The sequence below is a fragment of the Acinetobacter sp. YH12021 genome (assembly GCF_013420145.1).
Taxonomy (GTDB): domain Bacteria; phylum Pseudomonadota; class Gammaproteobacteria; order Pseudomonadales; family Moraxellaceae; genus Acinetobacter; species Acinetobacter towneri.
Genome location: NZ_VOYT01000002.1, coordinates 173015 through 288357, shown reverse-complemented (window position 1 = coordinate 288357; position 115343 = coordinate 173015). Strand labels below are relative to the sequence as shown.

Below are 115343 nucleotides of genomic sequence, written 5' to 3'. Positions count from 1 at the left end.
AGTTGGTCTGACGCCTGCTACTGTAATGAGCATGGTTTATGCTGAAATTGCACGAACTGGCAAAATACCTGTCACGACTCAGGTGAGTGACGAGGATTTGAATACAGCAAGATTAATCGCGATGAGCCATAATGTTCCTAGTGTAAAAGTGTCTAGCGCTGCGGATACTGCTGCTTTTTTAGAAGATGATGGCGGCTACTAATGACCCAACAACTCTATTGGGCTTATGTTGGCTTTACAGATATTGCCGATGGTAAGACCAGACCTGTGTTGTATATTCGCCAAACGGACACCGACTATGTTGTATTCCGTTTAAGTAGTCAGTACGAAAATAAGTCTGCTTTTATTAAAAGCAAATATGTGGAAATTAAAAACTGGCAACAGGCTGGTTTAAAAAAGCCATCGTGGATTGATACAGTACAAACATATCAGCTGCCTATCCAAAAAACACAACTCACTTATATTGGACAACTGTCTGCCGATGATCTGGAATGCTTAATCAAACACCTTGAAATTCAATAATTTGAATTTCATCGTTTCAACTTGAATGAATCGGTTTAGATAACAAAAAATCCTCCTACATTTGGGAGGATTTTTTGTCTGGATTATAATTTTAGTTACGGAGCATAAAACAGATTGGGCTTTATTTTCAGCATCCTTTGCTGAGTCCAAAGTTGAGTCTAAGCTCGCGGTGGAACCAACTCCTCAAAAATATCATTTAAATTATCATGTACTTTTAAATGAATTAAATTCCAATAATGCCCTGAAACAGTTCGATTCACCATTAAGGTATCGGGAGAAGGCTTAAACACATCCCAATATTTCAATGAACTTTTGACCAACTCAACGCCATCATGATGGGCAGAATTTTCAGCAAAATCATAATGTGTGGTTAGCGGACGCATCAGCACTTCTAACCATTGCAAATATAAATCTTCAGGGAATTTACCCAATGCAGAAATTGCCTGCAGTGCATCTAAATGCTGTTCAATTTCGGCAATGTCTTGTGCACGTGCGGCATGAATCAGTTGTTTAAAATGATGTACTACATCGCTCGACAGAGTTTTCACACCGCCGTAGTCGTAAATAATGACTGAACCATCTTCACGGAAGGCAAAATTGCCTGGATGCGGGTCGCAATGGAAGCGTTTTAAATAAAAGATTTCTTGGCCCATGGCACGCAGTAAGCGTCGCCCCAAAGTGTTACGGGTGCGCTGTGACCATGTACTGGCGGTTTCAATACTTTCGCCCTGTTCCAAACTTAAGGTTAAAATGTGCCGTGAAGAATAGTCTTTGAAAACCTGTGGAATAATAATTTTATCATCCAAAGCCGCGTGAAATGTACGTGCTACTTCTAGGTTTTGTGCTTCGATTTGATAATTCAGTTCATTGTCTAAACTTTCCTGAATTTCCTGAAACAGACGGTCTTGCAATTTACGGTCTATTTTTAACACGCCCATTAAGCGTAAGGCTAAACGGACTTGTTTTAGGTCACTTTCACAGGCTTCATCCACCCCTGGATATTGCACTTTAACCACCACTTGTTCGCCATTGGGCAAAATGGCTTTATGCACTTGTCCGATCGAAGCGGCTGCAAATGGTGTTTCATCAAAGTGTTTAAAAATTTTATCGAGTGGTTTACCGAGTTCTTTTTCAACTTGTGCTTTAATTTCGGCAAAAGGCATAGCAGGTGCTTGGCGCTGTAATTTACTGATGGCTTTGGCAACTTCAGGCGGAAAAATATCTTTATATTGCGAGGCAATTTGCCCGACTTTCATCACCGCACCTTTCATTTCGCCTAAGGTATCAGCAATTTGGATACCAATATCCTGAAACAATTGGCTGCGTGCCGCATTTTTTTGTTCTTCATCTGCGGTGAGGTTTTTAATCGAGTTCGATACCGTTTTGGTTGCAATACTTGCTGTCATGCTCGCAAGTTTCATAAAGCGACGACCAGGTGTACGCGCCGTTTTTGCCATGCGATGTTCCTCAAGATCATCTTTACTATCTTTTGATCATAAGTGTTCGTGAGCAAAATGCCTACTTTTAATTGTTAAAGTATTTTTTGATCACAAGACCCACGTGCCAAAACGTATTTTGGCATGTAGGTGAGTAGGCTGAGGTTTATGCTGTAAATTGGCGTTCCAGTCGTCGATTATTGAAATATAAACGGGTCAGAAGTAACACACAGGCAATGCTTAAACCGACAATCAGCCCGACCCAAACCCCTGCAGCGCCCATACTGCTGTAACGAGTTAAATACACGCCAATGGGGAAAGCCACAACCCAATAAGCAAGCATGGTAATCCACATTGGGCCCTGAGTGTCTTGCATGCCACGCAAACAACCTGCCGCACTGATTTGCCAAGCATCCATGAGCTGATAAGCAATGGCAAACAACAATAAATATAAAGTGACTTGCGCTACTTGCGGGTCATTGCTGTAAATAGAAATAATTTCAGGGCGGAAAAACCACATCAGTGCCATGGTGGAAAACGCAAACAGGGTGGCCGTGGCAAAACCCAATACCTGTACTTTACGCATGGCATGAATGTTCTGTTCGCCATAATAGGTACCAATGCGAATGGTCAGAGCAATTGCCAACGACATGGGAATCATAAACAGTTGTGAGGTCACGGACATGGCAATTTGATGAGCAGCCAATGTCGTTTCACCCAAAGGACTAATGACGATGGCAGCAGTACTGAAAATACTGACTTCAAAGAAAATTGCCAGACCAATTGGCATGCCAAGCAGCAAAATGCGCTTGATCCAGACTGCATCAAGCGCTTCCCATTGACTAAAAACCTGAGTGCTTTGATAGGCGCTGCTTTTAAAAATATACAGGCTTAAGCTAAATAACATGAGCCATTGTAAAATTGCGGTGGCAAAACCACAGCCTGCACTGCCTAATTCAGGTAATGGCCCCCAGCCATACATAAACATAAAGTTGAGAGGCACCAACAAGATCAAAGCCAGCAGGCTAATGACCGTGACGGGACGTGGATAGCCCAATGCTTCAGAATAACCGCGCAAGGCGGCATACATGGTTACGGCAGGCATCCCAAAACCAATGGCATGTAAGAATAAACCTGCTTTGGGTTGTAAACTTTCAGGCACACCAAACACAGGCAGCAGAGCAGGCATGAACTGTAAAATCAGGCCTGCAATCACGCCTAAAATAAAGGCAATCCATAAGGACTGGCGGGCAATAGTGGCAATTTTTTCAGGGGTTCGTGCCCCTTTGGCTTCTGCCACCAAAGGTGTGGTGGCAATCATAATGCCACTAAACAGCAGCATAATGGGCATCCATAACCCGACCCCCACCGCAATAGCAGCCAAGTCGGTGGCAGACATGTGACCTGCCATAATGGTATCAATCAGACCTAAACCTGCTTGCGCAAATTGTGTGACCAAAATTGGAATCATCAGTTGAAAAAGCTGTTTTAATTCAAAACGGGTCGTGGTCACAGAATGTATATTTGACACAAAAAATCTCAATGCATGAGGTGCTTAGCGTTTGGGTATTAGCGTTGTAAAGTGAGAAGCACACCAATAAAAATCACCACGCTACCTAAAAGACGTTGCCAATTGATACTGACTTTATCAGTGCCCAAGAACCCAAAATAATCAATCAGCATTGATGTGACCATTTGTCCAAAAATAATCACCCCAGATAAAGTGAGTAAACTTAGTTTTGGAGCACTATAAATACTCATGCTGATGGCATAAACCCCTAGACATCCGCCAATCCATAAATACCATGGGATGTTGAGCAAGGTGCTGAGGTTGGGTTTTTCGACTTGCTGAAAAAATACCAGTATGGCTAAAACTATTGTACCAACCAAAAAAGAGAAAAGGGCAGCTTGTAACGGAGAATATAAATATTCACGCAATTGGCTGTTGATTGCAGTTTGAAAGGCCATTGCAATCCCGATGCCCATCGCCAGTGGCAAAATTAAGAGTAATTGGCTGGATATCTTCATCATTTTCACATTTTTTCTTATTAAACAGATTCTAGTCTAAAGCAAATTCTAGGGAATACATCAGTGTCCTGCTGTAGTCATGTTAAAATCTGTATCACTGTTTTGATTTTGCATTGAGTCTGTCTTTGAATCCACTTCAACCCATTGATATTCCTTTATCTTTATATATTCACATGCCGTGGTGCGTGCGTAAGTGTCCGTATTGTGATTTTAATTCACATGCTGTGCCTGACGGTAAGTTGAGTTTAGATTTAGAACAGGAATATCTACAGGCTTTGCTGGAAGATTTTAAAACCCAGACTCAGTTTGCGCAGGGGCGGAAAATTCACAGTGTTTTTATTGGCGGTGGCACACCTTCGCTAATTTCAGCACAGGGGTATCAATGGTTATTTACACAGCTGAAAGCCGTGCTAGCTTTTGAAGATGACTGCGAAATTACGTTGGAAGCTAATCCGGGAACAGTGGAGCATGATCCCTTTGCAGATTATTTGGCTGCAGGCATTAACCGTTTGTCGATTGGCGTGCAGAGTTTTAATACTGAGCATTTAAAAAAATTAGGGCGTATTCATTCTAATGATGATGCGATTGCCGCAATTGGCTTGGCGCGTGAAGCGGGCTTTCAGCGAATTAATGTCGATTTAATGCATGGCTTGCCTGAACAGACTTTGCAGCAAGCACTGCAGGATTTAAAACTGGCAGTGGAACATGGTGCAACGCATATTTCATGGTATCAATTGACTATTGAGCCTAATACTGTTTTTTTCCGCACTCAGCCAATTTTACCTGTAGATGATGTCTTGGAAGAAATTCAAGCGCAGGGTGAAGCCTATTTAACTGCGCAAGGTTTTGTGAATTATGAAGTGTCTGCATGGCGTAAAGAGTTGCCGTCTGCACATAATTTAAATTATTGGCAGTTTGGCGATTATTTGGCGATAGGTGCGGGGGCGCATGGCAAAGTGACTTTGCATGATGGTGTGTATCGCTTCCAAAAAACCCGTTTGCCGAAAGATTACTTAGCCAAAGTACCTGCGGAAAACTTGCAGTTTAAAGCAATTGCAGCCGATGAGTTGCCATTTGAATTTATGATGAATGCACTGCGCCTGAATGATGGGGTTGAGGCAAACTTGTATACTGCCCGCACAGGTTTAAACTTGGATGATTTGCAGGATATTTTAAATACATTGCGTCAGCGGCAATTGTTGCAGGATGATCCGAAGCGATTGGCATGTACTGCGCAAGGGCATGTGTTTTTAAACTCGGTATTGGAAGCGTTTTTGTAGGAGAATATAAAATTCAATATTTTTCAGATTGTGGTAAGAACTCAAATAGGACAAATTTGAATGGACTTAAAAACCTTTGAGTTACTTGCGAACTATAATTTATGGGCGACTCAAAAACTAAAACATGCTTTGGTATCTGTTTCAGATGGTGATTTTTTCTCGGATCAGGGCTTATATTTTAAAAGTATTTTTGGCACGCTCAATCATTTGCTAGTCGGTGAACATTATTTATGGTTTCCACGTTTTGCTTTGCAGAATTCTGCTATGTTGCCATTAGATCATATCGTTGAAACCAATAGAACACAGCTTATTGAACAGCTTGAAAAGAAAGCTGAAAACTGGATTCACTTTTTAAAACAAGTAGATACTAATTTTTTTGATCAAGACTTACATTATAAAACATCAACTGGTGTTGCCATGAGTTTGCCGTATGCAGCAACCTTAATGCACGTGTTTAATCATGCAACACATCATCGTGGGCAAATTACCGCGGCTTTAACCGCAATGGGATATGTCTGTCCTGAGCTGGATTTAATTTATATGTTGCTAGAAGACCAGACTAAGAAGTAAATTGAATGAAACGATTAGAAATTTTATGTCTAGTGATTTTAATTTTTCTGATTTTATATCTGATTCAGTGGGTATTTCATGGTTTTCCAACAGCGCATTAAAAGTAATTTTAATTGATGTGTAAATTCGAGTACTGACTTTTTGAAGTACACACCAAAAGAGCGCATTACGCGCTCTTTTGATTTACATCTGCTTAGAATATTTTAGTAGTCAAAACTAAAATATTCTGGTGCTAATGCAGTCATGGTTTTAGATGGATTAACCATTGCTTCTGCATGACCTTGAGTACGTGGCAATAAACGCTCAAAGTAGAAATCGGCAACTTTGATTTTGGCTTTATAGAACTCAGGTGTTTCCTGACCATTGCCTTCAGCCAATTTGGTCGAAGCCACAGCCGCTTGTTGCGCCCAGAAATAAGCCATCATGACATAACCAGAGAACATCAAGAAGTCCACTGAAGCACTGGATACGATGTCACGGTCTTTACGAGCTGCCAACATAATGCGCACGGTTAATGCGTTCCATTGAGCACATAGCTTGGTTAAGTCCCATGCAAAACGACGCATGTATTTGTTACGTGCATGTTGACCACAGAATTTCAAAATTTCAGCGGTGTAGTCACGAATCACTTTGCCCTTAGAGCTTAACAACACTTTGCGACCAATCAAATCGAGTGCCTGAACACCAGTGGTACCTTCGTAAAGTGTTGAAATACGTGAGTCACGTACAATTTGCTCCATGCCCCATTCTTTAATATAGCCATGACCGCCGTACACTTGCATGCCGTGGTTGGCAGCTTCATAACCCATTTCAGTTAAGAAGCCTTTTAAGATTGGGGTATAGAAACCTAAATGGTCATCATGCGCTTCAAAAGCTGCAGTATCACCACGCATTAAAGCGTCGTTCATTTTATCTGCCAATTGTGCAGCATGATAAATCATGGCACGACCACCTTCTGCCACGGCTTTTTGCGTTAAGAGCATACGACGTACATCGGCGTGGTGAATGATTGCATCAGCTACTTTTTCAGGGTCTTTTTTACCTGAAAGGGCACGCATTGACATACGTTCTTTGGCATACGGTAATGCACCTTGGAATGCCAATTCTGCATGGCAAATCCCCTGAATTGCTGTACCAATACGTGCAGTATTCATAAAGGTAAACATGGCATGTAAGCCTTTGTTTGGTTCACCAATCAAATAACCCACGGCATTGTCAAAGTTCAGGACTGCAGTTGCAGACGCGCGAATCCCCATTTTGTGTTCAATAGAGCCACAAGTGACAGGATTACGCTCACCCACCGTACCTTCTGCGGTTGGCAAGAATTTCGGTACGATAAATAATGAAATACCTTTTGTGCCTGCAGGCGCATCTGGGAGGCGTGCTAACACAATATGAATGATGTTTTCAGTCAGGTCATGTTCGCCTGCAGAAATAAAGATTTTGGTACCTGAAATCGCATACGTACCATCGGCTTGTGGTTCTGCTTTGGTTTTTACCTGACCTAAGTCGGTACCACATTGTGGTTCAGTCAAACACATGGTGCCTGACCAAGTACCTGCAACCAAGTGCGGTAAATAGGTATCTTTTTGCGCGTCTGTACCAAATTGCATAATGGTGTTGATACAACCCACGCTTAAACCTGGATACATTTGGAATGACCAGTTTGCTGTACCCATCATTTCAGATTTGATGAGGTTTAGCGACATTGGCAGGTTTTGACCGCCGTATTGTTCAGGGTAAGACAGACCTTGCCAGCCACCTTGCACAAATTGGTCATAGGCTTCTTTAAAGCCTTTCGGTGTGGTCACATTGCCATTTTCAAAATGACAGCCTTCTTCATCGCCTGATTGATTGAGTGGAGAAAGTACATTTTCACAGAAATCTGCTGCACCTTCCAAAATCATATCGACTGTATCTGCGTCCGCAAGTTCACCGTTAGAAAGATTTTTGTAATGGGTCGGGTAATCAAGCACTTCGTTCATTAAGAAACGAATATCGTGTAATGGGGCTTTATATGCTGGCATAGTCTTAATCCTAATTTAGAAATAGTTTTGGATTATCTGTATCGATATGTTGATTATTCACACTCATGATCAAAAAACATTGATAAGAATAGCGAATAAAAATGTCAGAAATGCGAATACTGAAAATTATTCACCTTACAAAAACGAATGAAGTGTTATGTTACAATGTATCATAATCTGTACGTTTGAACAGACCAATCTATAATGAATATAAGGTGTTTAGCAATGAAGATACAATTAAAATATTTATCTTTATGTCTTTTTAGTTTAGCTGCTACAGGTTGTTCGCAGCATGTCATTAAGACCAATTCCAATCAGACGGTAAGTATAGAACAAAAGGCAATTACGGGGTTAAATGCCATCTTTGAAACACCTAGTTATGATTTTCAGGGCAAATTACGGGTACAGAGCAATTTAGTTGAAGCAACACCAAAAGTAACGGATATTGCTCCTACCACACTTGATCCTGTACTTAAAAAGCAATTAGATCAGTATTTAAAACAGCAAAAAGTCCGTTTAAGTACACAAGAAAAACAAAACTTATATACGGCAATGGCTAAGGAACAAAACTCTGCTTCCTATGCTGCAGGGGCAATCGAAAAATCGAGTCCTTTTAATTTTCTGTTGAATGTATTGAATGATACTGAGTTTAGCTACGATGGCTCGGTGCATTATCGGCAAAAAATTGCTGCTTTGAATGTGGCAGCACGCTATGAAAAACCGACACTTTTGGTGCAAATGAAAGTACCGATGGTGGTCGATTTTAATGAATATAAGTTCTATACCAACTATTTTTCTTTGTTGCCTTATTTGGTGAATAAAGACAGTCAAAATGACTTTGCCTATATCGACTTTTCTAAATACAAAGCCGATTTTGAGCGGATTAAAGTGGCACAATTTGCCGAATACTTAAAAGCCATGAATGCGGTGCCGTATGTATTGGCAGATTCTAAACATATTCAAAAGTTATCTTTAACTGCACAAGACCGTCAGCAAAAAATTAGTGAAAAAATTCGTTTGAACAGTAGTTTGGAAGATATGTTGCTGCAGCTTGCCATGTTTGATCAGGTCAATGCACCGTATTTGCAACAGACTGTATTGGGGCAGGCGACCACAACCGAAGATGCTGCTGAACAAGCTGAAATTACGCAAGATACATCGGCCAAAGAAAGTGTTGAAGACTACTTGAAACACAATGAAACTGCTGAAGATTATGGCATGAGCCAAGAGGCTTTTGTGGCGTATCAAGCCACCCTTGCTTTACGTGATTTGGTCAGTCAGAAATTTTATGCAACTGAAACGACAGTGAGTAATGTGGCAGATTATTCAGCAGATGCCAGTGAAGATGCCATGATCGCAGCTGAACAAGCCGTTCAGGCAGCGGCTGAGCAGGCTGAAGATTCAGCAAGCACCGCAAGTATGCTAAGCGAACAAGACTGTCAGCGTTTGATCGAAACAGCAAAAACAGCCAAAGTTGGAGATTTAACCTACTGTGCTTATGCCTATGAATTAGAAGCATTTAGCCCAAGTCGTGCTGAGCAGGCACAATCGGTTTTAGATGAGCACTTTGCTTCACCGCAAGAAAAGCTAGCTAAAGTTTTTGAACCATATCGTTCGGAACAATTGGTCGATGCCGCTGCTTTCGCAGCTTTGTGGCAAAAACATCAGGCTGAAATTCAACAGATTATGAATGCTACACCTAAAGATAAAAAAACACCGATGCAAATTGATGTGGCTTTAGATGATCAGGGGCGTGCTGCAAAAATTGATTATGCACTGCAATTTAAACGCGAAAATTACGGCACAATTCATGTGTATAACGATGTCAGCATTGCGAATTATGGGCAAGCCAGCAAAATTGACCGTAGTGCGCTGCGTCAAGCCAAATCCATTCAAGAAGTCAGTAAAGACTCAATTTTAGAAAAATGGGTGACAAATTTAGGGCGTACCTTGGAGCAGGAAACTGCAGAAAATAAAGATAAGACCACTGCAAAACCCGCCTTAAGTTATGATGAAGAATTAGCGCAGTTGGCACAAAAAACCTATCAACAAACAGAATCTTTTAGTCAGACTTATCAGACTTTATTTTTAGTGCACATGGCAGCAGAGCAAAGTACGTGGGTAAAAAATCTTAGTCCACAAACCTTGCAGGAAATGGCAGAAGTGTATGCCTATTGGTTCAGTGATGAGCGCTACTATGACCCGAAAGGTGCCGCGCTAAAACGGATTGAAGCTTTACAAGCCAAGCATCATTTAGAAGAAGATGAGCAATTTAATAATGCAATTGGTCGTCGTATCAATAATTTGACTGAAGATGCAGTCGATGAAAATAAAGTCGCACTTGAATGGCGTAAGCTGAAACAGCAATACAAGCAACCACAACAGATATTTGCTCAGCAATATTTAAAAGCCTATGAAGCAGCTTATGATTGGGATGTGCCTGACTTGGAGAATTTAAAGAAAACGGCACACATTTTGGGGCAGACGTATGTTGATCGTCAGCAGGGCAAATTGAGCCAAAATTCAATTCGCACTTTAACTGAAGATCAGGCTGAACAGATTGATTATGAGTTATATATGGATGTGTATGAAGATATGCAGAAATTTGTAAAATAAACCGTGGGTGAAAAATGGGCAATCAGCGTTCAACAAGATTGCCCAGTTTAAATAAAAAAATAGCCCTTTGCTGCTCAAGGGCTATTTTTATTTGGTGATGATTTAGAGGAAATCTTTTAATTCAGGTTTCACGCCATTCCAAATATAAAAAGATTCAATCGCCTGTCCGACCAGCATGCCAAAACCTTCCGATGTCGGTACGCCACGCGCTTTGGCTTGTTCTAAAAAGCTCGAAGGTTTGCCATAAGCCATTTCATAAGCAAAATTAAACTGCAAACACTCAGGCAAGGTGAGGGCATCTCCCGTTAAGCTGGCAGACGTCGCATTAATGGCTAAATCAAATTGACCTGTTAAATCGGTAAGTGCCATGGCTTGTAATTCTGCTTGCGGTACGGCAGCTTGTAGGTCAGCAACCAGTTGTTCAGCACGGGCAAGGGTGCGGTTGGCAATCACAATTTTTTTTGCGCCTGCTTGTACCAACGGATAAATTACCCCGCGGGTTGCACCACCAGCGCCAATAATCAAAATATCACTGTGCTCTAAATTCCAGCCCAAAGCACGAATGGCATCAACCAAACCCTGACCATCGGTATTGTCGCCATGCAAAACACCATCTTGCATCCACAAGGTATTGACTGCTTTGGCAATTTTGGCACGTTCAGTTAATACGCCACATTGGGCAAATGCTTGCTCTTTAAAAGGCACGGTTACATTCATGCCTACACCGCCCTGATTAAAAAAGTCTGCAACACTGTCTCTAAAACCATCAAGAGGGGCAAGGCGTTTGCTGTATTGCAGGTCAATGCCTGTTTTTTCTGCAAAGGCATGATGCAGTTCAGGAGAACGTGATTGTTCAATTGGGTTGCCAATCACGGCAAATTGTTTGCGCATTTGCCAAAATCCATGTGCTGAAATGTGCATCAATATACGTCAAATTCAGCGCGGACTAAAGCCTATGGCGGTATAAAACGGTGGGAGTCTTTGGACTTAAGGATTACAAATCTCTAAAACGGTTTCTAATACCAAAATAGTGGCAATCACGAACATGGCAATGCCCGCTAAAATGCTGCTACTAATGGCTAAGCCATCTGAAAGATGACTTTCAAAAATAAAGGTCATGCAAATTGAGCCAAGTAACATGGCAAAGGTTGCCCAAAATAAAAAGATTTTGTGTTTGAACAGCGGGCTAAACATGCGGATCTCCTGACAGATGTGGCGCAGTGTGACATAAGGCTTTGACAGTTTGATGAATTCGCCTTTGACTCATGGTTTGATGTATGGATAGTTAAATCCTATTTGTGCATGGTCGAATAGGGTGCGCGGTCACATCATCTATTAAAATCCATCCGCACTATCATGACAGTTAATTCATGCTGTGCATATTTATTGATTTGAAAATAAGCAATAAAGTTTGTAAGTAAAAAAGCGATTCGTGGAAGAATCGCTTTTTTGAACCTTGAATGTGATCTTTTTTACACTGCGATGTACGCAAGGTTTCACCAGTCGCGAGCTTTAACTCGTCTTGAGATTTAACCAATCGCGTGGTTTTAAGTAATAGTCGGTGAGTTTTTTCTCTGCGGATTCTTCTGCCCATTCAGGACGGTACGACCATCCCGCCAAGTTTGGTAAGCTGACTAAAATGGACTCAATCCGTCCACCTGTCTGCAAGCCAAATAAAGTGCCACGGTCATAGACCAGATTGTATTCCACATAACGTCCACGACGGTAAAGCTGGAACTCACGTTGTGCTTCGGTATAGGCTTTGTCACGATTACGCTCAAAAATAGGCAGAATTGCAGCCAAATAACCGTTACCCACCGCCTGAATATAGTTGAAACAGGTGTCAAAGTCCCATTGATTCAGATCATCAAAAAATAAACCACCCACGCCACGCTGTTCATCACGGTGCTTTAAATAAAAATAGTCATCACACCATTGTTTATGTTCTGCATAGACTTGATCGCCAAAAGGCGCACATAAGTCATGTGCTGTTTGGTGCCATGCCAACACATCTTCATCATTTGGATAAAATGGTGTCAGGTCAAAACCACCACCAAACCACCAAATTGGCGGTTGTCCTTCAGGTTCAGCGACAAATAAACGCACATTGGCGTGCGAGGTGGGTACATGCGGGTTTTTCGGGTGAATTACCAATGATACACCCATCGCTTGCGCAGGTGCGCCTGCAATATTTGGATGACGTTCAGTTGCAGAAGCAGGCAGTTTGGAAATATTGATGTGCGAAAACATCACTCCGCCTTTTTCAATGACCGTACCGTTTTGTAAGACGCGGGAACGACCACCGCCACCTTCAGGACGTTGCCAGTCATCAATTTCAAACTGTGCGCTTCCACCACCTGCCTGTTCTTGTTGTTCTAAAGCCGCACAAATTCGCGCCTGCAAATCGAGAAGAAATTCACGTACACGTTGAATATCCGCGTGAGTAGGATGCGACATGGCCACCTCAGCATAAAAATAAAATGGCTTACATCAAAACATAAAACTGTCTAAAAATTAAGGGGTTTATCCAGTTTGCTGCAAATCGCTCATGCAATTGCGCAAGGTGCTTTGTATTTCAGCATGTATTCCGAGCAAAAGACTAGGTTGATTTCCATGCACAAGCTCAGCACAATAGTTTTTACAATCTAAATTTTAGTCAGCAGCAATTAACTGAATGGGGCAGAGTGGATGACACAGCAGGCAAATTCTTTAATTCAAAAATACAATGTGCCTGGACCACGTTATACCAGTTATCCAACCGTACCTTATTGGGATGATGCTACCTTTTCTGCCGAGGCGTGGCAGCAAACGCTGAAGCGTTCGTTTGATGAATCTAATGCCAGCGAAGGCATCAGTCTGTATATTCATTTGCCATTTTGCGAAAGCCTATGCACTTTTTGTGGCTGTCATAAACGCGTCACCAAACGCCATGAAGTCGAGCAACCGTACATTCAGGCGTTATTAAAAGAATGGGACTTATATTGTCAGTTGCTCGAAAGCACTCCCATCATTAAAGAAATTCATTTGGGCGGTGGCACACCAACTTTCTTTTCTGTCGAACATTTGACGCAGCTTATTCAAGGCATTTTGGCAAAAGCCAAAGTGGCAGAACAGCACGAATTTAGTTTTGAAGGTCATCCCAATAACACCACCCGTGAACATTTACAGGCTTTATATGACTTGGGTTTTCGTCGGGTTAGTTATGGCGTGCAGGATTATAATGAAAAAGTACAGCGCGCCATTCATCGGATGCAGCCTTTTGAGCATGTGCAACGTGTGACCGAGTGGGCGCGTGAAATTGGCTATGATTCTATTTCACATGATTTGGTTTTTGGTTTGCCCTTTCAAAATCTAGACGATGTACTGAATACCATTGAGCAGACCCAACGTTTAATGCCAGACCGTTTGGCATTTTACAGTTATGCGCATGTGCCATGGATTAAAGGCAATGGGCAGCGTGGTTTTAAAGATGAAGATGTACCTAAAGATGAATTAAAACGTCAGTGCTATGAAGAAGGCAAACAGCGTCTTTTGGCCTATGGTTATCATGAAATTGGGATGGATCACTTTGCCTTAGAACGTGATGGTATGTATCAGTCGTTTAAAAATGGTACCTTGCACCGTAATTTTATGGGCTATACCGCATCTAAAACGCAGCTTATGATTGGCTTGGGTGTTTCATCTATTAGCGACAGTTGGTATAGCTTTGCGCAAAATGAAAAAAGCATTGAAGATTATTATGCCCGTTTAGCCTGCAATGAAATTCCTGTGTTTAAAGGGCATGTGCTGGATCGGGAAGATTTGGTAATACGTCAGCATATTTTAAATTTAATGTGCAGCTTTGAAACGTCGTGGGCCAGTCCAGAATTGGCATTTCCTGAAATTGAGCAAGTGCTGCAACAGTTACAGGAAATGCAGGAAGATGAATTACTGCTCATTCAAGATCAGCACATTCAGATTTTGGAAAAAGGTAAACCTTTTGTGCGCAATATTTGTATGGCCTTTGATTTGCGTTTAAAACGCCGTATGCCGAATAATCGTATTTTTTCGATGACGATTTAAACAAATTGCGTAGAAATTATTTAATTCAAAAATTAAAAGGTGACTCAAAAGTCACCTTTATCATACATGTGCGCCATGCGTTCATGTTTGGTTTGCAAATATTCTTCATTGAATGGATTTAGCCCCACAGTTAAAGGCACACGGTCTACCACCGTAATCCCTTGTTCCTGTAATGCTTGAATTTTCAAAGGGTTGTTGGTGATTAAGCGCACAGCTTTAACCTGCAAATGATCTAGCATAATGCTGCACATATCATAGCGACGTGCATCGGCAGGTAAATTCAGCATTAAATTAGCATCCACCGTGTCATGTCCTTGATCTTGCAGGGCATAAGCACGAATTTTATTGGTCAAGCCAATCCCGCGACCTTCTTGGCGTAAATATAAAATCACACCTTGTCCTGCGTCATTAATCAGACGTTGAGTGGCTTGAAGCTGTGGGCCACAGTCGCATTTTAAAGACGCGAAAGCATCGCCAGTTAAACATTCTGAGTGAATCCGTACCAGAACGGGCTGGGTTGGCGCAGTGTCCAAACCTTTGGATAATGCCACGTGTTCTTCGCCAGTTTCAGGATCTTGAAATACCGTAATGTTGAATTCACCAAATGCGGTCGGTAATCGTGAGGTTGCGACAAACTTAATCGGCACTGTTTAACTCGTGAAATAGTCGATAAATTGTTTAAAGTATAGCGTAATGCTCAGACATTAGTAGAATAGCGAACACGAATTTATACAGAAGATTTTCTTTTTTGTATAAAGCGCACGATAATGGTTGATAAATAGTTAGATTATTCAGGATAATCTACCCACCCAACGTGTGCCCAACTGAAATCACTGCTCAAAACTACATCGCTAGAAATGTGGCTGATTGAAGGTAATACCATTCGGTTATATGATCGAGTAATTCCCATTGACCTCGCTTAGGATTTGCCAGGCTTTAGAAGGCTTTGCCACATATGCTGTATACAGAAATTCCAACTCAACGCCCTGTAACACCATTGCTCGATGAGATTGACCATCCGCAGCAATTACGTTTACTCGCGCAAAGCCAGCTTCCACAGGTGGCAGATGAGTTACGTCAATTCATTTTGTATGCCGCAGGTCAAAGTGGAGGACACTTTGGCGCAAACTTAGGCGTGATCGAACTGACCGTTGCGCTGCATTATTGCTTTAATACCCCACACGATCGCTTAATTTGGGATGTCGGTCATCAGGCTTATCCGCATAAAGCCCTGACAGGACGCCGCGAGCAACTCACCACCATTCGTGCCAAAGATGGTTTGGCTGCATTTCCTGCACGTGAAGAATCTATTTTTGATACCTTTGGCGTTGGTCACTCCTCAACAGCTATTTCTGCTGGTTTGGGGATGGCGTTGGCACGACGTTATCAGCAAAACCCATGTGAAGTTGTTGCCATTATTGGCGATGGTGCCATGACGGCAGGTATGGCTTTTGAAGCCATGAATGATGCCGTGGCTCACCAAGCCGATATGATGGTGGTGCTGAATGACAACGATATGTCAATTTCATGCAGCACAGGCGGCTTTGCCAAACATCTTGCTGCTATTTGGGAGCGTGGTGAATCGGTTTATGTCAGTGAAACAGGTGAAGCTTACGTGCAGCCACATCCAAAGTGGACGTATAACTCGCGTTTGCACTGTGCTGCTACTGAAGCTGCTGACAACTTATTTAAAGCGATTGGGTTTGATTATTTCGGCCCTTTCGATGGACATGATGTTGAACAACTCACACACGTGTTTAATGCGCTGAAAAAACGTAAAGGCCCACGTTTAATTCACGTTTACACTAAAAAAGGCAAAGGCTTTGCGCCTGCAGAAGCTGATCAAATTAAATATCATGCCATTGGTAAAATTCATGCCAAAGCTGCACCAGTTAGCGCACCTAAATATTCTGATGTATTTGGGCAGTGGTTATGTGATCAGGCAGAACAAGATTCACGATTATTGGCAATTACGCCAGCCATGTGCGAAGGTTCGGGCATGGTGCAATTTGCCAAACAATTCCCAGAACGCTATTTTGATGTCGCGATTGCCGAACAGCATGCGGTGACTTTGGCTGCGGGTATGGCCTGTGAAGGTTTGAAGCCTGTGGTGGCGATTTACTCTACCTTCTTGCAGCGTGGTTATGACCAACTGATTCATGATGTCGCTTTGCAAAATCTGGATGTTACTTTTGGTATCGACCGTGCAGGTTTGGTGGGTGAAGATGGCCCGACCCATGCAGGTGCTTACGACTATGCCTATATGCGTACCGTACCGAATATCGTGATTATGGCACCAAAAGACGAAAATGAATGTCGTCAAATGCTGCACACGGCTTATTTATATAACGGCCCTGCAGCAGTGCGTTATCCACGCGGGCATGGTTTGGGTGTCGAAATTCAGCAGCAGATGACTGCAATTCCATTAGGACAAGCTGAAATTGTGGCGCAGTTCAATCCACAATATGATGACTATATTTCAGTGCTGGCTTTTGGTAGCCGTGTGCAAGCGGCAGTTGAAGCGGCTGAAGCGTTTGCTCAGCAGCACGATGTCGCAGTACGTGTGGTGAATATGCGTTTTGTGAAGCCATTGGATGAAAAACTGTTAGCTGAGATTGCAGACAGCACTGCATTATTCGTCACTGTAGAAGAGCATGCGATTATGGGTGGTGCAGGCAGTGCCGTGAGTGAATACTTGGCGAAGGCCCAGATTGTCAAACCGATTATTCATTTAGGTTTAGAAGATAGCTTTATGCAACAAGCGACACATGGTCAAATGCTGCAACAGGCAGGTTTAGATGCACAAGGCATTGAAAAATCAATGCAAAATGCTTGGCAAAAACTGCATCAATCTATATTGAATTAATTTTTAGCAACACTTCTTCCCCAAAAGCCTCAATATTTGCTAAAATATTGGGGCTTTCATGCATTATTCTTTATCAATCTCTTCAAATTTGTAGTGGGTGTTCAATGGAACCTATGGTGGTGATGGCTGCGCGTGCGGCTCAAACAGTTGGTCAAGAGCTTTTAAAAGCGCATCAGAATCGTCATAAACTCGATCTACAAGTCGAAGAAAAAGGCATTGATGGTCCTGTAACGCGCGTAGATCGTTACCTCGAGCAATTGACCATTGATACATTACGCAAAAGTTATAAAAATCACAGCTTCCTGGGCGAAGAATTTGGCATGCAGGAAGGCAAAGGTCACGATGCCGACTGGTGTTGGGTGATTGATCCTTTAGATGGCACGCTAAACTTTGTTCACGGTTTCCCTCATTTCTGTATTTCGATTGCAGTGCAACACAAAGGTGTGACACAGCACGGTGTTATTTACGACCCTGTAAAAGATGAATTATTCTCTGCGAGCCGTGGCCGTGGTGCGATGATGAATCAACGTCGTATTCGTGTAAATGTAAAAGACAGTTTAGACAATACCTTCTTGGCAGTAGGTCATGCTTATCGTGCTAAACGTGATGGCGAAATTGTTTCTTATGCCAAAAACCATTTTGAAAGTTTATTCAATGTGACAGAAGCTGGCGCACAATACCGCCGCGCAGGTTCTGCTGCATTGGACTTGGCTTATGTGGCTGCAGGTCGTTTAGATGGCTATTTTGAACTTGGCTTAAAACCGTGGGATATTGCTGCGGGTGAGTTAATTGTGAAAGAAGCGGGCGGTACTGTGGTCGATGCACGTGGTGGCAGCGACTCTATGGAAAATGGGCAAGTTTTGGCATGTTCAATGAAAATGTTAAAACCACTTATGAAAGCGGTTGTGCCTGCTTGGGGCGAAGCAGCGAAATAATCAGCTGATCATATTTATACTTAAATAAGACACTTAGCAAAGCTCTCATCCTGAGGGCTTTTCTTTTACCTAACGGTCTAAAACTGCTGGTTTTAAATCTGTTGTTATCGTCCATATACTAGCCATAAAAGCAGAATCTATCACTGTTTACACAAAAAACAGCAAAAGTCGATTAAATAAGGTGACTTTTAAAATAATCCTGCTATAATCCGCGCACGCACTTAATTTCTGTTCATTACCTGAACATTTCTCTTCTAATCATTGTGTATGCGCGTGCGGTCCAAAGAGAGGACGATATCTCGCGCCCCAATCGCTAAAGCGATTCCTTCAGGTTAAGCCGTAATCATGCGTGCGTTATATCACATCGTCGTTACTCGGATCGCCGCTGAATCTTAAATTGTCAGCGATAATTGCTGTACCGCTTTTTGCCGATGTCCATCTGACTTTATTTAATGGAGCACCCATTTTCAGGGTGAAAATCTCTATGAGCAAAACTTTTGCTGATTTTTCTTTACATGAATCTTTACAACAAGCTTTAGAAGGCTTGAACTTTACTACGCCGACTCCTGTTCAAGAACAATCGATCCCAGCGGCACTTGAAGGTAAAGACTTATTGGTATCTAGCCAAACAGGTTCTGGTAAAACTGCTGCATTTTTACTCCCAACTTTAAACGCGCTTGCTAATCAAGATACTTTCGTACCATTTAAAGAGCGTATGAAAGCTATTACTCAGCCGTCAATTTTAGTGCTTTGCCCAACACGTGAATTGGCTCAACAAGTTAGCCAAGACGCGATTGCATTTGTACGTCACATGAAAGGTGTACGTATTGCAGCAATCATGGGTGGTATGCCTTTTGGTAAGCAAATCCAACAATTAAAAGGTGCGCAAGTGGTTGTAGCGACTCCAGGTCGTTTACTTGACTTGGTGAACCGTCGTCAAATCAAACTTGATAAAGTTGATGCCTTAATTGTAGACGAAGCTGACCGTATGCTCGATTTAGGCTTCTCTGAAGACCTAGAAGCGATTAGCGATTTAGCTGCTAACCGTAAGCAAACCTTGATGTTCTCTGCAACTTTTGCCAGCCGTATTATCACACTTGCAGAACGCATGATGAATGAGCCTGTACGTATTGCGATTGAAACAGGTCACTCAACGAACATGGACATCACCCAGACTTTACACTGGACTGATGGTTTCGAGCACAAGAAAAAATTATTGTCACACTGGTTATCTGATGAAGGTGTAGATCAAGCGGTTGTATTCGCATCTACTCAAGAAGATACCGATATGCTGGCTGAAGAATTGGCTGAAGCAGGTCACTCTGTCGTTGCTCTACACGGTGCAATGCCACAGACTGTACGTAACCGTCGTTTACGTAGCATTCGTGAAGGTCGTGCAAAAATTTTGGTTGCAACTGACGTAGCAGCACGTGGTTTAGACGTACCAACGATTTCTCACGTGATCAACTTTGGTTTACCAATGAAAAATGAAGACTATGTACACCGTATTGGTCGTACAGGTCGTGCGGGTCGTACCGGTAATGCCATTACTTTGGCAACTTACCGTGAGCGTGGCAAAATCCGTGCTTTGGAAGATTTCTTAGATGCACGTTTAAGTGTTTCTGAAATTGAAGGCTTAGAGCCATCTCCACCACCAGCACGTTCTGGTCGTGACGGTGGTCGTGGTCGTCGTGATGGCGGTCGCGGTGGTCGTGGCGGTTTTGGTGGTGGTCGTCGTTTTGAAGGCGAAAGCAACTTTAAACGTCGTGAAGGTGGTGATGATCGTCCACGTCGCAGCTTTGATGACAAACCACGTGGTGAACGTCCTGCATTTGGTGAAGATCGTCCGCGTCGCGAGTTCAACTCAGACCGTCCACGTCGTGAAGGTGGTTTCGGTGATCGTCCACAGCGTTCATTTGAAGACCGTCCACGTCGTGAATTTAATTCAGATCGTCCACGCCGCGAAGGTGGTTTTGGTGATCGTCCACAGCGTTCATTTGATGATCGTCCACGTCGTGAATTTAATTCAGATCGTCCGCGTCGCGAAGGTGGCTTCAACGATAAGCCGCGTTTTGATGCGAATGATGACAACCGTGGCAACCGCGTAGATTACAAACCACGTCGTGAAGGTAGCTTCGGTGATCGTCCAAAACGTGATTTTGGTGATCGTCCTGCACGTCGTGAAGGTGGTTTTGGTGACCGTCAACCACGTTCTTTTGATGATCGTCCTAAGCGTTCATTTGGTGGTGAAGATCGTCCACGTCGTGAGTTCAATTCAGATCGTCCACGCCGTGAAGGTGGTTTTGATCGCCCACGTCGTAAATTTAACGACTAAGCGCTATCTGAAGCGTCAGCTTAAAGAAAACCGGTGTTGAGCACCGGTTTTTTTATGTTAAAAAATGATTTTCCGTCTGAATAAAATGTATACTGTGTCATGTTTTTATTGTGTTGTGCGAATTATGAACATCGATGGCTTGCGAATGCTGATGCAGACGAGAGAGGGAATGATGCCGTATATTGGTTTAGCGCTGATTTTATGTAATTTAATTTATTATATTATTTCCTCTTATTTTTAAGTGTTTGCTGTAATGAAAGTGATTTAGATAACAATAATATTTATAGTTGCACAAGACGTGCACAGTTTTAAAAAATTTGCTAGATAACATTTTATGCTTCAATCCTTTATAGTATGCGTGCTGAAAAAATGCAGGAAGACCCTCAGCTATGAATAATTCAACACCTCAACATGAGCCGTCATTGATTGAAGTCAATGAACTGAGCTTTAAGCGAGGGAAACGTGTCATTTTTGAAAATGTCAGTTTAAAGATTCGCCGTGGGCAAATTACGGCCATTATGGGACCTTCTGGTACAGGTAAAACCACATTATTACGCTTGATTGGTGGTCAGTTGACTCCCGATCATGGTGATATTTTACTGGATGGAAAAAATCTTGCGCAAATGTCGCGTCAGGAGTTGTTTGCTGCGCGCGCACGTATGGGCATGTTATTCCAAAGCGGTGCGTTATTTACCGATATGAGCGTATATGAAAACGTCGCGTTTCCATTGCGTGCACATACCCAGTTGCCTGAACATTTAATTGCAGAACTGGTGGCTTTAAAACTTGAAGCAGTCGGTTTGCGTGGCACAGAACAGCTCATGCCTGCAGAACTCTCAGGCGGGATGAACCGTCGCGTGGCATTGGCACGTGCGATTGCGTTAGACCCTGAATTGATCATGTATGATGAACCATTTGCAGGGCAAGACCCGATTGTAAAAGGTGTGTTGACCCGTTTAATCCGTTCCTTGCGAGAAGCGTTGGATTTAACCACCATTATCGTCTCGCATGATGTTGGCGAAACTTTATCAATTGCCGACTACATTTATATTATCGCGGAAGGCGTGATTCAGGGCGAAGGTACACCTGCAGAATTAAAACAGCATGAATCGGCATTTGTACGTCAGTTCTTAACAGGCGCTGCCGAAGGGCCAGTCGATTATCAATTTAGCCATCGGGCTTATTTAAGTGATGAGGTGCGTTCATGAATGCTATTGCCGCATTAGGTCAACGCGTCATTGAGCGTGTTCGTGGCATTGGTGTCGCCACCCAAATGTTGTTGCAAATTCTATTTTCCATGCCAACCCTGCTTGGGGTGAAGCTGTTCCTGTACCAAATGTACCGTGTTGGCGTGATGTCGTTATTGATTATTGCGGTGTCGGGTTTATTTATTGGTTTGGTCTTGGGCTTACAAGGCTACTCCATTTTGGTCAATATCGGTTCAGAAGCCATGTTAGGCACCATGGTGTCTTTGACTTTATTGCGTGAGTTGGCGCCTGTCGTGGCTGCACTGTTATTTGCAGGACGTGCAGGCTCTGCCTTAACAGCAGAAATTGGTCTGATGAAAGCCACAGAACAATTGGCCAGTATGGAAATGATTGGGGTAGACCCACTCAAGCGTATTGTGTCACCACGTTTATGGGCAGGAATTGTCAGCCTGCCAATGCTCTCCATTATTTTTGCTGCGGTTGGCATTATGGGCGGCAAAATGGTTGGGGTCGATTTTCTAGGTGTCGATGAAGGTTCTTTCTGGAGCGGTATGCAAAGCAGCGTGCAGTTCTATAAAGATATTTTTAACGGCACAATTATTAAAAGTTTTGTTTTTGCATTAATTTGTACTTGGATTGCAGTATATCAAGGCTATGCCTGTGTTCCAACATCGGAAGGCATTGCGACGTCGACCACACGAACCGTGGTGTATTCTTCATTATGTGTTTTAGGTTTTGATTTTGTGTTGACTGCGGTCATGTTCGGAGGTGTTTAATGAAATCACGTACAAGTGAGCTGGCCGTAGGTGTATTTGTCATTTTGACAGGCATTGCATTGTTTTTCTTGGCCATGAAAGTCAGTGGATTGGTGGGTACCAATTTGCGCGACAGTTACAATATGACAGCAACATTTGACAACGTGAATGGTTTAAAACCACGCGCCAAAGTTACTATGAGCGGTGTCACCATTGGTCGTGTCAATGATATTACCCTAGACCCTGTATCGCGTTTGGCTACAGTTGAATTTGAACTAGATGGCAAGTTGACCAGTTTTAATCCTGAACAACTAAAAACAGTGCAAAATTATGCGCTTGAAGAATTGCGCTACAGTGCAGAATACCAAGAAGCAAATCCTCAGCAACAAAAAGAAATGGAACAACAACTGTTGGGTAACATGAAATCCATCACCAGTATTGATGAAGATGCTTACATAATGGTAGCAACCAATGGTTTATTGGGTGAGAAATATCTCAAAGTGGTTCCAGGTGGTGGTTTGAACTTTGTGAAGCGTGGCGAAAGTATTGCCAACACGCAAGGCACCATGGATTTAGAAGATTTAATCAGTAAGTTTATTACTGGCGGTGCAGCGAAAACATCCAACGCAGCGTCAGACGCAGATAAAGACACAGCGACAGCTGAAACAACAGATGCAGAAGTGTCATTTGTTGAGTAATGAAGGAGATTGTCCGTGAAAACACTTTTAAAGCAAACTCTGGCGGTAAGTGTACTTTCAACCATGTTGGCAGGAACTGCATTTGCTGCACCTGCAGAAGCGCCACCAGCTTTTGTGAAAAAAGTTGCCGATAGCTTGATTGCACGTTTAAAAGCAGATCATGCTAAATTGCAGAACAATCCAGCATTGGTCAAAACGATTGTGCGTCAAAACCTTGATCCGTATGTAGATGCGCAAGCATTTACCCGTATTGTGATGGGTACTTATGCGACGAACCAATACAGTTCAGCAGCACAGCGCGCGCAGTTTGAGAAAAACTTCCGTGAAACCTTAATTGAGAATTATGGCACAGCGTTTGCGAAATTTAGCAACCAAAGCTACACCATGCGTCCTTATAAGGCGACCAACAGCAAGAACCCAGTGGTGACCATTGACTTCTTGCATAATGGTGAAAAAATTCCTGTGTCATTCCAGTTGGCAGACAAAGGCAGCCAATGGAAAATCCGTAACATTAACGTGTCGGGTATTGATTTAGGTTTGCAATTCCGTAACCAGTTTGCAGCGAACGTGAAGCGTAATGGCGGCAATATTGATAAAGCCATTGCAACCTTTAAGCCAGATGCAGAAGCTGCGGTTGAAAAGAAAAAATAGGTTAGGTGTGGCGTGATTGAATTATCAAATCAGGAATTATGTGTTTCTGGAAAAATAGATTTCAGTAATGCAGAGCAATATTACCAAAAAGGTCTGCAGTTGATTCGTCAGCAGCAGTTGCCTTTGGTGGTTAATTTGGCGCAGCTGGAACACGGAAGCACTTTGGCTTTGGCCGTTTTGGTGCAATGGTTGCGTCAGACGCCTGAAGCCAAGGGCTTACAGTTTAAAGCGGTTCCTGAAAAAATGATGAAGATCATTCAAGCCTGTCATTTGCAAGATGATTTGCAGCTAATCGTCTAAAACTGAAAAAACCATCAAAAAAGCACCTTCTTGTAAGGTGCTTTTTTATTGCGTTTAGTTTCCCGCTTTATTCGTAAGCATCCGGTGAAGCTTATTTGAATCAGGCAGGCTTCCACTTATGCGGTAGTAATTCTTCAACCTGGATTATTTTCTGTGTCGGCAGTCTTTTCAACACATCACTTAAATAGGCATAAGGGTCCAGTCCATTCAGTTTTGCTGACTGGATTAAGGTGCTGCAATTGAGGCTAGACTGATTATTGCGGTGGTTAAAGATATTAATGAAAAGACAGTTGCAAGATGGTCATTGATCAGCAATGTACCAACCGAGATTACCGCAGTGGAATTGACGACTTGGTATTACTGGCGTTGGTCAATCGAATGTTATTTCAAACTTCTCAAGCAAGCAGGCCATGATATTGAGTCATGGCTTCAGACTACGCCAGAAGCGATTTTAAGGCGTTTGCTGATCAGTTGCATGGCTTGTGTGTTGACGTGGAGAGTGCAGCGTTGTACAGATGAACAAAATCAGAAAGTCCGTGCATTTCTGACTAGGCTCTCAGGTAGACAACAGAAAAGAGGCAAGATAGAGAGTGCGCCTGCCATATTGGCAGGACTCTCGATTTTACTAAATACTCTTCAACTGCTCTCAGAATATTCAATAGATGAACTGAATGAAATCGCAACCATTGCACTAGGTACCTAAAGATGTGTAGATACCTATGCCTAAAAAGAGAGGGAATAAAAGGTATCAAATCCATTTTTTCCATCTAAAGTAAATTAATGGGCCAATAAAGAAGCCAATTAAAATAATACTGACCACTATAAAACTGGTGGTGCCTTTGGCAAAAGGTAACACGTCGGTGTTCATACCATAAACACTGGCAACTAACATCGGTGGCGCTAACATACTCGGCAAAATAGAGAATCGACGAATCGTGTCGTTCTGTTCGGTGTTAATGAAGCCTGAAGTGGTATCGAGCAAGAAGCGCACTTTTTGGAATAAGAAGGCATCGTGTTCGACCAGTGAGCGTACATCTTCACTGAGTTCTCGAATGTCGGCATCGTAAATATGACTACCCAACGCACGCGGACGTGCCAAAAAGGTCAGGACACGACGTAAATCAATCAAACACAATTGCGCTTTTCCAAGCATGTCTTCTAATTGTGCCAGTCGGGTAATCATGTCATCGAGGTCTAAAATTTGCTCACGATGACGGTTATTCAGAACTTCTGTGGAATACTTTTCCAAGTCCTTGTGGATATCTTCTAAGATATCCGCAAGTTCGTCCAGTTTGGCTTCAAGCAAGCCTAAAAGCACCCAAGTCGGGTCTTTATAGTCAATTTCGTAGTCGTTACGTCGTGCACGCGCCCGAAATGCCCGAAACGCCACTAATTTTTCACCACGTAGGGTAAACAAGTGTTCTTTATGTAAAATAAAGGCGACGGTTTGCACAGTGGCTAAAATACTGGAATTGTCTTCAGTTTCGCCATCGACTTGATAGTTTTTATTTTTAGTTAAAAAATAGGTACTAATGTGTAAAATACCGTCATCATCACGGTAGAATCGCGCTGAAGATGAAATATCTTCCAAAGATTTTAAGGTTGGTAAATTTTGTGAGTATGCGTCTAGTACCCATTGCTGTTCTTCTTGTGAAGGGGCAATCAGGTCAATCCAGACCAGATCTGGATGCAAATCAAAACCACCGTTAATGGTGGCATCTTCCAGACTACCGCGCTCTGTGGCATAAAAGGCTTCAAGCATTCGTCTTTTCTCCTTGCGCAGTATGGGTTTTGTGGATGGGTGTATTTTAGACAAGGATCTTACTAAATACACTGCTCAGAATGCTATTTTATTTAAAAATCTCCCTGAAGTTTAATTTTATGGCATGACAGCCAGATAACATGGTGAAAAAATGATGTCGTCAATTGCTATTTTCTGTGGTTCTGCCCCAGGAAAAGATTCAGTTTTTGTTGAAAATGCACGAAAAGTGGGTGAAACATTGGCTGCACAAGGCAAAACTTTAATTTATGGCGGTGGACGCTCAGGCTTAATGGGTGTGGTGGCAGATAGTACTTTGGCCGCAGGTGGGCGTGCAATTGGTGTCATGCCTGAAAGTTTGGCAGAGCATGAATTGGCGCATCCGCATTTGACCGAATTACACATCGTAGAAAACATGCATGCCCGCAAAATAAAAATGTCAGAATTGGCCGAGGGCTTTATTGCTTTGCCGGGTGGTTCTGGAACTTTAGAAGAAATTTTTGAGCAATGGACGTGGGCACAATTAGGAATTCACTCAAAACCCTGTGCCTTTTTTAATGTAGCTGGCTTTTATGATGATTTGCTGAAGTTTTTAAGACAGACCTCTGAAAAAGGTTTTACTCAGCCACGTTTTTGTGAGGCATTGATTGTATCGAATTGTATTGACAATATTTTGCAGCAATTTGAACAATACCGTGTTCCTGAAATGAAATGGGAAGTGCCTGAGCTAGAGTGGGTGCAGCAGGAACTGGCGAAATAAAATGGCTGAGATCAACAACATCATTACCGTTGCAGCTGCAATTATTTTAAATGTCAAACAGCAGTTATTGGTGGTGCGTAAACAGCATACCGCGTGTTTTATGCAGGTCGGTGGCAAATTAGAACCCAATGAAGCGCCTGAAACGACCATGTTGCGAGAAATTGCCGAAGAAATTGGCTGTCAGGCGCAAATTCAACAATTTATTGGACGCTATGAAACAGCAACGGCCAATGAGCCCGACTGCCGTTTGGTCAGTTATGTGTATTGGGTTCAGCTTGATCAGGCACCAAAAATTGCTGCTGAAATTGCCGAAATGAAGTGGGTAGATTTGGATGATCAAGATACTTTGTTGGCACCGCTGACCCGTGAAGTGGTGATGCCGTGGTTAAAACAATATTTACAACAAAATTAAGAGCAGTTGATCATTCTTCTATATTTTAAGTTCAACTTTTTAATGCGTTGAGCATATTCAACCGAATAGTTTTTTTATTCAGCACTGGCCAGACAAACCGCCTCGACTTTTTGACAGCCGAGCTTGAGCAACTGCTGTTTGAGTGCATGAATTGAACTGCCCGTCGTGACCACATCATCCACAATTAAAACCCGACGAAAACGGATTTTAGGCGCATTCTGAATTTGAAATTGCTGTTGGATGTCTTCCAATCGTTCTAAGCGACTTAAGCCTTTTTGCGCGTGCTGTTGTAAGCGGGTCACAGGTTGCCAAATCGGGACATTTAAATGCCGCGCTAGTCCTTTTGCTAACAATAAAGATTGATTGTAGCCGCGTTCAGTCAAGCGGGCAGTGGAAATTGGCATCGGTACAATGGCTTGAATTTTAGGATAAGACAGTTGTTTTAGCGCGCCTACTAAAAGCAGTTGGTAATGTAACTGCTGTTCATATTTAAATTGTTGAATGATGCGATTAATTGGATAGTGATAATCAAAAGTGACTTGAATCTGCATTTCTTGTCGTTGTACCGCTTGGCTACGCCACGGCAATTGTTGCCAACAGGTTTGACAGACCGAATGTTGCCATTGCGTGTCGCTATGGCAGAGCTGACACGGTTGCAGTTGGCGCAGCCATTGTATGCCGCATTGTAGTAGATTGATCGGCTGAGTCATCTTAGGACTGCAATCCGTTTAAACATAGGCATAACGTGGTGCCTCAGGCAGCCAGCGTTTTAGCAAAGCTTCGGCATGTGTAGGATAATCGTTTAAAATTTGCTGTGCCACATGATGCGCCTGTGCCAACAAATGATCATCCCGTTCTAATTTAGCCACCCGAAAGCCCATATCTCCCGTTTGTTTGGTTCCCAAGAGTTCACCTGGGCCGCGCAGTTCTAAATCTTTTTCTGCAATCACAAAACCATCGTTGGTTTCCCGCATAATCCGCAAGCGTTCTTGTCCATTTTGCGAAAGTGGATTTTTATACAACAAGGCACAAAAACTGGCTTTGGCACCCCGTCCGACTCGTCCACGTAGCTGATGTAGCTGTGAAAGTCCTAAACGCTCGGCATTTTCGATCACCATAATTGAAGCATTCGGTACATCGACCCCGACCTCAATTACTGTGGTGGCAATCAGCAACTGTAATTGATTGTCTTTAAATTGCTGCATGACGGCTTGTTTTTCATCGGCTTTCATTTTGCCGTGTACCAGCCCAATATTCAGTTCAGGAAAGCGTTCTTTAATTTCAGCAAAAGTCGCCTCGGCAGCTTGCGCATCTAAGGTTTCCGACTGTTCCACCAAGGTACAGACCCAATAGGCTTGTTTGCCTTCGGCACAATTGCTGGCAATGCGTTGTAAGACTTCTTCACGCCGATCTAGCGGAATAGTCACCGTTTGAATAGGTGTACGTCCTGGCGGTAGTTCATCAATCACCGAAGTGTCCAAATCGCCATAGGCGGACATGGCTAAAGTTCGCGGAATAGGCGTTGCAGTCATCACCAATTGATGCGGTGTAGTGTGATTGGCACCTTTATTGCGCAAAGCCAGACGTTGATCGACCCCAAAACGGTGTTGTTCATCAATAATCACCAAACCTAATTTGGCAAATTGCACATTGTCCTGAAATAACGCATGTGTCCCAACCACCAAATTGGCGCTACCATCTTGAATGCTCAGTTCAGCCGCTGCGCGTGCTTTGCCTTTTTGTTTGCCAGACAACCATGCCACTGTTAAGCCCAATGGTTCAAACCATTTTTGAAAGTTCAGATAATGTTGTTCTGCCAAAATTTCAGTGGGTGCCATCAGCGCGACTTGCCAACCTTCTTCTAGCGCATGACACGCTGCGACTGCAGCGACCAGCGTTTTACCTGCACCTACATCACCTTGTACCAAGCGCAGCATGGGTTTATTACGCTGCAAATCCTGCATGATTTCTTGCGAAACCCGTTGCTGTGCGCCTGTCATTTGAAATGGCATGTTGCCGAGTAACGCAGGCGCTAGTTTTTGACTTGGGGAAAAGGCAGGTGAGGCAATTTGCTGAATATAAGCCCGTCGGGTCAGTAAACTGACTTGATGCGCCACCAATTCTTCAAAAATCAGGCGTTGCTGTGCAGGGTGAGAGCCTTGTGCCAATTGCAGCATATTGGCATTTAAAGGTGGATGATGAATATAATCCAGCGCCTGTTTGAGTGCGTAGCCATTGGTCATTTTTTCAGGCAAGAGTTCAGGCAAATCATCGCTATGCTGTGCCAAAGCTTGTTTGACGTATTCACGTAATTTGGCTTGGGTCAGCCCATCGGTGCTTGGGTAAATGGCAGTCAGTTGGGTTTTAGGCAGTGGGGTATGTTCAGTAATCAGTTGTAATTCGGGGTGATACATTTCCAGACCACGCGCCCCAACCCGTACTTCGCCAAATACTCTTAAACGATTGCCGAGTTTGGCACGATCTGTAATACCTTTATAAATATGATAAAAACGTAAGGTGATTTTTCCAAATTCATCTTCTAAATTGACAGCCATCGACTTGCGTTTACCCGGTGGAAAATCGACCCCTTTAACCACACCTTCGAGTAAATAGCTGCGCCCCACGTTTAATTGGTTCATGGGAATGATCGTGCTACGATCTTCATAGTCACGCGGTAGATGAAACAGCAAGTCATCTGTGGTGAAAATATTTAGTTTTTCGAGTAATGCAGCAGAGGCAGAGCCTACCCCTTGCAACTGATGGACTGCAGCCATGTCCCCTCAACTTCAAATGCTATGATTAGGTGCTGAATGCATATTCTATTTATTGGTTATGGTAAAACATCGCAGCGTGTTGCAAAACAACTATTTACGCTCGGTCATCAAATTACCACAATTAGCCGCAGTCCGAAAACAGATCCTGATATGACGCATCTGCTTCAAGATATTCAACAGCTCGATTTATCACAGACTCAACCTGTTGATGCCGTTTATGTATTACTTGCACCATCTCGGAATACGGTTTTGAGTTCTGTAGAAGCGTATCAACAGACTTATGTAGATTCTGTTCAGCCGATTGTTACTGCATTAAAAGATCATCCTGTAAAGCGAATTATTGTGGTGTCATCTACACGGGTTTATGGTGAAAACGCAGGTGAATGTATTGATGATGATACTGTGCCTAAGCCGAGTGATGTGCAAGGTCAGTTGTTGTTGCAGATGGAACACTTGTGGCAACAGGCTTATCCTGAACAATGTGTGATTGTACGTCCTTCGGGTATTTATGGCACTTCGACTGCACGCATGCTCAAACTTGCGGAAAGCACACAAAGTTACCCGAATATACATTGGTCAAATCGGATTCATATTGATGATTTGGCAGGTTTTTTGGCACATTTACTTCACGTGGAACATCCAGAACCATCATATATTTGCAGCAATAACCAAGCTCAGCCTTTGCATGAAATGATTTTAAAGATTCAGCGTGAATTGAATTTACCTGAGTTGGTGTTGGAAGGTGAGCGTGAAACAGGGAAAAGGATTTTTGCTCAGAGGATGGTGGCGAGTGGGGTTGAATTATTCAATGTGTAATCATTTATCAAATGGAGCGTAAAACTCAGTCCTTCAGGTCAGAGATATAAGCGACACGACATGAAGTGTCGTTTGATTTAACTAAGGACTATTTTCCTTGAGTTTTGATTGTTAATATAAGTACATGAAAACCCTTAAATTACGTATAAAAGACAAACATTGCAAGGTGTTAGACCAACTAGCATCAGAAGTGAACTTCGTCTGGAATTATGTCAATGATTTAGGGTTTAGGCATTTGAAGCGGAAAGGTGAATTTCTCTCTGCTTTTGATATTGCCAAATATACGAAAGGTACATCCAAAGAATGTAATTTACATAGTCAAACCATTCAGGCTGTAACTGAAGAATTAGTCACCCGAAGAAAGCAATTTAAAAAGGCAAAGCTGAAATGGCGTGTCAGCAATAAAAAATCAGCAAGGCGCTCTTTGGGATGGGTTCCCTTTAAAAAGTTGGCTATCAAATATGCCACTGGATATGTCCAGTATGGAAAACACCAATTTAAGCTTTGGGATAGCTACGGTTTAAGCAAATACACGTTAAAAACAGGTTCATTTGTAGAGGATAGCCGTGGGCGTTGGTATGTATGTCTTGTTGTTGAATCGCCTAAGCAAGATAAATCGACAGCAACCAAAGCGATTGGTATTGATCTAGGCTTAAAAGATATTGCCACCTGTTCTGATGGCACTGTAATTTCAAATCCAAAATTCTATCGAAAATATGAGCAGACATTAGGTATTGCTCAGAGAGCCAGGAATAAGAAGCGTGTTCGTGCATTACACGCCAAGATTGCAAATAGTCGAAAAGATCATTTGCATAAAGCAAGCACCAAGCTTGTGAATGAAAATGCATTGATTATTGTAGGTGACTTGAGTGCTAAAAAATTAGTAAAAACCAAAATGGCAAAAACTGTTTTGGATACAGGATTTTCGGCACTAAAAACAATGCTCAAGTATAAATGCGAGAACGCAGGCGTATTGTTTGAAGAAGTCCAAGAAGCCTATACCACCCAAATCTGTTCGTGCTGCGGTGAGATCACCTCAAGTAGTCCCAAAGGTAGTACAGATCTTGGAATAAGAGAATGGGAGTGCATGAGCTGTGGTACAGTTCATGATCGAGATATAAACTCAGCTTTAAACATTCTTGCGCTTGGGCATAAGCGTCTAGCTGTAGGAATCACCCTCTTTTAAGGGGGGGAGGATGTCAAAACCTCAAAACCGAGCACATGATTTTACTGCATCGACCTCACCCTGAAAATGAAATCAAAGGTGGGGCATTGAAAGCTGTAAAGCAGGCACTCAAGCAGGAGGGTTTTTTATGAGCTATTTTAAATACAAGGGCTATCTAGGGACGATTGAACCAGACCTTGAAACAGGTGAGTTGTTTGGAAAATTGGCGTTCATTCGAGATCTTATTACTTATGAGGCTGAAACCTTAAAAACACTTGAGCAAGCTTTTCAGGAATCGGTAGATGGATATTTAGATTCTTGTGCAGAATTAGGGAAGAAACCCGATCAGCCATTCAAGGGAACATTTAATGTTCGTATCAGTCCTGAGTTACATCGCAAAGCTGTTTTAGCTTCGGAAGATAGTTCTTTGAATGCATTTGTGAGTGATGCAATTCAAGAGAAATTAATGCGCTTAGGTGGATGATTTTATCAATGCTATAAATTTTGTTCTATATTCAATTTAAAGCATAGCGACCCATTGTTATACAGATCGCTATGCTTTTTTGTGTGAAAACTACTTCTTCTTACGTTTCAAGCGTTTCTTCGCTTGTTGTGCAGCAAGTGCCTCCAAAGCCTCACGCAATTCTTCATCACTAAAGGTGGTGATGTGTTGCAGCATCTGCAAAGTCACATCATCCAACACCAAATTGGCGTATTGCGCGACGTTTTTAAAGTTGTCATCAAACACAATCGCATTGTCACTGTTGGTGCTGATATAACCTTGCTGAGTCAAAACTTTAATAAAGCTTTGGAATAAGGCTTTGTCAAAGAATTCAGGTGAATTGAATTCATACAGCACCGACAAACGCTGACCGACCAAATGGCTCAGTTCTTCGACTTGACGTGCCGAAATATTGCCTGAGCCGCGTTGTGTAATCAGCGCCAGCGTCATGTAATAACGCTCTAAACTCTGCATTACAGGCGCAGCCAATACTACCAATTGGTTGTGATCTTCACTATTTGGTGCAGGTGAAATTAAATTGCCTTCTGCATCTTCAGAAATCAATTTGGCCTGAATCAAGGCTTCCACGTAGGCACAAATCCGTTCTTTGAGTTCCTGATCTTGCCATTTCAAGAACAACTCAGCTTTCAGGAACGGATATAAAGTACGAATGACGTTGATTAAATCACCACGACGAATCGAACCATTATGTTTCACCAATGCTGCAATTAAAGATGGTAAGACAAAGGCATGCAAAATATTGTTGCGGAAGTAGGTGAGTAACACCGCCTGATGGTCTTCAATCGCGATAATATCGCCCAAAACGTGCTGCACTCGTTTAATCAGTTTGAGTTTTAAGCCGTAGGCAATAATTTCTTTACCTGATAATGGTGTGACTTGAGTGCGCTCATCATAAGGCAGGGCAGTGAGCAGATTACGGTAAGTGTCTAACTGCTTCACACAAATTTCTTCATCCAAGGTATGTTTTGGTGTTGCCAGTAAAATCAGCGATAACAAAGATACCGGGTTAATTACCGCAGCACGGTTAATGTTTTCCAAAATCGCATGTGCTGAAGTATTCACTGCATCTGACACTTGTGGTGGAATAGGATCATCATTTTTTTCAATGCTGATGTGTTCTGCATCGTGTTGTTTTAGAACATCATCTAAAAACACAGGTTCGCCAAAATTGACATGCACCTTGCCAAAAATCCGTTCAATCTTGCGCATGGTTTTTAAAATGCCCATTAGCGATTCAGATTCTTTTGGCTTGCCTTGCATTTCACCCACATAGGTTGAACCTTCCATCAGGCGTTCATAACCAATATAAGTTGGCACAAAAGCAATCGGTTTAGCACGACCACGCAAATGACTGTGAATGGTCATGGCGAGCATGCCTGTTTTTGGTGGCAACAAGCGGCCTGTACGTGAACGTCCACCTTCAATAAAGTATTCAAGCGGCGTGTTACGCGACAAAATACTGAATAAATATTCTTTAAAGACGGTTGTGTATAAGCCGTTGCCACGGAAAGTACGACGGATAAAAAACGCACCGCCACCACGAAGCAATTGACCTACAAATGGCATATTCAGGTTATCGCCCGCAGCAATGTACGGCACCATCATGCCGCGTTTGTAAATCACATAAGACAGCAATAAATAGTCGATATGACTGCGGTGACATGGGGTATAGATAATTTCATAGTCTTTGGCCAGTTCGCGCACGGTACTAAAATTATGCACTTCCACGCCATCGTACAATTGTGTCCATAAGCGGGTCAGTGCCATATCGGCAAAGCGTACCGCTGCATGAGAGTAGTCCGACACGATTTCATTTAAATAACCAATCGCACGACGCTCGGCTTCAATCACGCTAATTTTACTGCGTAAACTTTCACGACGAATAGCATCTTGCACATCGGGAGATTTAATCAGACTGAGCATGACATTGCGGCGGTCAGACAAGTCTGGGCCAAGTACGACTTCACGTTGTCCATCTAAGTAATTATTTAGAGTGTTAACAATAAAGGTCGCAGGCGACAGGTTCGGATGCTCAGTTTTGGCATGTTCAATTAAAGCGCGTAATGATTGTGGCTCGTGAAATTCCAAATAAGACTGACGACCATGCACCCCAATATTCATTAACTGCTTGACTGTGCCAGGCGTTGCCCACGTATCGGTAAACAGTAGTTTAAACCACGAATCCTCTTTGTCTGGAGAACGTCCCCACAACACGGTCACAGGTACCAATTCAATATCAAGTTCTGGGTGTTGTTCTAATTGTTCAATTAAACGTAACAAGCGTGGCGGAAAAGCATAAGGTGGTGGATTGAGTAGGTTGTTCTCATCGTGATGCTGTAAAAACAGAATCGAGGCTTTTTCTTTATGTGAACCCATCACCAATGGATCAAGCGCAGGCGTGAGTTTTAAGCGACGTGTTTCGCCATCGACCACCAAGGCATTGCTGCGTGAGTGATTTTGCAATACGTAGCAAGTTATCTTGGTGCGAGTGGCATTTGAGTCTACACTTTGCGCATCCTTGACAGGGACTTCACCCAAAACATGCGGTGTCACCACAAGGTCAAGCAGCTTACCAGAAAGCTGACGATACATTTGACCAAAACCACGCTTGGACATATTCACTCCTACTTCATCACCTAAGTCCCTAGCCAGTAGGGAATTTATTTTGCGTCATTGTATCTAATAATCGCGCTGCATTTTTAGATAATTTGCATGAATATTGTTAGATTTTATCGTTAAAAATCGTATTTTTAGCAAAATTGATCGGCTAAGTTGTGACACAGCGGTCAGTCTTTGATGGGTAAAAGATGCAGAATCTATGGCAAAATAGCAGGCTTAAAATAGTCAGTTTATTTTGACGATTTATTTTTTCATCGACTTCGATCCCGCATCCCCAATTTCCGCCATACATAGGTTAGTTATGAACGCACTCACACAAGAGCTGGTTGAACTTCTTTGTTTAGAAAAGTTAGAAGAAAATATCTACCGAGGTATCAGTCGTAACTTGGTGGGTAAACGTGTTTTTGGTGGACAGGTTTTGGGACAGGCTTTACGTGCTGCATCTTATACCACTGATCGTCCTGCGCACTCATTGCATGCCTATTTCTTGTTTGGTGGCGATGTCAACGCACCTATTATTTATGAAGTTGACCGTTTGCGTGATGGTAAAAGTTTTTCTAGCCGTCAAGTACGTGCCATTCAGCATGGGCGTACCATTTTTACTGCGATGGTGTCCTTTGCGCCGTTGGAAGACGGTCTGAATTATCAAATTTCAGAGCCAAACTATCCTGCAGCAGAAGCTTTAAAAAACGAAGCGGAACTCAAACAGCATATTGTCGAGTTTGTACCTGAAAATGTGCGTGCCAGTTTTATGCGTGATCGCTTGGTGGAGATTCGCCCGATTAATCCGAGCAATCCATTTTTACCGCAGCCTGAAGCACCTGCTTATGCACACTACATTCGTACCCATGACAGCATTTCACCAGAGGTGGATGAAGTGTCTTTGCATCAGGCAATTGCGGCATTTTATTCAGACTTCACGTTAATGACCACAGCACTGCGTCCGCATGGTTTGAGCTATTTATCACCAAGTTTGCAGTGTGCCAGTATTGACCATGCCATGTATTTCCATAAACCGTTCCGTGTGGATGACTGGATGCTGTACGACATGGAAGCCACCATTAGCACTAGTTCGCGTGGTTTGAACTTTGGGCGCATGTGGCAAAATGGTGAATTGGTGTGTAGCACCAGTCAGGAAGGCTTGATTCGTTTACGTGAAATCGAAACGCAATAAAATATAGCCTTTAAAATCTACATTCATCAGCCGACATTCATGTCGGCTTTTTTACATCCTGAAGCACGATCTGAACCTAATCAAAGTGCGCTAGAAAAATAATACTCGATTCAATTTCAGCCACATGGCATAGTCCACACATCACATTAAAAAACTCAATTGCGTATGAGCCTCAATACACAAATTCTAATTGCCGCAATTTTGGGTGTGGTGTTTGGTTTTATTCTGAATCTATTTCCAGACAGCACATTTTTTAGCGCCAGTTTGTATGGCATTGGTTTAATGAGCAGTATTTTTATTGGTTTACTGAAAATGCTGCTGATCCCACTAATTTTTAGCTCAATTGTGGTCGGTGTGTCGAACTTACAGGCTGTAGGGCAATTGAGTCGAGTCTGGAAAATTACGTTGGCGTGTTGTGTCACCACCACGACTTTGGCTTTAATTTTAGGTTTGGCCTGTGCGCATTTATTCGCTGTCGGCAAAGGTGTAGATATTGTAATGTTTCAGGATGCGATGGCGCAGCATCAAACTCCAGATACGCTTACACCTTCTTCTTTTTTTACCAACTTCATTCAAAACACCTTAATCAATCCATTTAAAGCTTTTGCTGAAGGCAATGTTTTGGCGGTGGTGATTTTTGCCTTGTTGGTGGGTGTGGCGTTGGTTAAAGGCGGTGAGCACTTTAAAACGGTACGTAAACTCAGCCAGCAATTTTTTGAAATTATGATGTTGATGATTGGCTGGGTAATGAAACTGGCACCATTTGGTATTTTTGCCTTATTGGCCAAGTTGGTTGCCACTGAAGATATTTCGGTGCTTAGCCGTTTGGCAGAGTTTGCCGCCGTTGTGACAGGTACCACCATTTTTCATGGTGTGGTGGTCTTGCCTTTGCTGTTATGGGTTTTTGGCAAGATGGATCCGATCACCTTTTTTAAAGGTACACGTGCGGCGCTGATCACTGCTTTTGCCACTAGTTCCAGTTCGGCCACCATGCCGCTGTCTATGAAATGTGCACAGGAAAATTTAGGTGTACGGCCGCAAACAGCAGGCTTTGTGATTCCGCTAGGTACACAATTAAATATGGATGGAACGGCCTTGTATGAGGCAGCCGCAGCACTGTTTATTGCCAACTTAATGGGGCTGGATTTAAGTTTGGGGCAACAACTGATTGTCTGTGCGACGGCCATGATTGCCTCACTCGGTGCGCCCGGTATTCCTAGTGCAGGAATGGTGACCATGATTATGGTATTGCAGTCGGTTGGTTTGCCCGCAGAAGCGATTGCAATTTTATTGCCCATAGATCGTTTACTAGATACCGTACGTACTGTGGTGAATGTGCAGGGCGATATGATGATCAGTGTGGTGGTCGATCGGCATACCCGTGAAGACCCTGCATTAAATTCTTAAATACTGTGCTTCAAGCAATATTTCACTTCAGGGGCGTATTTTTAGTGAAAGGTTTATTCCCAGCAAGGGCTATAAACGACTTCCCAAATATGACCATCTAAGTCCTGAAAATAGCCTGCATAGCCACCGTAAAAGGTGCTCTGTGCAGGTTTTAAAATTTTTGCACCTGCATTTTGCGCTTGCTTTAATACCTGATCTACTTCAAGTGGGCTATGTACATTATGGCCCAAAGTGATTTGGGCTGAGCCTTGTTCGGCAGGGGCGAAGCCAATGTCCTGTTGTAAGCTGTGTTTAGACCATAACGCTAGTTTTAGACCCGCTTGCAGTTCAAAAAATACCACAGCACATTGTTCAAATTCCTGACCGATAATGCCTTCAGTTACAAGTCCTAAGCCGTCGCGGTAAAAGTCGAGTGCACGTTGTAAATCTTCTACCGCTAAGGTAATCACTGAAATGTGTGCTTGCATGTTTGATCTCCTTATCGCATGTAATTGTTTAATGTCTAATTGTTATGATCTTGACAGTAGGGCATTTCTGGCTGCGTTGTAAAGTGCAACTTTGGTGGTGAGAGAGATTGTGATTACGGCGTAAAACTGAAAGTGGACATACAAATAAAAAGTCCTATTCGAGATTGAACGAATAGGACTTTATGTTATCGACCAATAGTCAGTAATTTAACGGACTATTTGGTTTTGGTATCAGATGTGGCTGGATCGTCTATATCTAAAGATTCAGGCTGATCAACATCAACATCAACATCAACATCAACATCAACATCAACATCATCGCCAGTCGCTTCTGGAATGCTGTCTAAATCAAATTGATGCGCTTGTTCTAAGGTGAAGTTCAAACGACCGCCCATCACACTCGCAAGTTCTTCCAAACCTTGCTTATTGAGTGATGAAAACAATTGAATCGAGAAATCTAGTTTCATCTTTTTCAACTGCTGTTTGACTTCAAGCAATACTTTATTGGCAGGGCCGCGGTTGAGTTTGTCCGATTTGGTGAGCAATACATGCACGAACAATTTACGCGAATACGCCCATTCCAGCATCATCACATCAAAGTGCTGTAAGGGATGGCGAATATCCATCAGTAACACCAAGCCTTGTAAACTTTTACGATGAATCAAATAATTTTCGAGTTCTTTTTGCCACACAATTTTCATGGCTTCAGGTACGGCTGCATAACCATAACCGGGTAAATCGACCAAACGCTGTTCGGGGTTGCCCAAACTAAAGAAGTTGATCATTTGAGTACGACCCGGTTTTTTAGAAGCACGTGCCAATTGTTTTTGATTGGTTAAAGCATTAATTGCACTGGACTTACCTGCGTTGGAGCGTCCTGCAAAAGCCACTTCGTAGCCAGTATCTTCTACACATAAATTCAGTTTAGGCGCACTCATTAAAAACTCGGCTTTACGCAGCCAGTTTAAGGCGCGAACAGAGTATTCAGTAATGGCAGGGTCTACTTTTTTCTCGTAGCTAATTTTCTGCCGTGGCTGTGCTGCTGCCTTACTGTTTTTCGATTTTCCTCTGCTATGGTGCATAACTTAACTTCAATTCATGGTCTACAAACAGGCATTATAAAGCAAGTCATACAGGCAAGCGACCTTTGCGCCCTGAATGCCCGAAAAAAGCAACATCTAGGATGATATTGCTTTGACCGTTTAAGTTACTTTAAAGATGAATCAGCGGGATTGGAGATTGTGTACTGAACTGTAAATTGGGTACAGGCTGTAGCACTTCACCCAAGCTGTATTGATCTAAGCTTTGATAAAACTGTTCCATTGCCTGATTGAGAATGCCTTTTAGTCCACATTGCGCACGCAGCACGCAGGGCGGGGTATTACACTCTACAATTTGATTTTCACCTTGCAGGATTCTCACCACATGACCTAAACGCAAAGGCAATGCTTCAGGATGCAAGCGAATCCCGCCACCTTTACCACGAGTGGTAATTAGCCATCCTTGCTTACCCATAAAGTGAACGATTTTTACCAGATGGTTCTGGGAAACATGCAAATCCTGTGCAATTTCCGCAATGGTATAGGGTACATCTCGAGGACGCGAGATATACATTAAAATACGCAGCGCATAGTCGGTGAATTTATTTAATTGCATGATCGCACAGATGTTTTTTTTAAATACAAATAAATTAAGGCTAGTCTAGCATAACTAGACTAGCCTTACCTATTAGCTTTTAACGCTTTAGATTAGTGGCGAACACCACCTGTACCAAACGCTTCGCTATGGATTTGCTCATCTTTGATGCCACGCGCAAGTAAAGCTTTACGCTGTTCTGCCATGAATGGCATTGGACCACATAAGTAGTAATCTGCATCGGCTGGTAACAGCGCTGCATCTACAGTGCTGAGGTCTAAACGACCTGCAACATCGTAATCTTGACCCAGTACATCACCTTCGTTCGGGAACTCATACGCAGTCAACGTATGAATACGTGGACATTTTGCAGTTAAGTCTTGGAGATGCTGTTTCATGGCATGTACTTGTTTGCTACGACATGCGTGAATAAATGTCACAGGTTGTGGCACATCTAAAGTCACCAATTGATTCAACATTGCAATCATTGGTGTTAAGCCAACGCCGCCACTAATGAAGACATTGCGTTTGTTGCTGTCGATGAGGAAGAAGTTACCTGTTGGTGCAGATACTTCAACTTCAGAACCTTCTGGTAATTGGTGCAATACGTTCGATACCCAACCTGCAACTTTATCTGCACCATTGCCTGGCTCACGTTTTACAGAAATACGTAAGTAATCTTGTTGTGGGCTAGTCGATAGCGTGTATTGACGTGGTTGCTTCAAGCCAAGTTCAGGTACAAATACGCGTACTGAAATATATTGACCTGCTTCGTATTTTGGTAAATCGCCACCATCTACTGGCTCGAAGTAGATTGAAGTGATTTCGTCACTTTCTACAACTTTCTTGGCAATTTTGAAATTACGCCAGCCTAACCAGCTGCCTTTAGTTTGTTCGTGTTGTTCGTAGATTGCACGTTCAGCATTAATAAACACTTCTGCTAACTGACCATAAGCAGCTGCCCATGCATCAATTAGAGGATCTTCCATTGAAATATTTAATACTTCGCTAATAGAGTGAAGTAGGTTTTCGCCCACAATATTATAGTCAGGTGCTTGAATGTTTAAGCTCACGTGTTTGTGGGCAATCAATTCAATCACAGGCGCAAGCACAGAAGGATCTTCAATGTTTTCAGCATAAGCCAATACAGCACCTGCAAGCGCTTGAGCCTGCGCACCACTACGTTGGTGACCCATGTTAAAGGTTTCTTTTAGATCAGGATTATTCCCCAACATGCGGTTATAGAAATAACCAGTCAGTGCGACACCATTTTCACGGAGTACAGGAACAGTTGCTTTTACAAGGTCAATTTGCTGTGGAGTCATGTTCGATCTCTCATGGCTGTTATTTATAAGATGTATTCAAAATACATCTTATAAATAAGGATTGCAAACATTTTTTTGTGAAACCTTAAAAAAAATATGGATTATAAAAATATCCCATTATTTTTAAAGTTTTTATGGGGTTTGTAGATGTGACAGCGAGAGGTTTGTAAGTGTTCATTTAGGTTTTGGATGGTGCATCCATGAATGAAATCTATACAAACCTCATCGTTTATAACATGCTATTTCTTACCAAATAATGACCCTAACAAACCTCGTACAATTTTCTGCCCAGTAGAACCGCCTAAGCTGCGTGCTGCGCTTTTGGCAAAGGTACCCACAATATCCTGAGTCAGTTTTTCACGCTGTTTGGCAGCGCGTTCTGCTTCTTTTTGCTGTTCGCGGGCTAGACGTTCTTGCTCGCGCGCTTGTTGTTTGGCGAGTGCTTCGGCTTCTTTAGCCTCTTGCTTGGCGCGTGCTTCAGCTTCTTTGGCTTCAATTTTAGCTTGTTCTGCTGCTGCGGCTAGTTGCTGACGTTGTTCAACTTTTTGTTGCAGCATTTCATAAGCACTTTCACGATCTAATTGCTGCTCATACACACCTGCAATAACACTCTGGCTGATACAGGCTTGACGTTCTTCTGTGCTAATTGGGCTAAACGATGAGTAGGGCGGCATTACCCAAGCACGTTCTACAATTTGCGGTGTGCCTTGTTCATCTAAGCAACTAATTAAGGCTTCACCTACCGCAAGTTCGGTAATGGCTTGTTCAACTTTAAAGTCTGGGTTGGCACGGAATGTATCTGCGGCAGTTTTTACTGCTTTTTGGTCTTTGGGTGTAAAAGCACGTAAGGCATGCTGAACACGGTTACCCAATTGTCCCAATACGCTTTCAGGCAAGTCCAGCGGGTTTTGGGTCACAAAATAAATCCCCACGCCTTTAGAGCGAATTAAGCGTACCACTTGTTCAATTTTTTCTTGTAGCGCGCTGCTGGCATTGTCAAATAACAAGTGTGCTTCATCAAAAAAGAACACCAGTTTTGGCTTGTCCATATCGCCCACTTCAGGCAATTGTTCAAACAGTTCTGATAACATCCATAATAAAAAGGTGGCGTACAGTTTTGGCGTGTTCATGAGTTTGTCTGCAGCCAAAACATTAATATTGCCGCGTCCCTGACTGTCAGTTTGAATAAAATTCAAAATATCCAAACTCGGCTCACCAAAGAATTTATCACCGCCCTGATCAGCTAAAGCCAGTAAATTGCGCTGAATCGCACCCAAACTGGCTGGAGAAAGATTGCCATACTCAGCTTTAAATTCACTGGCGTGTTCGCTGACATAGGTCAGCATGGCTTTTAAATCTTTAAAATCAATCAGTAATAAACCCTGATCATCGGCAATACGGAATACCGCAGACAACACGCCCTCTTGGGTGTCATTCAGGTTCAGCATTTGCGCCAATAATAACGGGCCAATTTCAGAAATGGTGGTACGAATCGGATGACCTTGTTCGGCAAATAAATCCCAAAACACCACAGGAGATGCTGCAAACGGAATGCTTTCGATACCTAAGCTCTTAATACGTGCATCAAACTTTGGGCTGCTGCTGCCTGCTTTGGCTAGACTGGAAACATCGCCTTTGGCATCGGCTAAAAATACGGGTACACCAATTCGTGAAAAGCTTTCTGCCAAGACTTTTAAGGTAACGGTTTTACCTGTACCTGTTGCACCTGCAATTAAACCGTGGCGGTTGGCAAACTGTGAATGTAAAACCACGTCTTGTTGAACGTCGGCAGTTTTTTTACCAATAACGATTGCTGTACTCATATTTTTATCCTGATTTATATAGCTATTGTTAAAATGATGATCTGTGCTGCATTAGTCGCTGAAGCGTTGTAAGGCATTTTGAATATCGTGAATTAAATCTGCAGGATGTTCTAGTCCAATACAAAAACGCACCAATAATCCTTCAGCCAAGTGAGAATGATCTAAGGTACGCATGGTCTTGAGATCGTAAAGCATCACTAAACTTACAGGGCCGCCCCAGCTAAAGCCGAGTTTAAATAAAGATAAAGCATCGCAGAATTGACGTACAGCGGCTAAATCATATTCAGGCTTAAAAATCACACTGACCAAACCTGCGCTGTGTCCATCGCGGCAAATTTCTTTCCAATACGCATGCCCCGCAGATGTGGCATCGGCAGGGTGCAACACCTGAGCAAATTGTGGTTGTAGTTTCAGCCAGTTGAGTAATTCAATTGTGCTTTTTGCTTGGTGCTCATAACGTAGTTGCATCGAAGCCAAACTGCGTTGTACTTGCGCGACATCATCCCCCGATACGCAAATACCTTGAATGGCATGCATACGAAACAGTTGATGATGTAAGTGTTGATCACGGGTCACGACAGACCCCATTAAAATGTCACCACCACCACTTGGGTATTTGGTCAGGGCATGGACACTTATATCGACACTTAAATGTTCATCACCAAAATCGAAAGCATTAAACGCAAGTCCTGCACCCCAAGTATTATCTAAGGCTGTGAGCATGTGATGTGATTTGGCTTTTTTGACTAATGCAGTTAGGTTTGGAAACTCTAGTGTGACCGAACCTGCCGCTTCTAGCCAAATCAGTTTGGCTTGGGCAGAAGGTTGAAAGCTATCGACATCAATTGGATTGTAGACTTGAACGGTGATGCCGTAACGCTGCTCTAAATTGCGTAAATGCTCCATGTTTGGGCCGTAAATATTGTCAGCCACCCAAACTTCATCGCCTTGACTTAAAAAGCAGGAATTCACCAAATTAATTGCTGATAGTCCGCTTGGTGCGAGTAAGCAGTATTCACCACCTTCTAATTGCGCAATCTGATCAGCGAGTGTGAATGTAGTCGGTGTGCCATGTGTGCCATAGCTATAATCATAAGCATCAGTCCAGTGTCGATTAAACAGTGCATCTGTGTTTTCAAAGATAATGGTCGATGCACGAAATAGGGGAGGCTGTACCGTTTGAATATATTGTGGGGCACGTCTTGGTGCATGAATTAAAGCAGTTTGAGCATTTTTCTTCACAGGTTCACTCAGAAAATAAGCAAATATTGAGTTTAGCTTAAGAGAAATACTGGCTTTAGGCTATAAAAAGCTGCACTACAAGACATGCCTTGAACTTGGCGCTATTTTTGCAGAAGCTGAAGTATAGAAAATACAAAGGATGATCCAGATGAAAGCACCACTAAGCGTGCATTATTTTCAGCATAGTGCAGGTGAAGGTTTTGGAAGTTGCTATGACTATTTAAAGCAGATGGGGGCGCATATCACTGCAACCGAATTTTTTGCTTTACCGCCTGAGCAAAATATTGAAATTGAAGCCTTACCCAAAGTTGAAGATATTGACCTGTTAATTGTGATGGGCGGTGCCATGAGTGTAAATGATGAAGTACATTATCCATGGTTAAAAACAGAAAAACGCTGGATTAGGCGTTATTTGGCGATGGGTAAATCTGCAATCGGTTTGTGTTTAGGTGGGCAGATGATTGCCAATGCGTTGGGTGCAGCAGTGAGTCCTAATCCTGAACAAGAACGTGGTTGGCATCCTGTCTATAAAGTCGAAAATATACCAGAAAGCTGTTTCCAAATGCCTGATCAAATCTCAGTGATGCAGTGGCATGGCGAAACTTTTGAATTACCTAAGGGCGCGGTAAGACTTGCCAGTAATGCCGCTTGCACCAATCAACTGTATCAAATTGGGAAAAACGTACTAGGATTTCAGTTCCATCCAGAAATTACCCCACGGGCTTTGCAGTTGTTTTTGGACAATGCTGAAATGAAACCTGCATTTTCAGGCATGTATGTACAACCCGCGCATGAATTAAAACAGATGTCTGCAGCACAATTTCAGGCAGGCAACCAATTAATGAATCGTGCAATAGATTATGTTTTAGTACAAAGCAAACTTAGGGAATAAAGTCATGGATTGTGCTGCTAACACAGAAATGAAAGTTAGTCATGGTGAGGATGATTTGCGCTGTCAAGGTAGAGGAAATGGTCAAAAAGCAGATTGTCTAAATTTACACTCAATAATTGGATAGGAATGCTGCTTAACTCATATATAAAGTGCTAATCGTATATTTTAAAAAGAGAAATCGGCAGAGCGTGAAAAATAAAGCAATAAAGCCAAAAAGAGATTTGCTTATGCATTAAACAATCGTTATAATGGGCGACCCTTTATGCAAGGGGGTTAACTGCGAAGAAAGTAGTTAACATCGTGACAGTCGTGGCATCGATCATGACCTTAGTGATAATTCACTGCCTTTGACACTTGCCTTAAATTAGTGGGGTGAGATGCGTCAAGGGTGATTCTTTATATATTTGGCTTGGAGTTAACTGGTATGTCTAACCAGAGAATTCGTATCCGTTTGAAGTCTTTTGATCATCGTCTGATCGATCAATCTGCTCAAGAAATCGTAGAAACCGCTAAGCGTACTGGCGCACAAGTTTGTGGTCCAATCCCGATGCCAACTCGCATCGAACGCTTCAACGTTTTAACATCACCACACGTAAACAAAGATGCGCGCGACCAGTATGAAATCCGTACTTACAAGCGTTTGATCGACATCGTTCAACCTACAGATAAAACTGTTGATGCGTTGATGAAATTAGATCTAGCAGCTGGTGTTGATGTTCAGATTGCATTGGGTTAAGGCTTTCGGTTAATTAACACTCTAAGTTAATTAGGCCGCTTTTTTAGAGGTTTATGCACATGGCTATTGGTTTAGTCGGTCGCAAGTGCGGTATGACCCGTATCTTTACAGATGCTGGTGTTTCTGTACCTGTTACAGTGATTGAGGTTGATCCTAACCGCATCACTCAAATCAAAACGCTTGAAACAGATGGTTATCAAGCAATTCAGGTTACTACTGGTGAACGTCGCGAATCTCGCGTAACTAACGCTCAGAAAGGTCACTTCGCTAAAGCGGGTGTTGCTGCTGGTCGTTTAGTTCAAGAATTCCGTGCTACAGAAGCTGACCTTGAAGGTCGTGAAGTTGGCGGAACTATCGGTGTGGATTTGTTCACAGTAGGTCAGATCGTTGACGTAACTGGTCAGTCTAAAGGTAAGGGTTTCCAGGGTGGTGTTAAGCGTTGGAACTTCCGTACTCAAGACGCTACTCACGGTAACTCTGTTTCTCACCGTGTTCTAGGTTCTACAGGTCAAAACCAGACTCCTGGTCGCGTATTCAAAGGCAAAAAAATGGCTGGCCATTTAGGTGCTGAACGCGTAACTGTACAGGGTCTTGAAATTGTATCTATCGACACAGAGCGTTCAGTTCTTGTTGTTAAAGGTGCGATTCCTGGTGCGACTGGTGGTGACGTAACTGTACGTCCTACGATCAAGGCTTGAGGGGAAATAACGTGAATTTAAATACTGTTTCCGGCTCTGCTGTTGAGTTATCTGAAGTTGCGTTCGGTCGTGAATTCAATGAAGCACTTGTACACCAAGTTGTTACAGCTTACTTAGCTGGTGGTCGTCAAGGCTCTAAAGCTCAGAAATCACGTGCAGACGTTGCTGGCGGTGGTAAAAAACCATTCCGTCAAAAAGGTACTGGCCGCGCTCGTGCTGGTTCTATTCGTAGCCCAATCTGGGTTGGTGGTGGTAAAACTTTTGCTGCTCGTCCACAAGATTGGTCTCAAAAAGTTAACCGCAAAATGTACCGCGGTGCAATGCAATGTATCTTAGCTGAACTTGTTCGCCAAGATCGTCTTGTATTGGTTGAAGAGTTTGCTGTTGAAGCTCCTAAAACTAAAGAGTTGCTTGCAAAACTTAACGACTTGAATGCAACTCGCGCATTGATCGTAACTGAAGCTGTAGATGAGAATCTATATCTTGCAGCGCGTAACCTTCCACACGTTGATGTGGTTGATGCTACTGCAATCGATCCTGTTAGCTTGATCGCGTTCGACAAAGTTGTAATGTCTGTTGCTGCTGCTAAGAAAATTGAGGTAGAACTCGGATGAACAACGAACGTTTATATCAAGTCCTACAAGGACCTGTATTTTCAGAAAAAGCACAAGTTTTAGGCGAAACTGCTGGTGTTCAAGTATTCAAAGTTGCATTAAATGCAAACAAACTTGAAATCAAAAAAGCAGTTGAGCAATTATTTGGTGTGGAAGTTGTTAAAGTTAACACGACTATCACTAAAGGTAAGACTAAGCGCTTTGGTCGTACATTAGGACGCCGTTCTGATGTTAAAAAAGCATACGTCACCCTGAAAGCTGGCCAAGATGTTGAAATGGCTGACTTGGGCGATACCGCTGAAAGCGCAGCGGAATAAGGACGAAATTTATGCCGATTCAAAAATGTAAGCCAACGTCTCCAGGACGTCGCTTTGTAGAGAAAGTCGTTCACGACCATCTTCACAAAGGTGCGCCTTATGCGCCGTTGGTGGAAGCTAAAAAACGTACTGGTGGTCGTAACAACAACGGTCACATTACTACACGTCACGTTGGTGGTGGTCATAAGCAACACTACCGTATCGTAGACTTCAAACGTAACAAAGATGGCATTCCTGCTGTTGTAGAGCGTATTGAATACGATCCAAACCGTACTGCACACATCGCATTGTTGAAGTATGCTGACGGTGAACGTCGTTATATTATTGCGCCTAAAGGTTTACGTGCTGGTGATCAAGTTCAATCTGGTAACGATGCTCCAATTCGTCCAGGTAACTGCTTACCACTTCGTAATATGCCAATCGGTGCTACTCTTCACAACATCGAACTTAAAATCGGTAAAGGTGCTCAATTAGCGCGTTCTGCTGGTACTTCAGTTCAATTGTTGGGTCGTGACGGTTCATACGCTATCGTTCGTCTACGTTCAGGCGAAATGCGTAAAGTGCACGTTGAATGTCGCGCTGTGTTAGGTGAAGTATCTAACTCAGAAAGCAACCTTCGTTCACTTGGTAAAGCAGGTGCTTCGCGCTGGCGTGGTGTTCGTCCTACCGTTCGTGGTATGGCAATGAACCCGGTTGATCACCCGCACGGTGGTGGTGAAGGGCGTACTAAAGGTATCCAACCTGTAAGCCCATGGGGTCAAAAAGCTAAAGGGTACAAGACACGTACCAACAAGCGTACGACTAAGATGATTATTCGCGACCGTCGCGTTAAGTAACAAGTAAAGGAATCTGACAATGCCTCGTTCTCTGAAAAAAGGCCCATTCGTCGATGCGCACTTGTTCGCTAAGGTTGAAGCGGCAATCGCGGCTAATAACCGTAAGCCGATCAAAACTTGGTCGCGTCGTTCGATGATCCTCCCAGATTTTGTTGGTTTAACAATTTCTGTTCACAATGGTCGTAACCATGTTCCAGTGATTATCTCTGAACACATGGTTGGTCATAAACTCGGTGAATTCGCGCCAACTCGTACCTATCGTGGTCACGGTGTTGACAAGAAGTCTAAACGTTAATAGGTGCTATGATGGAAGTAACTGCTAAATTACGCGGTGCCGCTATCTCGGCACAAAAAGCACGTTTGGTTGCAGATCTTATCCGCGGCAAATCTGTTGCGCATGCACTTAACATTTTAAACTTCAGCAACAAAAAAGCTGCTGTTTTAGTTAAGAAAGCATTGGAATCTGCAATTGCAAATGCTGAACACAATAACAGTTTAGATGTAGACGACCTTAAAGTATCTACGATTTACGTTGACGAAGGCATGAGCCTTAAACGTATTATGCCACGTGCTAAAGGCCGTGCAGATCGTATTACTAAGCGTACTTGTCACATCACCGTTAAGGTAGGGGTTTGATATGGGTCAGAAGGTTCATCCAATCGGTATCCGCCTAGGTGTTGTGAAACGTCATAACGCTAACTGGTATGCGAATCCGAAACAATACGCTGAATACTTGCTTAAAGACCTTCAAGTTCGTGAGTTTTTAACTAAAAAACTTAAGAACGCAATGGTAAGCAATATTCTTATCGAACGTCCAACGGGTGCTGCTAAAGTAACAATTAGCACTGCGCGTCCTGGTATCGTAATCGGTAAAAAAGGCGAAGACATTGAGAAATTACAACGCGAATTAACATCTATTATGGGTGTTCCTGCGCAAGTAAGCATCAACGAAATTGACCGTCCAGACTTAGATGCACGTTTAGTTGCTGAAGCAATCGCTTCTCAATTAGAAAAGCGTGTAATGTTCCGTCGTGCTATGAAGCGTGCGGTACAGAACTCTATGCGTGCTGGTGCTAAAGGTATCAAAGTTGAGGTTTCTGGTCGTTTAGGTGGTGCAGAGATTGCACGTACTGAATGGTATCGTGAAGGTCGTGTACCTTTGCATACACTTCGTGCGGACATCGACTATGCAACTATGCGTGCTGAAACTACTTACGGTACGATTGGCGTTAAAGTTTGGGTATTCCGTGGTGAAATCTTGGGTGGCATGAAACAAGTCATGAACCCGGCACCTGCTGAAGAACGTCCAGCTAAACGCGGTCGCGGTCGTGGTGAAGGTCAAGAGCGTCGTGGTCGTCGCAATGATCGTTCTGCTGAAAAAGGAGAATAATCCATGTTGCAACCTAAACGTACTAAATTCCGTAAGGTGCAAAAAGGCCGTAACACTGGCTTAGCGCACCGTGGTAGCTCAGTATCTTTCGGTACTATCGCTCTTAAATCAGTTGAACGTGGTCAAATGACTGCGCGTCAAATTGAAGCGGCACGTCGTACAATTAGCCGTCGTATTAAGCGTGGTGGTAAGATCTTTATCCGTGTATTCCCAGACAAACCAATTACTTCTAAGCCTCTTGAAGTGCGTATGGGTAAAGGTAAAGGTTCTGTGGAATATTGGGTTTGTCAAATCAAACCAGGTAAAGTCTTGTACGAAATTGATGGTGTGAACGAAGAATTAGCACGTGAAGCGTTTACGCTTGCTGCTGCTAAGCTTCCGTTTAAAACCACTATCGTGACTCGGACGGTAATGTAATGAAAACTAAAGATCTACGTGAAAAGTCGGTAGAAGAGTTGACAGCTTTGCTTGATGAGCAACAGCTTAACCAATTCCGTCTTCGTATGGCGAAAGCAACTGGTCAATTGGGTAAATCGCATGAAGTTGCGCTTACTCGTAAAACTATTGCACGCATCAAGACCCTCCTTACCGAAAAACAGGGGAACGGGCAATGAGTCAAAATACAGTCCGCACGTTAACTGGCAAAGTTGTAAGCGACAAAATGGAAAAATCTATTGTTGTCCTTATTGAACGCCAAGTTCAACACCCGTTGTATGGCAAATTGATTCGCCGTTCAACCAAATTACACGCTCATGATGAGAACAATACCGCCAAGATTGGTGATGTTGTAACCATCAAAGAAAGCCGCCCAATGTCTAAAACTAAGTCATGGACTTTAGTTGAAGTTGTTGAAGCTGCTGCTGAGTAATTAACGTTCTTGTTGCATCATCGGTCAATTTCGAGTACTCTTTGAGCCTTTCGAAATTGTGACCGGTGATGCTCGGTTTTGGAGTAGGGCAATGATTCAAACCGAAACGATGCTTGACGTAGCTGACAACAGTGGTGCTCGCCGCGTACAATGTATTAAAGTACTAGGTGGTTCACATCGTCGTTATGCTTCTGTTGGCGACATTATTAAAGTTACTGTAAAAGAAGCTATTCCACGCGCACGTGTTAAAAAAGGTGACGTGATGAATGCTGTTGTTGTACGTACAAAGTTCGGTATTCGTCGTCCAGACGGTTCTGTGATCCGTTTTGATGATAACGCTGCTGTTATTTTGAATAACAACAAAGCACCGATTGCAACTCGTATTTTCGGACCAGTGACTCGTGAACTTCGTACTGAACAGTTCATGAAAATCATTTCATTGGCTCCTGAAGTTCTATAAGAGGCAATCATGGCTAAGATTAAAAAAGGCGATCAAGTAATTGTGATCGCAGGTAAAGAAAAAGGCAAACAGGGTACTGTTCTGTCAGTTTCTAATGACCGTGTTAAGGTCGAAGGTCTTAACTTGGTTAAGAAGCACCAGAAGCCAAACCGTGCTACGGGCGCTGAAGGCGGTATCGTAACGCAGGAAGCTTCGCTTCATATCTCAAACGTGGCAATTTTTAATGCTACAACCCAAAAGGCTGACCGTGTTGGTTACCAAACGATTGATGGCGTGAAAACTCGCGTTTATAAATCGAATGGTGAATCAGTGGCGGTGGCGAAGTAATAGGTTGAAATAGGCAATGGCCAGACTTAAAACACGTTACAACGACGAACTTAAGGCTCAATTACAAGAACAATTGGGCGTTAAGAATGTGATGGAGATCCCTCGCATCACTAAAATTACCATCAACATGGGTGTTGGTGCTGCAGCTGCTGACAAGAAATTGTTAGATGGCGCTCTTTCTGATATGCAAGCTATTGCTGGTCAAAAACCAGTTTTAACATTAGCTCGTAAATCAATCGCTGGTTTTAAAATCCGTGATGGTTGGCCGATTGGTTGTAAAGTTACTTTACGCGGCGAACGTATGTACGAATTCTTAGACCGTTTGATCTCTATCGCGATCCCTCGTATCCGTGACTTCCGTGGTTTCTCTTCGAAATCATTTGATGGTCGTGGTAACTACTCTATGGGTCTCAAGGAACAAATCATGTTCCCTGAAATCGATTTCGATAAGATTGATCAAATTCGTGGTATGGACATCACCATTACTACGACTGCTCGCACCGATGACGAAGGCCGTGCGCTTATGCGTGCATTCGGCTTCCCGTTCAAATAAGAGGTCGATATGGCTAAGAAAGGTATGATTAATCGCGAATTGAAACGCGAAGCTACTGTTGCTAAATACGCTGCAAAACGTGCTGAATTAAAAGCAACGATTGCAAACGTAAATGCAAGCGACGAAGAGCGTTTCGAAGCGATGATGAAATTACAAGCATTACCACGTAATGCATCTCCAGTACGTCTTCGTAACCGTTGTGGTTTAACTGGTCGTCCTCATGGTTACTTCCGTAAGTTCGGTTTAAGCCGTAACAAATTACGTGACACAGTAATGCAAGGTGATGTACCGGGCGTTGTTAAGGCAAGCTGGTAAGGAGCACTATAAATGAGTATGCAAGATACCGTTGCCGACATGCTAACGCGTGTTCGTAACGCTCAAATGGCAAAGAAACAAACTGTTTCTATGCCTAATTCTAAGTTGAAGGTTGCTATTGCAAACGTACTTCAACAAGAAGGTTATATCGCAAATGTAGAAGTGGCTGACAACGAAGGCAAACCTACATTAACGATTACTTTAAAATACTATGAAGGCAAACCAGTTATCGAAACTGTGAAACGCGTAAGCCGTCCAGGTCTACGTCAGTATCGCGGTAAAGATGCACTTCCAAGCGTTAAGCAAGGTTTAGGTATTGCAATCGTTTCTACAAGCAAAGGCATCATGACTGATCGCGCTGCACGTGCTGCAGGTATCGGTGGTGAAGTTATTGCTTTTGTTTCTTAATAATAGGTGATTCCTCATGTCTCGTGTGGCTAAAGCCCCAGTAACTGTACCTAACGGTGTTACAGTTACTCAGAACGGCCGGCAGGTCGAAGTGAAAGGCAGCAAAGGTACATTGTCTTTCAACCTGCATGCGCTGGTCGAGCTAAAACAGGAAGACGGTATTTTAGCTATTGCTCCTAAAGCTGAGTCGAAAGACGCTTGGATGCAAGCTGGTACTGCTCGCGCTGTGCTTAACAATCTTGTAAAAGGTGTGAGCGAAGGCTTCGAACGTAAGTTACAATTGATTGGTGTTGGTTATAAAGCTGCGGTAAAAGGTAACGTTGTTAACCTTAACCTTGGTTTTTCACACCCAATCGATTACACCCTTCCTGAAGGTGTAACTGCAGAAACTCCAACTGCAACTGAAATTATCCTTAAATCTGCTGACAAAGCAGCTTTAGGTCAAGTTGCTGCGGATATCCGTGGATACCGTCCACCAGAGCCATATAAAGGTAAAGGTGTTCGTTATTCGGATGAAGTTGTTCTTCGTAAAGAAGCTAAGAAGAAATAAGGCGCGAGGTTCTTATGAACGAAAAGAAACAATCCCGTTTGCGTCGTGCGAAAAGCACACGCTTGCACATCCGTGCATTGGGTGCGACTCGTTTGTGTGTAAACCGCACGCCGCGTCACATCTATGCTCAAGTTATTTCAGCAGATGGTGGCAAAGTTTTAGCGCAAGCTTCAACTTTAGATGCTACTTTACGTGCTGGTACAACTGGTAACGTTGAAGCAGCTCAAAAAGTAGGTGCTTTAATTGCAGAACGCGCGAAAGCAGCTGGTGTAACTAAAGTTGCGTTTGACCGTTCTGGTTTTAAATATCATGGTCGTATCAAAGCCTTGGCTGATGCTGCTCGTGAAAACGGCTTGGAGTTCTAATCATGGCTAAAGTTGAACAAAACGAAGGTCTTGTTGAAAAGCTGGTTGCCGTTGATCGCGTAGCCAAAGTTGTTAAAGGTGGTCGTATCTTCTCTTTCACAGCATTAACTGTTGTGGGTGATGGTAATGGTCGCGTAGGTTTTGGTCGTGGTAAAGCACGTGAAGTTCCAGCTGCTATTTCTAAAGCACTTGAAGCTGCACGTCGTAACATGATCACTATCGAATTGGCAGATGGTACTTTACAACACCCGATTCATGCGCGTCATGGTGCAAGCCGTGTTTACATGCAACCAGCATCTGAAGGTACTGGTGTAATTGCGGGTGGTTCTATGCGTGCAGTTTTAGAAGCTGCAGGTGTACGTAACGTATTGACTAAATGCCGTGGTTCTACTAACGCTGCAAACGTAGTGAACGCAACTTTCAACGGTTTGCGTGACATGACAACTCCTGAAAAGGTTGCTGCGAAACGTGGTCTTTCAGTAGAACAAATTCAAGGGTAATCAATCATGAAAACGATTAAAGTTACCCAGACTAAATCTGCATCGCACCGCTTGAAAAATCACAAGCTTAGCCTTAAAGGTTTAGGTCTGCGTCGTATTGGTCATACTGTAGAAGTGCAAGATACGCCTTCTAACCGTGGTATGATCAACCAAGTCTACTATATGGTTAGTGTAGAGGAATAAGCCATGACTCTGCGTTTAAATGAACTTGCACCTGCAGAAGGTGCTAAGCGTGAAGCCCGTCGTCTAGGCCGTGGTATCGGTTCTGGCGTTGGTAAGACTGGTGGTCGTGGTATCAAAGGTCAAAACTCACGTAAGAGCGGTGGTACACGTCCTGGATTCGAAGGTGGTCAAACTGCGTTATATCGTCGTTTACCTAAATTCGGTTTCACTAGCCAAATCGCTTTGAAAACTGCTGAAGTACGTTTATCTGAGCTTGCTAAAGTGGAAGGCGACATCGTTAGCCTTGAAACTTTAAAAGCAGCGAACGTTGTACGTAAAGATATGGCTCGTGCTCGTATCGTACTTTCTGGTGAAATTACTCGCGCATTCACTATTCAAGGTGTTGCTGTGACTAAAGGCGCTAAAGCTGCTGTTGAAGCGGCTGGCGGTAAAGTCGAGGAGTAATCCCCAGTGTCTATGTCTCCTAGTTCTTCAGGTCATGTTCACATGATGAAAGGCCAACCATTTCACGTGAAATACCGTGAAATTATACGCCGAATGATGTTTCTCATTGGTGCGTTATTGGTATTTCGACTAGGAGCGCATATTCCAGTACCAGGCATTAATAATGCCGCACTTGAACAATTGTTTAATGCAAACCAAGGTACAATCCTTGGTTTGTTTAACATGTTTTCGGGTGGTGCATTAGAGCGGATGTCGATTCTTGCTTTAGGGATCATGCCATACATTTCTGCTTCGATTATCGTACAGTTGATGTCTACCGTGGTTCCTTCGCTTGAAGCTTTGAAAAAAGAAGGCGAGCAAGGCAAACGCAAAATTAATCAATATACGCGCCAAGGCACATTGTTTCTTGCACTTGTGCAAGCGATTGGGATGTGTGCAGGTCTGATTGGTCAAGGTATTACCTTAACGTCAGGTCTGGCTTTTTACGTTCCAGCTGTTACCTCTTTGGTTGCAGGCACAATGTTCCTAATGTGGTTGGGTGAACAAATTACCGAACGCGGAGTGGGCAATGGTATTTCCATGATCATTTTCGCAGGTATTGTTGCAGGCTTGCCTAATTTAATTATGCAATCTTTCACATCTATTGATAGTGGCCAGTCAAGCCTGATTGGTTTGGCAATTTTTGGTTTATTGTCTTTGGGTGTACTTGCAGCAATTGTGTTTATTGAGAAGGCGCAGCGTCGTATTCCAGTAAACTATGCCCAAAAACAACAAGGTCGTCGTGTATTTACTGCTCAGCAAACGCATTTGCCATTAAAAATTAATATGGCAGGTGTGATTCCAGCAATTTTTGCCAGTTCATTGCTTTTGTTCCCAGCGAGCTTAGGTCAATGGGTCGGCAGTGCGGATCCTAGTGCTGGATTAATCAAGCGTAGTCTACAAGACTTGGCATTGGTATTGTCGCCTGGACAACCGTTGTATTTGGTGCTCTTTGGTGCGTTAATTATCTTTTTCTGTTACTTCTACACTGCGCTGGTTTTCAGCCCTAAAGAAGTTTCGGAAAACTTGAAACGCAGCGGAGCTTATGTGCCTGGTATTCGCCCAGGTGAGCAAACTGCTCGTTACTTAGATCATATTCTCAGTCGTTTGACCTTTATTGGCGCGATTTACATCACTGTAGTCTGCTTAATGCCGATGATTCTACAAAGCTCATTTGGAATTCCATTTAGCTTAGGTGGTACATCATTATTAATCGTTGTAGTGGTTGTGATGGACTTTATGGCTCAGCTTCAAGCACATCTCACCTCGCACCAGTACGATAATCAAACGTTAATGAGAAAAACGACTGCTCATCCTAAGGGATAAGCGCACTTAGAGGTTTCATCATGAAAGTACAAGCTTCTGTAAAGAAAATTTGTGGTAGCTGCAAAGTTATCCGTCGTAATGGGGTTATTCGCGTAATTTGCAGCGCAGAACCTCGTCATAAGCAGCGTCAAGGTTAATTTGATTAAGACCTGTTGATTTCAGTAGGCTAATTAGGTTATTATCCGCCCCTCAAGATTTTTGTGGGGCGGTTGATTATCTTAACTGCCTTTTTGGAGAAAATTGAATGGCTCGTATTGCCGGTGTAAACATTCCGGATAACAAGCACGCTGTTATCTCTCTCACTTATATCTTTGGTATTGGTCGCCACACTGCTAAGACTATCTTAGCTGCTGCTGGTATCGCACCAACAACAAAGATCCGTGAATTAGATGACGCTCAGCTTGATGCGATTCGTGCAGAAGTTGCTAAGGTTCCGACCGAAGGTGACTTACGTCGCGAAATTTCCATGAACATTAAACGTTTAATGGATTTAGGCTGCTACCGCGGTCTTCGTCATCGTCGCAGCTTGCCTGTCCGTGGTCAACGCACCAAAACTAACGCACGTACCCGTAAAGGTCCGCGCAAACCGATTAAGAAATAAGATTTCTGGAAGCTAAAAGATGGCTAAAGATACTCGCACACGCAAGAAGGTCACTCGTACCGTCTCTGAAGGTGTTGCACACATTCACGCTTCTTTTAATAACACCATTGTGACCATTACCGATCGTCAAGGTAATGCACTGGCTTGGGCTACCTCAGGTGGACAAGGCTTCCGTGGATCACGTAAATCAACTCCGTTCGCTGCTCAGGTAGCTGCTGAAGTTGCTGGTAAAGCTGCTTTAGATTACGGTTTGAAAAACTTGGACGTCCTTGTTAAAGGTCCTGGTCCAGGTCGTGAGTCTGCGGTTCGTGCATTAGGTGCAGTGGGTTATAAAATTAACAGCATTACCGATGTGACTCCAATCCCTCACAACGGTTGCCGTCCACCTAAAAAACGTCGCGTGTAAGGAGAAACATTCATGGCTCGTTATATTGGTCCAAAATGCAAACTCTCTCGCCGCGAAGGGACAGACCTGCAACTAAAATCTGGCGTTAAACCATTTGACGTCAAAACTAAAAAACACGCTAAAGCTCCTGGCCAACATGGCGGGGCCCGTGGTGGTAAGCAATCTGAGTACTCACTACAATTACGTGAAAAACAAAAAGTACGTCGTATGTACGGTGTTTTAGAGCGTCAATTTAGTAACTACTATAAAGAAGCTGCTCGTGTGAAAGGCGCAACAGGTGAGAACTTGTTGAAATTGCTCGAAAGCCGTCTTGATAACGTTGTTTATCGCATGGGTTTTGGTTCTACACGTGCAGAAGCTCGTCAGCTTGTATCTCACCGTAGCATTACTTTAAATGGTCGTCGTGTTAACATTGCGTCTATTCAAGTTAAAGCTGGTGATGTAATTGCAGTTCACGAAGGTGCAAAACAACAATTACGTATTAAAAACGCAATTGAATTGGCTGCTCAACGTGGTATCCCTTCATGGATGGAAGTTGACCATTCTAAATTTGAAGGTACGTTTAAAGCTGCACCAGATCGTTCTGATTTACCTGCTGAAATCAACGAAAGCTTGATTGTAGAATTGTATTCTAAATAATCCTTGAGGTAGCAATAATGACGCGTACTGCAAATGAGTTTCTTACTCCGCAAGCGATCAAGGTCGAAGCGGCAAGCGGGACCTCGGCAAAAGTTATTCTAGAACCATTAGAGCGTGGCTTTGGTCACACTCTTGGTAATGCTTTACGTCGCATCCTTCTTTCTTCTTTACCTGGCGCAGCTGTGGTAGAAGTTGAAATTGAAGGTGTCGAGCACGAGTACAGTACTTTGGAAGGCTTGCAGCAGGACATCGTCGAGCTCTTGCTGAACCTGAAAGGATTGTCTATTAAGCTGTTCGATCAAAATGAAGCTTATTTGACATTGGAAAAACAAGGTCCAGGCGATGTAACAGCTGCAGACCTTCGTTTACCGCATAATGTTGAAGTGGTTAACCCTGAACACTTGATTGGCACTTTAAGTGCTACAGGCAATTTAAAAATGCGCCTGAAAGTTGCTCAAGGTCGTGGTTATGAAACATCTGACTCACGTTTCCCAGAAGGCGAAACTCGCCCTGTAGGTCGTTTGCAGTTAGATGCTTCTTATAGCCCAATCAAACGTGTGTCTTACATCGTAGAAAATGCGCGTGTAGAACAACGTACTGACCTTGACAAGTTGATCATTGATCTTGAAACCAATGGTACAGTTGATCCAGAAGAAGCGATCCGCAAAGCGGCAACAATCTTGCAACAACAAATTGCAATTTTTGTTGATCTTCAGAAAGATCAAGCTCCTGTTGCTCAAGAGCCTCGTGAAGAAGTTGACCCAATCTTGCTTCGTCCAGTAGATGATCTAGAGCTTACTGTTCGTTCTGCTAACTGTTTGAAAGCAGAAAATATTTACTACATTGGTGATCTTGTACAGCGTACTGAAGTTGAGCTACTTAAAACGCCTAACTTGGGTAAAAAATCGCTTACAGAGATCAAAGATGTTCTGGCTTCTAAAGGCTTACAGCTCGGCATGCGTTTAGAGAACTGGCCACCGGCTAGTCTCCGTATGGACGATCGTTTCGCCTATCGTAGCCGTTAATTAAGTAGGACTATCACCATGCGTCATCGTAATAGTGGTGTGAAATTAGGCCGTACAAGCAGCCATCGCAAAGCGATGTTCCAAAACTTGGCTAATTCTTTGTTCGAACACGAGTTAATCAAAACAACTGTTCCTAAAGCAAAAGAATTACGTCGTGTTGCTGAGCCTTTAATCACTTTAGCTAAAAACGATACAGTAGCAAACCGTCGTTTAGCGTTTGCTCGTACTCGTTCAGCAGCAACTGTTGGTAAATTATTTACCGTTCTTGGCCCTCGTTACAAAGAGCGTAACGGCGGGTATCTACGTGTTCTTAAAGCGGGCTTCCGTGTGGGTGATGCTGCACCGATGGCTTACGTTGAGCTTGTAGATCGCGAAGTTAAATAATTTCGCCAAGAATAACGCACGTTGTTCAGAAAAAGACCGGTTTTACCGGTCTTTTTTTATGAAAAAAATAAGTTGATCTCAAAAATGATCAAATTGTCCCGAATTGATATAAATTTTAGTAACTTTTGCTAAACTTGACATTGTGTATTGTCAAATTTATGCTTTAATAAAAAACATCATTCAAGCTGGACAATAAAACATGGATAAGCAGGTTGATATATTAATTATTGGGGCAGGGATTTCGGGCATTGGTGTAGCAGCACATTTAAGTCAAAACTGCCCACAGCGTTCTTTTGAAATTATTGAGCGTCGTCAAAGTTTTGGTGGCACTTGGGATTTATTCCAATATCCGGGCATTCGTTCAGATTCGGATATGTCGACTTTTGGTTATAATTTTAAGCCTTGGAAAAAAACCAATGTACTTGCCGATGGCGCATCTATCAAAGACTATCTAGAAGAAGTCATTCAAGAAAAAGCCTTACACTCAAAAATTCATTTTCAGCATCGTGTGTTATCTGCCAATTATGACTCTCAAACACGTAAGTGGACGTTACGTATAGAAAATGCAGTGCAACAGATTGAAACTTGGGTGGCTAATTTTGTTTTAGGTTGCACAGGCTATTACAATTACGATCAAGGTTTTCAGCCTGACTTTCCGAATCAACATGCGTTTAAAGGTACATTTATTCACCCACAGCATTGGCCTGAGAATTTAGATTATCGTGGTAAAAAGGTCTTAATTATTGGTAGTGGTGCAACCGCCATTACCTTAGTACCTGCTATGTCAAAAGGTGGTGCAGCGCATGTCACCATGCTACAACGCTCGCCGACTTATATTGCTTCAGTGCCTGCAATGGATTTTGTTTATCAGCAAATGCGTAAAGTTTTGCCTGAAGATGTTGCTTACAAAATCACGCGCGCACGTAATATTGGCATGCAACGCGCCATTTATGCTTTAGCACAAAAACAGCCGAAATTACTGCGGACTTTGTTGCTGAAATCTATCCAAATGCAGCTCAAGGGCAAGGTAGATATGAAGCATTTCACGCCACATTATAATCCGTGGGATCAGCGTTTATGTGTTGTGCCTGATGGTGATTTATTTAAGATTTTACGCGAAGGGCATGCCTCGATTGAAACCAATCAAATTGCAAGTTTTACTGAAACAGGTGTGCAATTAAAATCGGGTAAACATTTGGATGCCGATATTATTGTGTCTGCGACAGGTTTGAATATTCAGATTCTAGGCGGTATTCAAGCCACAATTGATGGTGTGCCTTTAGACACTTCGAAGCACATGCTATATCAAGGTGTGATGATCAGCGATGTACCGAATATGGCGATGATTATTGGCTATATTAATGCCTCTTGGACGCTTAAAGTGGATGTGGCTGCGGATTATATTTGTCGTTTGCTCAATTATATGGATCGACAAGGTTATGACGAGGTAATTCCTCAAGGTGACCAAACAGAGTTATTGGAAGATACGGTGATGGGCAGTTTGAGTTCGGGCTATATCGCGCGTGCTGCTGATGTGATGCCAAAGCAAGGCAAACATGCGCCATGGCGAGTGACCAACAATTACTTAGAAGATCGCAAAACTTTAAAACAAGCAAGTTTTGAAGATGGTATTTTAAAATTCAAACAAGCTGTGCCTGCACAGCAGCGTAAACCTAAATTAGTGTCTTAAATCGTTGGGTGCAAAAATAATATGGCACAAGAAATTTAAAATTGCTTGCGCCATTTTTATGTTGAGGTGGAAATTTTATAAAGAACGTGAAATCAGCTCTTTCATAATTTCATTGGTGCCTGCATAAATACGATTGGCCCGATTGTCTAAGTAAGCACGTGCAATTGGATACTCAAGCATATAGCCATAACCACCATGCAGTTGTAGACATTCATCCACCACTTTGGAGTACATCTCTGAAATTTTATATTTGGCGGCCGCTGCAGCTTCAACACTGAGCTGATCTTGAAGTTGTAACTGCATACATTGATCTAAAAAAGCACGACAGAAATCAATTTCGGTGCGTAATTCTGCCAGTTTAAAGCGCGTATTTTGAAAGCTATGAATACTTTTGCCAAAGGCTTGACGTTGCTGAGTATATTGCAGTGTATGTGCAAAAGCAGCTTCTGCACCTGCTTGGCAAATAATCGCGACAATTAAGCGTTCCCAAGCCAGTTCTTTCATCAGCATGATAAAGCCCATGCCTTCTGCACCCAATAAATTGCTGCGAGGCACGCGGACATTATCAAAAAATAATTCGCAAGTGTCCTGACCTTTCATACCAATTTTATTCAGTGGTTTGCCTTTGCTAAATCCCGCACGGTCTGCTTCTACCAATATTAAAGACAGATTGGCTGAACCTTTGTCTGTGTTCGCTGTTTTACATACCACAATCGCCATGTCGCACAAATAGCCGTTGGTAATAAAAATTTTAGAACCATTAATCACGTATTCATCGCCATCCAATACCGCAGAGGTACGCACAGCTTGTAAGTCTGAACCTGTACCGGGTTCGGTCATGGCAATCGCGGTTATCACTTCGCCTGTGGCCATGCGGGGTAACCAGTGTTGTTTTTGTTCAGTTGTGCCAAAGTTATTAATGTAATTGGCGACAATATCTGAATGCAGTGAAAAACCGGTAGCACTGTCACCTGCATAGGCTTGTTCTTCAATCAAAATCATGCTGTATAAGCGGTCTACCCCTGAACCTGCATATTCTTCAGGCATGGTGCTACACAGCAAACCCAAAGTACCTGCTTTACGCCATAGCTCACGGTCTACATGCTGCTGCGCTTCAAATTTTTCAGTATGGGGGATGACTTCCTGCAAATAGAATTTTCGTACCAAATCACGAAAACTGTCGTGTTCAGCACTGAATAAGGTGCGCGGTAACATATTGGCAATGGGGCGAATTGCGGCAGATTGCATGGTTTTATCTTCCTGATGTTGTTATTTTGAATTCACCTTAGAAGAATTTATAGGGGGCAACAAGGTGCAAAAGTTTCAATTGCAAATGAAAGATGATGCTTTTGGTCAATGCTGCATAAAAGTCATCGAAACTTTAAAAGGGGTCGGTTAAACTAGCCTGAGTTTAATTTTAATGGGGAAACCGCATGAGTGATGACATCAGCTTAGAAGAACGCAAAGTGATTTACCGTGCCCGTCGTGGTTTAAAGGAAATTGATGTCTATTTTGACCCGTATGTGAAAAATCATTATTTGACTGCCAGTGCGGAAGAAAAACAAATGTTTGCCGATTTGGTTGAGCAGGAAGACCCAGATTTATTGGATTGGTTTATGGAAGTGTCTGAGCCACCACGTCCTGAGTTGAAAGATTTTATCCGTAAACTAAAGCATTATGTGCATGGCTAAGCAGCAGTTTCAGCTGAAACCTAGTGTCATCGCAATAGTGTTTCAGCTGATGATCGCTCTACTCATCGTTTGGCTTTTACTACAAGTGTTAAAGCCATGGCTTAGCGTTGTATGTATTGTCATTATGGGCTGGACATATTTTAAATTTGTTCGTGCAAACCGAATTGTTGGTTTAGATCAATTAGATGACCGTGAATGGTCAATTTCCTATCTCGCGCCTCGTGTAGTATCACAACAGATTAAAAGCACAGCTCGCCAAATTGAAATTCAGCGTGTGCAACTGCGTCAAGTGATAGATCATCAAATTTATATCGTCATGGAATTTCAGCAAGCCTTTAAACCTGTGGTGATTTGGTGTGATCAGGTTTCCAAGGCGGAATGGAAGGCTCTAAAAGTATTGGCGAAAATGCTCTAATTTACAGACAGCTGTATATTTTTATAATAATAAAAAACTATAAGTATCATAAAGATAAAATTATCATCTATTTTTCATGTCCTGATCAGTCATCTTATATTGGCATAAAAGATTACACATATCCCTATTTTCAGTTATATTAATTCCAGACAAGTGTAGATCAATACAAATCAGATTCCTGAGATGTGTAGATTTAAATTTAGTCGAAAGATTTTTTAAGATAAGCCCGAATTGGGCACCAGTTAATAAGTAGCATGTGCTGAACCGTCGCAATGCTACTTTTTTTTGCCTAAATTTTGTCGGATGACAGATTTCAGTCAATTTTAGTCACTTTAAAACATGGCAAAGTTATCCATCTGAAGCAGCAAGTAGACGCTTTTATTCAGATATTGCTTCTGCTATGTTTGTTGCAATGGACATAAACACAATTATAGAGGACAGGAAAATGTCGCAAGTCCAAAAAATAGGCCAGGGTGTGGCCGTATTTGCAATCACAAGTTTATTATTATCAGGTTGTTCACAAGTGATCAAAACAGGTGCCAATGTCGCACTTGGATTTACTGAAAAACATATTGTGCCGCCAATTTTAGCGATGGAAGATGCTGAAATGGTGTGTAATTCTGGTAATTCCTTAACCCCTGCCATTATGGCGACTAAAGATATGGGCGCAGACCCAACCCGTGTTGCGGTACTAATGTATTCGGCTGCGGGTATTTGTGCCGAAGAAAAAGCTTTGGATGCTGAATTGCGTTATTTACGTGCAGCAAAAGCAGGGCAAGTGGGCGAAGCGCAAGATGCGCGGATTCAGCAAAAACGTTGGGCGGCTTTGGCGGCACAGCGCCAATACACAGGCTATCAATTGTTTCAGCATCGTTGGGAAAAGAAATATCGGAAACCTTTGGGCGAAGGTTGTCCAAAAATGAACAGTGATATTGATCAAACTGTGTATATGTTGGGGATGTTGAGTGGCTTGCAAGCCATGACCAATGATATTAATTCAGGCGGGGCAGTGCATGTGCCTAAAGATATTGCCGCGATTGTTGAACGTGGTATGACCTGTTTAAACAATGAAAAATTCTGGGGCGCACCAGAGGCTACACGTGCCGTAATTTGGACTTTGCTTCCAGGTGCGGGAGATGGCAAACCTGATCCGTATCAAACCTTAAAGCAGTCGATGCAAATTGGTGAAAATAAAGGGGTGCGTTTATCACACGCTTTATATGCGGTTGCTGCCCAAGCCAGTGGTGAAGATGCCAAAATCCGCGATGCACTCAAAGCCTTTTCTAATGCACGCAGTGACGAAAAACCTGTAAATCCACAATTTAAATTGATTGATGCCATGGCGGGAAGCATGGTACAAGGAATTTCAGACCGTTACTGGACTGAACATACAGGTGTGCGTACTGGTGATCAGCAACGTTTCTGGGATGAACAAGATGATTCATCTGAATTAGATGATTTATTTAATGAGGATACGGCAGCTCAATTGTAAAAATATCAAGATTGCCCAATTCAATATAGACAAGAAGTTTTAGGATTGGGCAATCCGTTTGCCGAAGCACATAACAAGAATAATTTGGAGGATGCAAGCGCCTATGCAATATTCATCTCAATTTCTCAGTCGAAAAATTGTGTTTATTGCGGCATGTATGTCGGTTTCGGCATGTTTGCAGATTTTTGCAGAGCATTTTATTTATTGGTCTACACATTTATTGGATGAATTTTGGCGCTTATGGACAGGGCATTGGGTGCATGTGGGCTGGATTCATTATCTGCTCAATATGATCGCCTTTGCCTGTTTACCTTTTATTTTTCCGCATGCCAAAGTATGGCACTTTGTGGCACTTTTGCTGGTACTACCGCCTGCCATTAGTCTGAGTTTCTATTATTTCCTTGCCGATATTGATGCCTATGCAGGACTTTCTGGGGTGCTGCATGGTGCTTATGTGGCGGTGGCATGTGTGCATTTGCTCTATAAAAAAGAACGTGGTTTTGCGGCATTGGTGTTGCTGCTTATTTTATCTAAACTGATTTGGGAAAATACCGTGGGCAGTTTGGGTACAGCAGAATTAATCGGAAGTCCTGTGTTAGTTGAGGCACATTTATTGGGGGTGATTTGGGGTGTAATTTTTGCATTGGCTTATATTATTTGGGCCTATTGCATTGATCCGCACTAAAATTACATCAAAATGATGGCAAAAAGGGCTCACATAAAATCTCACAATTGACCATTTTTACTTAAAAGAAAATCTATATTGTCATTTTAAAAATAACGACGCTCATGCACATTTAAACTGAATACAAAAATGCTCAATGGAAGATGGACATTCCGTTGAATAAGGATAGACAGAAATTCGAGAGTCTCGGTTTCTGCGCAGAATAAAAACAGGAAAATATATGCACAATAACGGACAACGCAGGTCTGGCTTGGCTTTGCTCAGACATATATGGACAGAATGGATTTCTACATTCGTTATTTTGATCTTGTTGTTACTGACCCTCATTATTGGTACAGGTGAAATGGTACATGGTCAGTTGTTGCGCATGGGTGAACGCCTATATGGTGACCCTGCAACAGGTATGCAATATTCATTTTTACGTGCCGAACCCACTGCACCTGACTGTGAACGCAACCCCGATGTCGATGCGCAAGTACATGCCCAAATGCAAGCCAATGCTGCTGATGAGTTTGCCGATATTTTTGGCACCGCCTCTGAGTCAGATGTCCGTGCTTCAATTTTGGCAGCCAAACAAATTTGTGAAGAAAAATTTCAATTTCATGATCAGGCGATTCAGCATATTCAAGCTCATCCAAGCTTGAAAATGTATCGAACCATTGAAACCTCTTTCTTTGGCATTTTTAAATTTGGTACTGAAAACCGTGCCATTTTATTGGTATTGATGGTGGTCTTTGCTGCAATTAGTGCCACTTTAAAGACCCATCACATTGGTTTACGTGGCCCTGCGACCAAAATTGACTTCAAGGTGTATTCGACCTTAATGGTGGTGGCGAATGGTTTCTTAACCTCGTCAAGTATCAGTCAATATCGTTCAGTACTCAATTCAGGCGTACCGATGAGTGGTGAAACGCAAATCATTTACTGGATGTGGATGATTCTGTTTGCAACTCTGACTTTAATTAGTTTATTCCAGCTTATTAAGCCACCCGCACCAACCCGTGAAGGCGGTAGTTTAGGTCTTGCTTTCCTGAGTGTGCCTTTGTATGCCTATATGGCAATTAGTACAGGTTTCTCCTTTACCATCCTGATGGATTATCCAATGGGGCAAGGGATTTACTTGGGGCAACTGGTCGAATTCTCCAGTATTTTCCTGAACTTGGCATTGTTTATTTGGGCGGGGATGTTGCTCAAACAAACCCGAATTGTGGATTTGTTCCTGAATATTCTGCGTCCGTGGAATTTGGCACCTGAAACCTTAACCTGGCTGATTCTGATTGCTGCTGCATTACCAACGGCTTATACCGGTGCATCGGGGATTTTTGTCATTGCTGCAGGTGCGATCATTTATAAAGAAGTTTGGAATGCGGGTGGACGACGTCAATTTGCATTAGCGGCAACTGCCATGTCGGGTTCAATGGGGGTGGTGCTTCGCCCTTGCCTATTGATTGTTGTGGTGGCATCGCTGAATAAAGAAGTCACAACGGACATGCTATATCACTATGGTTTGTATGTGTTTCTTTTGACTTCAACCCTATTTTTAGTGATTTCGTTATTCTTTGCTGAAAATAAATTCCGCATTGCTGCACCACGAATAGCTGCGCCATTGTCCTTACGTGCTATTGGCCCTGTAATGCCCTATATCCTTATTTTTGTGTTGATTTGGCTGTTCTATAAATATGCTTTAGACACCAATATGAATGAATTTACTGCCCCTGTCATGATGCCGGTTATTTTATTGATGATGGTGTTGTTTGATAAATTGCGCCATGAACCTGCGCCTATTCCAGCGATGGGGCAGTGGGATCAGACTTTAGATCACAAGCCTGTAGCACAACAGACAGCAGCTTCATCTGAGTGCTCATTATTGACTGCACCTGATTCACCATTGCGTCAGTATGGTTTCTTCAAAGCTCTGCATTTATCGACCAGTGAAACGGTGGGACATATTGGGGCATTGGTAATTTTGATGGCGCTTTCAGTCAGTGTAGGTGGCTATTTAGAACGCATTGAAATTATGGAAGCGTTCCCAACCGACATTAGCAGCATCTTTATTGTGATTAGCCTGATTGTTGCCCTGATGATTTTTGTGGGCATGATTATGGATCCATTCGGTGCGGTAATTCTAATTTCGGCAACAGTTGCGCCCGTGGCGTATCAGTATGGGATTCATCCTGTGCATTTCTGGATGATTACCCTCATCGGCTTTGAATTGGGCTATGTGACGCCACCTGTAGCGCTGAATCACTTATTGGCAAGGCAGTCAATTGGTGATGAAGAAGTCGCTGCAGCCGATGCAGAAGTTCGTCATAAATCGTTCTATTATCGTTATGAGCGTTGGATTTTGCCTATGATTGTGATGCTTCCTGCGATGTTGATTATTGCCTATGCACCGTATGCGTTCAAGCTATTCGGCTGGTATGAATAAGCACATGGATACTTAATCACTGTCATCTTATTATTTAAAAACACCCTGTGGTTCACTACGGGGTGTTTTTTTAATAGGTTGATATGCAGGGAATACAAAGCAGCATTATGAATGCGGGGAGTGATGATTCAGGTGTTTTTGTAACAGTGGACTGCACAAAATAATGGCAAGCAAAATTAGGGCAAAGCCAATTAAACTAAATAAGTCTGGCGTTTCATGCCAAAAGCTAAAGCCCCAAATCCCTGCAAAAATAATCGCAATGTAATTGACAGGGCCAATTTGCCCAGCAGGGGCAAGACGGTAGGCATTGGACATAAAGATCTGACTGATATTGGCCAGCAATCCTGCACCAATTAAAAAACTCAATTCTTTTAAGTTGTAAGGACGCCATGACCAGAACATCGGTACAACAGAAATGAGTGTCCCAATCATGCAAAAATAAAACACAATGCGTTCAGGCGGTTCGGTTTGAGTCAGGGCGCGTACCGTGACAAAAGCCATCGCTGCTAAAAAACTGGCACTGAGTCCAATTGCGGACATGCTATTAAACATACCTGCATCGGGTTTGGCGACAAATAACACGCCAAATAAACCAATGAACGCAGCCCATAGCATTGGTTTGGTGATTTTTTCTTTAAGGAATAGCCATGCAATTAAGGGAATAAAAATAGGCGATGAATAGGTGAAGACCATCGCATTGGACAGTTTTAGATTGGCAATCGCGTAGAAAAAACCATACATGGCGGTTAATCCGACTACCGAACGCCAAGTGTGCATCCATAACTTTTCAGTTTTAAAAAAGCCCAAGCCTTTATTGAAAATGAGCGGGATAAAAATAAACAAACCAATGAAATTACGGAAAAATACCACTGTGGCATTATCTACCGTTTCTGATGCGTAACGAACGCACACTCCCATGAGTGAAAACAGAAAGGCAGAGCAGGTCAACAGCATAATTGCTTTGAGCAAATTTTGTTGGGCAGAACCAGAAGATGTCATACAAATAAAGCCAGAATAACCTCTGGCTATTCTAGCTTAAATTGGCTACAACACTGACCCTTTATCGTATTTTAAAAAGACTGATGTGAAGCAGAGAAGGTTTACTGTGCCAGTTGGGCTTCCAGTATTTTGATTTGCTCCTCTTTTAGTTTAATCAACTCATCGGCATCACTATGTTGCTGTTTTAATAAGGCACGTTGATCATTCAGCTGATTTTGAATGTCATCTAATTTAGCCACTTCTTCTTTGGCAAGGGTTGCATTTTCAGAGACAGGTGCTTTGAGTAAATCTTCTGTGACCAACTGTTTTGGTACTACTTCATCTTCTTGCAATGGCGTTGCTTCAGCAGGTGCAGTTTTCGCTACAGGCGCCGTAGTTGGGGCAGTTTCTATAGGCGCAGTATTGTCGCTATCGCCCATCCATTGAAAGATAAATACGGCAATAATGACAATAATTAACCCGCCCGTAATCGCCCATAAAAGCTTAGGGTTATGTCGTTGATCTTCAGTCATGCGTAGTTGAACCTTATTGTTTTACTTTGACTGACGCGGCTTAAACTGGATCACCCCAATTTCATCTGAAACCTCTGGGATTTCAGGTTCATCAATATGTGTCGGACGGTTTTCCGTATAATCACACTCGATGCATTCGATCCATTCAGCTTCGCCAGCGGTGAGCATGACAACCCGATCCATCGCCTGACATTTTGGACATTTTGCGCCTGCAATGAAACGACGTTTAATGGTCATCACGACTCCCCTAACTTCATCTAAAGGTCTTAGTTTAAGCATTTTTGACTGTGTTCGTCCAACCTTGATGACGTAATAGTGCGTCAATTTTTGGCTCGCGTCCGCGGAAATTGATAAATGCGTCAAGCGCTGAATCTTTTCCGCCAACTGCTAGAATAAACTGTCTAAACTGCTTGCCAGTTTCGGTGTTAAATAGCCCTTCATTTTCAAAGCGATCAAAGGCATCGCTGGCCAAAACCTCTGCCCATTTGTATGAATAATATCCTGCAGCATAGCCGCCTGCGAAAATATGGCTGAAGCTGTGCTGGAAGCGGTTGTAAGCTGTAGTTGGCGCAACGGCATAGTTTTGACGAATATCATCTAGCATGGCTTGAATCTGTTCCGCATTTAAAGCAGGGTTGCTGCGATGAATACTTAAATCGAACAGGGCAAATTCAATTTGGCGCAGGCTCTGCATTCCCGACTGGAAGAAACGTGCATCTAACAGTGCTTTAAGCAGGTGTTCTGGCAGGGTGTCTTGGGTTTCAATATGCGCACTCAGCATATCTAAACTATCTTGATCCCAAGTCCAAAATTCCATGAATTGGCTTGGTAATTCCACCGCATCCCAAGCGACACCATGTGTACCTGCCACAGCAATATTATCTACTTCAGTTAGCATGTGATGTAAGCCATGTCCAAATTCATGGAATAGGGTGATGACTTCATCATGCGTTAAAAGCGCGGGTTGGTCTGCAACAGGTGGGGTAAAGTTACACACCATATAGCAAATTGGTTTTTGTAAACCTTGTGCCAATTGCATGCGTGAACGGAAACCACTCATCCATGCACCGCCGCGTTTGCCTGTACGGGCATATAGATCAAAGTAAAAACCACCAATCACTTGACCTTGATCTTCAAGTTCAAAATAACGTGCATCAGGATGCCAAACAGGGGCAGCGCGCTCAATAATATCGACATCGTATAAACGCTTGACGATGCTAAATAGACCTTCAACCACTTTCGGTGCAGGGAAATATGGTTTTAACATTTCTTGTGAAAGGTTAAATTGCTGTAATTTTAATTTTTCAGAATAGTAGCCTGTATCCCACGGTTGTAAGGTATCAATCCCATCTTGGGCGGCAATGGCTTTGAGTTCGGCAATTTCTTGTTCTGCAGGTGCACGAGCATGTTCTGCCAGTTCACGCAGGAATTGATCGACTGCTTCGACACTTGGTGCCATTTTGCTGGCAAGGGATAATTCTGCATAGTTGTTAAAACCGAGCAATTGCGCCATTTCTTGACGTAAACGCAAGATTTCTTCCATGATCGGGGTGTTGTCAAATTCAGACTGGGCTGATTGATCGGACGCGCGAGTAGTGTATGCCTGATACAAGGTTTCGCGCAAAGCACGATCATCGGCATAGGTCATAATGGCTAAATAGGCAGGAATATCCAGTGTTGCCACAGCTTGTTCCAATTCGCGTTGCTGACCATATTGTTTCAGCAATTCAACGCTGCTTGGCGGTAAACCTTTGAGCTGATCTTCGGACAATACTTTGTAATAGGCTTGAGTGGCATCCAACACATGATTGGAAAAGTCTGATGACAGTTGCGATAAACGCGCTGAAATTTCAGCATAGCGTTTTTTAGCTTCACCTTCTAAGGCCACACCTGACAGTTTAAAGTCGCGCAATGCCAGTTGAATTGCGCTTTGTTGTGCAGCAGGCAAATCTTTAAAGGTGTTGGCGTCGTGAATATGTTGATAGCTTTGATACAACACCGTGTGCTGACCCAATTGAGTGTAGTAGTCGCTTAAACTTGGTAACAGCGCTTGATACACTTCGCGGGTTTCAGGATTATTCATGACCGCATTTAAATGTGACAGCATGCCCCATGCTTCGCTCATGTTATTTTCGAGCTGATCAATCTGTTCTAAAACATTTAATTGCGCCGTCGTATTTTCAGGTACTGCAGTCAGATTATTTAAAAAGTTTTGTCCCTGCTGAATGGCATGCTCAATTTTTTGTTTTAAATCTGCCAGTGTAATTTGATCAAATTGGGGAACAGGTAAAGTTGCTTGCTGTAATTTCATTTTTTGAGTGCCATCTAAATTTCTTTCATGATTAATAGATGTAGGGCTTTTGAGGGCTGAAATCAAGGCAAAAGGGCAGATTTAGCTAATCAAGGTCATAACTTTGTCAGAATATGGCTGTTTGAGGCGATCCCCAAAAACAAAAAGAGCCGTAGCTCTTTTTGAAGTGGTTGGGAAATAGCCGATGCTAGTCAAATTTAGACTTGGCATTGGCTTTTTTCTTTTTCACCTTGGTCTTTTTTTTGGCTTTGTCTTTCGGTTTAGCTTCCGACTTCGCTGAGGTTTTTTTACCGTAAGAGCTCGGTTTGCTTTTTGGCTTTTTCTTCGGCACAGGTTGCTCACCGTTTTCACTTAAAGTCGCCTTGCTTGGACGCTCAGAAAAAACTTCTTCAGTGGCTTCACGGCTGAACGGTTTTGCCACGCGCGGTGCGCGCATACGAATAGCACGACCTGCATGGGTGAGTTGCTGCATGAGCTCAAAATCAATTTTGCGATCTTCTAAATTGACAGCCGCGACTTTAATTTTAACTTCATCGCCCAAGCTAAAGCTTTGACCACGTGCTTGTCCAATTAGGCTTTGGCTGGCTTGGTCAAATACAAAGAAGTCATCGCCCAACTGGCTGACATGAATCATGCCATCGACATAAAGGTCTTTGAGAGTAACAAATAAACCAAATTCGGCTACTGCAGAAATTACGCCCACAAATTCTTCACCCAAATGCTGCTGCATATAGTGGCATTTTAGCCATGTGGTGACAGAGCGTGAGGCTTCATCGGCACGACGTTCAGTTGCAGAATAATGTTCGCCTGCATCATCTAAAGCTGCGCCCGAAAGTGGTGATGGTTTTTGTTTTAAATGCGCTTTAATGGCACGATGCAACAATAGGTCAGGGTAGCGACGAATTGGTGAAGTGAAATGCGTGTAGGCATCGTAAGCTAAACCATAGTGACCTGAATTATTGGCGCCATAATAGGCTTGCATCATTGAGCGTAATAACACCGCGTGAATACTTGGTGCATCAATACGATCTTTAGTGGCTTCAATCACCGCTTGATAGTCGGCCTGAGTGGGTTGTTCTGGAAAATGTAGCCCAAGTAATTTGACAAAATCACGGACTTTTTGAATACGTGAAAACTCTGGCGGTTCATGCACACGGTACAGCATCGGCACATCATGTTTGAGTGCATATTCTGCTGCTGCGACGTTGGCGAGTAACATACATTCTTCAATCAGTTTATGCGCATCGTTACGGCTGCGCGGCAAAATTTCTTTAATTCCACCTAACTCATCAAAGGTCATGTAGGTTTCAACGGTTTCAAACTCCATGGCATGACGTTCAGCACGTAAACCTTTCAGCACTTGATACAGTTGGAACAGAGTATTTAATGATTTGCGCACCTCCCGATCTTCTGGAATTGCCGCACTATCACCCTCAAAATATTGTGCCACTTGAGTATAGGTTAAACGTGCTTTGGAATGCATGACCGATGGATAAAATTCAAAACCTGTGACACGACCTGCGCGTGACAGTTTTAAATCGCAGACCATACACAAACGGTCAACCTGTGGATTGAGCGAACATAAGCCATTCGATAAAGCTTCAGGCAACATCGGCAATACAAAATGCGGGAAATAGACTGAAGTCCCACGTTCCTGAGCTTCATCATCCAGAGGTTTGCCTGTGCGGACGTAATGGCTGACATCGGCAATTGCGACCACGACACGGTAACCACCACCTGGACGTTTTTCTGCATATACTGCATCGTCAAAGTCGCGGGCATCTTCACCATCAATAGTCACTAAGGCTAAATCGCGTAAATCAACACGTCCTTCACGGTCTTGGGCAGTCGGTTCTTGAAAGCTTTCAGCTTCTTGAATGACCTCTTCAGGAAATTCATACGGCAGACCAAATTCTAAAATGGTTTGCGGAATAATAATTTCAGTTTCGGCTTTGTCTGCCATCGACTGAATAATATGTCCTGTGGCAAATTCTTCGCGGGTTGGATAGTCGTCAATCGCAATGCGCACAGAATCGCCCAATTTAACTTGGGCATGTTCAATTAATTCTTTTTCAAGGGTAATGGGTTGATGGCTATTTGGCTGGGCAGGCTGAATAAAATATTCACCATCGTATTCTGACAATTTACCAATGATTTGTTTGACACGACGCTGGGTGACTTCGGTAATAAACCCCCATGCCTTGCCTTTACGATCTACCGATGTCTGGCGGACTTTGACTTGATCGCCATTAAACACCAAACGTAGTTCGCGTTCAGGCAATAAAATATCTTCATGACCTGCAATATTGGCTGTGCCTAAACCTTTACTGTTGATGTAAACCGTGGCGTCATGAGTCGGTTGTTCTGCAGCCAGCTGGAACTTGAATCCATCTTTCATGAGCTGACCATCACGTACCATGGCAATTAAACGATGGCTCAGGGCGTCAATACTTTTTTGATCGGCAATCGCAAAATGCTCTACCAAGTCTGCATGTGACTGTGCCGCTTGCAAGGTTTCAATGGTTTCTAAGATTAAGGTACGGCTTGGAATAGGATTTTCGTAGCGTTCGGCTTCAGCTTTCGCTTCAGGATCGACCCAATTTTTCATCATGGAATAAACTTCATGTCAGAAGATAGGTTTAGCATAAGTCATGTACGTGAAGACTGCACGTAAATGATTGCAATAATGTGTTTTCTGTCGTTATTTTACGATGTTTCTAGTTTTTGTGCAGCGATTGCCAAAAGTTCAGGCGTAATTCTGGTGATGAATCCTGAAAATTGTTTAAAAAATATTTAATTGAGCAAAAATATGCAAAAATTGTGGTATCGAAGCTTGCAGTGCTAGCACTTAATTTGTATTATGGCGGCACGTTACGGTGAGATGGGTGAGTGGCTGAAACCACGTCCCTGCTAAGGACGCATACGGGTAACTGTATCGAGGGTTCGAATCCCTCTCTCACCGCCACGCTTTACTTATGTCGCGCTCATAGCTCAGCTGGATAGAGCACTTGGCTACGAACTAAGGGGTCGGGAGTTCGAATCTCTCTGAGCGCACCAATAAGTAAACCGAACAGTAACGTATCGCCTAAATTGGCACACAAGTAATGCGCTCATAGCTCAGCTGGATAGAGCACTTGGCTACGAACTAAGGGGTCGGGAGTTCGAATCTCTCTGAGCGCACCAACTTGAACAATCAACCGCTTAAATGCGGTTTTTTTGTGCCTGAAATTTAGTAAACTCAAACAATAATCAGTTTATTAAAAAGAATAGCGTACTCATGGTTTTACGTTAAAATTCTTTTGAATCGTCCAATATCTGTGCATTTGATTGCAAAATGATGAATTAATACTTAACAGCCAGAAAAAAACACGTATAATGCACCCCATCAAGTCGTCGCGCTCATAGCTCAGCTGGATAGAGCACTTGGCTACGAACTAAGGGGTCGGGAGTTCGAATCTCTCTGAGCGCACCAACTTGAAATAAAAAACCGCACTTTTGATGCGGTTTTTTTGCATCTACACTATCTAAAAATGATGAAGTTTCTGTGTCAAAAGCATGACCATTGTTTTACGTCTGGCTTTGAGCGAATAAACACGAAAAAAATAAGGAAAGTGCTCAATCTAGTGTAAGATTTAGCTCAATTTGAATGACTTGATGATGAGCTTATGTCTGACACGCAGCCAGCATTGTCTTTGCGCTATTTTTTAAATTTAGAAGAATCTCAAGACGGCTTTGCCCTTGCGACTTTTGGTAAAAAACAATTTACCCGTTTTATTACACCGTTGATTAGTGTGGCGATTATCGCTTGGGGCTTTTATTTAGGTTTTGATGGTGTAGGTCGTTACTACATTGCACTTGGTGCTTTCTTTTTGCTGTTGCAAATTTTAATGCGCTACTGGTTTTTACCGATGATGTTTAAGCGTCAGTTTGTGAAATACCAATTTGGTAAAAGCGAGCAAGGCATTGATTTATTTCAGGACTATGCCGAGCTGTATGCCAATGGTCGTAAACAGGTATTTCATTATAACGAGGTGCAAAATTTCGCTGTGGGTAAACTCACCTATATGCTGGAATTAAAAAATCGTACAGTGGTGATTGTACCGAAACGTGCATTTAATCTGCCTGCAGAACAAACGGTTTTTGAAAATACTTTTAAAAAGTAAGTTCTAATTTTCCCAATTTACGAGTTATTTGAGGATGATCATGAGTACACGTCCATCTAAAATTGTCTGTGTCGGTCGCAGTTATGCAGACCATGCCAAAGAATTAGGTAATGCTGTACCTGATCGTCCTGTGTTATTTATTAAACCGCCAAGCAGTTTACGCAGTTTAAGTGATGGGATTACGTGGAATAAGGTCTGGGGCAATTGTCACTATGAATGTGAATTGAGTTTACGCATTGACCAACCTTTAAATGCAGACACAGATCCTGCCAAAGTATTGGATGCTGTAGGTGCAGTGACCTTGGGTTTGGATTTAACTTTGCGTGAATTGCAGGATGAACTCAAGAAAAAAGGACAGCCGTGGGAACGAGCCAAAGCGTTTGACGGTTCTTGTGTGTTGGCAGATTGGGTGGATGTATCGGAAATTCAGGACTGGAAAAACGTGCAATATCGTTTGGACATTAATGATGAATTACGTCAGCAAGGCGATACCAGTTTATTGATTTTTGATATTGCGGCATTGTTGGCAGATATTAGCCAAGTATTTAGTTTAGAACCTGGTGATGTGGTAATGACTGGTACACCTGCAGGGGTGGCAGCATTACAGTCGGGCGATCAGTTGAAGATGACCTTAGAGGGGCAAACGCAGGCATTTGTCTGGACGACTTTTGTGAAATAAAGTGTGCGCTATAGCGGTGATGGCTTGAGTAATGACCATCACCGTGTAGAACTATTTAAATCTGACTTTTATTTTCTGAGTAAATGCTGAAATTTACTGTGTAATTTATTCAGTTTGGGGGGGATTGAAAAATTACAGTAGCCCTGATTTGGGTTTTTAGCAAAAAAATTCTGATGATAATCTTCTGCAGGGTAGAACACAGGTGCTGCACTGAGTTCTGTCACAACATTTAAACCTTCTGCTTGTAAAGCTGCAATCATCTCGGCGGCAGCTTGTTGCTGTGTAGCATCTAAATAATAAATCACAGAGCGGTATTGTGTGCCGACATCATTGCCCTGACGGTTTAATGTGGTTGGGTCGTGTGTGGCAAAAAACACCTCAAGTAATTGTGAATAGCTGATCTGCTGCTCATCAAAATCAATCAAAATGACTTCTGCATGTCCGCTGTCGCCACGGCAAATATCTTCATAGCTTGGGTTTAAGGTATGTCCACCTGCATAACCGCTGGTGACTTTTTCTACGCCTTGCAGTTGTAAAAATACGGCTTCGACACACCAGAAACATCCGCCACCAAACAATGCTAGTTGCATGATTTTGTCCTTATATTTTATGAATAAACCATTTTAAGCCTGTCTATTATTAGGCTTAGCCGTTAACGTGCAGCCGTTGGTGTTTCAAATTGAATCAGTAAATTTCCATGGCGATCTAGCAATTTCAGGGTTTTACCATAGACCTGATAATGCGTCACTTTATTTAGGGCTTCATGAAATTTCTGATCTAAGTTGTTGTTATTTAAGCAAGCCATTCGCGTGGTTGCCAATTGCCCCAATTGTAGGGTGTCACGTCCTGCGACATAACTACCGCTGAGTCGGTTACAACTATCTGAACCTGTGACTGTTTGTGTGGCGGCATCAAAGTTTAAATATGGCAAGTTTTGGCGGTTTGCTTCTGTTTTTAACATGCTGTTGCCCAATTGCGTAGCAGTCCATGTACGTTGTACTAAGTTGGCTTGATTGATTGCGCTAATTTGGCTTGCACTCGTTTGAGTTGGCATAGTTTCACATCCTGATAAAGCAATCATTGCACCCAATAAGGTGATCCCGAAGTATTTTTTTAGCATGGAATGATCTCTAATTTTTTGAAATTGTTGCTATCTAAACAAATTATGCGCCGTGGCTCTAGTTAAATTTGTATGTTTGCTGCAACTTTTTCCAAGATATGGTGTGGTTTTTTCTCTGAATTGATTGTATCTGCGCAAAATGACCAAAATAGGTCAGGGCAGCACTTTGTTCTGATAAGTCGGATGCGAATAAGGCGTGCTGATGTTTGCTGAAGAATCGAGCTGCACGCCTTGTCGAATGAGCGCGGAAAAGTCTTGGCTGTGGATATCTTTTAAGTTTTCCACACGTGGGTTAATGTGGGCACGTTGATACCAAGTTTGCATATCCCAACGATGATCCAGCGCATGCAAATCATATAAATAATTGGGTAAATAACCCGAAGCAAACAGACGATAGTCGGCAGGGAAACGTTTTTGAGATACTGCCTGAATCATGTCAAACAGCAGCGTGGTGCAATTACTGGTCAACGTATTATACCAATGCGCTTTGGCGGCTAAAGCATCGGCTTTATGCAGATATTCCTGAAACAGTGCTTGTGCTTCTTGTGGATTGAGCTGGATCGGGAAAAAATAAACTTGCTCACCCCGAATATTGCTGCGGGTGTAGATGATATCTTTTTCATCGGCAGCGACAAGGCTGAGTTCATATTGCCGAAAGAAGCCACCAATCGCAGAAAACTCTTCGTGTTTTTCTTTGCGAATTTCAATGGAAAAGGTGAGTGGCGCTTGATCGGCAAAGTCAAAACTGACTAAGGTATGCGCAATTTTTGGCCCCATCCAGTAAGAGGTGATGATATTCACCCCCGTAATCTGTTTCAGGTTAAATTGGCGGGTTTCCCAACGTTCGGTATAGCGACCATCGGCATGCCAGTCAAAATTGCGGACATTGTGCAGCGTGACCTGATCTTGTACTTGTTCATAATGCAGCATACGGGCTACTTCAGGGTTCCAGTCACGGTCTTGCTTGGCATCCATCCCAAAATACCAAAACAGCCCCAAGGTAAAACCCAAAAGATAAACCAAAATATCCTGATTGCGACTGAGCAAATGCTGAGTGATATAAATGCCCAAAATGCTGAGGGTGAAGGCTAGCCAAGTCCCAATCAGCACACGGCTCATTAACCAACCCAAAGGCTGATGAATCCACAAGGCCATACTGAGCCAAATAGAAGAAAGAACGACACCTAAACTGAAGATGAAATGCAGCATCCGCCATTCCTGAGGCAAAGTTAAATTCCGTTTAAGTCATCATAATCAAATATTGCCAAGGCTGTCAGCATTATTTTTGATAGCGGGCAAACTCAAAGGCAATCCCTGATTTTTCATCGACATGCTGTTCTGAGGCCACTTTTTTAAACTCGGCAGGAATGGCAGGATAATGCGCATCTCCCTGAACATCTAGTTCAATATGCGTCAGTTCCAAACGGTCAGCAATCGGCATAGTTTGGCTAAAAATTTCACCACCACCAATAATAAATAAAGTGTTTGGTTTTTCTGAGGCTTGAACATCGGCAACGGCTTGTTGCAAGGCATCTTCAATGCTATGCGCCACTTTTGTGCCTTCAAATGCCCAGTTTGGGTCGCGGGTAATCACCCAATTGACACGTTTAGGCAGGGTGCGTCCCATCGACTCCAAGGTTTTGCGTCCCATAATCACCACGCCACCTTGGGTGATTTCTTTGAAGTGTTTTAAGTCTGCCGAAATATGCCACGGCAATTGGTTACCCTGACCAATGCAGCGTTGTTGATCCATAGCGACTACGTGTACAACTTCTAAATTTTGAAATGACATAATTAGGCTCGTATTTTCTTAGTCTGCCAAGCATCTTTTGGGGACGTTGGGGCAATTTAAATGTTGAGATGATAAATCTAGCAACAGGCAATTAAACAGCGACAGGTGCTTTAATTGCAGGATGTGACTCATAGCCTACAATTTCAATATCTTCAAATTTAAAATCGAAAATATCTTTGATTTCAGGATTGAGTTTTAACTGACATAACGCCAGTGGTTCACGGCTTAGCTGTAACTGTGCCTGTTCAAAGTGGTTGGCATATAAATGCGTATCGCCACCTGTCCAGACAAAATCTCCGACTTCTAAATCACAGACTTGCGCGATCATGTGGGTTAGTAAAGCATAGCTGGCAATATTAAAAGGCACGCCTAAAAACACATCGGCACTGCGTTGATATAGCTGGCATGAGAGTTTGCCGTTGTGCACAAAAAACTGGAATAAAGTATGGCAAGGCGGTAAAGCAACTTGACCTGCTTCTTTCGGGTTCCAGCCTGACACGATTAAACGACGTGAATTTGGATTGGTTTTAATTTCATTGATTAACCATGCAATTTGGTCAAAACCATCTTGCTCATACAGACCATCGGCTTTTTGTGTTGCACCAAAATTACGCCATTGATGTCCGTACACTGGGCCAAGTTCACCTTCAGGACGACCAAAGCGCGCGGTTTGTTCTGCGGTAGACCATTCATCCCAAATACTGACTTTATGTTCTTGTAGATATTTGACGTTGGTATCGCCTTTTAAAAACCATAACAGCTCAATTACGATAGAACGGAAATGTACTTTTTTGGTAGTCAGCAGTGGAAAACCTTGTGCAAGGTTAAAACGCATTTGGTGCCCAAACACTGAACGTGTGCCTGTTCCGGTACGGTCACCTTTGTCGCCACCATGGTCAAGAATATGTTGGAGTAGGTCTAAATACTGGCGCATAGCGTTCTCTGGTCAAGCAAAAGAAATATTTTTTGTTTGGGCAATTCGATGCCCAGTAAATCAGAAAGAATAATAGCAGAGTTTTTAAAGTTGTGACTTTATTGTGTGTCGGAAGCGTGATGTTGATGCAGTAAAGCCAACGGCGAAAACAGGCAAATAGCCAAAGCGGTAAAGCCAATGCCTTGAGCGCCCGACAGTAAAATTTCACCGTGTTGAATCTGCATGAAAATTATTGCGAGTAACAACGCCAGTGGAATCCAAGTCAATAGTCGTGCCAACCAACCTGTGGGATGTTGTGCAGTAAAATGAATTTTGCAGTAACGACAAATTAAAAAAACAATACCTGTGGCCAGAAACATTAAAATCGCATCGAGCTTTAAGGGTTCTAAGAGATATAAAGCTGCAGTGACCAGCGTGATCAGCATCAGCAGGGCAATTTTCTTTGTGACTGTAATCTGTGAGTTAAACCAAAATTCAAGCATTTGCAGTCTTCAATTGTTTAAACGAACATTTAGAATTTTTACTTTAGCACAAAAAAGGCGAAGATTGACTTCGCCTGAATGGATGAAACCTGCATTTAAATGGGTAGTAGCTTAGCTGTTTTTTTGCGGCCCCCAATCATAAATTTTCTTTTGATAGGCATACCACATCATCCAGAAACCGACCAAAATCATTGGTAAGCTCAGGAATTGTCCCTTACTCATCCATGCAATAAAGAGCTGACCATGATCGGGTTCGCGGAAAAATTCGACAACAAAGCGCGCCAAACCATAACCAATCAGGAATAGGGCAGACACTGCCATGCGTGGACGTGGCTTTGAACTAAACCACCACAGTACAATAAACAGGATTAGACCTTCACATAAGGCTTGATACAATTGCGATGGATGACGTACCAATTGTAAAGGATCGGTCGGGAAAATCATCCCCAAAGCAAAATTCGGATCGGTCACAGGGCGACCATATAATTCACCACCAATAAAGTTACCAATACGACCAAACATTAGACCTGTAGGTACACATGGGGCAATAAAATCCAAAGTTTGAAACCACGTCATTTTGTATTTTTTACACCAGAACAGCATGGCTAAAATCACGCCCAGAAAGCCGCCATGGAAACTCATGCCGCCTGTCCAGACTTGGAATAACCACAGTGGATTTTCCAAAAATTGTTCAAAGCCGTAGAAAAACACATAACCGACACGTCCACCAATCACCACGCCCAAAGCGCCGTAAAAGATCAGGTCGGAAACCATGTCTGGTGTCCAGCCACGTTGTTTGGCACGATAAGTTGCCAAACCCCAAGCAAATAAAAATGCCAGTAAATACATCAAGCCATACCAATGGACTTGCAAAGGCCCGAGCGAAATAGCAACGGGGTCAATATTTGGATAGGTGAGCATTCCTGTTCCTTGTGATTCTGTTTTGCACAGATTTTAGCTGAATGTGATGAAAAATGTTGTACATTCAATGTGTAAAGATCAAGAGTTTAAATTATGTGTATTGTGGCATTGGCTTGGCAGGTCTTGGCAGACACACCACTGTGTTTGATTTCAAATCGGGATGAGTTTTATCGGCGTCCGACAGCAGCACTGGCAGCATGGCTTCATAGTCCAATTGTTGCAGGGCAGGATTTAGAATCGGGCGGTACGTGGATGGGCATTACCCCATCGGGACGCTGGGCTGTGATTACCAATTATCGTGATGCGAATGATGTTCGTGAATATCCAACCTCACGCGGGCATATTATTCAGGCTTTTTTAGAATCTGAGCAAACACCTATCCGTTTTGCGCAAGCCTTAGAAAAACAGCAATGTGAATATGCAGGTTTTAATTTATTTGTGGGCGATACCACTCAAGCGGTGTATATGAGTAACCGTGGAGAAGCGCCGCAGGTTTTAGCCAAAGGCGTTTATGTGGTGTCGAATGGATTGATGAGTGACCCTTGGGAAAAAACTGCACGTTTACGCAAACGCTTTACGCAGGAGTTTTTACCGATGCTGCAATTGCCTGATCTTGCAACGGCAGAGCTAAATGCTGCGGCGTGGGATATTTTGCAAGATGAACGCAAAGTTGCATCTGAATTGTTACCGCAAACAGGGATTTCATTGGAGATGGAAGCGTTGTTGTCATCGACTTTTATTCAAAGTCCACTTTACGGTACACGTTGTTCCAATTTTTTACGTATGCAGGCGCAGCAATTTACATGGCTGGAAAAAACACAATATGGTGAGCAAAAGGGAGATATTGTGCAGCAACAGTTGAACATTGAGGCATAAAAAATGCCGACGTGATGTCGGCATTTTTAATTTATGGATGTTATCCAGCAATTGCTTTGCCGTCTTTACGGGTGATGACAACCGTTGCTGAACGAGGACGTGCAGTTTTATTGTTCATGTCAGTTTGTGTTGCAGGCCAATGGCTGCTTGGCGCATCAAAACTCTTTGAATCTTCACCTGGGTGCTGAACGTTAATAAAGATTGCTTTGTAGTCAGGTGTCATGGTTACACCTGTAATTTCACATTCTTTTGGCCCAACAAGGAAGCGACGTAAGTTTTTATCGGTGACTTGAGCACCAGCAATTGTACTTTGATCACCAACAGTTTTTACAACACCGCCATCACCAACTTGACCAGGTAGTGCTGCTAACATCATACAGTTTGTAACATCTGTATATGCGCCATCATCTGTTTGAATCCAAAGAACACCACGTGGGTCAAACCACATACCATCTGGACTTGAGAAGTCGTTTGCATCGCTTAAATTAGAAAGGTTAATTGTCGGATCCATACTTGCTTCAGCACCAAATAGATAGATATCCCATTCAAATGATGTTGCTGCAGTATTCTCTTCTTTAAAGCGGATAATATGACCATTGACGTTACCTTTACCACCTTCAGGATCGGTGTAGTTACGTGGGTTTGCAGGATCTGTTGCATAGCTTGAACCACGGTTCGAGTTATTGGTTAAAGTCACGTACACTTCACCATTTTCAGGGTTTACAGCAACCCATTCTGGACGATCCATTTTTGTAGCTCCTACAGCATCTGCTGCAAGACGAGCAAAAGTAAGGACATCCGCTTGTGAGCTAAATGGGTAAATAGCGTTTGTTTCGGTTAAGCCATTTTTACCATAAGCCAGTTCAATCCACTCTCCTGTGCCTGATGCATTAAATTTAGCGACATAGAATTTCCCTGAATTCATATATTTGTCGCCAGCTCGATAGCCACCATTCACATCTTTAGGATCCCATGTTGCATCTGATACAAATTTGTAGATGTACTCACCGCGCGAGTCATCGCCCATATAGAATGCAAATTTTTGCCCTTCAATTGCGCGGCTGGCGCGACAGTCTTCGTGAGCAAAACGACCTAATGCAGTACGTTTTACTGGGTTTGAGCGGCTATCGAATGGATCAATTTCTACAATCCAGCCAAATGTATTTGGCGCATTACGATAGTCTTGAGTTGCAGACTCTTTGGTTACGTTAGCAGCCCAACGATCATACATGTCTTGAGATTCAAAACCAGCTTCTGCTGTTTCCCAACCATAGCGTGAAGATTTATTCAAATACACGATGCGATCTTGCTCATCGCGTTCTGGAATTTTTTTACCATCAGCATCTAAAATATAAATGATGTTGTTTTTCGCATCACGTTTAACACTACCGTCTGCATTTTTTTCAGTTTGATAAGAGATCTCTAAGCCTAAGCCATAGCGTTTAAGTGCTATTTTTTCAGCTTCACTACGGGCTGAGTATTGGTCTGTACCTGAGCGTTGGAAATAACCAATAAAATTTTCTTCAGCAGTTAAATAAGTGCCCCATGGTGTATAACCATTACCACAGTTATTTTGTGTGCCTCGAGTTTGACGACCAGCGGGAGAGAATGCTGTGTGCAGTAATGGAGAACCAGCTACAGGCCCTGCAAAATCCATGACAGTCGAAGCTGTAATACGACGGTTAAATGGTGATGACTTCACAATCTCTACAGCTTGAGTTTCAGCATTTTTCTTAATATGAACGACTGAAACACCGTGTGCATTTACTTCACGAATCACTTCATCTTCTGGGCGACGTCCATCCTTTTTAGTTGCGCCTTTTGGATGTAAGAAGGTTTGGTTGATATATTCGTGGTTCAAAACCAATAAGCCATGATCTGATGTATTTTCATCATAACGACCAGTTTTAGTACTTAAGCCAAAATAGCTCATGCCATCGTGACAGTCACCAGAGCGGAATTGGAAACTTGGGCCAGATGGAACATCTGCATCTGCATTCCAATTGCTATAAGAAGGATTGATTGAGTCACCTAAAGCATATAATACAGTTGCTTGGTAACCTTCAGGAACAGTAACAATATCATTTAAATTTTTATCTACAGCTTTAAATGTTAATATTTCAGGCTTGGTATTGGGTTCTTCTTTACTTGTTGGTGGTGTTACATTTGTATCTTCATCATCATCACTACATGCAGATAAAGAAGAAGCTAAAGCTAAAGCTGCTGCACCGCTTGCAGTTTTTTTAATTAAACTGCGACGGCTCATGCGTTGTTCTAGAATGTCACGAAAGTGCGTATTGTCTGAAGTGTTATTATCTAACTCTTGATCTTCATTGTAAGGCATAAAATCAGTCATTTTTTTTCCTAGCAAATTGCTTAGTCGTTTGAAAGTTATATGTAAATTAGTGGCTAAACATGACATGCGGGTTAAGCTTATGTGTCAAACTGATTAAATCCGTTCAGTTGTGATCTACACGCACAAAAAAAGAAGCAACCATGTGCTTCTTTTTAAAATTCAATATTTTAGATTAGCTGTGACTGACTCGGCGCTTCTCAATTAATTTGCCAAAAAACAAACCAATTTCAAACAGCATCCACATCGGAATGGCAAGCATGATCATCGATAAAGCGTCTGGCGGTGTGACAAACATGGCCACAAAAAAACAGCCAACAATAATAAAGCGACGTTTTTCAACCAAAGTTTGCGTAGACACGACACCAATCATAATCAGCAAAAGTGTGACAATTGGAATCTCAAAGGTAAAACCAAAAACCAAAAATAGCTTCAAACAAAACGTAAGATAGCTATTAATGTCGGTCATCGGGGCGACTGTTTCAGGGGAAACGCTAATGAAAAAGTGCAGAATGGATGGCAAGGCGACAAAGTAAGCAAAGCTAATTCCGATATAGAACAAGCAAATACTGCCGATCAGCAAAGGCAGCGCCAAACTTTTTTCTTTTTCATATAACGCTGGTTTTACGAATGCCCAAATCTGATACAAAATAAATGGCATCGCAATGAACAGCGCGACAAAAAAGTTTAGTTTAAACGGCGCCATAAAGGTTGCGGTAACATCAGTCGCAATCATGGTTGATGTATGTGGCAACTGTGCACGTAATGGTTCCGACAATACTTGATAAGTTTTATTGGCAAAGGGCAATAAACAGAAGAATAAGGCAAGAATAAGCCCTACAATTTTAAAAAGATGATTACGCAGCACCATCAAGTGCTTGGTAATTGGCATTTCTTCTAATGCGGCTTGCTCTGCCTTCACAGGCAAATGTGAAAGCTCAGAAGCGTTTGATTGGCTCATACTGCAACCTTCATTTCAGTATAGGGCGCTGTAGTATGTTGTAGCGCAGATAAATTTGAATGTGATGTCATTTTAGTTTTAGGGAGTAACACCGCAGAGGTTTTTTCAGTATTTAAAACCAAGGTGTAATGATGCTGTTGTAAGGTATTTTTTGATACGGCATGCGGGGAATGTGTGCTTTTTGCAGTTGTATCTTCAAATATTTTTTCTTGCTGCATTTCATGCATTTGTGCTTGCATCTTTGCTTCAAGTTCCTGAATACGCGCCATTTCTTGCTGCATTTGCTCGCGTAATTCAGATAAACGCAATTCGCGGTCAATGTCATTTTGAACATTACTGACCATACGTTTAATTTTAGAGTACCACTTGCCGACAAAACGCGCTGCTTCAGGGAGTTTTTCAGGACCCAGCACCAATAATGCAATGATGCCGAAAATCAGCAGTTCCGTCATTCCAATATTGAGCATAATCTCAAACCCTCAGCCTTAATGCTTTACAGTCGAATTTACATCACTGCTATTGGCTTGATGTTCAATCGTACGAGGTTCTTTCAGTTGCGCCGCTTCTGCCTCATCATCTTTTATTGATTTTTTAAAATCTTTGACCGCGCCACCTACATCTTTACCTAAGTTTTTAAGCTTAGATGTACCAAATAATAAAATGACCACAATTGCAAAAATCAGCACGTGCCAAATAGATAATCCTGCCATGATTTAGACCTCTCAATAGTTGAGCCTATCTCAACAGGTCTGTATGACAATGCGGTGACGAATGTGTTGCGATTTGACGACAAGGGATGTTTGACCTGATTTGTAAAGCTTGAAAATAAAACAGCCCGTGTTTGAAAACGGGCTGTAAGATCAATCACATCTGTTAAATCTAAGCTTGTAAACTTGCTTTAAACAGTTGCATCGCCTGACCACGGTGACTGATTTTATTCTTTTCTGCTTTCGACATTTCTGCGCTCGACACTCCCAATTCAGGCAACCAAAAGAGCGGGTCATAGCCAAAACCATTTTCACCACGAGCTTCTGCTAAAATCTCGCCTTTCCAAATACCTTGGAAAATTTGTGGTAATGGATCATCGGCATGTTCAACCAAAGCCAAAACACAAACAAACATACCTTCAATTGCTGCGCCGTCTTGACGTAGTGGTTTGAGTTTATTCAAAAGTTTTTCATTGTTGGCTGCATCATTGCCATGTTCGCCTGCAAAACGTGCAGAATAAATCCCCGGTGCGCCGCCTAAAATAGGCACACATAAACCAGAGTCATCTGCAATGGCAGGCTTTCCTGAAATTTTTGCGGCATGGCGTGCTTTTAAAATGGCATTTTCAACAAAGCTCAAACCATCTTCAACAGCATCTTCAATATTTAGTTGACCTTGCGGAATCACTTGCACAGGCAAGTCTAATTGCGCAAACAGGGTTTCAAATTCTGCAATTTTTCCCTTGTTATTGCTTGCTAAAACCAAAGTACCTTGAGCACGCCAATCAGTTGCAGCCATAATTCAGATCTTAATTCAAAATAATCTTGGATATTTTAACGGATTTTGCAGACTTAAAAGTTTAATCTTAGATAGATTTGTTTTAATACATACCAATTATGCTGAGATATAAAAAAATAGGGGAATCATGATGAGCAAAATTTCAGAGATCTACCGTTATTCGAGTCAGCACCGTACATTATTGCAGCAAAGTGAGCGTTCTGGCTGTTTTTACTGTCTGGAAACTTTTGCTTATAGCGAAATTGAAGATTGGTGTGATGATGAGCAAACCGCAATTTGTCCGCATTGTGGTATAGATGCGGTATTAGGTTCTGCTGCAGTAGAAGAATTCAGTCCTGAACTGCTACAGGCCATGCAGGCAGTTTATTTCGGATAAAACAAAAAGCACCCGAAGGTGCTTTGAGATCACTTCAAACGTAGTTAAATTTATTGCGCTTGAATCCATTGGTCTGCGCGGTCACGTGCTTGACGAATTTGTTCTTGAGTTAAGTTAGCTGCCAAAGCGGTTTTCTTACCTTCAGACAAAGAAATGACTTTATTGTCGAGCATGCCATCACGGGTAGATAACTCATACCACTGATACGCACCCATATAGTTTTTCTTTTGTTCTTCCATCATGGCAAGGTTAAAGCTGGCACGGTTATCACCACGGCTAGCCGCCTTTTCAAAATATTGACGTGCTAAGACTTCGTCTTTTTTCGTGCCAATACCATCTGCCAACATACGACCTACATTGAGTTGTGCAGCCGATAAACCTTGATCTGCCGCAGCTTTGTACCAAGCAAACGCTTGACGGCTGTCTTGTTGAACGTCTTTACCTTGTTGATATTTTGTCGCTAAGTAAAATTGTGCGCCTGCCTGACCTGCTTTGGCTGCTTTAATCAAGCCGTTAATATCCATGGTTGAATATCGAGCCGCTTGGCTCGCTACAGAAGATGACGGTGAAACATAATCTGCATGGGCTTGAATGCTCAACAGTCCAACCAATAGCGTGGTGCTTAATAATAGTTTTTTCATAGAGCGCTCACTCGATAAATTGCGACTTCACCAAACAAATTAGGCAGATGCTTACTGAGTAAACTATCTTGTTGATTCCCATTCACGGCAAGTCGGTTAATGATGCGAATATTATTTTCGGCACAAAGTGCCTCAAAATCACGAAACGTACATAAATGAATATTTGGGGTGTTGTACCACATATAAGGTAATGCATCTGAAACAGGCATTTTTCCTTTTAAGGCAAGAAAAGAGCGAGTCTTCCAATGCGCAAAGTTTGGAAAGGTAATAATTGCCTGTTTACCCACACGTACCATATCTCTTAATAATACGTCAGGTGCATCTACTGCTTGCAAGGCTTGTGCCATGACCACATAGTCAAAAGACTGGTCTGCAAAACGGCTAAGCCCCAAATTCAAGTCTTGTTGGATGATATTTAACCCGCGACTGATCGCAATTGCAATCTTTTCTTGATCAATTTCTAATCCGTATGCACGAATATTATGCTGTTTGCTCATGTGTGCCAACAGTTCACCATCGCCACAACCTAAATCGAGTACTTTAGAATTGGGTTTAATCCACTTTTCGGCAAGTTGCTGATCAAGACGCATTACACGGCCTCCTGTGGGGTTGCTTGAAGATGTTCTGTACCACCCAAGAATGCACGCATGGCTTTTACATACAGTGGAATTGGAAACAAGAAGGAGTCATGTCCTTGTTCGGCATCAATATCTAAATAGCTGACAGGCTTATGATTGCTGATTAAAGCATCTACAATTTCCTGCGAACGGGCAGGGCTAAAACGCCAGTCAGTGGTAAAAGACACCACTAAAAATTTGCACTTGGTATTGGCCATGGCTTGTTGCAAGGACTGTTCATATTCACGTGCAGGATCAAAATAATCGAGTGCCTTGGTCATAATTAAATAAGTATTGGCATCGAAGTTACGGCTAAATTGCTCGCCTTGATAGCGTAAATAGCTTTCGACCTGAAATTCGACATCAAAACCATACATAAACTTGCCAGATTTTAAGTCACGACCAAATTTCTGTTTCATGGCTTCTTCAGACAAATAGGTGATGTGTCCGACCATGCGTGCCAAAATCAATCCACGTTTTGGATAGCTGTCATGTTCCAAATAACGCCCATGATGAAAATCTGGGTCAGATAAAATGGACTGACGTGCGACTTCGTTAAAGGCAATATTTTGTGCAGACAGTTTTGGTGCACTGGCAATAATCACGCATTTTTTCAGACGGTCAGGATAATCTACCGACCACTGCAAGGCCTGCATACCACCCAAAGAGCCGCCAATAATCGAATACCAGACCTCAATGCCTAAACGATCAGACAGCATGGCTTGGGTTTTTACCCAATCTCGCACCGTAACTAACGGGAAGTCTGGGCCATAAGGACGGTTGTCATTTTCAGGGTTAGGCGATGTGGGGCCAGTAGAACCGTTACAGCCGCCAATATTGTTTAGCGCCACCACAAAGAAACGACTGGTATCAATGGCTTTTCCAGGGCCAATACAGGCATCCCACCAACCTGCTTTTTTATCATCGGCATGATGATAACCCGCAGCATGGTGATGCCCTGATAGTGCATGACAGATCAGAATCGCATTGGATTTATCGGCATTTAGCGTGCCATAAGTTTCGACCATGAGTTCAAAGCGGGGCAGAACACGACCGCATTCGAGTTCTAAAGGTTCTTCAAATTGGAATTTTTCTGGAACAACAATACCTACTGAGTCAGCTGGAAAAGACACGGGAATAATTCGCCTTAAATCCTGAGGATGAATAAATAAAAGGATACCACTTGGGGTATCCTTTTCAAAATGCTTTTACACGTTACCGCAAGATTACACTGCCGCTGCAACCACTTGATCTGTGCTTAACACATCTTGTTCAATCAAGCGGTTGGTACAGGCAATAATCGCATCAATAGATGAGGTCACGATGTTGTCATGTACCCCTGCACCAAAGGCAGATTTACCTGTGCCTTTGACTTGCAACTCAATTAATGCCAACGCTTTTGCGTGTGCGCCTGAGCTAATGCTACGTTCTTCATAGTTCAAGACATCAATTGGCAATTGAAGTGCATTCAAAATTGCTGAAATTGGGCCATTGCCTTCGCCGCGTAAGCGTTGTGTTTCGCCGTTCACGACCACATCTAACTCAATGACTTGATTGCCATTTTCATCAGACAACTTGTAGTTTTGCGTCGCATAGTGCGCATCTTTTACTGCAACGTAAGTGTCTTTAAACAAGTTCCAGATTTCACTTGCGCTAATTTCTGTGCCTTGCTCATCGGTACGTTGTTGCACAATTTGCGAGAATTCGATTTGTAAACGACGTGGTAAAGTCACGTTGTAGTTCGATTCTAACAAGTAAGCTATCCCGCCTTTACCCGATTGTGAGTTGACACGAATCACCGCATCATAGTCACGACCTAAGTCTTTCGGGTCGATTGGCAAGTAAGGCATATCCCAAATTTCTTCGTTTTTCTGGAATTCAAAACCTTTCTTAATCGCATCTTGGTGTGAACCAGAGAATGCAGTAAACACCAAATCACCTGCATACGGATGACGTGGATGCACTGGCAAACCTGTGCATTCTTCAACTGTGGCAATAATTTCGTTGATGTTCGAGAAATCCAATTCTGGTGCAACACCTTGGGTGTACATGTTCAACGCAATCGCAGCAACGTCTACGTTACCTGTGCGCTCACCGTTACCAAATACACAACCTTCTACACGGTCTGCACCCGCCATGATGGCCAATTCAGAAGCGGCAATACCACAACCACGGTCATTGTGACAGTGTACTGAAATGATCACACCATCACGACGCTCAATATTGCGGTGCATCCATTCAACTTGGTCTGCATACACGTTTGGTGTAGACACTTCCACTGTTGCAGGCAAGTTTAAAATGACTTTATTGGTTGGCGATGCTTCCCAAATTTCAGTCACGGCATCACAAACATCTTTAGCCACTTCCAACTCAGTTGCAGTAAAACATTCTGGGCTGTACTGGAATACCCATTCTGTTTCAGGTTGCTTCGCTGCGTATTCTTTTACTTTGCTTGCTGCATTGATTGCCAATTGTTTGGCACCTTCAACATCAACATTCAAGACTTTGTTACGGAAGGTTGGTGAGTTGGCATTATAAATATGCACAATCGCACGTTTAGCACCTTGTAAAGATTCAAAAGTACGTTGAATTAAGTGGTCACGCGCCTGTACCAAGACTTCAATATACACGTCATCTGGAATATGACCTTCTTCAATCAATTTACGGGTGAAATCGAAGTCAACTTGAGATGCCGATGGGAAACCAATTTCGATGTGTTTAAAACCAATTTTCACAAGCATTTGGAACATTTTGAATTTTTGTTCGATGTTCATTGGCTCAAAGATCGCTTGGTTACCGTCACGTAGGTCGGTACTCATCCAAATTGGCGCTTTGGTAATTTCGTTATTCGGCCATTGGCGGTCTGGTAAATCGACACGCTGGTACATACGACGGTATTTTTTGCTTGGATCTGCCAACATCATGTGAAAACTCCTTGAATAGTAGCGGTTGCATCGCGTGGATAACGGCAACTTACTATGAATATAGATTGTGTCTATTCTATCAATTTACAAGCTGTTTTCAGGAGGCTATCGCTAAAAGTAGAATCATGGCACTTGTAAACCAATATCTGTATGTTAATCGATCTGCAAGGGTAATAATTCCCTGTTTTTTACATATATGGCATATGCTGTGAAATATTTTTCTGCTATTAGCTGTTTTGGTGATAAATATAACTGCTGTTGATTTGTTCGATGCAGTTTGTTCCCATAAGTGCCATTGTGACTTCAAATTCTTCCTTTAACAGTTTAATGCTATGCGCTGCCCCTAGCGCGCCTGCAACTGCCAAGCCATAAATATATGGACGACCGACCAAAACCGCACTTGCTCCCAAGGCCAGTGCTTTAAAAATATCTGTGCCACGACGAATCCCACTGTCTAATAAAATTGGGAAATCGTGCGATAAAATTTTTCGCATCGTGCCTAAAATTTGAATTGGGCTGACTGCGGTATCTAAAATTCGGCCACCATGATTAGACACAATAATACCGTGTGCTCCGTACTGATATGCCTGCTGCGCATCGGCAGGATGTAAAATACCTTTGAGTAAAATAGGCAATGGACTGTGTTGTAGCAACCAAGCAATATCTTCCCATGTGGCAGCCTGCTGCATCAATCCATCAAAAAGAGGGTGCTGATTTTCCTTAAGCGGAGTGGTATTTACAGATGATTGATATACCGCCCGAATATGTGCAGGCAATTGAAAAGCAGCGCGACGTTCCCGATCTCGAATGCCCATGTGCGGTGCATCAACCGTGAGTACAATGGCTTGATAGGCATAGTGTTGCGCTTGAAAAATCAAATCCAAAGCAGCTTTACGACTGCCTTGCCAATACAGTTGAAACCATTTTGCCGCGCCCGAAACCTGATTCAGTGTGCTCATTGAAGTGGTACTTAAATGACTGAGAATCATGGGGGCTTGTAGGGCGGCTGCCGCTTGCGCTGTAGCAATTTCCCCCTGTGGATGAAACAGTTGTTGGTAAGCCACGGGTGCTAAAAAAATTGGGTGTGGATACTGTTCGCCCAAGAGCTGAATTTGCGTATTTGTCCCTGTAAAAGTATTTAAATGACGGGGCAATAATTGAATATCGGCAAACGCACGTAAATTGTTGTTCAGACTATATTCATCGCCTGCAGCGCCTTCTAAATTGGCCCAAGTGGCTGCATCTAAATGTAATTGCGCCTGTTTTTGATAGTCGGCAATGGTGTGTAAATGTGGCGGGATGTGATTCAAAGCTGCCAATGGCGTGGTATTCATAATTGACCCCATTGACGAATCAGATTGTGATAATGTGCGGTTAGTGCCAATACTTCTGCTGTATCTCCAAGTTGTTGACGCAATTGCAAAATAGTCATATCTAAATTGAACAACATACTGCGTTGCCAGTCATCTTTGACCATACTTTGACACCATGTAAATGCTGCAATTCTTTGACCTGCGGTGACAGGTTCGACTCTATGTAAACTGGTGGCAGGGTATACGATGGCATCGCCTGCATTGAGTTTAACCGAATGGCTACCGTAACTATCTTCAATGATCAGTTCACCGCCCTGATATTCTTCAGGCTCACTTAAAAATAGGGTCATGGATACATCGGTGCGAATCGGGCGTCGTACTTGTGCACAATATTGCACGGCATTATCGACATGATTGCCATAAGTTCCTGTGTTTTGATAACAATTGAACATGGGTTGCAGAATGTGCAGCGGCAAGGCAAAGGACTGCAATAAAGCCTGTTGTTTTAGTGCACTGAGGATGTCTTGTGACAGAGTTACATAGCTCGGATGCTGCAGGTCAAATTGTAAATTCTGTTTAATTTTCTGTGCTTGTGCGCCTGCACTGAATTGACCATTTTGCCATGCAGCTGCAGTGTCCAATTCAGCGCGAATCTGTTGGACTTGCACTTTGCTAAGAACTTCTGGAATGTGAAGCATCATATCGATTCTTCCTGAAAAAGTTTTAATTCAAACAGCCGAATATTCGACAGCGTTGTTCAACATGCAAAGTTCGAGCGATAGACAGTATGCAAAATGATCTATCCCTCGAACCCATATCTGCAGCCTGTTTGTAGAGGAACACAGATTAGCTGCAACAACTTAGAACTTGTAATTCAAACTGAGTGCTGCTGAGCGCGGCTGTCCAAGTACAACGCGACCACCACCATTGTTTAACGTGCTGATGTATTCTTTATCGGCAAGGTTATAAAGGTTTAAATTTAACGAGGCATTTTTGTTGAAGTTGTAGCCTGCCAATGCATCAAACACGACATAGCCTGGAATATTTGGCATGTTGGCTGGTGCGTTGCTGTCAGTCACAACACGTTTTTGTTCATCGACATAACGTGCGCCCAAACCTAATTTAAAGCCCGCCCAGTCATAGGTCGACCATAAACTTGCTGTCCATTCAGGCGACCAGCGTTCTGATACGGTTGTGGCACTTGATGAGCGTTGATTCAGTTGTTTCACTTTCATGTGTGCAACGCCTGCAGACAAATTCCAGTTATCGGTCATTTGACCAACGGCACTCAGCTCAACGCCATCGACTCGCTTTTTACCTTCTTGTACTGCAAGCTGAGAAATTGGATCTATGGTCGATTGGTTTTCATTTTCTGTACGATACGCTGCAGCAGCCAGAGCCAGCTTGCCTTGGAGTAACTCCCATTTGCTGCCTACTTCATAATGATGAGTTTCTTGAGGCTGCGCATTGATCGCGTCATTGCCTGATTCAGACAGGGTAAAGTTGGTGCTGCCGGGTGGCGTTAGTGATTTTGCATACGCAGCGTAAATGCTGCTATTTAACGTAGGCTTATACACAGCGCCAAGTTTCCAACTGAACAGCGTATCGTGGGTGCTCAGATCTGTGGCCACCAAAGCATTTCCCCCACGTGGCAGAGTAAGTCCCTGATAATCGGTTTCATAATAATCTACACGCACGCCGCCGTTCAGTTGAAAACGCTCTCCAAATTTTAAAGTATCAAATAAATATGCGGCTGCCGTTTGGGTTTCACCATCGGTATAACCGCCATTATAAATAAGCGCTGGCATGGCTTGATTGCGGTCTGGATGATAAAGATTGGCCCAAGGTGTATCGGCAGTGGCTTCGCCAGGCAGCTGAGTTGCCATGAGTTTGCTGGATTGCTGTTCTTTTAAAAACTCCATACCTGCAACAACATCATGTTCAACAGCGCCAGTTTGTAGATCGAAATTTAAAGTGGTTTGATTGGCCAGAATCTTATTTTCCTGATCAACGCCTTGGCGGGAGCGATTCACTTCCCATTGTGCTGGGTCAGGTGAACCATTCGTTCTTAAACCACTAGCACCCGTATTGATCCCTGTCAGCACCCGATTCATCTGCGTTTTGCCTACACGGGTGATATTGGTCAGTATGAGTCGATCTGTTAAATCACTTTCAATTTTTGCCGTAAACATATCTGCATCGACATCTTCATAGTCATTGACATGACCATAAAAGTTTTCCCGATTGACTTTAGGTGCAGTCGCTAACAGCGAGTCTGAGTTATAAAAGCCCTGCATGCCGATTGTTGGAATACCACCATCTGGAATATTGCGTTGTCTGATGTGTTGAGAATATAAATACAGGCGTGTGGCAGTATTTAATCCAAAGGCAATAGAAGGGGCGATGGCATAACTATTGTTTTCAATATAGTCGCGTCCTTCTATGCCGCCTTCTTGACCCATCACATTCAGGCGAAAGGCGGTATTTGGATTGATAGCCTGGTTAATATCTGCAGAAAGTCTTGTATGTTGTGCTGTGTTGTAAGTTGCAGAAATTTCCTGACTGCTTTCACTTTGCGGTAATTTGCTGACCAAATTGATATAACCCGATGCTGCACCACGACCCGCTTCTGAACCCGATGGGCCTTTGACAACTTCAATTTGATCAATGTTAAATACATCACGGCTGATTGCGCCTAAATCTCGGACACCATCAACATAGGTCGAGGTTTGGGTGGAAAAACCACGCATTTGAAAGGCATCGCCAGCACTAGTATTGCCATTTTCTCCCAATTGTAGAGTAATGCCTGGTGTATTGCGTAAGGCTTCAACTAAGGACGTTGCGCCTTGTTCTTGTAGCATTTCTTTTTTAATCACAGAAATTGTTTGTGGGGTATCTAACAACGGCTGAGTGTATTTTGCGGAACTTAAGTTATCTGCCTTGTATTTGCTTTCAGCTTCAGATTTAACCGTAATAGTGGGAAGCTGGGTGACGTCATCTTCAGGGTTTGCTGCATGAGCAAGTAGCGGAAGAGAGGCGGCTAAAGCCATCAGTTGCGCAGAGCGGTTGTGTTTGCGACTTTTGATCTGTGCCATTTATGCGATTTCCCTAAGTGTGAACCAACACGAGGTCATGCTTTATTCGTTGGTTCAAGCTCAAAATGTGAATAAAGTGTGAAGTTGTTGTTATGACGTCTATAACAAGTGTTGCCAATTGTATTGAGAATCATTATCAATCACAATGTGTGAGCGGTAGGTTTGTGTGGTTTTTATTTGAAAATAATAATCATTATCAATATTTTTATTTAAAAAAACGATACAACAGTAAAAAAAGGAGAGAGAAAAGGTAGAAAACCCTGCCGAAGCAGGGTTTGAGATGAAGTTTTAAGACTTAGAAGTCATAAGAAACAGAGAGCCAGTAGTTACGGCCTGGAAGGTAAGTACCAGAAGTGCTACGTCCCGTAGATAAATATTTATAGCCTGTAACACCATTATTTGTTTGGTGCTCTGTGAAATCTTTATCTAAAAGGTTGTTTACGGCCATATTCAGACGCAACTGATCATTCACTGTATAGCTTGTACCTAGATTGAAGAGGTTATATCCAGCGAATTTATTGCCATACATTTTGTAGACTTCTAGATTATCTCCAGAGGTTGGAATACTTGAAAAACGTGTACGACTTGACTTGTATTCATGCTGTAACCATACATCAAGTGCTGGATTAATATGCCACGTTGAGGTCAAGTTAAAAGCATTACGAGGATTGTTGTTATAGTACAGTCCTTCATCTTCACCATCTGTAATTTCACTTTTTGTATAAGTATAAGCTGCTTTAATGTCCCACTCAGGAATAATATTGTATTGAAGGGTTGTTTCAGCACCGTAGACTTTAGCTTCTTGAGCATTAATGTCTTGTGAACAGTTCGTTACAGGACATATAGGTTGTCCAGATAAATCGTTGCTTACGATTGCATCTTCAATCTGGTTATAAAAGCCCGTTGCAGTAAAGTTAATTTGATCATTTGGTTGAAGATTAAAGCCAAGTTCATAGTTTGTAGATGTTTCTGGCTTTAGGTCTGGATTACCAAAAATATAAGTTGAGCCTTGACCACTCATATCAATCAAGCCGTTTTCGAGATCTTTAGCGGTAGGAGCTTTATAACCTGTAGTGATACCACCTTTGATGGTTAAAATATCATTGGTATTCCACACTAGGTATGCACGTGGGCTGAAATGACCACCAAAACCTGAGTGATCCTCGTAACGACCACCAAATGTTAGTCCTAGCTGATCGGTGAGTCGCCATTCATCTTCAGCATAAATAGCCCACGAGTTTTTATCGAATTTACTTTTATTTGTAATGTGCTGGGCAATATTATCTTCAATTTCTGAGTTTTTAAATTCTAAACCGGCAGTAACTTTATGGCCACCAAGCTGTGAAATAATATGGCTATCTGCTACAAGGTCAGTACTTTTTAAAGTACGGTCAGAGCCGATTAATGGGTCGGTACTACCTTTTGGGAAAGCCGCAGTTGGTAGTGTTCTTCCTTCTGTTTCAGTTTCTGAGTGGCTAATATAAGTTTTCCATAGACCAAAACTATAGTCACCTTCATGACCTATAGCCACTTGGTTACGTGAGAATTCCAGCTCATTTTTATAACCACTGGCTTTTTGTGCATTATCTTGTGTGCCTAAACGGTTATCGGTATTGTCATAAGTTTGAGAAGATTGAAAGCCATCTAACCAAAGAGAGTTTTGACTATCTGCTTGGAAAGTCAGTTTTGCACCAATATCGTAGTTTTCAGCAGTTGTTGGTCGCGGATCCCGAGAAGTGCCTTCACCAATACGTTCAGATTTATTACGATCGTAATAGCTACCACGGAGTTGTAGGCCTAATTTTTCATTTAATAGTGGGCCGTTCAATAAGAAGCTTGTTTTCCAAGAGTCAGCTTCGTCATTATTTTCCATCACGTTACCACTTACTGTAACGTTACCATTCCATTCATCACTGACTTTTTTAGTGATAATGTTAATGACACCACCCATAGCATCTGAACCGTAAAGAGTCGACATTGGACCACGGATGACTTCAATACGCTCAATTGCTGAAAGTGGCGGCATGAAACTTGTTGCTGCTTCAGCAAAGCCGTTTGGCATAATATTATCACTAGCTGTCGTTTGACGACGCCCATCAATTAGGATTAGTGTGTCAGAAGCTTTCATACCGCGCATACTGACATTTAAACCACCTGTTTTACCAACACCATTACGTACGTCGATACCAGGAACATCTGCTAATAAATCAGCAATGCTGGTGGCATTTTTCTTTTCAATATCTTCTTTGGTCACCACACTAATAGATGCGGGTGCATTTTTTAGCTCTTGTTCAAAACCTGCCGCTGAAACCACAATTGTGGAAAGTTGGTGGGTTGAAGTCGCATCGGTAGAGGTATTTGCGAAAACAGCAGTAGAGGTTGCCCCAAGTAAAGCAAAACACAGCGGGTGTAGGTTGAACTTAGCCATAAAATGAAATCTCTGATTATGAATTGATGATGCCAATTGAACCTATATGGTAATTAGAATCATTCATGAAGGAGTTGGCTAATAATAATGATAAGGATTCTTATTTACAACAAGAAATATACACAAAGTTGAAAATTTACAGAAAATAGCGCTCCGATTAAAAAAATTCAGTCGAGATCAGATCGTATTTTGTATATCCTTTAATGTTGTCATATAATGTGGCACTTTTTTATAAACTGTTATTACTAACTATATCGAGGAAGCCATGCAAGTAACTTCTGAAGCGGTTTCGGGCGTTGCCCGTCGTTTAAATGTATCTGTACCGACGAGCCGTATTAACGAGCAGTTTGAAGCTCGCTTGAAACGCACTGCCAAAACTGTGAAGATCAACGGCTTCCGTCCAGGTAAAGTGCCTGTAAACGTTGTTCGTCGTGAATACGGTGCGGGTATTTATCAAGAAGTGGTCAACGACATTATTCGTGACACCGTGTTTGAAGCAATCCAACAAGAAAAAATCAATGCTGTGGGTATGCCAAACATCGAAAAAACTGAAATGAAAGACGACGCTTTAGTTTACGAAGCGACAGTTGAAGTTTATCCAGAAGTTGAAGTGAAATTTGAAGGTTTAGAAGTTGAACGTAAGTCTTCAGAAGTGAACGACAAAGACGTTGAACAAATGCTTGAAAATCTTCAAAAGCAACGTGCTTCTTGGGCAGAAACCAAAGGCATGGCGAAAAAAGACATGCAAGTGACTTTTGACTTTGAAGGCACTGTAGATGGTGAGAAGTTTGAAGGCGGTGCAGCTGAAGACTTTAAATTAGTACTTGGTTCTGGTCGCATGATTCCTGGTTTTGAAGATGGCATCGTGGGCATGAAAAAAGGTGAAGAGAAAGTTATTGATGTAACTTTCCCTGAAGACTACCAAGCAACAAACCTTGCAGGTAAAACAGCTCAATTCAAAATCACTGTGAAACTTGTTGAAAAGCAAAAACTTCCAGAAATTGATGCTGAATTCCTACAAATCTTCGGTATTTCTGAAGAAGATGGCGTAGACAAATTAAAAGCTGACGTTCGTAAAAACATGGAACGTGAAGTGAAAAATGGTTTACGTAACCAAGTGAAAGGCGCAACTTTTGATGCACTCGTTGCGGCAAACGAAGTTGAACTTCCAGCAGCGATGGTTGCTCAAGAAGTTGACCGTCAACGTCAGCAAATGATTCAGCAATTCACTCAGCAGTTTGGTGCGCAAGGTGCAAAAGCATTTGACTCAAGCATGCTTCCAGATGAATTGTTCAAAGAACAAGCTGAAAAATCTGTAAAACTAGGCGTATTGGTCAGCAAAGTATTGGCAGATGCTAAACTTGAAGTTGACCAAGCACGTGTAGATGCTTACATCGAAGATATGGCTTCTTCTTATGAAGATCCAAACGAAGTGATTGAATTCTTCAAAAATGACAAACAACAGCGTTCACAAATCGAAGCAGTTGTTTTAGAAGATCAGGTTGTAGATCACATCTTGGCTTCTGCAAAAGTGACTGATACATCTGTAAGCTATGAAGACTTATTGAAAGAGCAACAAGCTCGTCAACAAGGCTAATAGGCTTTAGGTAAAAAAGGCGCTTTGTGCGCCTTTTTTATTGCATCGCAGTTTTTGGGTTTTTCACAGATCGACAACATTTAACTCAAAATATCTACGATTTAAGCCGTGAATATTTTGCAATTTAGACAATTATCCCTCATATTGTGAACATGAGTCGTGTCACAAGAATTTAGGAATAAATAACCATATGTATGTTCCAACAATTGAAAATGCTTTAGTGCCCATGGTGGTTGAACAATCCTCTCGTGGTGAGCGTTCTTTTGATATTTATTCACGTCTTTTACGTGAACGTGTCATTTTCTTAACGGGTGAAGTCGAAGATAATATGGCCAACTTAATTGTGGCGCAGATGTTGTTTTTAGAAGCTGAGAACCCAGATAAAGATATTCACCTTTACATTAACTCACCAGGTGGTTCAGTGACTGCAGGTATGGCAATTTACGATACCATGCAATTTATTAAACCAGACGTCGTGACTTACTGTATGGGACAAGCAGCATCTATGGGTGCATTCCTGTTAAATGCAGGCGCAAAAGGTAAGCGTTACTGTCTTGAGAATGCCCGCGTTATGATTCACCAACCATTGGGTGGTTTCCGTGGTCAGGCATCAGATATTGAAATTCATGCGCGTGAAATTCTATTCATTAAAGAGCGTTTGAACCGTTTAATGGCAGAACATAGTGGTCAGGACTATGAAACTGTCGCAAGAGATACCGACCGTGATAACTTTATGACTGCACAGGCAGCGAAGGAATACGGTCTTGTGGATGAAGTTTTAACAAAACGTCCATAAGTTTTAAAGATTGAGATATTGGAGTGACTATGTCCGAACATCCTCAGGGACAAAAACATTGTTCATTTTGCGGTAAAACGCAGTCTGAAGTCGGGAAGCTGATTGCAGGCGAGGACGCATACATCTGTAATGAATGTGTGGACGTATGCTTAGACTTGGTTCAGACCAGTCAACAAGTTGAGTCGGGTGATTGGGCAACACGTCCATTGCCAAAACCACATGAAATTCGTGCTGCGCTTGATCAGTATGTAATTGGTCAAGATACTGCGAAAAAAACCTTATCGGTTGCAGTATATAACCATTACAAACGCCTAAAAGTGAGCAATCAGGCGCATAAAGCAGGCGATGCTGTCGAAATCTCAAAAAGTAACATCATGTTGGTAGGTCCAACGGGTTCGGGTAAAACCTTACTTGCACAGACCTTAGCACGTCTATTAGATGTGCCTTTTGCAATGGCAGATGCCACGACTTTAACCGAAGCGGGTTATGTGGGTGAAGATGTCGAAAACATCGTGCAAAAGCTGTTGCAAAAAGCCGATTACGATGTAGAAAAAGCACAAAAAGGCATTATCTACATTGATGAAATTGACAAGATCACGCGTAAGTCTGAAAACCCATCAATTACTCGTGATGTGTCTGGTGAAGGTGTTCAGCAAGCCTTGCTCAAAATGATTGAAGGCACGGTGGCTTCTATTCCGCCTCAAGGTGGACGTAAGCATCCGCAGCAAGAATTCATTCAAATTGATACTTCAAATATCTTGTTTATTTGCGGTGGCGCATTCTCTGGTTTAGAGAAAATTGTGCAGCAACGCCAAGAAAAAGGCGGCATTGGTTTTACGGCAGACGTGAAGAAAAAAGATGAAGGCAAGAAATTGTCTGATTTATTTCGTCAGGTAGAAGCAACCGATTTGGTGAAATTTGGCTTAATTCCAGAGTTCATTGGTCGTTTGCCTGTAATTGCAACGCTAGACGAGCTAGATGAAGATGCATTGATGCAAATTCTGACCGAGCCGAAAAATGCCTTAACCCGTCAATATCAATACTTATTCGAGATGGAAAATGTCGATTTAGTCTTTGAAGATGCGGCATTACGTGCAGTGGCGAAAAAAGCCCTTGAACGTAATACAGGTGCGCGTGGTTTGCGTTCAATTCTGGAAAATGCCTTGCTCGAAACCATGTACGACTTGCCAAGCCGTACCGATGTTGGCACAGTGGTAGTGACTGAAGCGGTGATTGAAGAAGGTGCTAAACCTGAATTTCAGACCGAACGTCAGCCTCAAACAGAAGAACCTGCAGCAGAAAAAATTGACTTAAAAGTATTAGACAGCAAAACTGCTTAATACGCTATTCGTCTGAAACGTGCCGAAACGCTAGGTTTCGGCACGTTTTTTATTGTCAAAAAAATCAAGGCAGTGTTAATCTTAGACCTAGGCGTGGATGCCCATTATTCAAAACAACAATTGCAAAATGAATTTGCAGCGTGATTTCAAAAACGTGATTTACAAAAATAAGAAACGCAGTGAGGGATAGACATGCGTGGTGTCGCAATTTTGGTCGTGACCAGTTTAATGTTGCTGGGATGTCATGGCAAAAAAAACGTGGTGCAACAAACGCAACCACCTAGTACCTTAAAAGTTTTAGATTTAGAACAAAAACCTGGTTTTGTAGAACAACACCGTTTGGGCATGATGACCATTGGTGGTTGGGTCAATCAAAAACTAGGGCAAAATTTTAAACCTGTTCAGGCACAACATGCCGATGCTGCCATCGTGTATTTATATCGTCCAGATTCCAAATGGAACAGACAGGAAATTGTCGCGACCAGTATGTTTATCAACAAACATCGGATTCCAAGTTTACTACACAATCATTATTACTGGGTTGAACTGGCACCAGGTGCGTATCGTCTGAGTGTGAGCCGTCCTTTGGGGGCATTACATTTCCAAAAACCGAAGTATTTGGATTTTCAGGTGCAGGCAGGGCAGTCGTATTTTATTAAGTATGACGAAGAAAATTTGAGTACTCGTAAGGAAGTTTCAGGGCCTTTAATTTTAATGCCTACAAGTACCGCACAACAGGAAATCGCATTTACTCAACTCAAAACAGAAAGCTATAACTTTGTTGCGGAAGATCGGCACACAGGCAAGTTACGCAAAAAGCCACAAAAAATTAAGCATGAGAAATATGACCCTGCAGAAGATGTACATTTAACCCAACCCTTTAAATTGTGGGATCCGAGAACGTGGTAAAGGCTTGTATCTTTATCTCGCGCATCGCTTTCATTCATTTCTAACACGCATAAAAAAGCACCCTAAATTTGGGTGCTTTTTGGTTTGGCTTATTGCTAAATTGGAATATTATTCTGCTGCTGCATCTACAACAGGAATTTTGCCAATTTTAGCTTGCCAGATTTTTGGTGCAATCGCGTGGATCGATGTACCGTTGACATCAACTGCAACAGACACAGGCATATCTTCCACTTTGAATTTGTAGATCGCTTCCATACCTAAGTCTTCAAAAGCAACCACTTCTGCTTCACGTACTGCTTTAGATACGAGGTAAGCTGCACCACCTACTGCCATGAGGTAAGTCGCTTTGTGGTCTTTGATCGCTTCAATGGCTGCAGGACCACGATCTGCCTTACCAATCATACCGAACAAACCAGTGTGTTCTAAGACTTGGCGGGTGAATTTGTCCATACGGGTTGCCGTTGTTGGACCTGCAGGGCCAACGACCTCATCACCAACAGGATCGACAGGGCCAACGTAGTAAATGAATTTGCCTTTTAAGTCGACTGGTAATTCTTCACCATTGTTGATCATGTCGACCATGCGCTTATGTGCAGCATCACGACCTGTGTAAATCGTACCGTTTAATAACAACGTATCGCCCGGCTGCCAAGAGTTCATTTCTTCTTGAGTAATGTTGTCTAAATCTACACGTTTAGATTTAGAAGAATCCCAAGTTACTTCTGGGTAGTCTTCAAGTTTAGGTGCTTGAATATGGGCTACACCTGAACCATCTAACTGGAAGTGTGCGTGACGAGTTGCAGCACAGTTTGGAATCATACCCACTGGTTTGCCTGCAGCGTGGCAAGGGTAGTCTTTGATTTTAATATCAAGAACTGTGGTTAAACCACCTAAACCTTGTGCACCAATACCAAGTGCGTTCACTTTCTCGAAGATCTCGATACGGAGTTCTTCCATTTTGTTTTGTGGGCCACGACGTAATAATTCGTCCATGTTGATTTCTTCCATGAGTGCTTCTTTTGCAAGCATCATGGCTTTTTCGGCAGTACCACCAATACCAATACCAAGCATACCCGGTGGACACCAGCCTGCGCCCATAGTCGGAACAGTTTTAAGTACCCAATCTACAATTGAGTCAGATGGGTTCAACATCGCCAATTTAGATTTGTTTTCTGAACCGCCACCTTTGGCAGCAACTGTAATATCTACTTTGTTACCCGGAACGAGTTTGTAGTGAATTACTGCAGGGGTGTTGTCTTTGGTGTTTTTACGACCAAATGCAGGATCAGCCAATACCGATGCACGAAGTACGTTTGAGTTTTCTAGGTAACCTTGACGTACACCTTCGTTGATCGCGTCGTCCAAGCTCATGGTTAAATCAAATTTAACGTCTAAACCCACTTCAAGGAATACGTTTACGATACCAGTATCTTGACAGATTGGACGATGACCTTCTGCACACATACGTGAGTTAATTAAGATCTGTGCAATCGCATCTTTCGCAGCTTTGTTTTCTTCACGATCATAAGCACGGCTCATCGCTTGGATGAAGTCTTGTGGATGATAGTAGGAAATGAACTGAAGCGCGTCTTTGATCGAAGTGATCAAGTCATCTTGCTTGATAATAGTTGTCATATCAAAAATCTCTTGAGCGGGCGGATAGCTAGCGGGCTAAATTATAAGATAAAATGCAGCGATTGTGGGCACTTTGATCAAGCTTTGGGCGAAAGTTTAATATCAGTCGTTAGCTTGAGAGAATTTGTGAAATATCCATAAAATTATGTCGTCAAAACGGGCCATGATTTTGCTGTTTTGTTGGTGCAAATTCAGCTATGTTCAAAGACTTCTTTGGAATGATGTTTGTGGTAAATATGAATGATCACACGCATTTAGCTGCTCAGATTATCCCCATTTATCAACGGCATGCAAAAGCGTGGACAGACTTGCGCGGTCAGTGGTTATATGAAAAAACTTGGCTGGACCGTTTTCTTAGCTTTTTGCCTGCGCAGGCCAAAATATTAGATTTGGGCTGTGGTTCGGGGCGTCCTATTGCTGCATATCTATTACAGCTTGGGCATCAACTTACAGGGGTAGATAGCGCAGACAGCATGCTGGAGATGGCACGTGAACATTTTCCTGAACAGTGCTGGATTGAAGCCGATATGCGCTCAGTGAACTTGAATCGGTGCTTTGATGGTATTTTGGCGTGGGATAGCTTTTTTCATTTAACGCCAAACGATCAGCGCTGCATGTTCGAGAAATTTGCGCAATGGTCTACCGCCAATACAGTTTTAATGTTTAGCAGTGGACCTGCTGCGGGTGAGGCGATTGGGGAAATGTTTGGTGAAGCACTTTATCACGCCAGTTTGTCGCAGGATGAATATCGGCAATTGTTAAAAGATTATGGCTTTAAAGTTGTGAAAATGCTCGCGGAAGATCAGGACTGTGCAGGGCATACGGTGTGGTTGGCGCAGAGGTTTTAAAAATAGATTGGATGGAGCTAATCAATTTTTGTAGTGATCTATGAATCTACAGTGTGGAATAAAAAAACCACCCAATTTTTCAATCAGGTGGTTTGTAAAACTTAACTTTACGAATTATTGAGCTGCTTGTTGCTCTGCCTGAATCGCAGTCAATGCAATCGTGAACACAATGTCATCTACCAATGCACCACGTGACAAGTCATTCACTGGCTTGTTCAAGCCTTGTAGCATTGGGCCAACACTCACCACGTTAGCAGAACGCTGTACTGCTTTATACGTCGTGTTACCTGTGTTCAAGTCAGGGAAAATGAACACATTGGCGCGACCTGCAACTTGAGAGTTTGGTGCTTTAGAGCGACCAACACTTTCAACCGATGCTGCATCGTACTGTAATGGGCCATCAATCAGTAAGTCAGGACGACGTTGTTTCGCAATTTCAGTCGCTTTCGCTACTTTTTCTACGTCAGCACCTGCACCCGAAGTACCAGTTGAGTAAGAAATCATGGCAATACGTGGGTCAATACCAAACGCTTTTGCAGAGTCAGCAGATTGAATCGCAATTTCAGCCAATTGTTCAGCATCTGGGTCTGGGTTAATCGCACAGTCACCGTACACATATACTTCATCTGGTAACAGCATAAAGAATACTGAAGATACCAATGAATAATCAGGTGCAGTTTTAATGAGCTGGAATGCGGGACGAACTGTATTGGCTGTAGTATGCACAGCACCAGACACCAAACCATCAACCTGATCAAGTGCTAACATCATCGTACCTAATACGACAGTGTCTTGCAGCTGTTCACGTGCTTGATCGTCAGTAAGTTTGCCTTTACGCATCGCAACCATTTTTTCGACATAGTTTTCACGAATCAAGTCAGGATCAATGATTTCTAAGTCGTGTGGAAGCTCAATACCGCGTGCTTTGGCAACATCGACTACCGCTTCTGGTTTTGCCAATAATACGCAGTGGGCAATACCACGTGATTGACAAATCGCTGCAGCTTGAACGGTACGTGGTTCATCACCTTCAGGCAATACAATACGTTTTTTTGCTGCAATTGATTTTTGCACCAATTCGTGACGGAATGCAGAAGGCGATAAACGTGGTTTGTGCGAATCGCTAATTAATTGCGTTAACCAGTCAGCGTTGATGTGGCTCGCAACAAAACGTGTAACTTGTTCAGCACGTTCAGTGTCATCTACAGGAATTTCATTGCTGAGATTTAACAATTGTTGTGCAGTGTCAAAGGTACTCAATTTGGTGTGTAAAATTGGCAAGCCATTTTTGATCGCCGTTTGACAGAATTCTAAAGCTTGTGCACTTGGTGCTTGATGTTCAGTTAAGACCAAACCTGCAAGTGGAATACCATTGCTGCTAGCTAAGCTACTTGCAAGCAATACATCTACACGGTCAGAACCACTGATGATTAGTTCGCCTGCAACAAACTTGTGCATTTCATGTTCGATGTTTGATGCAATCAGGCTGCTGTGTAGAACACGGCGCTGCGCAGCTTCACCTTGGCTAATCCATTCAGCAGAAATGTGCGCAGCCAAGTCAGACATACGTGGCACACTTAAAGTATTGCTGAATGGTACTAAACCAATTACAGGCATACAGTCTTTACCAATCATTGGGTGCGTGGTTTGAATCGCACTAACGAATTGGTTGGTGTCGCTAATCAAACGTAAGTTTGGATCAAGTGTAACTGGAATTTGTGCAGAATCTTCTGGCAAACCTTTGGTACGCATAAACAATACGCCCGCAGTACGCTCACAAGTTGCACCACCAAAGAAACGTAATTGATTGTCTACTTTTGACGCTGTTTTAACAGCATTGTTGATGTCGGCATTGCTGACAATAATGACTTTTGCATCAAGTGCTTTAGCCAAATTTGCATTCAATTCAGTTGCAAATGGATCACGTCCGTTTGGCAACACGCCTTCTACAATAATGATATCGTGATGTTTAGAAATTTCACGATGTAAACGAACTGCATCTTCAAGCAATTCGTCATTTTCATCATTTTTTAAACGCTCAGTCAGCGCAGTATAAGAAATCGGCTCAACTGTTTCATGCTTGAATAAATGACGATACAACGCTGTAGTGCGGTCTGCTTCTGGCTGTAATTCTTGTGAAAAAGGCTTTAAGAAACCTGCTTTTACGCCTTGGCATTCCAAAGCGTAAATTAAACCTAAACATGCTGATGTTAAACCAACACCAATTTCTGTAGGAACCAAAAGTATTGTTTTCATAATTTTTTCTAAATCGTAAAGGGACTGATTGAAAGTGGCTGAGCACTACGATTGCTTAAGCAATCGCAGCGTCACATTCAGACTTTTTTGCAGCTGACTTTAGCTCCTCTGCAACTTGCGCAGTTTCTTTCGCAATACGGCCTTCTTCGTCAGTTGGTACAACCCAAATTTGTGGACCGCCTGTACCTGCATCAATACGACCTTCAGTACCGCGTTTTAAGCTGTCATTGCGTTCTTTGCTGAAGTTAAAGCCAAAGTGTGGCAAGTAAGATACAGTTTTTTCACGGATGTACGCAGAGTTTTCGCCAATACCACCTGTGAAGAATAAGCCATCTAAGCGTGGTAAACCACAGCTAAGTGCAGCTAAAGATTTAGCTAAACGGTAGCAGAATACTTCAATTGCAAGCGTTGCATCTTCATTGCCTTGTTCAGATGCTTCAATCAGGGTACGCATGTCGTTCGATAAGCCTGACAAACCAAGTAAACCACTTTGGCTGTTTAGCATTTTGTCAATTTTGTAGATATCCCAACCTAAGTTGCTTGCAAGGAAGCTGTGTAAGCTTGGGTCTACATCACCACTACGAGTACCCATCACCAAACCTTCAAGTGGGGTTAGGCCCATCGATGTGTCTACACTTTGACCATTCCAGATTGCACAAGTCGAGCTACCGTTACCCAAGTGAGCAGTTAACCAGCCACCTTGTTTGAAGCTGCCAGCCAACTCTGAACCGCGCTCTGAAACGTATGCGTGACTTGTACCGTGGAAGCCATAACGACGTACGTTGTGGTCGGTATATAAGAATTTAGGCACTGCATAACGGTAAGCGTGAGCAGGCATCGTTTGGTGGAATGCAGTATCAAATACAGCCACTTGCGGAAGTTCTGGGAACAAACGCATTGTTGCTTCAATACCCACCAAGTGTGCAGGGTTGTGTAAAGGTGCAAGCGGAGTTGCTTCACGAATACGTTGCACGATTTCTTCAGTTAATAATTCTGCTTTGGTTAAAGTACCGCCGTGTACAACGCGGTGACCAATGGCTTGTGGCTTATATTGAGATAAGCGACCAAGAATAGTTTCCAGTGCTTTTTCATGGTCAGCATGTGGAATAGAAAGTTCGAGCGGCTCACCACCTGCGGTAATGCCTTTAATGCGCGCATCAGCAGAACCTAGATTTTCTGCCAAACCAAAGATACGATCTCCAACGCTTTCAGATACAAGCGCATATTTGATAGAAGAAGATCCGCAGTTAATCACTAATACTGATGTAGTCACTTTTATGTACCCGAATTCTAATTGAAGTTATCCCTAGTCAATCAAGCTGCATTGCAAGATATGGCAAACGGCAATCTATTGTGTTGCAATCTTGATCATTACGTATGTTTTATCATGGGTTTTTTATTGCTCCTAGATAGACTTTAGGAGATTAGACTTAAGCATTATCGACCAAGAAATCAGAAATAATTAAAATTTATCAGCCCGAAACTTTCATTTTTTCATGAAATGATGGTCTAGAATTTCTGCTTAATTCCTGTTGTATTCTCTTAACATAGCACACTTCATTCTGCAGGCGAGTGGCAAACTGTTTTAAATTATTTCCTCAATCTTTGTCGGTTTATTTTGATTTGGCAGCGTATTTAATTTCCGACCAACGGACAATTACATAAGCAATCAGTGCCACCATAAAAAACACCAACATCATCCACGCCAAACCTTGTAATGTTTCAATAATAGTGCGGTATATTTCTAGTACCCAGCGCTCCTGAGTCAGTTCTATTACAATTTTTTTATCATTTTCGGCATAGGTCAGTGGCGTGATGTATTTCTCCATATCGTAAATACGAATGCCTGATGATGTACCCACCACCATGCCTGCAAACTTGGTGTATTTTGCCCATGCTTCATTGATAGGGTCGTGAATGATACGTGCCAAAATAGCATTAATGGAGCCAGAGAATAGACGCATCACCACAAATGACACTAAAAGTGCCAAGGCAAAAGTACTAATAATTAAGTAATAAAACATAAGCAAGGTCACTCTTTTTACTGATTTTTTCTAATCATCAATTTTTAAATTTTAGGCGAGTGTAATTTGAAAGTGTGTAGTGGAACTGTGTCTTAAAACAATGTCTAAAAAATAGAAGGGAATAATGTTCAGCTTCCTGTGAAACTGAACATTATATTTGGATATTGCAAAATTACAGATGGATTTTATTGGCGGATTTGACCATCGCCAAACACGATCCATTTTTGTGAGGTTAAACCTTCCAAACCGACAGGGCCACGGGTATGAATTTTATCGGTAGAGATTCCAATTTCAGCACCTAAACCATATTCAAAACCATCAGCAAAGCGTGTAGAAGCGTTAATCATGACTGAACTAGAATCTACCGCAGCCAAGAATTGACGCGCCAAACTAAAGTTTTCAGTAATAATGGCATCAGTATGATGTGAACCATATTTATTGATATGTTCAATTGCCTCATCAATTCCTGAAACCACTTTAACTGCCAAAATTGGGCCTAAATATTCGGTGTACCAATCTTCTTCGGTTGCTGTTTTAACACTTGTACCCAAAATCTTTTGGGTTGCAGGACAGCCGCGTAATTCGACTTGTTTTTCTGCATATAGCTCGGCAATACGTGGCAAGAATTGTGCGGCAACAGCCTCATCGACCAACAATGTTTCCATGGCATTACAGACGCCATAACGGTGAGTTTTTGCATTCAGGGCAATAGGCAGGGCTTTTTGTAAATCGGCCTGTGCTTCTACAAATACGTGACAGTTACCATCCAAATGTTTAATCACTGGAATACGCGCTTCATTGCTGATGCGTTCAATCAGACTTTTACCGCCACGTGGCACAATTACATCTACATATTCAGACATGGTAATTAATTGCCCAACGGCAGCACGGTCTGAGGTGTTAATCACTTGCACCGATGTTTCTGGCAAGCCTGATGCTTTTAAGCCGTGTTGAATCGCGGCAGCAATCGCTTGGTTAGATTCCAGTGCTTCAGAACCACCACGTAAAATAATCGCATTGCCTGATTTTAATGCCAAAGACGCAGCTTCAAGGGTTACGTTTGGACGTGATTCGTAAATCATGCCCACCACACCTAGCGGTACACGCATTTTGCCCAATTGAATACCAGATGGACGGTAAGACATATCGGTAATTTCACCAATTGGATCCATGAGACCAATCACATCTTTCAGACCTTGTAACATGCCTTTAAAGCGTGCGGGGTTAAGTTCTAAGCGATCAAGCAGTGCGCTATCCAAGTTGTTGTTACGACCTTTGGTCATATCAATTTGGTTGGCAGCTAAAATAGCGGACTCGCTATTTTCCAATGCCGTATAAATAGCCGATAACGCATTGTTTTTAGATTGGGTAGAAGCGCTTGCTAAGACACGAGAGGCTTGGCGTGCTTGTTGTCCTACCGTTTGCATATATTGTTCAATAGACTCTTGCATAGCGGTTTGATCACTTAGAAATTTCAACTCGATATTAACAGTCTGTGCCTGCACAATGAAGCGTCTCAGCGGAAAATCGACTAAATTGTTCAATCTTTTCATATTTTTCAATGCTTTCATCACAAAAATTAATATTTTGAAATGCTTTATGATTTAAAAGTAGATGAGCGGTCATAGAAAATGTTGCGTATAAAATCAGCACCTGTATAGAATGATGCGATAACGACATTGATGTCATTCACAACAATAAGCAGGATGCCACTTTAATTCAGATAAGTGGGTAATCGTTCAATGACGAACACTTGCACAATAAAAATAAAATGCGCATGGAGGTAAGGAATATGAATTCCATGATCCAGATGGACACGGATGTACAGGACGCAAGTTCGCATGTCTGTTTTTTTGATATTTACGATAAACACAGCTTTAAACAACCCGCTCGTACCACTTGGATCAACGGCTGGAAAGTGGAATACATGGCAATTGCTCAGCCAGAAACCGCACATTTAACTCCAATTGTGATTATTGGTGGTGCATTCCAAAACTTTAATTCATATAAATATTGTGTCGAGCAGCTTTTTCGTGCAGGGCCAATCATTTTAATTGATATGCCATCTATGGGCGCCAATCAGCAAATGACCAATGTGGAAACAGGTGAGTCGGCAGGAACGCTAGAACTGCATGATTTAGGTCAGATGTTGGGTGATTGGCTGGATATTGTCGGCTTAGATAAAGTATCCGTCATGGGCATGTCATTGGGTTCGGTGGTGGCATCGTGTCTAGCAGATCAGCGTCCTGAATTGATTGATCGCATGATTTTAATGGGGGTTATGCAAAAGACCCGTAAAAGTTGGCGCATGTTGCTTGAAGAATCACTGCATTTAATGAAAGAGCAGCGCATGGATGAATTTGGTCAGGCGGTGATTTTATACTTGGTCAATCATGCCAAAATGGAACAAACTCGCATGTCACCGACTGCAAAGCGTTTGTTTTACCGACAAATGGCCGACTTTACCGCTACAGAGCAAGATCGCTACGATGTGAACTGCAACCGTTTATTGCGGTTAACCAATGTGCCTATTCCGCAATGTAAGGTTTTGGTGGCGTGTGGGCAATATGACAGTTTTACCTTGCCGCATGAAAATGCCAATTTTGCCTTACAGTGCCCGAACATGGAATTTGCCATGATTGCCAATGCAGATCATGTGCCGCAATTACAGCGCCGTAAAGAAACCATGAATTTATTTGCGACCTTTTTAAGCGATGAATCTATTCAGGACTTAGATGGCATTATTCCAATGACACGTGCGCAACTATTGACGATGGAACGCCGTGGAGAAGCGCGTATTCGGGTGCAAAATCCGCAAAGTCATTTGCAGTATCGTCATTCTGATTTGAAAATTGCTACGCACATTGTCGATTTAAACTTCTTTGGTGTATTGCTTGATTTTGAAAATGCTGCGTTGGCGGCACAAGCAGCACAGTTTGAACGAGATATGGCCTTAGAATTACAGGATGAGGAAGGCAGTTTTAGCATTGAATGTTTAATTTTTGAAAGCCAAGGGCAGCAACTACGCGCATTATTTAAGCATGGTAGTTTTGAGGTGGCAGAGCGTTTGTTGCGTTATGTGGAACGTCAAAAAGCGGCTGCACAAAATTTGGAATATGCCCGTTAGTAGATAAAATGAGTGCTTGGTTTAAAATTATCCAAAGAAAATAGAATCAAAATAGCGTGTTAAACCACGCTATTTTTTTTGTAGGCATGAACCATCCAGACTAAATCGCCTAAATGTTCTGCGGTTGTTTTTTCTAAAGAGCTGTTGGAAAAATACAGTTGTGGTTGTTGTAGCTGCACTTGCTCAAAACCTGCATTTTGAAAAAACTGAGTTAATTCCTGCGGAGATTGAAAGTGAAAGGTGAAAGCACTGCGTGACATAAATTTCAATAATCGGCTGCAGTTCCAAATAAAATTGGCGAGCTTGTTTTTGACGGGTTCAGGGTAAATATCGGTTAAATAATGCAGTTCTGGAAAGTCTTGGGTGTAGTTACACATGCCATTTAACAGCTGTTGTAGCATGTCTTTGCTGAAGTAGTTAATTAAACCTTCACTAATAATTACTAAGGGCTGCGAGTGATCAAAATATTCAAAGGCCTGTTGAAAGGATTCACTAAAAATATCGGCGGTGAGAACTTCAGGTGCGTCGTGGTCAATTTGTCGTAACGCTTGAGTTTTAATTTGCGCCATATCAGGCAAATCCAGTTCACGGTAATTCAGTTCAGGATATTTTTGTCGAAAGTTCCAGCTGCGTGGTGACAGCCCAGATGCAATTTCGAGCACTTGTAATTGCGGATGTTGCTGAATCAGTGCGGTTAAGTGTGCATCAATCATTTGGTGACGTTGTTTGAGGGTGCTGCGCATACTGCCGCCCACATGACGTTCTGCCCAGTTTTCTAAAGGATGTACCAATTTGGCTAAAAACTTGCCTTTTCGGGTCGCAAATACAGGATGTGAAATCCCCCTTTGATACCAGATATATCCCGTATAATGTGCGGTAAAAGAAATATGCCGATGTTTGGACAATGCAGTCGTGTCTGAGCGAGTTGGCTTGGCATCCGAGTTGTGCATTTCAGTCCTTTTTTCTGTCGTGATTTTGCTGTTCAGCAATGTTTTTGTCATTTTCGTATAGACCTTAATTGTTTGTATGGTGGTCGTTGTCTTTTTAGGCATGCTTTGACACTCAAGCTGCGGTGTCAGGCATATACTCAAAATAGAATAAGTTTATCATAATCAAAAAGGAACAAGCTGTCGTGTTCCTTTGTCGTATAAATGCTGTGAAAAAGTGAAGGCGTATAGGGTCTGTTGACATTTCATAAATGGCTTGCGCTGTAGGCTAAAACTGAGCAGATCAGGCATAAAACGCAGGGAATAGTGGACCTATTTTCAAGTTCCATAACGCAATCTGAGAAAGTTTTAGCCACAGCCTTTCAGGACGAGCATATTTTTTGCTGCTATTGCGTTATGTGCCAGTCATTTAGAATGACTAAATTTCCTGTCCCATGCCTTATATCAGCTAAAAAATCTTGCGAGATATATCTCTCACGTCGCAAACATAGACGAATTGTCAACAGACCCTAGTTAGTTTGTGGTGATCTCAAGTCGCAGCGTTTTTAGTGGTACTTGAATAATTGGTCGGGTCGTGACTAGTTTGTGCTGCCAGTAGCGCGGCACTTTGTTCTTTAAATACCAAGATACGATCACGGACGCTTCGCCATTCATCACCCAAGTCTAAAACTTCAGCAATGCTAAACTCTGCACTAAGCTCAGGGATTTTACCGCGCATGCGTTCTAAACGTGCCTGATTCGGCAAGGGTAAATCGGCAATCGCATTTAAAGCCAATCGTTGTGCAGCACGGTTGTTGCAGACCAATCCCATGTCACAGCCTGCAAGCAAAGCGGCATGAATACGTGCATCGGCATCGCCTGCTACACAAGCCGCCTGCATGCTTAAATCATCCGAAAAGAGTACACCATCATAGCCCAAGTCTTTGCGAAGCACTTGCTGTAACCAAAACTCAGAAAAACCTGCAGGGTTCGGATCGACCTGATCATAAATGACATGCGCAGGCATGAGCGCATCCAGTTGATTTTGCAGTTGGATAAAGGTTTGCATATCCTGTTGTTGAATTTCGGCAAAAGAACGTGAATCTATCGCGGCAGCAACGTGAGAGTCTGCTTTAACCGATCCATGTCCAGGAAAGTGTTTGCCTGTGGTTGCCATTCCTGCACGATGCATTCCACGTAAAAAAGCATCTGCCAAAGCAATAATATCGACAGGACGCGCAGCAAAAGCACGATCTCCAATGACATCACTGATGTCATTTAAATCTAAAACGGGTGCAAAACTAAAATCAATGCCTACGGCTAATACTTCGGTGGCCATCAACCAGCCACATTCTTCGGCTAAATCTAAGGCACGTTCAGGTTCGTTTTGGTATAACTCGCCAAATCTACCCATA

At 42.6% G+C, this 115343-nt stretch carries 117 protein-coding genes, 4 tRNA genes and 2 pseudogenes (2 of these 123 running past the window's edge); 71 read left to right on the top strand and 52 right to left on the bottom strand.

Annotated features, from left to right (window positions below):
• Positions 1-202, top strand: the 3' portion of a protein-coding gene (locus FTT91_RS03760) for a type II toxin-antitoxin system RelB/DinJ family antitoxin (RefSeq protein WP_136144463.1). It extends 80 nt beyond the left edge of the window; the window shows 202 of its 282 coding nt (coding positions 81-282); the start codon falls outside the window, past its left edge; the stop codon is at positions 200-202.
• A complete protein-coding gene (locus FTT91_RS03755; RefSeq protein ID WP_004974601.1) occupies positions 202-522 on the top strand; it encodes a type II toxin-antitoxin system PemK/MazF family toxin in 321 nt (106 codons plus the stop codon). Before FTT91_RS03760 ends, FTT91_RS03755 begins: the two co-directional genes overlap by 1 nt.
• 158 nt (positions 523-680) lie before the next feature.
• On the opposite strand, the gene FTT91_RS03750 is transcribed toward FTT91_RS03755, so the two are convergent.
• The 3 genes from FTT91_RS03750 to FTT91_RS03740 all read right to left on the bottom strand — a co-directional run bounded on the left by FTT91_RS03750 (position 681) and on the right by FTT91_RS03740 (position 3989).
• Positions 681-1979: an AarF/ABC1/UbiB kinase family protein gene (locus FTT91_RS03750; RefSeq protein WP_180168997.1), complete on the bottom strand. Its 1299-nt coding sequence runs from the start codon at positions 1977-1979 to the stop codon at positions 681-683.
• Positions 1980-2124: 145 nt separating this feature from the next.
• Positions 2125-3489, bottom strand: coding sequence for an MATE family efflux transporter (locus tag FTT91_RS03745; protein WP_373686099.1), 1365 nt, complete (start codon positions 3487-3489; stop codon positions 2125-2127).
• Positions 3490-3527: 38 nt separating this feature from the next.
• Entirely contained in the window at positions 3528-3989 is a 462-nt protein-coding gene (locus tag FTT91_RS03740; RefSeq protein ID WP_180168996.1) for a DMT family transporter, read from the bottom strand.
• 122 nt (positions 3990-4111) lie between these two features.
• On the opposite strand from FTT91_RS03740, the gene hemW reads away from it, so the two are divergent.
• Positions 4112-5266: a radical SAM family heme chaperone HemW gene (gene hemW, locus FTT91_RS03735; RefSeq protein ID WP_131260602.1), complete on the top strand. Its 1155-nt coding sequence runs from the start codon at positions 4112-4114 to the stop codon at positions 5264-5266.
• Between the two features lie 60 nt (positions 5267-5326).
• Positions 5327-5836 (top strand): DinB family protein, encoded by a 510-nt coding sequence (locus FTT91_RS03730; protein ID WP_180168995.1) that lies wholly within the window; start codon positions 5327-5329, stop codon positions 5834-5836.
• Positions 5837-6039: 203 nt separating this feature from the next.
• Here FTT91_RS03730 and FTT91_RS03725 read toward each other — a convergent pair whose 3' ends face one another.
• Positions 6040-7863, bottom strand: a complete 1824-nt coding sequence (locus tag FTT91_RS03725) for an acyl-CoA dehydrogenase C-terminal domain-containing protein (protein ID WP_180062522.1) — start codon at positions 7861-7863, stop codon at positions 6040-6042.
• Between the two features lie 225 nt (positions 7864-8088).
• On the opposite strand from FTT91_RS03725, the gene FTT91_RS03720 reads away from it, so the two are divergent.
• Positions 8089-10479, top strand: coding sequence for a hypothetical protein (locus tag FTT91_RS03720; RefSeq protein ID WP_180168994.1), 2391 nt, complete (start codon positions 8089-8091; stop codon positions 10477-10479).
• A 102-nt stretch (positions 10480-10581) separates the two neighbouring features.
• On the opposite strand, the gene aroE is transcribed toward FTT91_RS03720, so the two are convergent.
• The 3 genes from aroE to hemF all read right to left on the bottom strand — a co-directional run bounded on the left by aroE (position 10582) and on the right by hemF (position 12936).
• Positions 10582-11370, bottom strand: coding sequence for a shikimate dehydrogenase (gene aroE, locus FTT91_RS03715; protein ID WP_104852603.1), 789 nt, complete (start codon positions 11368-11370; stop codon positions 10582-10584).
• Positions 11371-11466: 96 nt separating this feature from the next.
• A complete protein-coding gene (locus tag FTT91_RS03710; protein WP_004974627.1) occupies positions 11467-11673 on the bottom strand; it encodes a hypothetical protein in 207 nt (68 codons plus the stop codon).
• A gap of 318 nt (positions 11674-11991) precedes the next feature.
• Complete coding sequence (gene hemF, locus FTT91_RS03705; protein WP_180168993.1) at positions 11992-12936, bottom strand: oxygen-dependent coproporphyrinogen oxidase; 945 nt, start codon at positions 12934-12936, stop codon at positions 11992-11994.
• Positions 12937-13167: 231 nt separating this feature from the next.
• On the opposite strand from hemF, the gene hemN reads away from it, so the two are divergent.
• Positions 13168-14541 (top strand): oxygen-independent coproporphyrinogen III oxidase, encoded by a 1374-nt coding sequence (hemN, locus tag FTT91_RS03700; RefSeq protein ID WP_096901232.1) that lies wholly within the window; start codon positions 13168-13170, stop codon positions 14539-14541.
• 44 nt (positions 14542-14585) lie between these two features.
• Here the strand turns inward: hemN and ribA are convergent, their stop codons facing one another.
• Positions 14586-15188: a GTP cyclohydrolase II gene (gene ribA, locus FTT91_RS03695; protein WP_004974633.1), complete on the bottom strand. Its 603-nt coding sequence runs from the start codon at positions 15186-15188 to the stop codon at positions 14586-14588.
• 308 nt (positions 15189-15496) lie between these two features.
• Here ribA and dxs point away from each other — a divergent pair, with 308 nt between their 5' ends.
• The 8 genes from dxs (at position 15497) to FTT91_RS03655 (ending at position 24289) form a co-directional block, all read left to right on the top strand.
• A complete protein-coding gene (gene dxs, locus FTT91_RS03690; protein ID WP_004974635.1) occupies positions 15497-17407 on the top strand; it encodes a 1-deoxy-D-xylulose-5-phosphate synthase in 1911 nt (636 codons plus the stop codon).
• Between the two features lie 104 nt (positions 17408-17511).
• A complete protein-coding gene (locus FTT91_RS03685) occupies positions 17512-18342 on the top strand; it encodes an inositol monophosphatase family protein (RefSeq protein ID WP_180168992.1) in 831 nt (276 codons plus the stop codon).
• 484 nt (positions 18343-18826) lie between these two features.
• The gene (locus FTT91_RS03680; protein ID WP_070153378.1) at positions 18827-20677 is read left to right on the top strand and encodes a DEAD/DEAH box helicase; all 1851 of its coding nucleotides are present in this window, start codon (positions 18827-18829) and stop codon (positions 20675-20677) included.
• 389 nt (positions 20678-21066) lie between these two features.
• Positions 21067-21885 carry an ABC transporter ATP-binding protein gene (locus FTT91_RS03675; protein WP_180168991.1) on the top strand — a complete coding sequence of 273 codons (819 nt, stop codon included), beginning with the start codon at positions 21067-21069 and terminating at the stop codon, positions 21883-21885.
• The gene (gene mlaE, locus FTT91_RS03670; protein WP_180095330.1) at positions 21882-22661 is read left to right on the top strand and encodes a lipid asymmetry maintenance ABC transporter permease subunit MlaE; all 780 of its coding nucleotides are present in this window, start codon (positions 21882-21884) and stop codon (positions 22659-22661) included. The genes FTT91_RS03675 and mlaE overlap by 4 nt, the downstream gene beginning before the upstream one ends.
• The gene (locus tag FTT91_RS03665; protein ID WP_096901228.1) at positions 22661-23338 is read left to right on the top strand and encodes an outer membrane lipid asymmetry maintenance protein MlaD; all 678 of its coding nucleotides are present in this window, start codon (positions 22661-22663) and stop codon (positions 23336-23338) included. The genes mlaE and FTT91_RS03665 overlap by 1 nt, the downstream gene beginning before the upstream one ends.
• 15 nt (positions 23339-23353) lie before the next feature.
• Positions 23354-23989, top strand: coding sequence for a phospholipid-binding protein MlaC (locus FTT91_RS03660; RefSeq protein ID WP_004974651.1), 636 nt, complete (start codon positions 23354-23356; stop codon positions 23987-23989).
• 12 nt (positions 23990-24001) lie between these two features.
• Positions 24002-24289, top strand: coding sequence for a lipid asymmetry maintenance protein MlaB (locus tag FTT91_RS03655; protein WP_004974653.1), 288 nt, complete (start codon positions 24002-24004; stop codon positions 24287-24289).
• Between the two features lie 100 nt (positions 24290-24389).
• Here the strand turns inward: FTT91_RS03655 and FTT91_RS03650 are convergent.
• Positions 24390-24530 (bottom strand): annotated as a pseudogene (locus FTT91_RS03650) (transposase domain-containing protein); the annotation flags it as partial.
• Between FTT91_RS03650 and FTT91_RS03645 the strand changes: the two are divergent.
• Positions 24519-24992: pseudogene (locus FTT91_RS03645) on the top strand (transposase); the annotation flags it as partial. The pseudogenes FTT91_RS03650 and FTT91_RS03645 overlap by 12 nt on opposite strands.
• 45 nt (positions 24993-25037) lie before the next feature.
• Here FTT91_RS03645 and FTT91_RS03640 read toward each other — a convergent pair.
• Positions 25038-26051, bottom strand: coding sequence for a CorA family divalent cation transporter (locus tag FTT91_RS03640; protein ID WP_096901036.1), 1014 nt, complete (start codon positions 26049-26051; stop codon positions 25038-25040).
• Between the two features lie 154 nt (positions 26052-26205).
• Between FTT91_RS03640 and FTT91_RS03635 the strand changes: the two genes are divergently transcribed.
• Entirely contained in the window at positions 26206-26808 is a 603-nt protein-coding gene (locus FTT91_RS03635) for a TIGR00730 family Rossman fold protein (protein ID WP_026438479.1), read from the top strand.
• 1 nt (position 26809) lies between these two features.
• Positions 26810-27220, top strand: a complete 411-nt coding sequence (locus FTT91_RS03630) for an NUDIX domain-containing protein (RefSeq protein ID WP_004974664.1) — start codon at positions 26810-26812, stop codon at positions 27218-27220.
• A 74-nt stretch (positions 27221-27294) separates the two neighbouring features.
• Here the strand turns inward: FTT91_RS03630 and FTT91_RS03625 are convergent, their stop codons facing one another.
• Entirely contained in the window at positions 27295-27930 is a 636-nt protein-coding gene (locus tag FTT91_RS03625; protein WP_136144659.1) for a ComF family protein, read from the bottom strand.
• 18 nt (positions 27931-27948) lie between these two features.
• Complete coding sequence (recG, locus tag FTT91_RS03620) at positions 27949-29994, bottom strand: ATP-dependent DNA helicase RecG (RefSeq protein WP_131260595.1); 2046 nt, start codon at positions 29992-29994, stop codon at positions 27949-27951.
• A 36-nt stretch (positions 29995-30030) separates the two neighbouring features.
• Here recG and FTT91_RS03615 point away from each other — a divergent pair, with 36 nt between their 5' ends.
• The 3 genes from FTT91_RS03615 to FTT91_RS03605 all read left to right on the top strand — a co-directional run bounded on the left by FTT91_RS03615 (position 30031) and on the right by FTT91_RS03605 (position 32459).
• A complete protein-coding gene (locus FTT91_RS03615) occupies positions 30031-30810 on the top strand; it encodes an NAD(P)H-binding protein (RefSeq protein WP_180168990.1) in 780 nt (259 codons plus the stop codon).
• Between the two features lie 124 nt (positions 30811-30934).
• A complete protein-coding gene (locus FTT91_RS03610; protein WP_180168989.1) occupies positions 30935-31996 on the top strand; it encodes an RNA-guided endonuclease TnpB family protein in 1062 nt (353 codons plus the stop codon).
• Positions 31997-32123: 127 nt separating this feature from the next.
• The gene (locus tag FTT91_RS03605; protein WP_180051893.1) at positions 32124-32459 is read left to right on the top strand and encodes a type II toxin-antitoxin system HicB family antitoxin; all 336 of its coding nucleotides are present in this window, start codon (positions 32124-32126) and stop codon (positions 32457-32459) included.
• 90 nt (positions 32460-32549) lie between these two features.
• Here the strand turns inward: FTT91_RS03605 and plsB are convergent, their stop codons facing one another.
• A complete protein-coding gene (gene plsB, locus FTT91_RS03600) occupies positions 32550-35114 on the bottom strand; it encodes a glycerol-3-phosphate 1-O-acyltransferase PlsB (protein ID WP_004974675.1) in 2565 nt (854 codons plus the stop codon).
• Between the two features lie 304 nt (positions 35115-35418).
• On the opposite strand from plsB, the gene FTT91_RS03595 reads away from it, so the two are divergent.
• Complete coding sequence (locus FTT91_RS03595) at positions 35419-36291, top strand: acyl-CoA thioesterase II (RefSeq protein ID WP_004974677.1); 873 nt, start codon at positions 35419-35421, stop codon at positions 36289-36291.
• Positions 36292-36456: 165 nt separating this feature from the next.
• Positions 36457-37698 carry a dicarboxylate/amino acid:cation symporter gene (locus tag FTT91_RS03590; RefSeq protein WP_180168988.1) on the top strand — a complete coding sequence of 414 codons (1242 nt, stop codon included), beginning with the start codon at positions 36457-36459 and terminating at the stop codon, positions 37696-37698.
• Between the two features lie 53 nt (positions 37699-37751).
• On the opposite strand, the gene FTT91_RS03585 is transcribed toward FTT91_RS03590, so the two are convergent.
• From FTT91_RS03585 to FTT91_RS03560, 6 genes are all read right to left on the bottom strand, one after another.
• Entirely contained in the window at positions 37752-38165 is a 414-nt protein-coding gene (locus FTT91_RS03585) for a VOC family protein (RefSeq protein ID WP_180168987.1), read from the bottom strand.
• 215 nt (positions 38166-38380) lie between these two features.
• Positions 38381-39247, bottom strand: a complete 867-nt coding sequence (gene yihA / locus FTT91_RS03580; protein ID WP_179997384.1) for a ribosome biogenesis GTP-binding protein YihA/YsxC — start codon at positions 39245-39247, stop codon at positions 38381-38383.
• Positions 39248-39377: 130 nt separating this feature from the next.
• Positions 39378-39821, bottom strand: coding sequence for an Rrf2 family transcriptional regulator (locus FTT91_RS03575; RefSeq protein WP_004974689.1), 444 nt, complete (start codon positions 39819-39821; stop codon positions 39378-39380).
• 92 nt (positions 39822-39913) lie between these two features.
• On the bottom strand, positions 39914-41125 hold the full coding sequence (gene hmpA, locus FTT91_RS03570) for an NO-inducible flavohemoprotein (RefSeq protein WP_004974691.1): 1212 nt from the start codon (positions 41123-41125) through the stop codon (positions 39914-39916).
• Between the two features lie 239 nt (positions 41126-41364).
• Complete coding sequence (locus FTT91_RS03565) at positions 41365-42948, bottom strand: helicase HerA-like domain-containing protein (protein WP_180168986.1); 1584 nt, start codon at positions 42946-42948, stop codon at positions 41365-41367.
• Between the two features lie 51 nt (positions 42949-42999).
• Positions 43000-44190: a PLP-dependent transferase gene (locus FTT91_RS03560; protein ID WP_180168985.1), complete on the bottom strand. Its 1191-nt coding sequence runs from the start codon at positions 44188-44190 to the stop codon at positions 43000-43002.
• A gap of 148 nt (positions 44191-44338) precedes the next feature.
• Here FTT91_RS03560 and FTT91_RS03555 point away from each other — a divergent pair, with 148 nt between their 5' ends.
• From FTT91_RS03555 to FTT91_RS03410, 30 genes are all read left to right on the top strand, one after another.
• Complete coding sequence (locus FTT91_RS03555; RefSeq protein ID WP_180168984.1) at positions 44339-45082, top strand: type 1 glutamine amidotransferase; 744 nt, start codon at positions 44339-44341, stop codon at positions 45080-45082.
• Positions 45083-45506: 424 nt separating this feature from the next.
• Positions 45507-45818, top strand: a complete 312-nt coding sequence (gene rpsJ / locus FTT91_RS03550) for a 30S ribosomal protein S10 (protein ID WP_000070912.1) — start codon at positions 45507-45509, stop codon at positions 45816-45818.
• A 59-nt stretch (positions 45819-45877) separates the two neighbouring features.
• On the top strand, positions 45878-46516 hold the full coding sequence (rplC, locus tag FTT91_RS03545; RefSeq protein WP_026438075.1) for a 50S ribosomal protein L3: 639 nt from the start codon (positions 45878-45880) through the stop codon (positions 46514-46516).
• Between the two features lie 11 nt (positions 46517-46527).
• The gene (rplD, locus tag FTT91_RS03540; RefSeq protein WP_004974702.1) at positions 46528-47130 is read left to right on the top strand and encodes a 50S ribosomal protein L4; all 603 of its coding nucleotides are present in this window, start codon (positions 46528-46530) and stop codon (positions 47128-47130) included.
• Positions 47127-47447 carry a 50S ribosomal protein L23 gene (gene rplW / locus FTT91_RS03535; RefSeq protein ID WP_004974703.1) on the top strand — a complete coding sequence of 107 codons (321 nt, stop codon included), beginning with the start codon at positions 47127-47129 and terminating at the stop codon, positions 47445-47447. The genes rplD and rplW overlap by 4 nt, the downstream gene beginning before the upstream one ends.
• 11 nt (positions 47448-47458) lie before the next feature.
• Positions 47459-48283 (top strand): 50S ribosomal protein L2, encoded by an 825-nt coding sequence (gene rplB / locus FTT91_RS03530; protein ID WP_004974706.1) that lies wholly within the window; start codon positions 47459-47461, stop codon positions 48281-48283.
• Between the two features lie 19 nt (positions 48284-48302).
• Complete coding sequence (gene rpsS, locus FTT91_RS03525; RefSeq protein ID WP_004673001.1) at positions 48303-48578, top strand: 30S ribosomal protein S19; 276 nt, start codon at positions 48303-48305, stop codon at positions 48576-48578.
• An 11-nt stretch (positions 48579-48589) separates the two neighbouring features.
• The gene (gene rplV, locus FTT91_RS03520; protein WP_001982638.1) at positions 48590-48919 is read left to right on the top strand and encodes a 50S ribosomal protein L22; all 330 of its coding nucleotides are present in this window, start codon (positions 48590-48592) and stop codon (positions 48917-48919) included.
• Position 48920: 1 nt separating this feature from the next.
• Positions 48921-49673, top strand: a complete 753-nt coding sequence (gene rpsC, locus FTT91_RS03515) for a 30S ribosomal protein S3 (protein WP_004974711.1) — start codon at positions 48921-48923, stop codon at positions 49671-49673.
• 3 nt (positions 49674-49676) lie between these two features.
• Positions 49677-50090, top strand: coding sequence for a 50S ribosomal protein L16 (rplP, locus tag FTT91_RS03510; RefSeq protein WP_004691317.1), 414 nt, complete (start codon positions 49677-49679; stop codon positions 50088-50090).
• Entirely contained in the window at positions 50090-50287 is a 198-nt protein-coding gene (gene rpmC / locus FTT91_RS03505; RefSeq protein WP_004650482.1) for a 50S ribosomal protein L29, read from the top strand. The genes rplP and rpmC overlap by 1 nt, the downstream gene beginning before the upstream one ends.
• Complete coding sequence (gene rpsQ / locus FTT91_RS03500) at positions 50284-50541, top strand: 30S ribosomal protein S17 (RefSeq protein WP_004974714.1); 258 nt, start codon at positions 50284-50286, stop codon at positions 50539-50541. The genes rpmC and rpsQ overlap by 4 nt, the downstream gene beginning before the upstream one ends.
• Positions 50542-50632: 91 nt before the next feature.
• Positions 50633-51001 carry a 50S ribosomal protein L14 gene (rplN, locus tag FTT91_RS03495; RefSeq protein ID WP_001982634.1) on the top strand — a complete coding sequence of 123 codons (369 nt, stop codon included), beginning with the start codon at positions 50633-50635 and terminating at the stop codon, positions 50999-51001.
• A 9-nt stretch (positions 51002-51010) separates the two neighbouring features.
• Positions 51011-51328: a 50S ribosomal protein L24 gene (gene rplX, locus FTT91_RS03490; protein WP_004974717.1), complete on the top strand. Its 318-nt coding sequence runs from the start codon at positions 51011-51013 to the stop codon at positions 51326-51328.
• Between the two features lie 16 nt (positions 51329-51344).
• Entirely contained in the window at positions 51345-51881 is a 537-nt protein-coding gene (rplE, locus tag FTT91_RS03485; RefSeq protein WP_004974719.1) for a 50S ribosomal protein L5, read from the top strand.
• Positions 51882-51890: 9 nt separating this feature from the next.
• Entirely contained in the window at positions 51891-52196 is a 306-nt protein-coding gene (gene rpsN, locus FTT91_RS03480; RefSeq protein WP_004825185.1) for a 30S ribosomal protein S14, read from the top strand.
• Positions 52197-52208: 12 nt separating this feature from the next.
• Complete coding sequence (gene rpsH / locus FTT91_RS03475) at positions 52209-52604, top strand: 30S ribosomal protein S8 (RefSeq protein ID WP_004974720.1); 396 nt, start codon at positions 52209-52211, stop codon at positions 52602-52604.
• Positions 52605-52620: 16 nt separating this feature from the next.
• Positions 52621-53154, top strand: a complete 534-nt coding sequence (rplF, locus tag FTT91_RS03470) for a 50S ribosomal protein L6 (RefSeq protein ID WP_004974722.1) — start codon at positions 52621-52623, stop codon at positions 53152-53154.
• A 14-nt stretch (positions 53155-53168) separates the two neighbouring features.
• The gene (rplR, locus tag FTT91_RS03465; protein WP_004281497.1) at positions 53169-53519 is read left to right on the top strand and encodes a 50S ribosomal protein L18; all 351 of its coding nucleotides are present in this window, start codon (positions 53169-53171) and stop codon (positions 53517-53519) included.
• Positions 53520-53521: 2 nt separating this feature from the next.
• Positions 53522-54019: a 30S ribosomal protein S5 gene (gene rpsE / locus FTT91_RS03460; RefSeq protein WP_004974725.1), complete on the top strand. Its 498-nt coding sequence runs from the start codon at positions 53522-53524 to the stop codon at positions 54017-54019.
• A 6-nt stretch (positions 54020-54025) separates the two neighbouring features.
• Positions 54026-54202, top strand: a complete 177-nt coding sequence (gene rpmD / locus FTT91_RS03455) for a 50S ribosomal protein L30 (protein WP_004786899.1) — start codon at positions 54026-54028, stop codon at positions 54200-54202.
• 3 nt (positions 54203-54205) lie between these two features.
• Positions 54206-54646: a 50S ribosomal protein L15 gene (rplO, locus tag FTT91_RS03450; protein ID WP_004974728.1), complete on the top strand. Its 441-nt coding sequence runs from the start codon at positions 54206-54208 to the stop codon at positions 54644-54646.
• A 45-nt stretch (positions 54647-54691) separates the two neighbouring features.
• On the top strand, positions 54692-56011 hold the full coding sequence (gene secY / locus FTT91_RS03445; RefSeq protein WP_171062591.1) for a preprotein translocase subunit SecY: 1320 nt from the start codon (positions 54692-54694) through the stop codon (positions 56009-56011).
• A gap of 20 nt (positions 56012-56031) precedes the next feature.
• Positions 56032-56148, top strand: coding sequence for a 50S ribosomal protein L36 (gene rpmJ / locus FTT91_RS03440; protein ID WP_000867907.1), 117 nt, complete (start codon positions 56032-56034; stop codon positions 56146-56148).
• A 107-nt stretch (positions 56149-56255) separates the two neighbouring features.
• Positions 56256-56612 (top strand): 30S ribosomal protein S13, encoded by a 357-nt coding sequence (gene rpsM, locus FTT91_RS03435; RefSeq protein WP_004974734.1) that lies wholly within the window; start codon positions 56256-56258, stop codon positions 56610-56612.
• 19 nt (positions 56613-56631) lie between these two features.
• On the top strand, positions 56632-57018 hold the full coding sequence (gene rpsK / locus FTT91_RS03430) for a 30S ribosomal protein S11 (protein WP_001040166.1): 387 nt from the start codon (positions 56632-56634) through the stop codon (positions 57016-57018).
• A 12-nt stretch (positions 57019-57030) separates the two neighbouring features.
• On the top strand, positions 57031-57657 hold the full coding sequence (rpsD, locus tag FTT91_RS03425) for a 30S ribosomal protein S4 (RefSeq protein WP_004974744.1): 627 nt from the start codon (positions 57031-57033) through the stop codon (positions 57655-57657).
• A 17-nt stretch (positions 57658-57674) separates the two neighbouring features.
• Positions 57675-58682, top strand: a complete 1008-nt coding sequence (locus FTT91_RS03420) for a DNA-directed RNA polymerase subunit alpha (protein ID WP_004974745.1) — start codon at positions 57675-57677, stop codon at positions 58680-58682.
• An 18-nt stretch (positions 58683-58700) separates the two neighbouring features.
• The gene (gene rplQ / locus FTT91_RS03415; RefSeq protein WP_180168983.1) at positions 58701-59066 is read left to right on the top strand and encodes a 50S ribosomal protein L17; all 366 of its coding nucleotides are present in this window, start codon (positions 58701-58703) and stop codon (positions 59064-59066) included.
• A 199-nt stretch (positions 59067-59265) separates the two neighbouring features.
• On the top strand, positions 59266-60756 hold the full coding sequence (locus FTT91_RS03410) for an NAD(P)/FAD-dependent oxidoreductase (RefSeq protein ID WP_178318800.1): 1491 nt from the start codon (positions 59266-59268) through the stop codon (positions 60754-60756).
• Positions 60757-60831: 75 nt separating this feature from the next.
• Here FTT91_RS03410 and FTT91_RS03405 read toward each other — a convergent pair whose 3' ends face one another.
• Positions 60832-62004: an acyl-CoA dehydrogenase family protein gene (locus FTT91_RS03405; RefSeq protein WP_104852582.1), complete on the bottom strand. Its 1173-nt coding sequence runs from the start codon at positions 62002-62004 to the stop codon at positions 60832-60834.
• A gap of 185 nt (positions 62005-62189) precedes the next feature.
• Here FTT91_RS03405 and FTT91_RS03400 point away from each other — a divergent pair, with 185 nt between their 5' ends.
• The 5 genes from FTT91_RS03400 (at position 62190) to FTT91_RS03380 (ending at position 67467) form a co-directional block, all read left to right on the top strand.
• Positions 62190-62447: a succinate dehydrogenase assembly factor 2 gene (locus tag FTT91_RS03400; protein ID WP_004974752.1), complete on the top strand. Its 258-nt coding sequence runs from the start codon at positions 62190-62192 to the stop codon at positions 62445-62447.
• Positions 62440-62862: a protein YgfX gene (locus FTT91_RS03395; protein ID WP_131260582.1), complete on the top strand. Its 423-nt coding sequence runs from the start codon at positions 62440-62442 to the stop codon at positions 62860-62862. Before FTT91_RS03400 ends, FTT91_RS03395 begins: the two co-directional genes overlap by 8 nt.
• 445 nt (positions 62863-63307) lie before the next feature.
• Positions 63308-64354 (top strand): hypothetical protein, encoded by a 1047-nt coding sequence (locus FTT91_RS03390; RefSeq protein ID WP_004974758.1) that lies wholly within the window; start codon positions 63308-63310, stop codon positions 64352-64354.
• 103 nt (positions 64355-64457) lie between these two features.
• Positions 64458-65039, top strand: coding sequence for a rhombosortase (rrtA, locus tag FTT91_RS03385; RefSeq protein ID WP_154320306.1), 582 nt, complete (start codon positions 64458-64460; stop codon positions 65037-65039).
• 220 nt (positions 65040-65259) lie between these two features.
• The gene (locus FTT91_RS03380; RefSeq protein WP_180168982.1) at positions 65260-67467 is read left to right on the top strand and encodes a TRAP transporter large permease subunit; all 2208 of its coding nucleotides are present in this window, start codon (positions 65260-65262) and stop codon (positions 67465-67467) included.
• A 105-nt stretch (positions 67468-67572) separates the two neighbouring features.
• Here FTT91_RS03380 and FTT91_RS03375 read toward each other — a convergent pair whose 3' ends face one another.
• From FTT91_RS03375 to rnr, 5 genes are all read right to left on the bottom strand, one after another.
• Positions 67573-68466 (bottom strand): DMT family transporter, encoded by an 894-nt coding sequence (locus tag FTT91_RS03375; RefSeq protein ID WP_004974770.1) that lies wholly within the window; start codon positions 68464-68466, stop codon positions 67573-67575.
• A 101-nt stretch (positions 68467-68567) separates the two neighbouring features.
• The gene (locus tag FTT91_RS03370; protein WP_180168981.1) at positions 68568-68978 is read right to left on the bottom strand and encodes a hypothetical protein; all 411 of its coding nucleotides are present in this window, start codon (positions 68976-68978) and stop codon (positions 68568-68570) included.
• Positions 68979-68999: 21 nt separating this feature from the next.
• Positions 69000-69209, bottom strand: a complete 210-nt coding sequence (locus FTT91_RS03365) for a YheV family putative zinc ribbon protein (protein ID WP_171062592.1) — start codon at positions 69207-69209, stop codon at positions 69000-69002.
• A gap of 40 nt (positions 69210-69249) precedes the next feature.
• Entirely contained in the window at positions 69250-71289 is a 2040-nt protein-coding gene (locus tag FTT91_RS03360) for a M3 family metallopeptidase (RefSeq protein WP_180168980.1), read from the bottom strand.
• A gap of 187 nt (positions 71290-71476) precedes the next feature.
• Positions 71477-73900: a ribonuclease R gene (rnr, locus tag FTT91_RS03355; protein WP_180168979.1), complete on the bottom strand. Its 2424-nt coding sequence runs from the start codon at positions 73898-73900 to the stop codon at positions 71477-71479.
• Between the two features lie 264 nt (positions 73901-74164).
• On the opposite strand from rnr, the gene FTT91_RS03350 reads away from it, so the two are divergent.
• The 6 genes from FTT91_RS03350 to FTT91_RS03325 all read left to right on the top strand — a co-directional run bounded on the left by FTT91_RS03350 (position 74165) and on the right by FTT91_RS03325 (position 76131).
• Positions 74165-74254, top strand: a tRNA-Ser gene (locus FTT91_RS03350).
• A gap of 15 nt (positions 74255-74269) precedes the next feature.
• Positions 74270-74346 (top strand) — tRNA-Arg (locus FTT91_RS03345).
• Positions 74347-74395: 49 nt separating this feature from the next.
• A tRNA-Arg gene (locus FTT91_RS03340) sits at positions 74396-74472 on the top strand.
• 212 nt (positions 74473-74684) lie between these two features.
• A tRNA-Arg gene (locus FTT91_RS03335) sits at positions 74685-74761 on the top strand.
• 193 nt (positions 74762-74954) lie between these two features.
• Complete coding sequence (locus tag FTT91_RS03330) at positions 74955-75452, top strand: YcxB family protein (RefSeq protein WP_180168978.1); 498 nt, start codon at positions 74955-74957, stop codon at positions 75450-75452.
• Positions 75453-75492: 40 nt separating this feature from the next.
• The gene (locus FTT91_RS03325; protein ID WP_180168977.1) at positions 75493-76131 is read left to right on the top strand and encodes a fumarylacetoacetate hydrolase family protein; all 639 of its coding nucleotides are present in this window, start codon (positions 75493-75495) and stop codon (positions 76129-76131) included.
• A 68-nt stretch (positions 76132-76199) separates the two neighbouring features.
• On the opposite strand, the gene msrA is transcribed toward FTT91_RS03325, so the two are convergent.
• The 7 genes from msrA to lgt form a co-directional block, all read right to left on the bottom strand.
• A complete protein-coding gene (gene msrA / locus FTT91_RS03320) occupies positions 76200-76721 on the bottom strand; it encodes a peptide-methionine (S)-S-oxide reductase MsrA (protein ID WP_180168976.1) in 522 nt (173 codons plus the stop codon).
• Positions 76722-76783: 62 nt separating this feature from the next.
• Entirely contained in the window at positions 76784-77251 is a 468-nt protein-coding gene (locus FTT91_RS03315; protein ID WP_004974787.1) for an META domain-containing protein, read from the bottom strand.
• Positions 77252-77404: 153 nt separating this feature from the next.
• Positions 77405-78460, bottom strand: a complete 1056-nt coding sequence (locus FTT91_RS03310) for a DUF4105 domain-containing protein (RefSeq protein WP_180044017.1) — start codon at positions 78458-78460, stop codon at positions 77405-77407.
• Positions 78461-78530: 70 nt separating this feature from the next.
• Positions 78531-79043, bottom strand: coding sequence for a dihydrofolate reductase (locus FTT91_RS03305; RefSeq protein ID WP_004974792.1), 513 nt, complete (start codon positions 79041-79043; stop codon positions 78531-78533).
• 91 nt (positions 79044-79134) lie between these two features.
• The gene (gene thyA / locus FTT91_RS03300) at positions 79135-79977 is read right to left on the bottom strand and encodes a thymidylate synthase (protein WP_004974795.1); all 843 of its coding nucleotides are present in this window, start codon (positions 79975-79977) and stop codon (positions 79135-79137) included.
• 98 nt (positions 79978-80075) lie between these two features.
• Positions 80076-80459, bottom strand: coding sequence for an AzlD domain-containing protein (locus FTT91_RS03295; RefSeq protein ID WP_180168975.1), 384 nt, complete (start codon positions 80457-80459; stop codon positions 80076-80078).
• 111 nt (positions 80460-80570) lie between these two features.
• Positions 80571-81380 (bottom strand): prolipoprotein diacylglyceryl transferase, encoded by an 810-nt coding sequence (gene lgt / locus FTT91_RS03290; protein ID WP_096901379.1) that lies wholly within the window; start codon positions 81378-81380, stop codon positions 80571-80573.
• Between the two features lie 93 nt (positions 81381-81473).
• Between lgt and FTT91_RS03285 the strand changes: the two genes are divergently transcribed.
• Positions 81474-82256: an NRDE family protein gene (locus tag FTT91_RS03285; protein ID WP_180168974.1), complete on the top strand. Its 783-nt coding sequence runs from the start codon at positions 81474-81476 to the stop codon at positions 82254-82256.
• A gap of 40 nt (positions 82257-82296) precedes the next feature.
• Here the strand turns inward: FTT91_RS03285 and FTT91_RS03280 are convergent, their stop codons facing one another.
• The 5 genes from FTT91_RS03280 to rdgB all read right to left on the bottom strand — a co-directional run bounded on the left by FTT91_RS03280 (position 82297) and on the right by rdgB (position 87076).
• Positions 82297-84612, bottom strand: a complete 2316-nt coding sequence (locus tag FTT91_RS03280) for a PhoX family phosphatase (protein ID WP_180168973.1) — start codon at positions 84610-84612, stop codon at positions 82297-82299.
• A gap of 172 nt (positions 84613-84784) precedes the next feature.
• Positions 84785-85570, bottom strand: a complete 786-nt coding sequence (tatC, locus tag FTT91_RS03275; RefSeq protein WP_004974811.1) for a twin-arginine translocase subunit TatC — start codon at positions 85568-85570, stop codon at positions 84785-84787.
• Positions 85567-86037 (bottom strand): Sec-independent protein translocase protein TatB, encoded by a 471-nt coding sequence (gene tatB / locus FTT91_RS03270; RefSeq protein WP_180168972.1) that lies wholly within the window; start codon positions 86035-86037, stop codon positions 85567-85569. The genes tatC and tatB overlap by 4 nt, the downstream gene beginning before the upstream one ends.
• Positions 86038-86055: 18 nt before the next feature.
• Positions 86056-86280, bottom strand: a complete 225-nt coding sequence (gene tatA, locus FTT91_RS03265) for a Sec-independent protein translocase subunit TatA (RefSeq protein ID WP_004974820.1) — start codon at positions 86278-86280, stop codon at positions 86056-86058.
• A gap of 169 nt (positions 86281-86449) precedes the next feature.
• Positions 86450-87076: an RdgB/HAM1 family non-canonical purine NTP pyrophosphatase gene (gene rdgB / locus FTT91_RS03260; protein WP_004974822.1), complete on the bottom strand. Its 627-nt coding sequence runs from the start codon at positions 87074-87076 to the stop codon at positions 86450-86452.
• A gap of 130 nt (positions 87077-87206) precedes the next feature.
• Between rdgB and FTT91_RS03255 the strand changes: the two genes are divergently transcribed.
• A complete protein-coding gene (locus tag FTT91_RS03255; protein ID WP_225530414.1) occupies positions 87207-87452 on the top strand; it encodes a cytoplasmic protein in 246 nt (81 codons plus the stop codon).
• 50 nt (positions 87453-87502) lie between these two features.
• On the opposite strand, the gene FTT91_RS03250 is transcribed toward FTT91_RS03255, so the two are convergent.
• The 8 genes from FTT91_RS03250 to FTT91_RS03215 all read right to left on the bottom strand — a co-directional run bounded on the left by FTT91_RS03250 (position 87503) and on the right by FTT91_RS03215 (position 98470).
• The gene (locus FTT91_RS03250) at positions 87503-88093 is read right to left on the bottom strand and encodes a tetratricopeptide repeat protein (protein ID WP_096901383.1); all 591 of its coding nucleotides are present in this window, start codon (positions 88091-88093) and stop codon (positions 87503-87505) included.
• Positions 88090-88683: a methionine biosynthesis protein MetW gene (gene metW / locus FTT91_RS03245; protein ID WP_004974832.1), complete on the bottom strand. Its 594-nt coding sequence runs from the start codon at positions 88681-88683 to the stop codon at positions 88090-88092. Before metW ends, FTT91_RS03250 begins: the two co-directional genes overlap by 4 nt.
• Positions 88683-89843: a homoserine O-acetyltransferase gene (locus tag FTT91_RS03240; RefSeq protein WP_179993961.1), complete on the bottom strand. Its 1161-nt coding sequence runs from the start codon at positions 89841-89843 to the stop codon at positions 88683-88685. Before FTT91_RS03240 ends, metW begins: the two co-directional genes overlap by 1 nt.
• Before the next feature lie 93 nt (positions 89844-89936).
• On the bottom strand, positions 89937-91634 hold the full coding sequence (leuA, locus tag FTT91_RS03235) for a 2-isopropylmalate synthase (protein ID WP_180168971.1): 1698 nt from the start codon (positions 91632-91634) through the stop codon (positions 89937-89939).
• A 227-nt stretch (positions 91635-91861) separates the two neighbouring features.
• Complete coding sequence (locus FTT91_RS03230) at positions 91862-92968, bottom strand: alpha-hydroxy acid oxidase (RefSeq protein ID WP_180168970.1); 1107 nt, start codon at positions 92966-92968, stop codon at positions 91862-91864.
• A complete protein-coding gene (locus FTT91_RS03225; protein ID WP_180168969.1) occupies positions 92965-93648 on the bottom strand; it encodes a Fe2+-dependent dioxygenase in 684 nt (227 codons plus the stop codon). The genes FTT91_RS03230 and FTT91_RS03225 overlap by 4 nt, the downstream gene beginning before the upstream one ends.
• A 159-nt stretch (positions 93649-93807) precedes the next feature.
• Positions 93808-96042 (bottom strand): catecholate siderophore receptor Fiu, encoded by a 2235-nt coding sequence (locus FTT91_RS03220; RefSeq protein WP_180168968.1) that lies wholly within the window; start codon positions 96040-96042, stop codon positions 93808-93810.
• 295 nt (positions 96043-96337) lie between these two features.
• Positions 96338-98470, bottom strand: a complete 2133-nt coding sequence (locus tag FTT91_RS03215) for a TonB-dependent receptor domain-containing protein (RefSeq protein WP_180168967.1) — start codon at positions 98468-98470, stop codon at positions 96338-96340.
• 265 nt (positions 98471-98735) lie between these two features.
• Between FTT91_RS03215 and tig the strand changes: the two genes are divergently transcribed.
• The 4 genes from tig to FTT91_RS03195 all read left to right on the top strand — a co-directional run bounded on the left by tig (position 98736) and on the right by FTT91_RS03195 (position 103112).
• Positions 98736-100067 carry a trigger factor gene (gene tig / locus FTT91_RS03210; protein WP_180168966.1) on the top strand — a complete coding sequence of 444 codons (1332 nt, stop codon included), beginning with the start codon at positions 98736-98738 and terminating at the stop codon, positions 100065-100067.
• Between the two features lie 190 nt (positions 100068-100257).
• Positions 100258-100863: an ATP-dependent Clp endopeptidase proteolytic subunit ClpP gene (gene clpP, locus FTT91_RS03205; RefSeq protein WP_004974855.1), complete on the top strand. Its 606-nt coding sequence runs from the start codon at positions 100258-100260 to the stop codon at positions 100861-100863.
• Between the two features lie 29 nt (positions 100864-100892).
• On the top strand, positions 100893-102203 hold the full coding sequence (gene clpX / locus FTT91_RS03200; RefSeq protein ID WP_004974856.1) for an ATP-dependent protease ATP-binding subunit ClpX: 1311 nt from the start codon (positions 100893-100895) through the stop codon (positions 102201-102203).
• Positions 102204-102395: 192 nt separating this feature from the next.
• Positions 102396-103112: a DUF2846 domain-containing protein gene (locus tag FTT91_RS03195; protein WP_180168965.1), complete on the top strand. Its 717-nt coding sequence runs from the start codon at positions 102396-102398 to the stop codon at positions 103110-103112.
• A 108-nt stretch (positions 103113-103220) separates the two neighbouring features.
• Here the strand turns inward: FTT91_RS03195 and FTT91_RS03190 are convergent, their stop codons facing one another.
• Positions 103221-104747, bottom strand: coding sequence for a fumarate hydratase (locus tag FTT91_RS03190; RefSeq protein ID WP_004974861.1), 1527 nt, complete (start codon positions 104745-104747; stop codon positions 103221-103223).
• A 236-nt stretch (positions 104748-104983) separates the two neighbouring features.
• Here FTT91_RS03190 and FTT91_RS03185 point away from each other — a divergent pair, with 236 nt between their 5' ends.
• A complete protein-coding gene (locus tag FTT91_RS03185) occupies positions 104984-105595 on the top strand; it encodes a class I SAM-dependent methyltransferase (RefSeq protein ID WP_180168964.1) in 612 nt (203 codons plus the stop codon).
• Positions 105596-105709: 114 nt separating this feature from the next.
• Here the strand turns inward: FTT91_RS03185 and pta are convergent, their stop codons facing one another.
• The 4 genes from pta to FTT91_RS03165 all read right to left on the bottom strand — a co-directional run bounded on the left by pta (position 105710) and on the right by FTT91_RS03165 (position 111326).
• The gene (gene pta, locus FTT91_RS03180; protein ID WP_180168963.1) at positions 105710-107851 is read right to left on the bottom strand and encodes a phosphate acetyltransferase; all 2142 of its coding nucleotides are present in this window, start codon (positions 107849-107851) and stop codon (positions 105710-105712) included.
• 55 nt (positions 107852-107906) lie between these two features.
• Positions 107907-109124, bottom strand: coding sequence for an acetate/propionate family kinase (locus FTT91_RS03175; protein ID WP_096901391.1), 1218 nt, complete (start codon positions 109122-109124; stop codon positions 107907-107909).
• A gap of 340 nt (positions 109125-109464) precedes the next feature.
• Positions 109465-109875: a hypothetical protein gene (locus tag FTT91_RS03170; RefSeq protein ID WP_180168962.1), complete on the bottom strand. Its 411-nt coding sequence runs from the start codon at positions 109873-109875 to the stop codon at positions 109465-109467.
• A gap of 185 nt (positions 109876-110060) precedes the next feature.
• Positions 110061-111326, bottom strand: a complete 1266-nt coding sequence (locus FTT91_RS03165; RefSeq protein ID WP_180169019.1) for a glutamate-5-semialdehyde dehydrogenase — start codon at positions 111324-111326, stop codon at positions 110061-110063.
• A gap of 341 nt (positions 111327-111667) precedes the next feature.
• On the opposite strand from FTT91_RS03165, the gene FTT91_RS03160 reads away from it, so the two are divergent.
• Entirely contained in the window at positions 111668-113002 is a 1335-nt protein-coding gene (locus tag FTT91_RS03160; RefSeq protein ID WP_004974874.1) for an alpha/beta fold hydrolase, read from the top strand.
• Between the two features lie 59 nt (positions 113003-113061).
• Here the strand turns inward: FTT91_RS03160 and FTT91_RS03155 are convergent, their stop codons facing one another.
• Both FTT91_RS03155 and nagZ read right to left on the bottom strand, forming a co-directional pair.
• Complete coding sequence (locus FTT91_RS03155; RefSeq protein ID WP_004974878.1) at positions 113062-113952, bottom strand: class I SAM-dependent methyltransferase; 891 nt, start codon at positions 113950-113952, stop codon at positions 113062-113064.
• 526 nt (positions 113953-114478) lie between these two features.
• Positions 114479-115343: the 3' portion of a beta-N-acetylhexosaminidase gene (gene nagZ / locus FTT91_RS03150; RefSeq protein ID WP_004974880.1), read on the bottom strand. The gene runs 239 nt beyond the window's last position; 865 of the gene's 1104 nt are visible here — the last part of the coding sequence; the start codon falls outside the window, past its right edge — the gene reads right to left on this strand; it ends in the stop codon at positions 114479-114481.

Coding starts and splice junctions, on each gene's coding strand:
- FTT91_RS03195 (WP_180168965.1), top strand. CDS start 102,396: ATGCGTGGTGTCGCAATTTTGGTCGTGACCAGTTTAATGTTGCTGGGA.
- hemF (WP_180168993.1), bottom strand. CDS start 12,936: ATGTCGCATCCTACTCACGCGGATATTCAACGTGTACGTGAATTTCTT.
- yihA (WP_179997384.1), bottom strand. CDS start 39,247: ATGCACCATAGCAGAGGAAAATCGAAAAACAGTAAGGCAGCAGCACAG.
- rnr (WP_180168979.1), bottom strand. CDS start 73,900: ATGATGAAAAATTGGGTCGATCCTGAAGCGAAAGCTGAAGCCGAACGC.
- aroE (WP_104852603.1), bottom strand. CDS start 11,370: ATGCGCAAACAATTTGCCGTGATTGGCAACCCAATTGAACAATCACGT.
- FTT91_RS03595 (WP_004974677.1), top strand. CDS start 35,419: ATGAACGCACTCACACAAGAGCTGGTTGAACTTCTTTGTTTAGAAAAG.
- rplE (WP_004974719.1), top strand. CDS start 51,345: ATGGCCAGACTTAAAACACGTTACAACGACGAACTTAAGGCTCAATTA.
- FTT91_RS03155 (WP_004974878.1), bottom strand. CDS start 113,952: ATGCACAACTCGGATGCCAAGCCAACTCGCTCAGACACGACTGCATTG.
- FTT91_RS03400 (WP_004974752.1), top strand. CDS start 62,190: ATGAGTGATGACATCAGCTTAGAAGAACGCAAAGTGATTTACCGTGCC.
- FTT91_RS03610 (WP_180168989.1), top strand. CDS start 30,935: ATGAAAACCCTTAAATTACGTATAAAAGACAAACATTGCAAGGTGTTA.
- rpsE (WP_004974725.1), top strand. CDS start 53,522: ATGGCTAAAGTTGAACAAAACGAAGGTCTTGTTGAAAAGCTGGTTGCC.
- recG (WP_131260595.1), bottom strand. CDS start 29,994: ATGGCTGCAGTCCATCAGTTGCAAGGGGTAGGCTCTGCCTCTGCTGCA.
- rplB (WP_004974706.1), top strand. CDS start 47,459: ATGCCGATTCAAAAATGTAAGCCAACGTCTCCAGGACGTCGCTTTGTA.
- rplV (WP_001982638.1), top strand. CDS start 48,590: ATGGAAGTAACTGCTAAATTACGCGGTGCCGCTATCTCGGCACAAAAA.
- FTT91_RS03710 (WP_004974627.1), bottom strand. CDS start 11,673: ATGTTTAGCCCGCTGTTCAAACACAAAATCTTTTTATTTTGGGCAACC.
- rplO (WP_004974728.1), top strand. CDS start 54,206: ATGACTCTGCGTTTAAATGAACTTGCACCTGCAGAAGGTGCTAAGCGT.
- rplW (WP_004974703.1), top strand. CDS start 47,127: ATGAACAACGAACGTTTATATCAAGTCCTACAAGGACCTGTATTTTCA.
- FTT91_RS03565 (WP_180168986.1), bottom strand. CDS start 42,948: ATGAGTACAGCAATCGTTATTGGTAAAAAAACTGCCGACGTTCAACAA.
- hemN (WP_096901232.1), top strand. CDS start 13,168: ATGACACAGCAGGCAAATTCTTTAATTCAAAAATACAATGTGCCTGGA.
- FTT91_RS03630 (WP_004974664.1), top strand. CDS start 26,810: ATGGCTGAGATCAACAACATCATTACCGTTGCAGCTGCAATTATTTTA.
- tatB (WP_180168972.1), bottom strand. CDS start 86,037: ATGCTCAATATTGGAATGACGGAACTGCTGATTTTCGGCATCATTGCA.
- rplX (WP_004974717.1), top strand. CDS start 51,011: ATGGCTAAGATTAAAAAAGGCGATCAAGTAATTGTGATCGCAGGTAAA.
- FTT91_RS03315 (WP_004974787.1), bottom strand. CDS start 77,251: ATGCTAAAAAAATACTTCGGGATCACCTTATTGGGTGCAATGATTGCT.
- rpsK (WP_001040166.1), top strand. CDS start 56,632: ATGGCTAAAGATACTCGCACACGCAAGAAGGTCACTCGTACCGTCTCT.
- FTT91_RS03750 (WP_180168997.1), bottom strand. CDS start 1,979: ATGGCAAAAACGGCGCGTACACCTGGTCGTCGCTTTATGAAACTTGCG.
- FTT91_RS03230 (WP_180168970.1), bottom strand. CDS start 92,968: ATGAATACCACGCCATTGGCAGCTTTGAATCACATCCCGCCACATTTA.
- rpmC (WP_004650482.1), top strand. CDS start 50,090: ATGAAAACTAAAGATCTACGTGAAAAGTCGGTAGAAGAGTTGACAGCT.
- FTT91_RS03160 (WP_004974874.1), top strand. CDS start 111,668: ATGAATTCCATGATCCAGATGGACACGGATGTACAGGACGCAAGTTCG.
- tatC (WP_004974811.1), bottom strand. CDS start 85,570: ATGAGCCAATCAAACGCTTCTGAGCTTTCACATTTGCCTGTGAAGGCA.
- leuA (WP_180168971.1), bottom strand. CDS start 91,634: ATGATGTTGGCAGATCCAAGCAAAAAATACCGTCGTATGTACCAGCGT.
- FTT91_RS03360 (WP_180168980.1), bottom strand. CDS start 71,289: ATGAAATTACAGCAAGCAACTTTACCTGTTCCCCAATTTGATCAAATT.
- FTT91_RS03285 (WP_180168974.1), top strand. CDS start 81,474: ATGTGTATTGTGGCATTGGCTTGGCAGGTCTTGGCAGACACACCACTG.
- FTT91_RS03255 (WP_225530414.1), top strand. CDS start 87,207: ATGAGCAAAATTTCAGAGATCTACCGTTATTCGAGTCAGCACCGTACA.
- FTT91_RS03325 (WP_180168977.1), top strand. CDS start 75,493: ATGAGTACACGTCCATCTAAAATTGTCTGTGTCGGTCGCAGTTATGCA.
- FTT91_RS03680 (WP_070153378.1), top strand. CDS start 18,827: ATGAGCAAAACTTTTGCTGATTTTTCTTTACATGAATCTTTACAACAA.
- msrA (WP_180168976.1), bottom strand. CDS start 76,721: ATGCAACTAGCATTGTTTGGTGGCGGATGTTTCTGGTGTGTCGAAGCC.
- FTT91_RS03755 (WP_004974601.1), top strand. CDS start 202: ATGACCCAACAACTCTATTGGGCTTATGTTGGCTTTACAGATATTGCC.
- FTT91_RS03295 (WP_180168975.1), bottom strand. CDS start 80,459: ATGCTTGAATTTTGGTTTAACTCACAGATTACAGTCACAAAGAAAATT.
- FTT91_RS03280 (WP_180168973.1), bottom strand. CDS start 84,612: ATGACTGATTTTATGCCTTACAATGAAGATCAAGAGTTAGATAATAAC.
- rpmD (WP_004786899.1), top strand. CDS start 54,026: ATGAAAACGATTAAAGTTACCCAGACTAAATCTGCATCGCACCGCTTG.
- rpsN (WP_004825185.1), top strand. CDS start 51,891: ATGGCTAAGAAAGGTATGATTAATCGCGAATTGAAACGCGAAGCTACT.
- FTT91_RS03575 (WP_004974689.1), bottom strand. CDS start 39,821: ATGCAATTAAATAAATTCACCGACTATGCGCTGCGTATTTTAATGTAT.
- rpsC (WP_004974711.1), top strand. CDS start 48,921: ATGGGTCAGAAGGTTCATCCAATCGGTATCCGCCTAGGTGTTGTGAAA.
- FTT91_RS03615 (WP_180168990.1), top strand. CDS start 30,031: ATGCATATTCTATTTATTGGTTATGGTAAAACATCGCAGCGTGTTGCA.
- FTT91_RS03395 (WP_131260582.1), top strand. CDS start 62,440: ATGGCTAAGCAGCAGTTTCAGCTGAAACCTAGTGTCATCGCAATAGTG.
- FTT91_RS03165 (WP_180169019.1), bottom strand. CDS start 111,326: ATGCAAGAGTCTATTGAACAATATATGCAAACGGTAGGACAACAAGCA.
- FTT91_RS03170 (WP_180168962.1), bottom strand. CDS start 109,875: ATGTTTTATTACTTAATTATTAGTACTTTTGCCTTGGCACTTTTAGTG.
- pta (WP_180168963.1), bottom strand. CDS start 107,851: ATGAAAACAATACTTTTGGTTCCTACAGAAATTGGTGTTGGTTTAACA.
- FTT91_RS03685 (WP_180168992.1), top strand. CDS start 17,512: ATGGAACCTATGGTGGTGATGGCTGCGCGTGCGGCTCAAACAGTTGGT.
- rpsS (WP_004673001.1), top strand. CDS start 48,303: ATGCCTCGTTCTCTGAAAAAAGGCCCATTCGTCGATGCGCACTTGTTC.
- FTT91_RS03185 (WP_180168964.1), top strand. CDS start 104,984: ATGAATGATCACACGCATTTAGCTGCTCAGATTATCCCCATTTATCAA.
- dxs (WP_004974635.1), top strand. CDS start 15,497: ATGCTGTATACAGAAATTCCAACTCAACGCCCTGTAACACCATTGCTC.
- FTT91_RS03740 (WP_180168996.1), bottom strand. CDS start 3,989: ATGATGAAGATATCCAGCCAATTACTCTTAATTTTGCCACTGGCGATG.
- thyA (WP_004974795.1), bottom strand. CDS start 79,977: ATGCGCCAGTATTTAGACCTACTCCAACATATTCTTGACCATGGTGGC.
- rplF (WP_004974722.1), top strand. CDS start 52,621: ATGTCTCGTGTGGCTAAAGCCCCAGTAACTGTACCTAACGGTGTTACA.
- mlaE (WP_180095330.1), top strand. CDS start 21,882: ATGAATGCTATTGCCGCATTAGGTCAACGCGTCATTGAGCGTGTTCGT.
- FTT91_RS03370 (WP_180168981.1), bottom strand. CDS start 68,978: ATGACTGAAGATCAACGACATAACCCTAAGCTTTTATGGGCGATTACG.
- rplC (WP_026438075.1), top strand. CDS start 45,878: ATGGCTATTGGTTTAGTCGGTCGCAAGTGCGGTATGACCCGTATCTTT.
- secY (WP_171062591.1), top strand. CDS start 54,692: ATGAAAGGCCAACCATTTCACGTGAAATACCGTGAAATTATACGCCGA.
- rplP (WP_004691317.1), top strand. CDS start 49,677: ATGTTGCAACCTAAACGTACTAAATTCCGTAAGGTGCAAAAAGGCCGT.
- FTT91_RS03590 (WP_180168988.1), top strand. CDS start 36,457: ATGAGCCTCAATACACAAATTCTAATTGCCGCAATTTTGGGTGTGGTG.
- FTT91_RS03220 (WP_180168968.1), bottom strand. CDS start 96,042: ATGGCACAGATCAAAAGTCGCAAACACAACCGCTCTGCGCAACTGATG.
- lgt (WP_096901379.1), bottom strand. CDS start 81,380: ATGCTCACCTATCCAAATATTGACCCCGTTGCTATTTCGCTCGGGCCT.
- FTT91_RS03405 (WP_104852582.1), bottom strand. CDS start 62,004: ATGCAATCTGCCGCAATTCGCCCCATTGCCAATATGTTACCGCGCACC.
- FTT91_RS03665 (WP_096901228.1), top strand. CDS start 22,661: ATGAAATCACGTACAAGTGAGCTGGCCGTAGGTGTATTTGTCATTTTG.
- FTT91_RS03330 (WP_180168978.1), top strand. CDS start 74,955: ATGTCTGACACGCAGCCAGCATTGTCTTTGCGCTATTTTTTAAATTTA.
- FTT91_RS03605 (WP_180051893.1), top strand. CDS start 32,124: ATGAGCTATTTTAAATACAAGGGCTATCTAGGGACGATTGAACCAGAC.
- FTT91_RS03410 (WP_178318800.1), top strand. CDS start 59,266: ATGGATAAGCAGGTTGATATATTAATTATTGGGGCAGGGATTTCGGGC.
- FTT91_RS03720 (WP_180168994.1), top strand. CDS start 8,089: ATGAAGATACAATTAAAATATTTATCTTTATGTCTTTTTAGTTTAGCT.
- hmpA (WP_004974691.1), bottom strand. CDS start 41,125: ATGACTCCACAGCAAATTGACCTTGTAAAAGCAACTGTTCCTGTACTC.
- plsB (WP_004974675.1), bottom strand. CDS start 35,114: ATGTCCAAGCGTGGTTTTGGTCAAATGTATCGTCAGCTTTCTGGTAAG.
- rpsM (WP_004974734.1), top strand. CDS start 56,256: ATGGCTCGTATTGCCGGTGTAAACATTCCGGATAACAAGCACGCTGTT.
- FTT91_RS03675 (WP_180168991.1), top strand. CDS start 21,067: ATGAATAATTCAACACCTCAACATGAGCCGTCATTGATTGAAGTCAAT.
- FTT91_RS03640 (WP_096901036.1), bottom strand. CDS start 26,051: ATGCTTGAAGCCTTTTATGCCACAGAGCGCGGTAGTCTGGAAGATGCC.
- rrtA (WP_154320306.1), top strand. CDS start 64,458: ATGCAATATTCATCTCAATTTCTCAGTCGAAAAATTGTGTTTATTGCG.
- rpsQ (WP_004974714.1), top strand. CDS start 50,284: ATGAGTCAAAATACAGTCCGCACGTTAACTGGCAAAGTTGTAAGCGAC.
- FTT91_RS03380 (WP_180168982.1), top strand. CDS start 65,260: ATGCACAATAACGGACAACGCAGGTCTGGCTTGGCTTTGCTCAGACAT.
- metW (WP_004974832.1), bottom strand. CDS start 88,683: ATGCGTCTTGATCAGCAACTTGCCGAAAAGTGGATTAAACCCAATTCT.
- FTT91_RS03215 (WP_180168967.1), bottom strand. CDS start 98,470: ATGGCTAAGTTCAACCTACACCCGCTGTGTTTTGCTTTACTTGGGGCA.
- FTT91_RS03390 (WP_004974758.1), top strand. CDS start 63,308: ATGTCGCAAGTCCAAAAAATAGGCCAGGGTGTGGCCGTATTTGCAATC.
- rpsD (WP_004974744.1), top strand. CDS start 57,031: ATGGCTCGTTATATTGGTCCAAAATGCAAACTCTCTCGCCGCGAAGGG.
- FTT91_RS03725 (WP_180062522.1), bottom strand. CDS start 7,863: ATGCCAGCATATAAAGCCCCATTACACGATATTCGTTTCTTAATGAAC.
- FTT91_RS03310 (WP_180044017.1), bottom strand. CDS start 78,460: ATGCTGCATTTCATCTTCAGTTTAGGTGTCGTTCTTTCTTCTATTTGG.
- FTT91_RS03225 (WP_180168969.1), bottom strand. CDS start 93,648: ATGATGCTTCACATTCCAGAAGTTCTTAGCAAAGTGCAAGTCCAACAG.
- FTT91_RS03375 (WP_004974770.1), bottom strand. CDS start 68,466: ATGACATCTTCTGGTTCTGCCCAACAAAATTTGCTCAAAGCAATTATG.
- rpmJ (WP_000867907.1), top strand. CDS start 56,032: ATGAAAGTACAAGCTTCTGTAAAGAAAATTTGTGGTAGCTGCAAAGTT.
- FTT91_RS03190 (WP_004974861.1), bottom strand. CDS start 104,747: ATGACAACTATTATCAAGCAAGATGACTTGATCACTTCGATCAAAGAC.
- FTT91_RS03585 (WP_180168987.1), bottom strand. CDS start 38,165: ATGCAAGCACACATTTCAGTGATTACCTTAGCGGTAGAAGATTTACAA.
- FTT91_RS03305 (WP_004974792.1), bottom strand. CDS start 79,043: ATGTCATTTCAAAATTTAGAAGTTGTACACGTAGTCGCTATGGATCAA.
- FTT91_RS03420 (WP_004974745.1), top strand. CDS start 57,675: ATGACGCGTACTGCAAATGAGTTTCTTACTCCGCAAGCGATCAAGGTC.
- rplN (WP_001982634.1), top strand. CDS start 50,633: ATGATTCAAACCGAAACGATGCTTGACGTAGCTGACAACAGTGGTGCT.
- tig (WP_180168966.1), top strand. CDS start 98,736: ATGCAAGTAACTTCTGAAGCGGTTTCGGGCGTTGCCCGTCGTTTAAAT.
- FTT91_RS03250 (WP_096901383.1), bottom strand. CDS start 88,093: ATGAAAAAACTATTATTAAGCACCACGCTATTGGTTGGACTGTTGAGC.
- rplR (WP_004281497.1), top strand. CDS start 53,169: ATGAACGAAAAGAAACAATCCCGTTTGCGTCGTGCGAAAAGCACACGC.
- rpsJ (WP_000070912.1), top strand. CDS start 45,507: ATGTCTAACCAGAGAATTCGTATCCGTTTGAAGTCTTTTGATCATCGT.
- FTT91_RS03625 (WP_136144659.1), bottom strand. CDS start 27,930: ATGACTCAGCCGATCAATCTACTACAATGCGGCATACAATGGCTGCGC.
- FTT91_RS03730 (WP_180168995.1), top strand. CDS start 5,327: ATGGACTTAAAAACCTTTGAGTTACTTGCGAACTATAATTTATGGGCG.
- clpX (WP_004974856.1), top strand. CDS start 100,893: ATGTCCGAACATCCTCAGGGACAAAAACATTGTTCATTTTGCGGTAAA.
- tatA (WP_004974820.1), bottom strand. CDS start 86,280: ATGGCAGGATTATCTATTTGGCACGTGCTGATTTTTGCAATTGTGGTC.
- rpsH (WP_004974720.1), top strand. CDS start 52,209: ATGAGTATGCAAGATACCGTTGCCGACATGCTAACGCGTGTTCGTAAC.
- FTT91_RS03635 (WP_026438479.1), top strand. CDS start 26,206: ATGTCGTCAATTGCTATTTTCTGTGGTTCTGCCCCAGGAAAAGATTCA.
- FTT91_RS03555 (WP_180168984.1), top strand. CDS start 44,339: ATGAAAGCACCACTAAGCGTGCATTATTTTCAGCATAGTGCAGGTGAA.
- rplQ (WP_180168983.1), top strand. CDS start 58,701: ATGCGTCATCGTAATAGTGGTGTGAAATTAGGCCGTACAAGCAGCCAT.
- rdgB (WP_004974822.1), bottom strand. CDS start 87,076: ATGGCTGCAACTGATTGGCGTGCTCAAGGTACTTTGGTTTTAGCAAGC.
- clpP (WP_004974855.1), top strand. CDS start 100,258: ATGTATGTTCCAACAATTGAAAATGCTTTAGTGCCCATGGTGGTTGAA.